An 82,547-nucleotide genomic window follows, 5' to 3' on the forward strand; every position below is an offset into this window, starting at 1 on the left:
AGATCGAAACCTGGCGCCGGGAATACAACGAGGAGCGACCGAAGAAGGCGTTGGGCGGGCTGACACCCGCCGCCTATGCTGAGCAGTTAAAGTAACCCTGGGCTCTAAATTGCCCCGCTACTGAAAGCGGGGGGACGTCGAGGCCTCCAATCCAACCAAAGAACCACCATGGCTATAAATATTGATTCGCTCTCCCCGGCTGAACTCCAAGCGCTTATCAAGAGCGCAGAAGCGCAGATGGAATCTGCGCGGAAAAATCACGTCAAGGAAGTGCGGGCCAAGATTGATAGCATCCTTGCTGGCGCCGGGCTGACCATTGGGGAGGTGTATCCGACCCGCGGGGGTAAGTCTGCGAAGGGACCGAAAACCGCCGTTGCACCAAAATATCGCAACCCCGACAACGCGTCTCAGACGTGGTCTGGACGCGGCAAGCGGCCCCTCTGGTTCAACGAGGCCTTGAAGAAAAAGGGCGTGACAGCGGAAAGCCTGCTGATTGCTAGCGCACCCGCGAAAGCGGCGCCAGCCAAGAAAACCGCACTGGCCAAGAAGGCTGCGAAGAGCACTCCGGCCAAGAAAGCCGCAAAGAAGTAATCTGGGATAGCAACACCTCAGCTGTTGCTGCCCAAGGGTGCCTAGCCTGAAGCGGCTGGGCGCCCTAGCTGTTCCTTTGTAGAGTCGCTTCCGACCCGAAGCGGACCTTCACGGGTCATCAGTCACACCCAATCGAAGGCGCGGGTATTCACCATGCTCGCGAGCAAAAGCGACTACTTTGTCGTATGCCTCAAAGAAGCCAGTCTCGTCCTTCACCATAGTCTCCTGCCGCCCTGGCTGTACAGACTCTGATGTTCGAAACTGCACAGACTTCGCCACCATGCCCACGTGTGGATATGACACCCATGTTTAGGCTCTTTCTAGTGCTGGCGCCCGCTGAAAACGGACGACCCTAATGCGTCGAAGACCGATCACCCAGCGAGTACTTGCTGCCCCATAAATCCCGCAGATCAAGCTGGAATTCCCCGGTCAATCTTCGGTGAACAGCACCGCGCCTTCCTGGTCAATTTTCAAGGCTCCGCAACAGGCCGGCGGTTCGCCGCCGCCAGGCCAACAGCCCCGTGCCAAGCGCGAGGGCGAGAGCGAAGATCCCGCAGAGCCACGGGAAGACGTTGCCGATCCGCGTATAGAGCGTTGGCCCGGGTCCCAGCGGCAGGTCGGCGACGATCATGGTCAGGCCCGCAGGCGCATCCTGCTTGAGGGCGAGCAGACGTCCTTGCGCATCGCTCGCAAACACCAGGCCGTCATTGGCAGCCCGCACGATCGAAAACCCGCCTTCGACGCCGCGCATCACGGACATGATCCCGTGTTGCCAGCCATCGATGCCCATGTCGCCCGCAGGCACGCCCATCAGGCGGGCGCCCTTGGCGGCATCGGAACGAATGGTGTCGGGGAAATCCATGTCCTTGCAGATCTCCTCGGCACGGCCATCGCCCAGCCAGCCCGAGGCATGACCCGGCGTGAGGTCGTGTTCGAGGCCTGGCACAGGATGACGCTTGTCGTAGCGCTGAGTCCTGCCATCGGGCGTGATCGCAAGCGCGAAGTCGGCGGCCGGCGCCTCGGAATGGAAACCGGCAATGATCTGCACACCCGTATCCCTGGCGGCGGCAACAAGCGGTGCAACGATCGTGCTCTGTCCTGCAGGGGTCGATACCATGCCGCCTTCCGGCGTAACCACGAACCTGGCGCCTTCCCGGGCAGCTGCGCGGACCTCGCGCGCGTAGGTTTCGGCCACTGCAAGATCGGCGGACACGGTCTTCGCCCGCCACGCATCCGCTACGGCCGTCTCATCGACGATACCCGCCACCCGCAGCACGTCGGGCTGCGGGTGCGCGAGCCGCACGATACCGAACACCAGATTGACCGCACAGATCGTCAGCCCGAGGCCGACTGCGGCCGTGTTCCGTTTGAACCGCAGCGCCATGGCGAGGGTATTCGCAAAGAGGCAGATCAGGAACGTAACCGCGTACATCCCGAAGAGCGATGCGCCCTGGATCAGGACGGGCGCCGACATCGTGCTGTAGGCGAGCGAACCGTAGGTGCCGTTCGGGGACTGCAGCTCGATCAGGAACTCGAAGACTGTCCAGCACGCCGGAAACGCAAACAACGTGAGAAGCGGCGACGACCGGCGCTGCACGAAGCGCGCAAACCCTACCGCGACGCAAAACAGCCCGGTATCGACCGCCAGAACCGACGCGAAGACGAGCGGCGGTATGAGATGGAGGTAGGGGGATTGCAAGATATAGCCGGTGCCGCCGAGGAGCGCGATGGCGCTCGCTCCGATCACCTGCCAAATGCGGGTATTGCCGTAGGCAAGCCACAACAGCGGCACGGGCGCGAACCAGACCAGGGCCCAGACGTGGTCGTATCCCTGTGAGAGATAAAACATGATGCCGCTCAGCACAGCGGCCAACAGAGTGATCATTCGCTTTTCCCGGACGGTTTGAGGGAATCGAGGAACTGGCGCTTTGCCGCGCGGTATAGCTCCTTGAACTGTTTGTCGCTCGCGAAACGCCTCGCGCGCTGCATCGACACGAATCCCTGTCCGTAGGCCGCGAGCGCCATCGCGATCCCGAGCGTAGGCTCATCGCGGAACCGGCCCTCGGCCTTCGCCTGATCGATGCGAGCCATCGCGAGCGCGAGCGCCGGCGAGCGGCCCGCAGCGAAATCATCGGGAAACTGGCGCGCCGCGGGGGCAGGCAGGAAGAACGCCGCGTCGAACCGGTGCGGCTGCGTGAGCGCGAAATCGAGATAGGCCTCCATCAGCGCTTCCAGCCACTTCACCGGATCTCGGGCGCGGATGCCGCGAACGATCGCCTCCCACGCGGAGATACCGTCCTGCATGAGGGCGTTGAGCAGCTCGTCCTTGTTCTTGAAATGGCGGTAGAGCGCCATCGGCGAGAGGCCCGCTCGCTGGGCGACCTTGCGGATGGTCAGCCCCTCGAAGCCTGCGGATTCGAGCACCGCCTTCGCGGACGAGAGTATGCGGCCCTTGGTCATGCGTACAATGTACACAAACGAGTACTAAGTACACAAGCCAACCCAGCGGCCATAGCCCCGGGCACCCGGGGCGCTCGGGTTGGCGCATGCACTTGGTACGACGATCGAGGACATTTTCGGCCTGAATGCCTTCGATCTGCCCGCGATTTCGGAACGAATGTCAGCGCCGGATATCTGGCCCCATCCATGCCGGCCCAGCCACCGGCAGCCTTGGGCGCAACGCAGATGGATTTTGGGTATTCGGAACGGCAGATACGTTGGCTCTATTCCCATGGACCAGGGGTTCCTTCTATGGTTGCGGCTCACTCACGACCATGGCGCCCACATGTCCGCATCCACGCAACAGCCGGACCACCTGAGGCGCAGCCTCTCCAATCGCCACCTGCAATTGATCGCCCTCGGCGGAGCCATCGGCACCGGCCTGTTCATGGGCTCGGGCAAGACGATCAGCCTGGCCGGGCCGTCGATCCTGCTGGTGTACCTGATCATCGGCGTGATGCTGTTCTTCGTGATGCGCGCGATGGGCGAGCTGCTGCTGTCGAACCTGGAGTACAAGTCGTTCATCGACTTCTCCACCGACCTGCTCGGGCCATGGGCCGGTTTCTTCTGCGGATGGACGTACTGGTTCTGCTGGATCGTCACCGCGATCGCCGAGGTGATCGCGATCGCGTCCTACACGCAGTTCTGGCTGCCGCATCTCGCGTCGTGGATACCGGCGTTGCTTTGCGTGCTGCTGCTGCTCGCCCTGAACCTGACGACGGTGAAAATGTTCGGCGAGCTGGAGTTCTGGTTCGCGCTGATCAAGATCGTCGCCATCGTCGCGCTGGTGGTGGTCGGCTTCGCGCTGGTGACATGGGGTTTCCGCTCGCCGGCGGGGAGCAAGGCTTCGCTGGCCAACCTGTGGAACGACGGCGGCCTCTTCCCGCACGGACTATCGGGTTTCTTCGCCGGTTTCCAGATCGCGGTGTTCGCCTTCGTCGGCATCGAGCTGGTCGGCACCACCGCCGCCGAGACCGCGGATCCGCGGCGCAACCTGCCGAAGGCGATCAACTCGATCCCGATACGCATCATCATCTTCTACGTGCTGGCGCTGGCGGCGATCATGGCGGTGACGCCATGGCGGCTGGTCGAGGCCGACAAAAGCCCGTTCGTGGAGCTGTTCGTGCTGGCCGGCATACCGGCGGCGGCGAGCCTGATCAACTTCGTGGTGCTGACCTCGGCCACCTCTTCCGCCAATAGCGGCATGTTCTCCACCAGCCGCATGCTGTACGGCCTGGCCGACGAAAGCCATGCACCGAAGGCGTTCGCACACCTGTCGAAGGCAGCGGTGCCCTCACTGGGCCTGCTGTTCTCCTGCTTCTGCCTGCTTCTGGGTGCGGCGCTGATCTACCTCGTGCCCAACCTGGTCACCGCGTTCACCCTCGTCACCACGCTATCCGCCGTGCTCTTCATGTTCGTGTGGTCACTGATCCTGTGCGCGTACATCGCCTACCGGCGCAAACGTCCGCAGCAGCACGCGAGCTCGGCCTACAAGATGCCCGGCGGCGTCTTCATGTGCTGGGTGTGCCTGGCGTTCTTCGCCTTCGTGCTGGTACTGCTCTGCCTGCAGTCGGACACCCGTGCGGCGCTGCTGGCCAGCCCGGTCTGGTTCGTGCTGCTGGGGATCGGCTATGCCTGGAAGGGCCGGCGTGCCGGCAAACCCGCACCTGCCGGGAATTGAACGCCGCAATTTCAGCCTGACTCATCTGAGCGAGCGCACCTTCGTGCGCTTCCGCGCATAGCGCACATGCGAACCGGCACCTGCTAACTTGCCGTTTCGCCAGCCAACCGGGGAGACCACCATGCGCCGCCACCTTGCCGCCGCCATCGCGACCACGCTCGCCCTCGCCACGGCACCGACCTTCGCCGCGCAGGACAAGCCCACGCCCAGCGCGAAGGAACTGCTGGATGCGTCCAAGCCTTCCGAATGGCGCACGCCCGATCCGGACAACCTGCTGTACATGCAGTTGCCCACGGGCCGCGTGGTGATCGAGCTGGCACCCGATTTCACGCCACTGCATGCGGCCAACATCCGCACCTTGGTGCGCGAGCACTACTTCGACGGCACCTCGGTCAACCGCGTGCAGGACAATTTCGTGGCGCAGTGGGATGACCCCGCCAGCGACGACGACCATCCCGATCCGGCCAAGCTGAAATCGCTGGGCAAGGCGAAGAAAACCCTGCCGCCGGAATACACTCGCGCCATCGACGCCAAACTGCCGTGGACAAAACTGCCCGACGGCGACGTATACGCTCCGGAAGTGGGCTTCAGCGAAGGCTTCGCCGCCGCGCGGGATCCGGCTACCAGCCGGATGTGGCTCACGCATTGCTATGGTGCGGTGGGCGTGGCACGCGACATCTCGCCCGACAGTGGCAACGGCAGCTCGCTGTACGCGATCATCGGTCAGTCGCCGCGCACACTGGACCGCAATCTCGCCATCGCCGGCCGCGTGCTGGAAGGCATGCCACTGCTCTCCGCGTTGCCGCGCGGCCCCGCCCCTATGGGCTTCTATACCGACGCCAAGCAGCGCCTGCCCATCCTCTCGGTGCGGCTGGCTTCGGATCTGCCGCCCGCGCAGCGCGCGAACATCCAGGTGCTGCGCACCGACAGCACCACTTTCACCGCGCTGATCGAAGCCAAGCGCAACCGCCGCGACAGCTTCTACACCTTGCCTGCGGGCAAGCTCGAACTGTGCAACATCGACGTTCCGGTGCGGGATGGCGGCAAGCCGGTGATGCCATAACCGTATCCGAACACCCATGCGGCCCATTCCGGTTATGGTGAACCCAGGCAACCGATCATCCCATCGCCCATGTCATTGAACGACACCATGCATTTTCTGCGGGCCTGGATGCGCGATCCGCGCAGCGTAGGCGCATTGGCGCCCTCCGGCCCCGCCTTGGCGCGACTGATGACGGCGCATGTCGACCACGCGCACGGCCCGGTGATCGAACTCGGTCCCGGCACCGGCGTTTTCACGCGGGCGCTGCTGGAACGTGGCTTGCCCGGCCATCGGCTGGTGCTGGTGGAAACCGATCCCGTGCTGGCTTCCACACTGGAGCAACGCTACCCGCACGCGCGCGTGCTGCGCATGGATGCCGCACAACTTGGCCGCTCTTCGTCCTTGTTCGGGGACGAGCGCGCGAGCGCCGTTATCAGCGGCCTGCCCCTGCTGTCCATTCCTTCCGACAAGGTCGCGGCCATCGTCGAAGGCGTGTTCGAGCGCCAATTGCAGTCCGGAGGGGCGCTTTACCAGTTCACCTATGGGCTGCGCTGTCCGGTGCCGCGGGCGTTGCGGCAGCGGCTTGGATTGCAGGCCGAGCGCGTCGGAGGGGCGTGGCTCAATTTGCCGCCAGCGTGGGTTTGGCGTATTCGGCGGGTGGGCTGAGGGTTTTTCGTGCTCTGAAGCCGGCAGGGTTTGTGACCCCGGGGCTTCACGGCGGCAAGACGCCTTATAGGCGCGTTTCGCAAGTAACAGAGCGATTTCGGACGCCCGCCGGCGCCCGAGTCGCCTCTCTTTGCTGGGCCACGCTGTCGCAGGAGCGGTGGCGAACAACGAAGCTGGCCCGAAGGGCGAAGGGCAGCGCCTGTCCCGGACTCGATCCGGGAATGTCCGGAGTCAAGCGAGATAACCCAGAGAAACGGACTGATTCAATCCGCCGGAACTACGAACAGCGCATGTCCGGGACATTGGAACCACTCCCTCCTACGCGATAGACAGCACGGCGGCACCGCGCCGTACCTGGTTACCGAGGGATGCATCTTGCAGCGGCCGCCCTGCTTCTGGCTCGTCATTCCGGCGCAGGCTGGAGGAGCTTCACAACAGCGAAGCTGGTCATCCAGTGACCGCGATGCTCGAACAAGCATGGTCGCTCCTGGATTCCGGCCTGCGCCGGAATGACGAGCAGACAGTTCTGCGCCCTCTGGAGCGCCTTTGCCGTTCGCACGCGCTCCTGCGCGCGCATGGGCACGCAAAAGCGAAGTAGCTGGGGCTGCGGCACCCGCACGAAAGCGCTCTGTCCTCGCCATACCCCAAATCCGGTCCCGGCCACGGCCTTGCAAAAGACATATCTACGATATATCTTGAACTCACCAATTCGATATATCGGAACACATCATGCGCATGCACCACTTCTTTCAACACATCCGCCATCACCACCACTCCCACGGCTTCACCCCCTTCGACATGGAAGGTGACGGCCGCGGCTTCCATGCCGGCCGCCATGGTCCCTTCGACGACAGCCGCGGCGGCGACGCCTTCGGCGGCTGGGACGGCCTGCGCGGCGGCCGCCGAGGCGGCGGCGGCCGCATGTTCGGCCATGGCGACCTCAAGCTGCTGCTGCTTGCGCTGATCGAGCAGCAGCCGCGCCACGGCTACGAGCTGATCCGCATGATCGAGGAGATGTTCCACGGCCAGTACACGCCCAGCCCCGGTGCGATCTATCCCACCCTCGCGATGCTCGAGGACATGGGCTATGCGTCGGTGGAGAACGAAGCGGGCAATCGCAAGCTGTACGCGATCACTGACGAAGGTCGTGCCTTCCTCGACGAGAACCGTGCCGCGGTGGACGCAGCCAATGCACGCACCGAACACAGCGCCAAGCTGGCGGCGAAGATGGCCGCCCCGATGCGCGTGCGCAAGGCGATGCACGCGCTCAAGCACGCGATGCTGATGCGCATCAGCTGGGACAAGGCGGAAGCCGAGCGCGTCGCCGCGATCCTCGAACGTGCCGCCCATGAAATCGCCACCGGCGGGACGAACGACTGATGCAGCTACCCTTCGTACGGCATGCCCACCAGCGCCTGCGCCATGACGTCGTGCTGCGCACGCTGGCCGTAGCGCGCGTCGAGCGCATTACGCCGCACATGCAGCGCGTGACGTTCGGCGGCGCCGAACTGCGTGGCTTCCACAGCGCCGCGCCCGACGACCATGTGAAGCTGTTCTTCCCAAACCGCCACGGTGAACTCGTGCCGCCCTCGCTGGGCACCCAGGGCCCGGAATTCCCCTCGGGTCGCGAGCCCTCGCCTATGCGCGACTACACGCCACGCCATCACGACGCCGCACGCGGCGAGCTGGTGATCGACTTCGTGCTGCACGGCGACGGCCCCGCTGCGCGCTGGGCCGAGCAGGCGGCGCCTGGGCAGTGCATCGCAGCCGGTGGTCCGCGCGGCTCGCACGTGATCGCCAACGATTTCGACCATTACGTACTGGTCGGCGACGAAACCGCCCTGCCCGCGATCAGTCGCTGGCTGGAAGAAATGCCCCCAGGCATGCACGCCACGGCCTTGATCGAAGTACCGGAAATCGCTGACAGGCAGACACTCTTCTCGCAGGCACGTGTCGAGATCCAGTGGTTCGGACGCGACGCCGCGGAGGGCGGATCGCTGGAGCAGGCGTTGCACGAATTGCCCGCCATCGAAGGCGATCGCTTCTGGTGGATCGCCACCGAATCGGACCGCGCCCGCACGATGCGCCAGTCGCTGGAGCAACGCGGCATACCGAAGGACTGGATCAAGGCCACGGGCTACTGGAAAGCCCATGCGGACAACGACGGGGATTGACCCCCATCTGAACGCAGAATGAGTTGAACCAGGCGTCCACTACAAAACCTTGCCGCCTCATCGGTTAAGCCTTGGCACACCCCATCGCCACGGCGTGCCGCCTTGCAGCCGCAGGGAGACGATCATGAGACGCAGGTACAAACTGCTGGCATGGGTCATCGGCTTGCCGGTGACCTTGCTCATCGTGCTGGTTTCGGCACTGGTGATAACGCTCTCCCTGTTCGACTGGAACAGGCTGAAGCCGACCATCGACGCAAAGGCCAGCACGGCGATTGGCCGCCCGTTCGCGATAAACGGCGACCTTGGCATGGAGTGGAAGCGCGACCCGCAGTCGCAGGGCTGGCATGCATGGTTGCCGTGGCCACACATCGTGGCGCACGACATCTCGGTCGCCAACCCGGCATGGACGAAGCAGCCGCAGTTCGCGCACCTGGACGCCGTGCGCTTCAGTCTGTCGCCGCTGGACCTGTTGTGGCACCACGTGCGCATTCCCAGCCTGCAACTGGTGAACCCAAGCGTGGACCTGGAACGCGATGCCCAGGGTCGCGCCAACTGGACGTTCAACCTGCCGCAAAGCCAGACACCTTCCGCGTGGACGGTGGATCTCGGTGCCATCGGCTTCGGTGCCGGCCAGGTCGTATTCGACGATGCCGCCGGCCATGTGCAGATCACCGCGTACATCCAGCCGCTGCAGCAGGCGGTTCCCTATGACCAGATCGTGGCGCAGGCAACGGCGGATGCGCGTACGCAGGCGGTGAACAGCGCCGGCCGCGGTGCCGGCAAGACCATGGACAAGGACAATGACCAGGACAAACCCGGCGATGCGGCCGCGCGGAAGTCCAGTTACCAGTTCGCCTGGAGCGCTCAAGGCAGCTACCAGGGCGCGCCGCTGGAGGGCAGCGGGAAAACCGGCGCAGTGCTGGCCCTGCAGCAATCCGGCCAGCCGTTTCCCCTGCAGGCGAAACTGCGCATCGGCGACACGCACATCGCCTTGGTCGGCACACTGATCGACCCCCTGCATCTCGGCGCGCTGGACCTGCGCCTGTGGCTCGCCGGCTCCAGCATGGCCAAGCTCTACCCCATCCTCGGCGTGACCCTGCCCGACACGCCGCCGTACGCCACCCGTGGCCGGCTCACCGCCACGCTGGCGCGTAGCGGCAACCGCTTCGGTTACCACGACTTCCGCGCGCACGTGGGCGCCAGCGACATCGCCGGCGACGTCGACTACGTCACCGGCGGCGTGCGCCCCAAGCTCAGCGGCAAGCTGCAAGCCGCGCAATTGCGCTTCGCCGACCTTGCGCCGCTGGTCGGCGGAGGCGGCTCCAGCACCACGACGCCGCCCCCTGCCGCTTCCGATCGCGTTTTGCCCACTCAGTCCTTCCGCACCGACCGCTGGAAGGCGATGGATGCCGACGTCACCTTTGCCGCCGCGCGCATCGAACACGGCCCGTCGCTGCCGATCCAGTCGCTGTCGACGCATCTCGTGATGGACGGCGGCACGCTGACCCTGGACCCGCTGCACTTCGGCGTGGCCGGCGGACAGGTGAACGGCATGGTGCGTCTCGACGGCAGTACCGCGCCGATGCGCGGCAGGTTGAAGCTGGGCGTGCGCGGCTTGCGCATCGAGCAGTTGTCGCAAGGTTTCGCCTCCATGCACACCAGCCTGGGCGAGATCAACGGCGATGCCGAGCTCGATGCGCGCGGCAACTCCGTCGCCACCCTGCTCGGCACCGCCAGCGGCGAGCTGAAGCTGCTGATGGACAACGGCGCGATCAGCCGCAACCTGCTGGAAATGGCCGGCCTCAACGTGGGCAACATCGTGCTCGGCAAGCTTTTCGGCGACAAGACGGTGAAGATCGACTGTGCCGCCAGTGACTTCGTGGCAGAGGATGGCCTGTTCAGCACACGTCTGTTCGTGGTCGACACGCAGGACGCGCTGATCGATGTGAAAGGCACGGTGAACTTCGCCAACGAGAAGCTCGACCTGGATGTCGTGCCGCACACCAAGGGCTTCCGATTGTTCACGCTGCGCTCGCCGCTGTACGTGCACGGTACGCTGAAGCAGCCCGACGTGGGCGTGCACGCCGGCCCGCTGCTGGCGCGCGGCGCCGGCGCATTGGCGTTGGGCGTAGTCGCCGCCCCGGCCGCCGCGTTGCTGGCGTTGGTCGCCCCCAGTCACGACACCGGCAACACCCATACCTGCACCGCGGTGCTGCAGCAGTTGCGAGCGCCAGCGGCCAAGGCACAGCGCTGATTTACAATGCGCGCTTCTTCTGGATAGCGCGTATTCCATGCAAGCCGTCAGCAAGGCCCGTCTGCAGATCCACTTTTGCGTCCTGCTGTGGGGCTTCACCGCGATCCTCGGCAAGCTGATCAGCCTGCCGGCGCTGCCATTGGTGTGGTGGCGCGTGCTGCTGGTGACGGCTGCCCTGCTGCTGATGCCGCGGGTGTGGCGTGGCCTGCGCGCGATGCCTGCGCGCTTGCGCTGGGCCTACGCCGGCATCGGCGTGCTGGTGTCGCTGCACTGGCTGACCTTCTACGCCGCGATCAAGCTCGCCAATGCTTCCGTGGGTGCCACCTGCATGGCCCTGGGGCCGGTGTTCCTCGCCTTCGTGGAACCCTGGATCGCCAGGCGCAAGTTCGACCCGCGCGAAATGCTGATCGGCGTTGCGGTGGTGCCCGGCGTGGTGATGGTGGTGGGCGGGGTGCCCGCGGGCATGCGCATGGGCATCGCGGTGGGCGTGGTATGCGCATTGCTGGTGGCGCTGTTCAGCGCGTTCAACAAGCGCATGGTGGAACACGGCGACCCCCTCACCATCACCTGCATCGAGCTGGGCGCCGGCACCGTCTTCCTCGGCCTGCTGGCTCCCCTGCTCCCACACGCCGGCCCTGCCTTCGTGCTGCCGGATATGCACGACGCGCTGCTGCTGCTCGCGCTGTCCTTCGGCTGCACCCTGCTGCCGTTCGCGCTGGCGCTGGTGGCGTTGCGCCACCTGAGCGCCTTCGGCGTGCAGATGGTGACCAACCTGGAACCGGTCTACGCCATCGTGCTGGCGGTGCTGCTGCTCGACGAGCAGCGCCAGCTGGACGGCTGGTTCTACGCCGGCGTGGCAGTGATCCTTGCCGCCGTGTTCGCCCACCCGCTGCTGCACCGCAAACGCGGTGAACCGGAGCAGCCGGAGCTGCTGGCCGTCGCGGAGAGCCACAACATCGTCGAGTAACAACTGCCCCGGCTGCGGGATCACCCTCGTCGGAGGCCTTTCATTCCGCACCGCCCGCAAGACGCGTCCGCAGGTGGTCGATGAAAGCCCGCACCTTCGCTGGCGCATGAAGCCCGGCGTAGACCGCGTGGAAGCTTCCTTCAGGCAAGCGCTGGGTACGCAGCAGGTGTTCGAGGCGGCCTGTCGCGAGCTCGGCCTGCACCATGAAGTCGGGCAGCACTGCCACGCCGGCGCCGGCCAGCGCCATCGCGTGCACCGCCGCGGCGCTGTCGGCCACGGCGCGGCGGGTCAGGCGTACACGGGTGTGGCTACCGTTGCGCGCGGTGAAGGTCCAGTTCGCGGGCGAGCTGAGCACCGAGAGCAGGATCGCATCGTGGTCCGCGAGGTCTTGCGGCCGGCGCGGCCGCCCGCGCGCATCGAGATAGGCCGGCGCCGCCACCAGCAGCTGGCGGAAGCCGGCCAGACGCACCGCATGCAAGCCGGAATCGCGCAGCGGGCCGCCGCGGATTGCTAGGTCGAAGCGGCCGCCGATCAGGTCGCTGATGCCATCGTCCAGCACCAGCTCGGTACTCACCTCCGGACAGGCCCGCAGGAAGCTGGCCAGCGCGGGCGCCACCACCATGGCGCCATAGTTCACCGGCGCCGTGAGGCGCAGCGTGCCGCGCGGGACTTCGCGGTTTTCGCCCATGCGAGCGATCGCAGCCTCGGCTTCGCCCAGAATGCGCACGCAATCGGCATGGAAGTCCATGCCAGCCTCGGTCAGCGTCATCCGCCGCGTGCTGCGCACCAGCAGCGTTACGCCTAGTTCGCGCTCCAGCCGCACCAGGTGCTGGCTCACCATCGCCTTGGTCAGGCCCAGCTGTTCCGCCGCCGCGGTGAACGAGCCGGCGCGCACCAGCGCCACGAATACCGCCCAACGATTGAGATTGACCTCGCCCATGGCTGTTCTCCATTGTCAACTTTAACTTTACAGTGAATTACTTCTGCGACGGTTTATCCAGCAAATGGGAGGGTGCATGCTGCGCTTCGTCTCCCCTCCACTGGAAACCTTCCATGCACATCGCACTGTTCGGCGCCACCGGCCACATCGGCCACGCCATCCTCGCCGAAGCGCTGGCGCGCGGCCACGACGTGACTGCCATCGTGCGCGACCCGGGCCGCCTCGACACGCGCCACGACAAGCTCCACGTTGTCACCGGCGACGTGGCGGACCCGCAGACCTGGCTGGCTGCCGTGCGCGGCAGCGACGCGGTGGTGGCCAGCCTGTCCGCCCGCCGCGACGGCAACCCGGACAGCTTGCCCGGCAACGCGCGCATCCTGCTCGACCAGCTGTCCGCGGCCGGCGTGCCGCGCCTCGTCTGGGTAGGCGGCGCCGGCAGCCTGGAAACCGCGCCGGGCGTGCGCGTGCTCGACGACCCGAACTTCCCGGCAGCATGGAAGCTCGAGGCCGAAGCCCAGGGCCGTGCGCTGGAAACCTTCCGCGCCAGCGCGTCGCCCCTGGCCTGGACCTACATCAGCCCTGCTGCGCTGATCGAGGACGGCGAGCGTACCGGTCACTACCGCATCGGTGGCGACCAGTTGCTGGCCGACGCCAGCGGCGTCAGCCGCATCAGCGTGGCCGACTATGCGGCCGCCCTGCTCGACCGTGTCGAGAAAGGCGACGCGACGCGACGCCGCATCACCGTGGCCTACTGAGCAGAAGAAGCACCGTCCATTCCGGACATGTCGCCCATGCCCGGATGGCCGATGGCGGGGCGGGCGTCGCCGGCATCCATGTCGTCGTCCGGCGGCGCCTTGGCCACGATGGCCTTGTACTGCTCCGGCGTCATGCCCGGCAGCTTGCGCAGGAAGGCCACCATGCTCCAAACGGTGGCGTCGTCGTGGCTGCTGCCCCAGGCAGGCATAGCGCTCATCTTGATGCCGTGCTTGATGACCCAGAACGCGGCCCTGGGATCGACCCGCTGCCGTGTGAGGTCCGGCGGCTGCGGATACAGACCGGGGCGGATTTCGGAATCGCGCATGCCCGGCGCGAGATGGCAGCCGGTGCACATGGCCGCGTACTGGCCAGCGCCCTTGAGAATCCGTTGTGGGTCGTCAAGATCGGGCATGGCGAGATTTGCGGTACGGGCATGGACGGAACGGTCGCGCAGGGTTTCGAGCAAGGCATAGGTCGGCTTCCAGTGCGGCGTATCGGCACCGATGTCGTACAGCCCCGACCAGGCATAGGCACCCGCACCGGCGACAAGCACCGCGAGCGTGGCAGCGACAACAAGCGTGCGTTCGACGCCTTTCTTCATGACGTGATCCTCAGAACCAGATGCGCAGGCCAGCGACGAGCTGGCGGTCGAAGACCGGGCGGCCCTCATCGCGTGCGAATGCCGCCGTGCCGCCGAAGCGCCGCGTCCACACCACGCCCAGGTAAGGGGCGAACTGCCGCCGTATCTCGTAGCGCAGGCGCAAGCCGAAGCTGGCGTCGGACAGACCGCTGCCGAGGCGCCGCTGCGGGTCGTCCTTGCCTTGGAAATTCGCTTCCAGCTCCGGTTGCAGGACCAGGCGCTGGGTGATGAGGAGCTCGTAATCGGCCCGCAGGCGCGCCGCCGTGCGGCCACCCGAACTCGCATAGGCGGTGGCTGCCAGCTCGAACCAGTACGGCGCCAGCCCCTGCACGCCGAGCGCCAGCCACTGGCGCGCGGGACCGTCGCCGAAGTCGTTGCGCACGCCGAGCTGGGTGTTCCAGTACGTCGCGACGGCATGGCTCCACAACGCCTCGACATCGCTGTCGTCGAACCGACCGTCTTCGTGCTGGCCCTCGCTGCGTAGCCACAGCTTGTCGATGTCGGTGCCATACCAGCCCTCCATCTCCCACGACTGGCCGCTGCCATGCAGGCCGTCGAAGGCTTCGAGCTGGTCGAAACGCAGCATGCCCAACGGCCCGGCGTCGAGCATGTCCATGCCGGGCATGACGGCATAGCCGTTGCCGTCCGAGTAGTCGGCGCTGCGCGCAGCCCGTGGCGCCACGCCACCTTGCATGCGCATGTCGGGCATGGCGCCCATGTCATGCGGTTGACCGTGATCCTTCGCCGCCACCGTGCTCCCGGCATGGCTGGAGTGATCCATGCCTGGCATCGAGGGCATGTCCATATCTCCCATGTCCGCAGCGGTGCTGCCTGCCGATGCAGGCTCGAGCTGCTTCGCCTGCGGCGCTGGCTTCGCTGATTTGGGAGAGCCCTGCGGCATGCCCGGCATGTCCATGCCCCCCATGTCCATATCCATGCTCGTGCTGCTTGCCGGCGCGGGAGCGGTCTGTTGCGCCCACGCCACCGGCGACAACGAGAGCGCAATGCAAGCCAAGGTGTTGCGGATGAATGCGCTCATGACACCACCACCTCGCGCATCATCCCTGCCTCCATGTGGTAGAGCATGTGGCAGTGGTAGGCCCAGCGACCCAGCGCGTCGGCGGTGACGCCATGGGCGATGCGCTGGGCAGGCTGCACATTGAGGGTGTGCTTGCGCACCTGGAAGCCGCCGTCAGGGCTTTCCAGCTCGCTCCACATGCCGTGCAGGTGCACGGGGTGGTCCATCATGGTGTCGTTGACCAGCACCAGCCGCAGCCGCTCGCCCGCACGGAAATGCACGGGCTTCGCATCGGAGAACTTCACGCCGTCGAACGACCACATGTAGCGCTGCATGTTGCCGGTGAGATGCAGCTCGATCTCACGGCCGGGCTCGCGCGCGTCCAGCGAACCGCCGACGGTATGCAGGTCGTCGTAGGTGAGCACGCGGCGACCGTTGCCGCGCAGGCCGGCGCCCGGGTCGTCGAGATTGGTGCGCGGCATGTCCACGCGCATGTCCACGCCGGGATTGCGGTATTCCGTGCGGGCGTGCTTCGCCATGGTGCCGCCATCCACGGCCCCCATCATGTCCATCATCGCCAACGGCGCGCGCGCATCCATCGCCGGAACCGGCGCCCCCATGCCTTCGCGCGGCGTCAGCGTGCCGCGGGAGTAGCCGCTGCGATCGATGGATTGCGCGAATACGGTCCAGGCGCGGTCGTCCGAAGGTTCCACAATCACGTCGTACGTCTCGGCCACGGCGATACGGAACTCATCCACGCTCACCGGCTCCACGTCCTGCCCGTCGGCGGCCACCACGGTCATCTTCAGGCCGGGGATGCGCACGTCGAAGATCGTCATCGCCGAGCCGTTGATGAAGCGCAGCCGCACTTTTTCGCCGCGCTTGAACAAGCCCTCCCAGTTGGCCGCCGGCGCATGGCCATTCATCAGGTAGGTATAGGTAGCGCCGCCTACGTCGGCGAGGTCGTTGGGACTCATGCGCATCTGCTGCCACATGCGCCGTTCGACGAGCGCCTTGTACAAACCCTGCACGCGCGCATCTCGCAGGAAATCCGATACCGTGGGCTCGGCGTGGTTGTAGTAATCGCCCTGCTTCTTGAGGTGCGCGTAGATCGCCAGCGGATCCTCGTCCGTCCAGTCGCTGAGCATCACCACGTAATCGCGGTCTGCGGGGAAGCGCTCGCCACCCGCGGGCTCGATCACGATGGGACCGTACAGACCGGTCTGCTCCTGAAAGCCGGAATGGCCGTGATACCAATACGTGCCGCTTTGCCGCACCGGGAAGCGATACGTGAATGTCTCGCCCGGCGCGATACCGGCGAAACTGATGCCTGGCACGCCGTCCATGCCGGAGGGCAGCAAGATGCCGTGCCAATGGATGGAACTGGGCACGCGCAGCCGGTTGGTCACGCGCAATGTCACCGTGTCGCCCTGGCGCCAGCGCAACAACGGCGCGGGCAACTGCCCATTCACCACGGTGGCGACACGCTTGCATCCCGTGAAATCCACCGGCAGCTCGTCGATGGACAAGTCGAACTGCGTCCCGCGCAGCTCGCACGGCCCGACACGCGCCGCCTGCGCGGCGGACGGCCCGGCGCGCATCCCCAGACCGGCGGCCACACCGCCCAGCATCAAACCCTGCACGAAACGTCGGCGCGACAATCGCGGGTCGCGCGAATCCAGCGTATTCATTCTTCACTCCCGATGCATGGCCACGCACGCGGCCACGAGCCTGCAGGCGCAGGCAATCAACCGAACAAGTCGGCGCGAACGGAGGGGGTCAGGCCAACGGTGGCCGCAAGGGTGGCGCGTGGGCCAGATCGGGAGCCTCGGCAGGCCATGCCTGCCAAGTCACTGCTGCGAAACGCGCAAGGCCGACCGGCACGACAAAAACCGGCAGCGTCGCCGTCACGTGCGCACAGGCGCAATCGGCATGCACGCCATCCGCGTGCACCGGCGCAGGCGCGCCATGGTGTTGCGTCATCACCTTCGTCCCATCCATGCCTGCACAGCAATCGGCCTTTGCAAACGCCGTGAAGGCCACGCCCAACCATGCGCACAAGGCCAGCGCGAACAACACGCGGCAGCGACGCAGACGGCAGAGGAAGGGTTGGCGCATGCAGCGAGCATAGCCATGCATGCCGAAAGCACTCAACTCTGGAGGAGGCTCTATGCGGCCTATACTGGCGCACCCTGCCCACGAACGCCCCTATGAACTATCGCCACGCCTACCACGCGGGCAATTTCGCCGACGTCCTGAAGCACGTCTTGCTGCTGGCGCTGATCGAGGCGCTCAAGCACAAGCCTGCACCGTTCTGCGTGATCGATACCCACGCCGGCAGCGGCTGCTATGCGCTGGACAGCGTCGAAGCCGACAAGACCGGCGAATACAAGGACGGCATCAACCGCCTGCTGTTTCCTGATCTCGCCGGCGCCAGCCACGAGCCGCTGCCGCCACTGCTGCGCCGATGGCTGGATTCCATCCTCGCGTTGCCCGGGAACGAACACGGCGTGAAACTCTACCCCGGCTCGCCTCTGCAGGCCGCACAAGCCATGCGCGACATCGACGGCGCGCAACTGTGCGAACTGCACCCCGAGGAAGCCGCACGCTTGCGCGAGCTGTTCCACCGCGATCCGCGTGTGCACGTGCATGAACGCAACGGCTACGAGGCGCTGAAAGCGCTCCTACCACCGAAGGAAAAACGCGGCCTGGTCTTGATCGATCCGCCCTACGAGGCGCAGGAAGCCGAGTACCGGCTGATCGAGCAGACCTTGAAGGAGGCGCTGCAACGCTGGCCCGGCGGAATCTACGCCATCTGGTACCCGATCAAGCGACGCAGCCAGGTGCAACCGTTCCTGCGATGGCTCACGCACTGCGGCGCCAAGCGCGTGCTGCGCGCGGAGCTGCTGGTGCACGGCGGCGACTCGCCGCTGCGCCTCAACGGCTCGGGCATGGCCATCATCAATGCCCCTTGGCAGTTGGACGAAACCCTGCGTGAACCGCTGCGCGCGATGGCCCGCCTGCTTGCCCAGGGACACCCCGCCGAATGGAAGCTGGACTGGCTGGTGGATGAGGCTGCGCCTGCGCCACCGGCCAGAACCGCGAAACTACCTCCTTCGCCACGCCGTCGCTAAGCTCACTGCATCGTTGTTGCGATCTTCGATCCTGGAGTCCGCCATGCGTCCCGTCACCCGCACCCTCCTCCTGTCTTCCGTGCTGCTCGGCCTGGCCGCCTGCGCCCCCCCGCCGATCTACAAAATCGCTCCCGGCACGCTTGCCGCCACGCCGGCCCAGGTGGCCCAGACACCGGAGCAGTTCGCACAAGGCCAGGTGATCTGGGGAGGCCGCGTGGTGGGTGTGCGCAACCTACCGGACCACAGTGAAATCGAGGTGCTTGCCTACCCGATCGACTCCTCGCAGCGTCCCCGCTTCGGCGCGGGCGCCAGCGGCCGCTTCATCGCCATCGTGCCCGGCTACGCCGAGCCGATGAACTATCCGGGCGGCGCGCCCATCACGGTGGACGGCCAACTCGGCGGCACCCGCGTCGGCAAGGTCGGGCAAGCGGACTACGTGTTCCCGCTGGTGAAGATCGCGCAATCGCATGTGTGGACACCCGACGAAATGCGCAGCGGGCACCCGAATGTCAGCTTCGGTGTGGGCGTGGGCGTCGGCATCCGCTGAACCTTCGCGTCACCACGGCTACGCGAAGGCAACGAAGCGGCTGCCGGGCTCATGGCGGCTCTGTTCCTGCCGCCAGCGCAGTCAGCGATCAAGCTGATGAACTGTCAGATCAAGCGCGGCGAGGCTTGGCACGCCTGCCCCGCCGTCTGCTGTGCATCAGCACAGCACGACGGAGCAATAGAAAGCAGGACTGGCCGACGCACCGCAACAGCTGACGACTGCAGTCAGTCCTGCGCTTCCTATACGCGCGGACCGCGGGCGATGAGCCGGCTTTGCATCAAGGCCGCGGTGTGCAACATCAGAAACAGCGGGACCAGAAACGCCGGGATCACCAGCAGTGGCAGCGTTGCCATCGGCGCAGTCGTGATCTCGCCCGCGGCTCCACTGGACAAAGTGGCACTCAGGGTTCCAAGGACGATGGCCACGGCAAGATCGAGCATGCCGAACAGGTTCCATCGGACGAATGCCCGGCTGCCGGCAAAGTCACTGCGACGCACGAGAGCCAGGATCATCCATGGGGCGGCGAAGCCGACTGCCATGTCGCCAAGACCCGCCGGCAACGCAAACATGGCCGGCAGCACATTGTGTGCGTACAGCGACAGAAAACCCAGGCCGGCCCATCGCCAGGCCTGCATGGCCGTGATCAGACGCAGGTCGAGCGAAAGAATGAATGCGCGGAACGACGGCGAGAACCGTAGCCACGCAAAAAACATCAACAGAGGCGCACCAACCCCGATGGCTATGGCGACCGGTGGCTGCCCGGGACGCCCGACGAAGGCGCCGGATATACCGAGCGACACGACAAGCACGAACCATGCGGCCAAGACCAGGACGATTCCCTGACGAATGTTGCTAGTTCCGTGAGGCCCCTGCGTGGCGGGGCGCGGAAGAACTGTGGCTGACATGAGCGTCTCCTCAAGTAACTTGCATTTTGCAAGTTTGTGGCAAAAGTACCCGACTAGCTTTCATAATGCAAGCAACAAATCTTGCTGTCATGGAGAGCCGCCACAATGAGCACCGCCAAGTCTTTCGCACGTTCCGCTTGCGCGGTCGCCAATTCGCTCGACATCGTCGGCGACAAATGGTCGTTGCTGGTGGTGCGCGACCTGCTGCACGGCAAGAGCACCTACGGCGAAATCGCGGACTCCCCGGAACACATCCCGACCAACATCCTCGCGGAGCGCCTCAGACGCCTGGAGGCCGCCGGCATCATCATCGGCACGCCCTACCAGGAGCGCCCGGTGCGCTATGCCTACACGCTCACCCCGAAAGGCAGGGCCCTGGGCGACGTGCTGCTCGCGTTCGTACGCTGGGGCAAGCAATACATACCGGGAACGGTGACGATGGGCTCGGGACCGGCAGGCAGCGGAGCGGCAACAAAGGCCTCGAACGCACACCGCGCGCGCAAGACACAAGCGAAGTAAGGTCCCGGGGAAGACTTCGGCGACGAATGCACACCACTACAATGGCCGCCCCAGATCATGGCCCGCATGACCGACCATGCCGACGTCGCACGCCGCGCCTTTCATCGCTCATCCCATCGCCCACATGCGCTCGCCCTACGCACGGCGCATCGATGCCCCGCATCAATCGGTAGTGGTGGCCGGCACCGAGACAGGGGTCGAGGCGGAAGCACGCATCGAGTTCGTCGAAACCGTGCCGGCTGAGGCGTTTGCCGATCTCGCCGGGTTCGAACGGATCTGGCTGCTGTTCGTGTTCCATCGCAGCGAGGGTTGGAAACCGCAGGTGCGGCCGCCGCGCGGCGGTGGCAAACGCAGCGTGCTGGCCACACGCTCGCCACATCGGCCCAATGCGATCGGCTTGTCGGCCGTTGAACTGATAGGCGTCGAGGAGCGGGCGTTGCGCGTGCGCGGCGTAGACCTGCTGGACGGCACGCCGATTCTCGACATCAAGCCCTATGTGCCTTACGCCGACGCGTTCCCCGCTTCGCGAGCAGGCTGGATCGACGCCGTCGACATGGCACAAGGCCGCCATTCCGCCCCCGGACCGAAGCGGCCACGACGGCCTCCGGGCAAGCCCCCAGGCTGAACCGAAGGATATGTGCGACTGCGCCAAATTGGCGCAAGAGCTTGCATCCAGGCTGTAACCATATCATGCTGCATTGCACACAATACGCAAGAGTATTGAAATGAGTACTGCCAGCTTGCGCTCGATGGCTTCGCATCCTTCCCTGTCTTCGCGCAGCCACGCGCGCCATGCCCCCACGCTCAGCGTGCATACCGCGCAAGGCGAGCGCGTGCGCAGCCGCGACGGTCGCGAACTGTGGCTGCGCGGGATCGAGTCAGGTGACGTGGCGGCGCTGCAGCGTTGCTTTACGCGCCTGTCTCCGGAGGACATCCGCCGCCGCTTCCTGCATGCCATGTCCGAGTTGCCCCTGCCGATGGCGCAACGCCTGTGCAATACCGATCCGGCACTAGAAACCGCGCTGGTGCTGGTGGACGAATCCGTACGCCCTGCCGAGATCCGCGGCGTGGGCCGAATCTATGTGGACGAGGCTGCCGACAGCGCCGAGTTCTCGGTGATCGTGGAGCGGGACTGGAGCCGCATCGGCCTCGGCGCGCTGCTGATGCAGCGGCTGGTGGATGATTGCCGCCACCGTGGCCTCGCCGAAATCTGGGGTTATGTGCTGCTAGAGAATCGTCCCATGCTTGAGCTGTGCCGCGAGCTGGGCTTCACCCGCAGGCTGATGCCGGACGAACCGGGCACGGCGCAGATTAGATTGACGCTGTAATTCGCCTGGCTCCCTGTCCCCGATGGGCAAAACCATGTCGTTTGCGAGCCGCTGGCTTGCACATGGCTTGATCCGAGCGCTGACGCGAGGTCCGCTGGAGTTACCGGTAGGAACGAGTCTGGCAACTCGCTGAGGTGAGGACCCTGCTTGCGTTGCCGCAGAGCAGGAGCTGTTCCGTCGGCAACATTCCCGCGAACACCCTCCCCCTCACCTCGATCCTCTCCCTGGCGCGGAGAAGAAGAAAGGCTAAGCTTGCGCATCGCGCTACACTTGAACGCTTTCCCGGCGCGGCTCCACATCCACGCCCCCAGCGCCTGCGTGCCCATGTCCGCTCCGATCCCGCATCCCCCGCTCCCCTCCTCACCGAAGCAACGCCGCTACTGGACGCCACCGCACGGTTCGTCGCGCGCCCTGTTGCTGGCGGAAGCCGCACGTTCGCACGAGGGCCTGTTGGTGGCGGTGACGCGCGACACCCAGCGCGCCTCGGCACTCGAGGACGAGTTGCGCATCTTCGCCGGCGACCTGCCGGTGCTGCATTTCCCGGACTGGGAAACCCTGCCCTACGACGCCTTCAGCCCACACCCGGAGATCGTCTCGCAGCGCATCGCCACGCTGTACCGCCTGCCCGGCGTGAAGCGCGGCGTACTGGTGGTGCCGGTGGCCACGCTGATGCAACGCATCGCGCCACGCTCGCACATCACCGGCTCCGGCCTGGCGGTGGCGAAGGGACAGAAGTTCGATCTCGCCGCCGAACAGCGCCGGCTGGAAGCTGTCGGTTATCGCAACGTGCCGCAGGTAGCTGAACCCGGCGATTTCGCCGTGCGCGGTGCCTTGATCGATATCTTTCCGATGGGAGCGGCCGAGCCTTATCGCGTCGAGCTGTTCGACGACGAGGTGGAGTCGATCCGCAGCTTCGACCCGGAAACCCAACGCTCCGCACAGCCGGTAGAGAAGGTGGAGCTGTTGCCGGCACGCGAGTTCCCGCTCACCGAGCAGGCCGCCAAGGATTTCCGCAGCGCCTTGCGCGAGCGCTTTCCCATCGACGTGCGCCGTTGCCCGCTGTACCAGGACATGAAGGAAGGCGTGACGCCAGGCGGCATCGAGTACTACCTGCCGCTGTTCTTCCCGATGAAGAGTCCGCGCATGGATGTGCGGGGTGTTGCGGAAGGTCCGCTTACGGGTACCGCCACGCTTTTCGACTACCTCGCCGACGACGCCCTCATCGTATTGGGCGAAGGTTCGGGCGAAGCCAGCGAAGGGTTCTGGACGCAAACCGGCGAGCGCTACGACCAGCGCGCCCACGACATTGAGCGCCCCGTGTTGCCACCGGGTGAGCTTTACCTCTCGCCCGAGCAATTGCGCGAGCAGCTCAACAAGCGCCTGCGTGTGGAGATGGTGGACAGCGGCCATGCACACGCGGTGGATGCCGGCACGCAACCCGCGCCGGAGCTGCCGTTGAGCCGGAAGGGCGAGGAGCCTGGCACTTCGCTGCGGCATTTCCTCGAAAGCTATCGCGGTCGAGTACTGGTAGCTGCGGATTCGGCGGGCCGGCGCGAGGCGTTGCTGGAAACCTTGGCGGGCGCAGGACTCAAGCCGGCGCAGACTGAAAACTGGCAGCGCTTCATCTCGCCGCAGCCAGGTAGTCCGGAAGAAAAGTTCGCCATCACCATCGCCCCGCTGGAACAGGGTTTCGCGCTCAAACAACCCATCCTCACCGTGCTCACCGAGCGCGAACTGTTCGGTGAGCGCGTGCGCAGCGAGCGGCGCCGGCGGCGCGGTGCGGCGCGCGATCCCGACACCATCATCCGCGACCTCACCGAGCTTTCCATCGGCTCGCCCATCGTGCACGTGGACCACGGCGTGGGCCGCTACCAGGGCCTGCTGTCGATGGAACTGGGCGGCATGGAGGGCGAGTTCCTGGTCATCGAGTACGCCAAGGGCGACAAGCTCTACGTGCCGGTGGCGCAGCTCGGCCTGGTCAGCCGCTACAGCGGCACCGCGCCGGAGCTGGCGCCTATGCACTCGTTGGGCGGCGACGCGTGGGAACGCGCGCGCAAGAAAGCCGCCGAGAAGGTGCGCGACGTGGCCGCGGAACTGCTGGCCATCTACGCGCAGCGCGAAGCGCGCGGCGGCGTGTCGCTGCCCATCGACCGCCTGCTGGTCGAGGAGTTCGGCGCCAGCTTCCCGTTCGAGGAAACGCCCGATCAGGAACAGGCGATCGCCGCCGTGCTCGGCGACCTCGCCGCGCCACGCGCGATGGATCGCGTGATCTGCGGCGACGTCGGCTTCGGCAAGACCGAAGTGGCGCTGCGCGCCGCCTTCGCCGCCGCCACCGCGGGCAAGCAGGTAGCGGTGCTGGTGCCCACCACCCTGCTCGCCCAGCAGCACTACCGCAACTTCGCCGACCGTTTCGCCGACTGGCCGGTGAAGGTGGACGTGCTCTCGCGCTTCAAATCCACCAAGGAAGTGAACGACGCACTCAAGCGCCTCGCCGACGGCCAGATCGACGTGATCGTGGGCACGCACAAGCTGCTGCAGCCCGACATCAAGTTCAAGAACCTCGGGCTCGTCGTGGTGGACGAAGAGCAGCGCTTCGGCGTGCGCCAGAAGGAACAGCTGAAGAAGCTGCGCGCGGAAGTCGACCTGCTCACCATGACCGCCACGCCGATCCCGCGCACGCTGAACATGGCGATGAGCGGGCTGCGCGACCTCTCGCTGATCACCACGCCGCCCGCACACCGCATGGCCGTGCGCACCTTCATCTCGGCGTGGGACCCCGCCACCATCCGCGAGGCGTTCCAGCGCGAGCTGCAGCGCGGCGGCCAGGTGTATTTCCTGCACAACGAAGTGGAGAGCATCGAGCGCACCGCGCGCGAGCTGGAGGAGCTGATCCCCGACGCGCGCATCGGCGTGGCCCACGGCCAGATGGCCGAGCGCGAACTGGAACGCGTGATGGCGGACTTCCACCGCCAGCGCTTCAACGTGCTGGTGTGCACCACCATCATCGAGACCGGCATCGACATCCCCACCGCCAACACCATCATCATCGACCGCGCCGACCGTTTCGGCCTCGCGCAGCTGCACCAGCTGCGCGGCCGGGTGGGCCGTTCGCACCACCGCGCCTACGCCTACCTGATCGTGCCCGACCGCAAGTCGATCACCGCCGACGCGGAGAAACGGCTGGAGGCGCTGGCTTCGCTGGAAGAACTCGGCGCCGGCTTCACCCTCGCCACGCACGACCTGGAGATCCGCGGCGCGGGCGAGCTGCTGGGCGACGAGCAGTCCGGCCAGATCCAGGAAATCGGCTTCGGCCTCTACACCGAGCTGCTCGACCGCGCCGTGCGCGCGCTGAAGAGCGGCAAGGTGCCCGACTTCGACCTGTCCAGCGAACACGAGACCGAGGTCGAGCTGCACCTGCCTGCGCTGATCCCCGACGACTACCTGCCCGACGTGCACACGCGTCTGACGCTGTACAAGCGCATCGCCAGCGCGCGCAACGAGGACGCGCTGCGCGACCTGCAGGTGGAGATGATCGACCGCTTCGGCCTGCTGCCCGAACCGAGCAAGACCCTGTTCGCGCTGTCCAGCCTCAAGCTGATGGCGACGCCATTGGGCATACGCAAGCTCGATTTCGGCCCGAACGGCGGCCGCATCGTGTTCCGCGACAAGCCCGAGGTCGATCCGATGGCGATCATCAAGCTGATCCAGAGCCTGCCACGCGTGTACAAGCTGGACGGCCAGGACAAGCTACGCGTCACCCTCGACCTCCCCGGCGCCAGCGAACGCATCCGCAGCGCGCAGGAAGTCCTGATATTGCTGGGAGCACGGCACCCGGGTTGAGCGCGCGTCGGGCACATCACGCGATCCGCGTGACAGCTGTCAGTGGCGCGACCCTCGCGTCCATCAAACAATGGCCCATCTCGCCGGGAGCACAAGCCATGCAGGGGAAACCGCGGTTCGGCATCGACGCACCTACCCTGGTGCTCGGCTTCGCCATTGGCGGCCCTTTGCTGCTCGTGCTGGGTTGCGTCGGCAATCGCGTGCTGCCGTCTGCGCTGGCGGGGACGATGATCGGCACCGGCGCCGTGATGGCCACCGAAGCAGTACTGATGACTTTGAGCAGCCTGTACGGCAAACGCATCCTGCTGCGGCGGATGGTCGATGCGCTCGGCCTGCGCGGCGACGAAAAAGCGCTGGACGTGGGTTGCGGACGCGGCATGCTGCTGCTTGAGACCGCCAGCCGCCTGCCACGCGGTCGGGTCACCGGGCTGGATCTGTGGAGCACGCGCGACCAGAGTGGCAATGCCGTCGAAGCCACCGCGCGCAATGCCGAACTGGCCGGTCTGCGCGAGCGCGTGCAGATCGACACCGGCGACATGCGCCACCTGCCCTATGCCGACGCCAGCTTCGACGTGATCGTCTCAAGCCTTGCCATCCACAACCTGCCCACCGAAACCGACCGCGAACAGGCAGTGCACGAAATCGCCCGCGTGCTCAAACCCGGCGGCCAACTCGCCCTGCTCGACTTTCGCCACACCGCCCACTATGTGCAGGCGCTGCGTGAGGCGGGCTTGGACACGCGGCGCTCGTGGCCGCAGTTCCTGATGTTCCCGTGGGTGTGGGTCGTGCGCGGACACAAGGCCTGACCCTGACGTCCGCGCCACGGCCACCTACTTCGCCGGCTTGCGGAAGCGGTAGATGAACTGGTCGGTATGGCCACGTATCGACGGATCAAACACCTTCGCAGTGTGCGAATCGGCCGGATTGCGCAGGGCATCGCTCTCGCCATCGAATACGAAGCCGGCCGACTCGACTTCCTTCTTCACCACGGCCGGATCGATGCGATGCAGGGTATCGGTATCGGCCAGGCCGGAGCCGGCCGGCGCAACGTGGTCGATCACCACGAACACGCCACTGGGCTTGAGCGCGTCGTAGACCAGCTTGTCGAACTTCGCCATGTCCACCGGACCCATGAACGCGTCGTGGTAGTCATGGTAGTTCTGCACGGTGAACACCAGATCCACCTTGGCTGGCGCACTGAGTTCGGCCGCAGGTTGTTTGAGCAGGCTCACGTTGCCGTAATGCGCAGTGGCGACCAGCTTCTGCCAGTTCGCGTAGCTCTTGGCCGAGTGCTTCCACATCTCGTCCGGCCACACGGTATAGACCCGCCCCGCCGGCCCCACGATGGCACTGAACACGCGTGTCCAATAACCGCTACCGGGGGCGAGTTCCAGCACTTTTTGACCGGGCTTCACCTCGGCAAACGCCATGACCGCGGCCATCTGGCGGCGCGCGTCGTCGTCGCGGTCACTTCCCCGCGCTGGATCGTTCATCGCGGTGGTGACGTAAGCAGGCGCGGTCTGGCCAGGCGGCGCGCCTGGCATGGCCAATGCTGCAGCCGGAAGGGCGAACGCAAGCAGAGAGGCAAGGATGGTCGGGCGCATGGCTAAACTCCGCTTTTGGCGAAAGGAAGGCTCATTGTGCGCTGATCGCCACGCGCGGCGCGCCATGACTAATGGCGCAAGGCGGCTCCAGGCAATTGTGTACACAGTGTGAATAAAGGTAAAGTGCGGACGACGGCCAAACAGGGGGCGCCGAGGAAAAACATGTACATGCCACTGACCCGCTTCGCAGTGGAACGCGAAGTACGAAGGGTTACAGGGATGCTTGTCGGGAAGAAGACGCCAGCGTTACAGGCGCCGCAACGTTCACCCGTATCAATACCTGCTTTGGTGTCGTGGTGCTCTGAAACGCACTCGCGCCGTGCCGACGAAGAGGCACGACGCGCGTTGCTCTGCGAAACCGGCTGACGCTAAGGCTCGTCACTGCGTCCGCGCGGTGGTGGATAGCTGTCGCGCTGTCAGCAGGTTGCGGATCACTCGCAGCTTCGCCTTGAGCTCGGCCTCGTTGGCCGGGCCCAGCCGCAGCATCAGCTTCTGCCCTGCCGACAGCGATTCCAGGGCGGGATCGACGTAGGTGTAGCGCCCGTTCGCAAGCTGCAGTGCAGGCGGCTGCGCCAGCGAAGGCGCGGCCAGCATGTCGTCTATGGCCGCGATCAGGCGGTCGTTGAAATAAGCCTTGGGATAGCCCAGTTCCCGGTACGCCTGCTGGAACAGCGGGTAGCTGTGCGCATACCACGTAACGAGTGCCTGTGAATCGGCGCGCCGTACGACCGCCATGTAAGGCGCATAGCGCCCGGTGTTGCGCGCGTCGGCGGCAAGGATTCCTTGCGTTTTTCCGGCCATGAACGCGCCCTGCGGGGTGCGCAGCGGCAGGATGGATGCGCTGCCCAGTTCGTGGCGCGGCAATGCGTCCACCGTGGCCACGATATGGTTCACGATCTGCTGCGGCAGCAACAGGTCCTTCAGCCGGTCGCCTCCGAGTGCCCGCAACGCCGAAGCCACGTTTGCGTCGCTGTCGTCCAGCGCAGGCAACGGCGCGGTGGAGGCGGAAGCAGGCACCGAGGCTTGCGCAATCGGATGATGGGTGCTGGCGGCCACGGCCGGCGATGCCGTATCCGCAGGCGCAGCCGCGGTGGATGCCGGAGCGGGAGCCGTATCCGGGCGCGTCGCTCGCCACGTGACGTAGGCAGCCACAGCAACGACGCACGCCGCCACTGTCACTGCCGGCACCCAGCGGCGCCCACCCGATCTGCGCTTGTACGCCACCATTCACCTCCACGCTTCGCCTCAACAGGGGTTCGACTCGCGCACTGGCAAATCGTTCAGTGGCCCGGTTCAGACTTTCAGGCGATAGCCTGTCCTGAAAATCCACCACACCACGACCAGGCACAACGCGAGAAAACCCAGCGTAGCAGCGAGGCTGATCCCTACGCCCACGTCGGCCAGGTTGTAAAAGCTCCAGCGGAAACCCGAGATCAGGTACACCACGGGGTTGAACAGCGTCACCTTCTGCCAGAACGGCGGCAACATGTGGATGGAATAGAAGCTGCCGCCCAAGAAAGTCAGCGGAGTGATCACCATCAGCGGCACCACCTGCAGCTTCTCGAAGTTGTCCGCCCAGATGCCGATGATGAAGCCGAGCAGGCTGAAGGTGACCGTGGTGAGCAGCAGGAAGGCCACCATCACCAGCGGATGCGCGATGGAGTAGTCCACGAAGATGCGCGCCGTGGCAAGGATGATCAGGCCCACCATGATCGCCTTGGTAGCCGCCGCCCCCACGTAACCCAGCACGATCTCCAGGAAGGACAACGGCGCGGAATGCACCTCGTAGATGGTGCCCACGAACTTGGGGAAGTAGATGCCGAAGGAAGCATTGGACACGCTCTGCATCAGCAGCGACAGCATCACCAGGCCGGGGATGATGAAGGCCGCGTAGCTGACGCCTTCCACGCTGGTGATGCGCGAGCCGATCGCCGAGCCGAACACCACGAAATACAGCGAAGTGGATACCACCGGCGAAGCGACGCTCTGCATCAAGGTGCGCCCAGTTCGGGCCATTTCGAAACGGTAGATCGCGCGGATGCCGTACCAGTTCATGCGCCCTCCTTCACCAGTTGCAGGAAGATCTGCTCCAGCGTGTCCTGCCGCGTGCTGAGGTCGCGGAAGCGGATGCCGGCCGCGGCCAAGTCGGCCAGCAACCCGGTGATGCCGGTGCGTTCGCCCTGTGTGTCGTAGTTGTAGACCAGCTCGTTGCCGCCGGCAGCCAGTTCCAGATGGTGGGACGCCAGCGCAGCCGGCACCGCATCCAGCGCGTCATGCAGTTGCAGGCGCAGCTGCTTGCGACCCAGCTTGTGCATCAACGCGGCCTTCTCCTCCACCAGCACCAGCTCGCCCTTGTTGATCACGCCCACGCGATGGGCCATCTCCTCGGCCTCCTCGATGTAGTGCGTGGTCAGCACGATGGTGACGCCGCTCTCGCGCAGCCGCCGCACCATCGCCCACATGTCGCGACGCAGCTCCACGTCCACGCCAGCGGTAGGTTCGTCGAGGAACAGCAGCTGCGGCTCGTGCGACAAGGCCTTGGCGATCATCACGCGCCGCTTCATGCCGCCGGAGAGCATCAGCATCTTGTTGTCGCGCTTGTCCCACAACGACAGATCTTTCAGCAGCCGCTCGATGTAGGCGTCGTCCGGCGCCTTGCCGAACAGACCACGGCTGAAGCGCACCGTGTTCCACACTGTCTCGAACGCATCGGTCTTCAGCTCCTGCGGCACCAGGCCGATCAGCGAGCGGGTGGCGCGCCAGTCGCGCACCACGTCATGGCCGTCCACGGTGATGCTGCCGGCACCCAGGTTGACGATGCCGCAGATGATGCTGATCAACGTGGTCTTGCCGGCGCCATTGGGGCCCAGCAGGGCGAAGATTTCGCCGCGGCGGATCTCGAGATCGATGTGTTTCAGCGCCTGGAAACCGCCCGGATAGACCTTGTCCACCCCGCGCACGACAAGGATGTCGTCGTCCGCCGTTCGTGCCACTGCATTCATGCACGTCTCCTGTGTTCGCTGACCGCCAATGGCAGCCAAGGGCCTGAAATACTAAACCAATAAGTTCTGAAATCAACCGATTGATGTCGCGCAACTGCGAGCGCTTTCATAAATATGAAGTTTAACTTTGCAGTTTTCCTGCCTATGCCCTACCATGCGCGAGATGAAGATCGTCCGCCACGACCCGCGCACTGCCCAGGCCCAGGCCACCGCGCGCGAACTGCGCGCACTGGTCGGCAAGCTGAAACGCCAGCTGCGCGAAAAGGTGGGCATCGAAGGGCTCACGCTTTCGCAGGTCACCGTATTGATCCACCTGGAACGCCAGGGCAGCGCCACGGTCAGCGAACTGGCGCGCACCGAAAATGTCCGGCCGCAATCGATGGGCGCCACAGTGGCCGGCTTGCAGGCGCTGGCCCTGCTCGAGGGTACGGCAGACCCGGGCGACGGACGGCGCACCCTGCTCTCGCTGACCAAGCTGGCGCACGAAAAGATCCGCGCCATCCGGACAGCCCGCGAGGACTGGCTGTTCCATGCCATCCGCGAGCGCTTCAACGCCAACGAACAGGACGCCCTCGCACGCGGCGTCGAGCTGCTCAAGCGGTTGGCCGAAGGCTGAGCCCCATTCCTCTTTCCACACGACAAGGTTTCCCCCCATGGCATTGACCACGCTCGATCCCAAGACCGCACTGATCGTCATCGACATCCAGAAAGGCATCGTGCAATTGCCTTGCGCCTATCCCATGGCCGAGGTGATCGACCGCGTGGTTGAGATCACGCAAGCCTTCCGCAAGTACAACGCCCCCGTGGTGCTGGTGAACGTGGCCGGTGTCGCACCAGGCCGCAACGAACAGCCGAAGCGGATGGGCGACCTGCCGGCGGATTGGGCCGAGCTGGTGCCCGAGCTGGCGGTGCAGGCAAGCGACCACCGGGTCACCAAGCGCACCTGGGGCGCGTTCACGCACACCGACCTGCACGAACACCTGCAGGAGCACGGTGTGACGCAGGTGGTGATCGTGGGCGTGGCCACCAGCATCGGCGTGGAATCCACGGCACGCCAGGCTTCCGAACTCGGCTACAACGTCACGCTCGCCACCGACGCGATGAACGACCTCAATGCCGAGTCGCACACGAACAGCGTGACGCGCATCTTCCCGCGGCTGGGCGAAACCGGCAGCACGGCCGAGATCATCGCCCTGCTCGCCAGCACGCACGGCTGAACCGAGGATCGTTCCATGCCCTGGCTCCCTTTCCTGTCGTGGTTCTTCGGCGGCGCATTGCTCGCCAACGCCGTACCGCACGTGGTCAACGGTCTGACGGGGTGCGCGTTCCAGAGTCCCTTCGCTAAGCCACCCGGCGAAGGGCTCTCGTCCTCGACCACGAACGTGTGCTGGGGCTATCTGAATCTCGCGCTGGGCTATCTGCTGCTGGCGCACGTCGGCCACTTCGACGTGCAGAGCATCCCTTGCGTGGGCACGGCGTTTGCGGGCGCGTTGCTGTTGAGCGTGTTGATGGCACGCCACTTCGGCCGCTTCCATGGCGGCAATGCACCGGAGCGCCGGTGAGCGCGAACGGTTTCGGCATGTTCGGCTCGCTGCGCATCTGGAACTACCGCATGTGGGCCGGCGGCGCGCTGGTGTCCAACGTCGGTACATGGATGCAGCGCGTGGCACAGGACTGGCTAGTGCTCACCATCCTTACCCACCGCAATGCCGGCGCGGTGGGCGTGGTCATGGCCCTGCAGTTCGGTCCGCAGCTGCTGCTGTTGCCGTGGAGCGGCTACGCCGCCGACCGGCTCGACCGCCGCAAGCTGCTGATCGGCACGCAGGCCGCACTCGGCCTGCTGGCTTTGGGCCTGGGCCTGGTGACAGTCACCGGTGTGGTCACGTTGTGGCAGGTCTATGTGTTCGCCTTCCTGCTCGGCTGCGTCTCCGCATTCGATGCGCCGGTGCGGCAAGTCTTCGTCAACGAGCTGGTGGGCGACGAATACCTTGCCAATGCCGTATCGCTCAACTCCACTTCGTTCAATGCCGCGCGCATGATCGGGCCGGCCGTTGCCGGCCTGCTGATCGCCGCCGTGGGTTGCGGCTGGGTGTTCCTCATCAACGCCGCTTCGTTCGCGGGCGTGCTGGCCTCGCTGATGCTGCTGCGCGTAGACCAGTTGCACGACGGTGAACGCAGGTCGCGCAAGGTCGGCGGTATCGCGGAAGGCTTCCGTTACGTGTGGCAGCGGCCCGACCTGATGGCCGTGCTGGTCATGTTGTTCCTGATCGGCACGTTCGGCCTCAACTTCCCGATCTTCATCTCGACCATGTCGCTCACCGCCTTCCACGGCGGCGCCGGACAATACGGCCTGCTCACCTCGGCATTCGCAGTCGGATCGGTAGTGGGTGCGCTGTATTCCGCCTATCGCAGCCAACCGGGCATGTCCGTGCTCTGCGCGGGCGCGGCTGTGTTCGGCGTGGGCTGCATGCTGGCGGCGCTGGCGCCGAACGAAGGACTGTTCGCGGCGGCCTTGGTGCTGACCGGCCTCTCCGCATTGATGTTCGCCACCGGCACCAACAGCCTGATGCAGCTCACCACGGCACCGGCCATGCGCGGCCGCGTGATGGCCCTGCGCATCGCCGTCGCCATGGGCGGCACACCGATCGGCGCGCCCATCGTCGGCTGGATCGCTGACCACTTCGGCCCACGTTGGGCACTCGGCGTTGGCGCGGCATCAGGCGTTGCCGCGATGCTGGTGGCGCTGCGCTACATGGCTGGCCCGCGGGGACGGCTGGCGGAAGCCTGATCCCCAGTTATGCATAAGGCAACCTAAAAGTTGCATTTCTTCGAACGTGGCCGCAATATGCAACGACAAAGTTGCATTTATCCACTTCGGAGAATCTGTATGAACGCGATCACCGACCGCATCGAGCGACAGATCCTGCTGCAGGCCACGCGCGACAAGGTCTGGCATGCGCTGGTCGATGCCGAAAGCTTTGGTGACTGGTTCGGCATGAGGCTGAAAGGCCAGCGCTTCGTCGCCGGCGAGACCACCAGCGGTCACCTCACCTATCCCGGCTACGAACACCTGCTGTGCGAATTGCAGGTAGAACGCGTCGAACCAAAGCACCTGTTTTCGTATCGATGGCATCCCTATGCCATCGACCCCAACGGCAACTATGCGCACGAACCGACCACGTTGGTGGAATTCGTGCTCGAGGACCACGCCGATGGCACCCTGCTGCGTCTGGTCGAATCCGGTTTCGACCATATCCCGCTGTCACGCCGCAGCGAGGCCTATCGCATGAACAGCGGCGGCTGGGACGCGCAGATGCAGAACATCCAGCGCTATCTGGACGGGCGCTAAGCACCATGGCAAAGAAAAATCCCTGGCAGGACAGCGCACCGGTGTTCGCTGCGTTGGGCGATGCCACCCGGCTGAAACTGCTTGCCGCGCTGTGCGCCGGCGGTGCGCTGTCCATCGCGCAGCTCACCACCGGCACCGCGATCACCCGCCAGGCCGTCACCAAGCACTTGCTGGTGCTGGCCGAGGCCGGGCTGGTGCACGACAACTGGCAGGGACGCGAGCGACTGTGGGAACTGGAACCGTCACGACTGGACGAAGCGCGCCGCTCGCTGGATGCGATCGCTGCGCAATGGGATCAGGCGCTTGCGCGCCTGAAACATTTTGTCGAACGCTAGAGCCCGTTCTTGATCTTCCTATGGCCCACGCCGAAGCTGTTTGCGCGCAGATCTAAGGAAGAATGCAGGCAGGCAACACAGGGGAGAGTCCACGGATGGACTCGGCTTTGCGGAGCTTAAGAAGCGAACGCCCACCCACGGCCGAGCAATGACACAGGAATGCGGGCAAACAGATCTGGCCCGGTGAGTTGCCTCGCCATGGCCACCATGCGGCGGCACATGGCTTGACCTGCCAACCAGACAGGCGCTGCGCACGCGCGGCCACCTGGCGGCCACGGCAAGGCAACACGGATCATGGGAGATCGCGAACAGGCTCCTGGGCTTCGAATCACGCCGCCTCGGGGCAATGCTCCATCACCTGCCGCACCTCGCATTCGAGGTCCCAATCGTCGCCGTGCACCGCGAGGAAACGGCGGGTGATTTCCAGTGCCTCGTCCATCGAGGCGACCTGCAGCATGGCGTAGCCGGCCACCACTTCCTTCGCCTCGGTGAAGGGGCCATCCATCACGGTCTGCCGGCCGCGCGACAGGCGCACGCGCTTGCCTTCGGCCGTGGGTTGCAGGCCGGCAGTGTCCAGCAGCGAGCCGGCCGCGCTCAGTTCGGTCATCAGCTTGCCCATGTCTTCCATCAGCTGCGCACTGGGTCGCTGACCGGCACGCTCGTTGATTCGCACCATCGAAAGGAATCGCATCTTGTCTTCTCCATGTGGGTTTCGACACCGCACCAGAACGGTGTTCGCAGATGCGACGAATAACGTGGCGACGGTTCGACAAGCGCACGGGAGATCGCGCCAACCGCTTGCCTCAAATGAGAATAAATATCATTATTTAATGGTACTTCCCCGGGCAAATCGGAATGCGCTTCAACGACTTCATGCACCGCTACGGCACGCCGCTCACCGCAGGCCTGTTCACCGTTTCCGCCGTCTCGGGCGTGGCCTTGTTCTTCCACTGGGCACCGCGCAGCTTCCATGCCATGCACGAATGGCTGAGCGTGGTGCTGCTGGCACCGTTCGCTTTGCATCTGACGAAGAACTGGAAGCCGCTGCTGGCCTATGCCAAGCGCAAGACCCTGCTGGTTCCGCTGGCGTTGTCGCTGGTCGCAGCGGTGCCATTCGCATTGACCGCGGGCAAGGGCCGCCCTGCCAATCCCGCCACCCAGACCGTGACCCTGATGACACAAGCCAGCGTGGCCGACCTTGCCCCGGTGCTGCAGGCGACGCCGGACGAACTGCTGCGCCATCTGCAGCAGCAGGGCTACAAGGCGGGCTCGACCAAAGATTCGGTGGCCGCCATCGCCGCGGCTTCGCACGCCAACGCCAGTGACGTGCTGTACGCATTGCTGCCGGCGCGACGCGGCGGCAAACCCGCCGGCAACTAGGCCACTCCTCGATCAAGCCCTGGGTCGCCCTGGCCAGCATGCGCCAGGGCTTTTCTACTTGACATCATGTAAAAAATATTGAACATTGAGTCTACAAAAGCGAACCCAAGAGGGATTTATGTCATCGTTCGAAAAGCGCGCCTGGCTGGCCCTGTGGAGCCAGTGCCCGCCTTACCTCGTCTATTTCGTGGTCCAGGGCGTCTGGCCGAACTGGCTGACGACGTTTCTTGAGCGCATCGCCTGCCTTGCCGTCGTCGCCAGCGTGCATGCCATCGCCTATGTAACCGGTCTGCTGGTGATGAAGTGGCAGGAGCGCGCCGAGCCGTTGCTGCTGGACGAACGCGACCGCGCCATCGACGGGCGCGCCACCCGCACCGCCTATTTCGTGATGCTGGCCGGCATGATCGTGGTCGGCGTGGTGATGCCCTTCAGCGATACCGGCTGGAAGATCACCAACACCGCGCTGTTCGCCATCGTGCTGGCCGAAACGGTGCGCTATGCGCTGATCGTGACGGGCTACCGCCGGAGGCCGCGCCTTGCCCACTGAATCGCTTACCAACGAGGTGCGCCTGTTGCGCTTCCTTGCGCGGGACATGACGCAAGCCGAGTTGGGCAAACGCGTAGGCCTCACGCGCCAGACCATTGCCGCCATCGAGCAGGGCCGCTACTCGCCTTCGCTGGAAGTGGCGTTCCGCATCGCCGACGTATTCGGCAAGCGGCTGGACGAGGTGTTCCACTGGAACCCGGGCGGCGCGGCCGAAACCGGCGACGCGACGTGAGCGATCACTTCGTACGGCTGTATTCCAGCCTGACCGTGAGCATCTCCTTGCCGTCGTGGCGCTCGTAGTAGGCATAGCTGAAATGATCGGCATCGCTGGCTTCGAGCACTTCGCGCACGGGCACCGGCGCGCCGCCGTGCGCGCCTGACATCGCTCCGCGGAACGTGCAGTTGCGGCCGTCGGCGCTGCAATCGCCGTGCGCGATCACCACGCCGCCGAAGTTCACGTCCATCCACAGGCTGTCGTAACGGCTGGCCGCATCGTCGTAGCCGAGATAGCCCAAACCGTGGAAGGGCTTGGTCGAGGCGATGGCCAGATCCTGCCGCAGATGGCGACCTTCAAGCACGGACGTGAAAACGGCCGAACCGGTATCGATGGCCGGCGCCTTTGCCGCGTCGCTCCAGAAGGATTGGCGCACGTTCCAGTTTCCCACCAGCCAATTCAGGCCGTGGGCAGCTGGCGCAGGCTGCTGCGCAACCGCTGCAAATGGCGCCGCGCCGGTGATCGCAACCACTGCGATGAAGGCGGACAAAGAGCGGAAGAGACTGCGCTGACGCATTGGGGAATCCTGCGATGAAGGTGGCGCCAGCGTGCGCGCACCGACCGGCAGCGTCCATGACCTCGCAGGTCAAGTCACGGCGATTTCCTCTCGCGCCAACCGGGCGCACACCGCCGCGGTATGCGCGTCCGCCGGGAACGCACTTTCGATGCGCAGTTCCTGCAACGTCACGTCATGCGGCATCGAGAAGGTGGTGATGGTTTCGAAAAAACGCAGCTCGCCCGCGCGACTGCGGAATTCCAGCGTGAGTACCGGCGCGGGCAACTCGCCGTCGTGCAGCGCGCCCAGCGCAGGCACGTCCGGGTAGCGCGCGATCTCGCCCAGCAGCCGGCGCGGCACGGGGTCGGTGGGCGCAGCCGCGATCTGCGCATGCAGGTGGTGCAGGAACTTCTCCGCCACCGCGGGCCAGTTGACGATCACCGGGCGGAAGTCCTCGGGGTCGAACACCTGGTGCAGCAGATTGGCGTGGCGGCTTTCGCGCCCGTCCATCAGCAGCCGGTTCACGCGCATCGCGGCGCCATTGGCCATCAACACGTTCCATTGCCGGTCGAGCACGAAGGCGGGATACGGTTCCTGCTGCGCAAGGATCAGCTCCACCGCATGCCGCATGCGTTCAAGGGCAGGCGCCGCCCATTCCCGCTCCGGATATTCCGGTGCGTAGCCGGCGGCAAGCAACATCGCGTTACGCGCACGCAGCGGCATGTCCAGCGTGGCCGCGATGCGGCCCAGCGCTTCGCGGCTGGGCTTGGCCTTGCCGGTCTCGATGCAACTGAGGTGGCGCGTGGACATCTCCGCCGCCAGCGCCAGGTCGAGCTGGCTCTGCTTGCGCAATGCGCGCCACTCGCGCAGGAGCTGGCCCAGTGGTGCCGGCGAAGCAGCGGAAGTCGCAAACACGAGGCTCTATTTCCGCGCGACGATGATCTGGTCGAGGTAGTCCGGCGCACCGGCGATGCGCTCAAGATGCGGATATTGCAGGCCGCCGTGATAGTCCACGGGCACGGTCTGCAGGCTACCCTGGAATTTCAGCAGCAGCTCGATCGGCGCGTGGCCGGTCCTGGCGGCGGCAATCGCCTCCTTCAGCACTTCGCGCGAATAGGCCTTACCGTTCACCGCCACCACGGCGGCGCCGGTGCTCACGCCGGCCTTGAACGCAGGGCCGCCCCAGCGCACGTCGTTGATCGCGCCATCGTCGGTGAGCGTCATGCCGATCGACCACGCGAAGTTGTAGATGTGACGCGGCGATTCCGGGCGGCTGTCGTACTGTTTTTCGAATTCGCTGGGCTTGTCGGTATAGACCAGCTTCCAGCCGGCGGCGGCAAGGCCGTCCACCAGTGGCGGATTCACCACGGCGACGCGCGCGCGCAGGAAACTCGCCCAGTCGTACTTCGCCACGCCGCCCAAGGTCGCGGCCACGTCGTCGAAGGTATAGGTCTTCGTGACGAAACTGCCGTTGTCCACGCCGAAGAAGGCCTGCGCGAAATCGTCCAGCGATTTCTTCCCGCCCGTGAGCTCGCGCAGCTTGGCGTCCACCGCCAGCCACATCATCTGACCGCCGCTGTAGTAATCCTCGCTCATCTGCCAGCTGCGGTACGGCAACGCGGAACGATGCGCGGCGGTGGCGTCGTTGGTGGTGTCCTCCAGCGTGCGCCACTGGAAACCGGGACGATTGCGCTCGTAGTTGGCGGCGTCCATCGCCAGCGCATCGCGGAACTGTTCGGGCGTCCACAGCCCGGAACGTGCGGTGAGCACGAAACCCCAGTACTGCGTCTGCCCCTCGTACACCCACAGCAGCGAGTCACCCATCGGCACGTTGAAGTTCGGCGTCCATAGGTCGGCCGGGCGGCGGAACTTGCCGTTCCACGAATGCGTGTACTCGTGCGCCAGCAGATCCCGACCCGGCGCGTCGTCGGACCATGCAGTGAAGTAGTCCGCACCCAGGCCGTTCTCGCTGGACCGATGGTGTTCGAGGCCGTTGCCGGACATCACGTCGGACAGCGAGAACAGGAAGTCGTAGTGGTCGTAATGGTGCGAGCCGAACAGCTTGACCGCCTGCGTTACCAAGGCGCGGTGCTGCGCGACCTGCCCGGGGGTCATCTCCAGGTACTTCGGTGCATCGGCCACGATGTCCAGGTGCACCGACGCCTTGTCGCCCGGGTTCAGGTCCACGCGCTTGAAATAGCGCCCCGCATAGATCGGCGAATCGACCAGCGTGTTGTAAGTGATCGGCTTGAACGTGGTGTCGTCGCCCGACTGCGCAGCCGTCTCCAGCGCGCTGCCGAACTGCCAGCCCTGCGGCAGACTCACGCTGGGTTCGACATGGATGTCACGGGTGTAGTAACCGGCCGGATACAGGGACATCTTGTCCCACTCCAGCATCAGCATGCTGCCGGTCATCTCGTAGCTGCCGTCGTCGCGCGGCGAGAGGTACTGGAAGTCCGCATCCAGGCTGCTGGCGCCGGCGGGCACATCGAGATGGAAGGCAAAGACGTCGTACTTGTCGCGCGTCCACGCTACCGGCTTGCCATTGGCGCTGAGCTTCAGCCCCGCCAGCATCGCGACGGGACCGCTGGGCGAATGGTTGCCGGGGATCCACTCCGGGTACAGCAAGGTGAGCTTGCCGGCCTGCACCGGTATCGTCTCATGCACGCGGAAGATGCCCTGCCGCGTGTCACTGGCATCGACATGGATGGCGATGGTGCCGGGGTACGGCGTGTCCTGCGGCACCGGCACCTGCGTGCTGGACGACACCTGCGCGGAAGCCGCGCTGGCAGCAAGCGCCAGCGATACGGCGAGGGCGAGGCGTGCGGCGGCATGCGGTTTTGCGGGCATGGCGAAGGACATGGCAGATACCTGCGGCAAAGGGGATTTCCAAACTTATCACCACCGCCGAGTCCCGCGAGGGTGCCAAGCGGCACGGGTGACGCCTGTGCCACGATGCCATGCATCACTCCGGAGCCTGTCGGACGGCTCTCAACCAGGAATCCCAGCATGAGCATCGCCATCCAACCGCAGGACGTCGTCCATTTCTGGCGTGAGGCCGGCCCGGACAAATGGTTTGCCAGGGACGACGCCTTCGACCGCGCCTTCATCGAGCGTTTCCAGGCCACACACATGGCTGCCGCACGGCGCGAGCTGGATGGCTGGATGGACCATGGCGATGGCGCGCTGGCGCTGCTGATCCTGCTCGACCAGTTTCCGCGCAATGCCTTCCGCGGCACAGCGCACATGTTCGCCACCGATCCGCTGGCGCTGGCCTTCGCGCGGCAGGCGGTGGCGCGCGGCCACGACCGCACGGGGGATGCCGCGCTGCGCGTGTTCTTCTACCTGCCGTTCGAGCACAGCGAAGTGCTGGCCGACCAGGAGTGCGCAATGACGTTGTGCAAAGGACTGGGCGATTACGCCAGGTATGCAGCCATTCATCGCGACGTGATCGCCCGGTTCGGCCGCTTCCCGCATCGCAATGCGGCGCTCGGCCGCGAAACCACGAGCGAGGAACAAGCGTTTCTCGATGCAGGCGGCTTCGCCGGTTGAGCAGGAGCGCACCCTGCGCGTGAATGCCCTGGCTTCGATCAGCGCATAAGGCATTCGCGCAGGGGGGCGCTCTACAGTGGGCGTCAGGCCAGCTTGCGCGCTGCCGCCACCACGTCCGCATCGCCCGGGAGCACCAGGAAGGCCGCGCCGGCCAACGGCGTGAAGGTGTCGGCGCCCACCACGCGCTCCAGCGGCGTGGCGCCGCAGCCAGATTCGACGATGGCGGTGATGACGCCCTCGCCCACGCCCGCGCTCTTGCGGCCCTCGTCCAGCACGATGATGCGCTTGGCGCCCTTCGCCTGCGCCGCGATGAAGGTGTCGTTGAGCGGTGCCAACCAGCGCAGGTCGACCACGCGCACCTTCCACTTCAGTTCCTGCTCGATGGTGCGCGCAGCACGCAGCGCCATCGGCACGCCGTTGCCGAAGGTGAACACCACCAGGTCGTTCGCCCCCTCGCCGTAGACGCGACCCTCGCCCAGCGTCATCGCTTCGCCCGGCGCGGGATAGGCGAACTGCCACTGGCCGTCGCCGGCTTCGTACAGGTCCTTGGTCATGTACAGCGCGATGGGTTCGAGGAAGGCGCAGACGCGGCCGTCCACCTTGGCCAGCGCGGTGAGCGTACGCAGCATGGTCGCCGCGTCGTCGCCACGCGAAGCACAACCGACCACGAGGCCCGGGATGTCGCGCAGCGCGGCGATCGAGTTGTCGTTGTGGAAGTGGCCGCCAAAGCCGCGCTGGTAGCCCAGCGAAGCCACGCGCATCACCAGCGGGTTGCGGTACTGGTCGTTGGAGAAGAACTGCAGGCTGGCCGCCTCGCCGCGGATCTGGTCGCCCGCGTTGTGGAAATAGGCGAGGTACTGGATCTCCGGGATCGGCAGCATGCCCATGTTGGCGTAACCCTGGGCGAGACCGAGGATGACCGTCTCGTCCAGCAGCGTGTTGAACACGCGCGTGTTCTTGAACGCCTTGTGCAGGCCCTTGGTCACCGTGTACACGCCGCCTTTCTGCGCCACGTCCTCGCCGAACAGCAGCGACTCGGGATACTTCGCCATGACGTCGTGCAGCGCCTGGCCGATCTGGATGGCCAGATGACGCGGCGGCTGGTTTTCCGGCAGCTTCGCCTCGCCGCCGAAGGCCTTGAGGCGCGCTTCGCTGTAATCGGCGCGCACGGCTTCGGCCTTCACCGCAGCCGGCGTGTATGGTGCGAGCGGCTTCATCACGTCGTCCAGGCGCTCCAGCTTCGGGCAGCGGTCGGCTTCCTCCGCCGCGGCGAAACAGCGCTTGCGGATGGTCTCGTTGAGTTCGAGCAGCGAGTCCTTGGTGTACAGGCCCGACTCCAGCGCGATGGCCGCCGAACGCAGCAACGGATCGGTGGCTTCCAGCGCCACCAGTTCCTCGATGCTGCGCCACTCGATCTCGAAGTCGGTGCCCGCGTGGCCCATGATGCGGGTGGTCCTGACGTGCAGGAAGGTGGGCCGGCGCGTGCTGCGGCAATGCTCCACCGCGCGCTGCACCTGCGCGTAGCCTTCGGCGAGATCCAGGCCGTCGGCGAAGAAATAATCGAGGTCGGCACGACGCTGGAAGTTGTTCGCCACCCAGCCGGTCGGCGTCTTCACCGAGATACCGATACCGTTGTCCTCGCAGACGAACAGCACCGGCGCGGGCAGCTTCTGGTAGGCCGTCCACGCTGCGGCGTTGAATGCGGTCTGCGCGGTGGCGTGGTTGCTGGAGGCGTCGCCGAACGAGCAGATGGCGATGGAATCGTCCGGAATCGGCAGCGTGTGGCCAATGCGCTTCGCGTGGTCGATGGCGACCGCGGTACCCAGCGCCTTCGGCAGGTGCGAGGCGATGGTGGAGGTTTGCGGCAACACCCACAACGGCTTGCTGCCCCACACCTTGTGGCGACCGCCGGAGGCCGGATCGTCCTTGCTGGCCGCAAACGACAGCGCCGAATCCATCACCGGATCCATGCCGGGCAGCTTGCGGAAGCGCTCGGCCATAAAGCCGCCGCTGCGGTAGTGCAGGAAGGCCGGATCGGTGTGGCGCGTCAGCCGCGCCACCATCGCGTTGCCTTCGTGCCCGCTCGAACCGATGGTGTAGAACACCTTGTTCTGCACGCGCAGCACGCGCGCCATCAGGTCGAGATGGCGCGAGATCAGCTGCGACTCCAGCAGCTCGCGGAAACCGCGCGCGTCTAGCGCACTGCCCGGCAACACCGGTGCGTCGTCGTGCGGCGCGGCACGTACCTCGCCTCGCCATTCGTTGACGAACTCGGTGAAATTCTGGTCGACGATCTCGGCACGGTTGAAGCCCTTGTGGCGGGCGGCGATGGGAGTGGGCGTGGTGGTCATGGCGTCTCGTCAACGGATGGCCGCATGCGCGGCAGACAGGTAAACATGGCAATACCCCTTTCCCCTCCGGGGAGAGGGCTGGGGTGAGGGGTCAATCTTGCGACACGGTCAGCGCCGTGCATGCTTCGTGGCAACGTCATCGCGAGCACCCGCCCCTCACCTCAATCCTCTCCCCGATGGGGAGAGGAGGCAAAAGCCCGCAACAGTTTCGCTCGCAGCACGTCTTTCTCGCGACCAAAACTTTCGAACAGGCGAATCTGATCCGCGACTGAAGGTACCGGCACGGCAAGGCCATTGAGTCCCACCAGGATCAGCCGGCCGGGCGACACCGGCTGCCAGCCTTCGCCCTGGTTCAGTTCGAGGCCACCCATGACTTCCACCGGCATGCCGGGAAAGTCGAAGCGGGCGAACTGCGAGCGGAAACGACCGTCGTCGGCCGGTGCATGCGTGGCGTCGCGGCGATCGGTCCACAGCGTCGCCAGCATGTCGGCATCGGCGCGCGCGACCAGCACGTCGATGTCGGCCACGCTTACGTCGGCGCCCACCAGGCGCGCTGCCGCACTGCCGATCAGGCACCACGGCTCGGCGCAATGCACGTGCAGGTCGGGCACCAGTTCGGTGAGCGCGACGAACAATGCGGGCGGGATGTGGCTCATGCGCGGCGACGCAACCAGGCTTCGCGGCTCTGGCCCCATATCTCGACCGGCAACTCGTGGAATGGCTCGGGCAAACGTCCCGGCCTGAGCAGGCTCGAACCCAACCGCCCGGCGACATGCTGCGAAGCGGTGTTGCCCGGCACGATGGTGTGGATCACTTCGCTCCAGCCCAGGTGCGCGAAGGCCCAGTCGATCGCGACGGTCGCGCCTTCGGTCGCATAGCCTTTGCCCCAGGCCTCGCGCAGCAGGCCCCAGCCCACTTCGGTGCCCGGCCAACCCTCGGGACACCATGGCCCCAGCCGGCCGATCCAGTGGCCGCTCGCCTTCTCGATCACCGAGAACATGCCATACCCCTGCATCGCCCACGCACCGGCCATCGAAAGAAAACCGCGCCAGGCCACGGCGCGCGGCTGCGGACCGCCGATGTGGCGGGAATTCTCTTCGTCGCCCATCAGCACGGCCCAGCCTTCGAAATCCTCAGGCTGGGTGGGGCGCAGGATCAGTCGTTCGGTTTCGATGCGGATGTCTTGCCAGTTCATGCGATTCCCGCCAACTGGGTTCGGGCTGCTTTGGCGTCATTCCAGCAAAGGCCGGAATCCAGCGCCTCATGACTGGACTGAAGCCACCGGATCCCGGCCTTCGCCGGGATGACGAACGTGTGGGATGCCGCGAGGCCGATCCTCAGAACGCGTTGATGCCCGTCAGCTCGCGCCCCACCACCAACTCGTGCACCGTCTCGGTACCCTCGTAGGTGATGACCGACTCCAGGTTCAGCGCGTGGCGGATCGCACCGTGCTCGGTGGTGATGCCCGCGCCGCCGAGGATGTCGCGACACTGGCGCGCGATGTCGATGGCCATGCGGCAGTTGTTCCACTTGGCCAGCGAGACCTGGGTGGGCTGCATGGTGCCCGCGTCCTTCAGGCGACCCAGCTGCAGCGAGAGCAGCTGCGCGGTGGTGATGCGGCGGGCCATGTCGGCAAGCTTGAGCTGGATCGCCTGGTTGGCGGCCAGCGGGCGACCGAACAGCATGCGTTCGGCGGTGTAGTCGATGACTTCCTTCAGGCAGGCCTGCGCGGCGCCGATCGGGCCCCAGGTGATGCCGTAGCGCGCCTGCGTGAGGCAACCCAGCGGACCTTTCAGGCCCTTCACGTTGGGCAGGCGATTGGCGTCCGGCACGCGCACATTGTCGAGGAACAGCGCGCTGGTGACCGAGGCGCGCAGGCTCATCTTCTTGTGGATCTGCTGGGCGGTGAAGCCCTTCGTGTCGGTCGGCACGATGAAGCCCTGGATGCCGTCCTCGGTCTGCGCCCATACCACGGCGATCTGCGCGAGGTTGCCGTTGGTGATCCACATCTTGGCGCCGTTGATGACCCAGTCGCCGCCGTCCTTCTTCGCGTGGGTCTTCATGTTGGCCGGATCGGAACCGCCGTGCGGCTCGGTGAGGCCGAAGCAGCCGATGATCTCGCCCGCCGCCATCTTCGGCAGGTATTCCATCCTCTGCTCTTCGCTGCCGTAGGCGTAGATCGGGTACATCACCAGCGAGCTCTGCACCGAGGCGAAGCTGCGCAGGCCCGAATCGCCGCGCTCCAGCTCCTGGCAGATCAGGCCGTAGCTCACGCCGCTCATGCCGGCGCAACCGTATTTTTCGGGGATGGTCGCGCCAAGCAGGCCCAGGCTGGCGATCTCCGGAATCAGCTCGCTGGGGAAGCGCGCCTGGTCGAAGGCGTCGCCGATGATGGGCAGCACCTTTTCGTCGACGAAACGGCCGACGGTGTCCTGCACCATGCGCTCCTCGTCGGAGAGCAGCGAGCGGACGTCGTACAGGTCGAGCGGATTCAGGCGGACAGCGGCCATGGGCGTTCCAGTGACGGGTGGGGGAAACCGCCGATTCTACCGGGGGCAGCCATGCCGGTCACGGTGGGGCGCCGCAGGAGGCGGCATGCGATCATCTGCAATCCTCTCCCCCCTCCCTCCGGAAACGCCATGCTCAAGGGTGTGCTGCTGGGCTTCGCCTGTTTCGCCGCCTATGCCATCAGCGATGCCTTCGTGAAGGCCGTGCATGGCGCCGTGCCACCCTACGAATCGGTGTTCTTCGGCGGCCTGCTGGGCCTGGCCGCGCTGCCTTTCGTGATGGACAAGGGCGACCGCTGGCACGATGTGTTCGCCGCGCGCCGCCCCGTGCTGTGGTGGGTGCGCGCCTTGGCTGGTGCGGTGAGCAATATCGCCTCGGTCACCGCGTTCACCTTGCTGCCGATGGCCGAGGTGTTCTCGATGATCTTCCTGATGCCGATCTTCGTGACCATCCTCTCGGTGCTGCTCCTGAAGGAGCACGTGGGCTGGCGGCGCTGGACGGCGGTGTTCGTGGGCTTCGCCGGCGTGCTGGTGGTGCTGCGCCCGGGCTTTCGCGTGCTGGGGCTGGGACATCTGGCCGCCATCGTCTGCGGCATCGCCGCCGCCTTGTCGGTGGTGGCGCTGCGGATGGCCGGCAGCGAGGAAAAGCGGGTGAGCCTGTACGGCGCCGGCACCATCGGCCCGCTGGTGGCTGGTGGCGTGCTGATGGTGCCGCACTTCGTCTGGCCCGGCCTGCAGCAGTCCCTGCTGCTCGCCGGCTACGGCCTGCTCGCCGCGCTGGCCGGCGTGCTGTTGATGCATGCCACCCTGCTCGCGCCCGCCAACCGCGTCGCCCCCACCCAATACAGCCAGATGCTGTGGGCCATCGCGTTCGGCTACTGGTTTTTCGGCGACCACCTCGACTGGCCCATGCTGGCCGGCATCGTGATGATCCTCGGAGCGGGCCTGTTCACCCTGGTGCGCGAAGAGAAGATGACGGGTTGGTGGAAGCGCGCACGGCTGTTGTGAAGAGTGCGGCCAAGGATGGCCGTCCGTTTGATCTTCGCGTTCATGGACGAACGCACAGAATGATGCAGTGATCCCGCAGCACTTTACGTTTCGTAACGGCATTGCAGCCATGACTTGCGACATACGGCGTCAACTTTTTGCGTAACCATCCGTTGTGTGTGGAACGACCGCCTTCGCGATGGCGGCCGCGTCGTCCGGAACACTCCGAGCATCGGAAGCGGAAGGCAGGCCTCCGTCACGCACGCGATGGAACAAGCGCTGGAGACCAAATGATGAGCAATGTAGCGGCCAAGGCCAGAGAACCGGTTCGCAGCAAACGCTGGCCGCTGATCGTCGGCATCGTGGCAATCGCGGTGATCGCCCTGATCGTGGTGCACCTGCTTGGCGGCAAGAAAACCCGCGGCGGGCAACCGGCGCAAGTGGTAGGCACGGCCACCGCCGCCCTCGGCGACATGCCGGAGAACCTCAGCGAACTGGGGACGGTGACGCCCACGGCCACGGTCACCGTGTTGCCGCAATTGAGTGGCTACCTCACCCAGGTCGCCTACACCGAAGGCCAGGACGTGACCAAGGGCCAGTTCCTCGCCCAGATCGATCCGCGCCAGTACGAGATCAACAAGCAGCAGGCCGAGGCGCAGCTCGCCAAGGACCAGGCCAGCCTTGGCCAGGCGCGCACCGACCTGACGCGCTACGCGCAGCTGCACGCGCAGAAGTCGATCGCCGAGCAAACCTTCACCGATCAGCAGTTCACCGTGCAGCAGGACGAGGCGGCGGTGAAGGCCGACCAGGCCGCCGTGGCGCAGGACGAGCTGGATCTTGCCTATTGCCACATCACCGCGCCGATCGCCGGCCGCGTCGGTCTGCGGCTGGTCGACCCCGGCAACTACGTCACCGCGTCCAGCACCACGGGCATCGTCACCATCACCACGATGAAGCCGACCACGGTGCAGTTCTCGGTGCCGCAGAACGCACTGTCACGCGTGCTGCAGCGCTTCGGCGCCGGCGCCAAGCTGCCGGTGGCGATCTATGACAGCGAGAACAGCAAGCAGATCGCCACCGGTACGGTCTATGCGATCGGCAACCAGATGGCCACCGGCACCGGCACGGTGCCGCTGCGCGCGACGGTACCTAACGACGACGAGGCGCTGTTCCCCAACGAGTTCGTCAACGTGCGGCTGCTGGTGGACACGCAGAAGAACGCGGTGCTGGTGCCCACCCCTGCCGTGCAGAACGGCGCGCCGGGCGATTTCGTCTATCTGGTCAATGCCGACGACACCGTTTCCGTGCACAAGGTCACCCTCGGCCCCAGCGACGGCAAGAACACCGTGATCCTGTCCGGTCTCGATGCCGGCCAGACCGTGGTCACCGACGGCACGGACCGGCTGAGCGACGGTGCACCGATCAAGCTCGCCGGCGCCGAGCCGGCCGCATCGGCCAGCACCGCGGCAGCACCGGCCGCCAAGGCCGGCGGCAAGCATTCCGGCTGGAAGAAGAAGCACGCGTCCGCCGACAGTTCGGCTTCGTAAAGCAGCGGGCGCGCAAGCGATGAATATCTCACGACCGTTCGTGCTCCGTCCGGTGGCGACGGCGCTGCTGATGATCGCCATGGTGCTGGTGGGCCTGGTCGCCGTGCGCTTCCTGCCGGTGTCCTCGCTGCCGGACGTCGATTACCCGACGATCCAGGTGCAGACCTTCTACCCCGGCGCCAGCCCCACGGTGATGGCGACCACGGTGACCGCTCCGCTGGAAGTGCAGCTGGGCGAGATCCCCGGCCTGCAGCAGATGACCTCGACCAGCTCCGCTGGCGCTTCGGTGATCACGCTGCAGTTCGACCTGTCGCTCAATCTCGACGTGGCCCAGCAGAACGTGCAGGAGGCGATCAGCGCCGCCAACAGCCTGCTGCCCAGCGGCCTGCCAGCACCGCCTACCTACGCCAAGGTGAACCCCGCGGACCAGCCCATCCTGACCCTGGCGGTGACCTCCAATTCGATGTCGCTGACCCAGTTGCAGGACGCCACCAACAACCGTCTCGCCACCAAGATCTCCGAAGTGCCCGGCGTGGGACTGGTCACTGCCGCCGGCGGCAACGTGCCGGCGATCCGCGTCGAGGCCGACCCGCACAAGCTGGCCGCCTACGGCCTCAACATCGACGACCTGCGTTCGCTGATCGCCAACGTCAACGTCAGCCAGCCCAAGGGCAATTTCGACGGCCCCAAACTGGACTACACGATCAATGGCAACGACCAGATCAAGAATCCCCAGGGCTACCTCGACACCGTGCTGGCGTACCAGAACGGCGCGCCGGTGTTCGTGCGCGACGTGGCCCATGTAGCGCAGGCCGCGCAGAACAACGAACTGGGCGCCTGGTACAACAAGACGCAGGCCATCGTGCTCAATGTGCAGCGCCAGCCTGGCGCCAACGTCATCGCTACGGTTGATCACATCAAGCAGCAACTTCCCGCGCTGGAGGCCGCCCTCCCCGCCGGCATGAAGATCAGCATCGTCAACGACAGCACCGGCGTGATCCGCTCCTCGGTGTCAGACGCCACGTTCGAGCTGGTGCTGGCGATCGTGCTGGTGGTGCTGGTGATCTTCGTGTTCCTGCGCAACCTGCCCGCCACCATCATCCCCAGCATCTCGGTGCCGGTGTCGCTGATCGGCACGCTGGCGGTGATGTACAAGCTCGGCTACTCCATCGACAACCTTTCGCTGATGGCGCTGATCATCGCCACCGGCTTCGTGGTGGACGATTCGATCGTGATGATCGAGAACATCGTGCGCTACCTGGAGGAAGGCAGGACGCCGCTGGAAGCCGCGCTGGAGGGTGCCGGCCAGATCGGCTTCACCATCCTGTCGCTGACCGTCTCGCTGATCGCGGTGCTGATCCCGCTGCTGTTCATGGGCGGCGTGATCGGGCGCCTGTTCAGCGAATTCGCGGTCACGCTGGCCGTGACCATCGTCTTGTCCGCCGTGGTGTCGCTGACCCTGGTGCCGATGATGTGCGCGCGCATCCTGCGCGCACAGAAGGAACGCCACCCAAGCCGCTTCGAACGGATCAGCGAAGGGCTGTTCGACAAGCTGCTCGATGCCTACCGCCGCGGCCTCCTCGTGGTGATGAAACACCAGACCGCGACGCTGCTGGTGTTCCTCGCCACGGTGGCGCTGACCATCGTGCTCTACGTGGTGATCCCCAAGGGCCTGTTCCCGGTGCAGGACGTGGGCGTGCTGCAAGGCATCAGCACCGCCGACAATTCCGTCTCCTACGACACCATGATCGATCGCCAGCAGGCGCTGGCGGAGGCGGTCCTGAAAGACCCCGACGTCGCCAGCCTCACCTCCTACGTCGGCATCGACGGCACCAACATCACGCTCAACAACGGCCGCTTCCTGATCAACCTGAAGCCGCGCGACGAACGCTCCGGCACCGCCCGGCAGATCGCCCGCCGCATCCAGAAAGAGACCGCCGACGTACCCGGCATCAAGCTGTTTCTGCAGCCGGAGCAGAACCTGACGCTGGACACCACGGTATCGCCGAACCAGTACCAGTTCGTGCTGCGCGGCCCCAGCCAGGCCGAATTGCAGCAGTACGTGCCGGCGCTGCTCGCGCGCATGAAGGGCATCCAGTCCATCGCCGACGTCACCAGCGATCTCGACAACGATGGCCTCAGCGTGAACGTGGAAGTGAACCGCCAGCTGGCCGCGCGCTTCGGCATCACCGCCGCCACCATCGACAACGCGCTGTACGACGCGCTCGGCCAGCGCATCGTCTCGACGATCTTCGACCAGTCCAGCCAATACCGCGTGATCCTGGTCGCCAAGCCCGAAAGCCTGCCCACGCTGCAGTCACTGGGCAATCTGTACTTGCCCAGCCAGACCAGCAGCATCGGACAGGTACCGCTGAGCGCCATCGCGAAGATCGAGGTGGCCAAGTCGCCGCTGGTGGTCAGCCACTTAGCGCAATTCCCGTCCACCACCATCTCGTTCAACCTCGCACAGGGCGCGTCGCTGAGTACCGCGGTGGAGGAGATCGCGCAAGCCGAACAGGCGGCGCACTTGCCGTCCTCGATCGAGTCCTCGTTCCAGGGCGCCGCGGCTGCCTTCCAGGATTCGCTCTCCAGCGAGGTCTACCTGCTGATCGCCGCGCTGGTAGCCGTGTACATCGTGCTCGGCGTGCTGTACGAGAGCTTCATCCACCCGGTGACGATCCTTTCCACCCTGCCCTCGGCCGGCATCGGCGCGCTGCTGGCGCTGATGGTCGCCGGTGCCGACCTGGACGTGATCGGCATCATCGGCATCGTGCTGCTGATCGGCATCGTGAAGAAGAACGCGATCATGATCGTGGACTTCGCGCTCGAAGCCGAGCGCGTGCACGGCAAGCCGCCGGCCGAGGCGATCTTCGAAGCCTCATTGCTGCGCTTCCGGCCGATCCTGATGACCACGCTGGCGGCGATGCTCGGCGCGCTGCCGATGTTGCTGGGCAGCGGCATCGGTTCGGAACTGCGCCGGCCGCTGGGCCTGTCCATCATCGGCGGCCTCGCGCTCAGCCAGTTGCTGACCCTGTTCACCACGCCGGTGATCTACCTGTTCTTCGACCGGCTGGCGCGGCGCCTGCGTCCTGCACCCGCATTGGAAGCGGAAGGCGGTGAAGCGTGACCGCGCATTGCGCTTTTCTCCCTCTCCCCTTTGGGGACAGGGTCGGGGTGCGGGGTCAGGCTGGACTCGTACTCCATGGCCTTACCCCATGCACGCAATCAATGTACCTGCGCGCCGAACAGGCATCCACGCAAGATTGCCCCCTCAGCCCGGCCCTGTCCCCAAAGGGGAGAGGGAGAAAGCAGGGTGATCGCGCATGAGCATCCCCGGCCTGTTCATCCGGCGACCGGTGGCGACCACCCTGCTGGCGGTGGCGATCCTGCTGTCCGGCCTGCTGGCGTACTTCCACCTGCCGGTGGCACCGCTGCCGAACGTGACCTATCCGGTGGTGGTGGTGCAGGCCAGCATGGCGGGCGCCAGCCCGGACATCATGGCGTCCACCGTGACCGCGCCGCTGGAGCGCCGACTGGGCACCATCGCCGACGTCAACGAGATGACCTCGACCAGCTCGGTGGGCACGGCCAGCGTGGTCATCCAGTTCGGGCTGGATCGCGACATCAACGGCGCCGCCCGCGACGTGCAGGCGGCGATCCAGGCCGCCCGCGCCGACCTGCCCTCGACGCTGCGCGGCAACCCCACCTACCGCGAATACAACCCGGCCGACTCGCCGATCATGATCCTGGCGCTGACCTCGGACACGCTGACCCGCGCCCAGCTCTACGATTCGGCCGATTCGGTGATCCAGCAGCAACTGTCGCAGATCGACGGGGTAGGCCAGATCACCCTGGGCGGCAGCGCCCTGCCCTCGGTGCGCGTGGAGCTGCAGCCGGACAAGCTCAGCAGCTACGGCATCGGCCTGGAAGACGTGCGCGCGGCGATCAGCGCGGCCAACGCGAACAGCGCCAAGGGCCACATCGACCAGAGCGGACTGCGCTACGAGGTCACCTCCAACGACCAGATCAGCAAGGCCGCGCCCTACCGCGACCTGGTGGTGGCCTACCGCAATGGCGCGCCGGTGCTGCTGCGCGACGTCGCCGACGTGCAGGACTCGGCGGAAAATATCCGCAACATGGGCCTGTACGACGGCAAGCCGGCCGTGCTCGTCATTGTCTTCCCGCGCCCTGGCGGCAACATCGTCAAGACGGTGGGTGAAATCCGCAACGTGCTGCCCTCCATCGAGGCGGCGCTGCCGGCAGGCATCCATGCGAGCGTCGCACTGGACCGCTCGGTCTCGGTGCGGGGCGCGGTGAGCGATACCGAACGCACCCTGTTCATCGCGGTGCTGCTGGTGATCGGCGTGGTGTTCGTGTTCCTGCAGTCGCCGCGGGCGATCCTGATCCCGGCGGTGGCGCTGCCGCTGTCCATCATCGGCACGTTCGGGCCGATGTACCTGATGGGCTACAGCATCGACAACCTGTCGCTGATGGCGCTGACCATCGGCACCGGCTTCGTGGTGGACGACGCGGTGGTAGTGCTGGAGAACATCGTGCGCCACGTGGAAGCGGGCATGGACGTGCACGAGGCGGCCATGCGCGGCAGCGCGGAGGTCAGCTTCACGGTGATCTCGATGAGCGTGTCGCTGATCGCGGTGTTCCTGCCCATCCTGCTGATGCCCGGCATCATCGGCCTGCTGTTCCACGAGTTCGCGGTGACGCTGTCGATCGCCATCCTGCTCTCGCTGGTGATCTCGCTCACCGTCACGCCGACGCTGGCCGCCTACGTGCTGAAGCGCGAGGCGCTGCATTCCAAAGCGCGCTGGGCGCTGTGGTACGAACGGCAGTTCGAACGCTTCAAGCAGGCCTATTCGCGTTCGCTCGACGCCGTGCTCGACCATGCGCTGCTGGTCGGCCTGACCCTGATCGGCCTGATCGCGCTGAACATCGTGCTGTTCAAGCTGGTGCCGTCCACCTTCTTCCCGGAACAGGACAACGGCATCCTGATGGGCCAGGTCATCGCCGACCAGAGCATTTCCTTTCAGGCGATGGAGCAGAAGCTGGCGCAACTGCAGGCCATCGTGCAGAAGGATCCCGCGGTGGCCTCGGTCGCCGGCTTCACTGGCGGCCGCACGCTCAACACCGCCAACGTGTTCGTGGAGCTGAAGCCGCTGGCGGAACGCAAGCTCTCTGCCGCGCAAGTGGTCGAACGCCTGCGCCCCAAGCTCAACAGGATCACCGGTGCACGCTTGTTCCTGCAGGCCGCGCAGGACCTGCACATTGGCGGCCGGCAATCCGCCGCGGAATACCAGTACACGCTGACCGGCGACGACGCCGACCAGCTGTATCAGTGGGTACCCAAGCTGGTGACCGCACTGGGCAAGTACCGCAGCGAGCTGACCAGCGTGAACTCGGATCTGCAGCAGCACGGACTGCAGATCGACATCAACTTCGACCGCGCCACCATGATGCGCTACGGCTTCACACCCACCCAGCTCGACAGCGTGCTGTACGACGCCTTCGGCCAGCGCACGGTCTCCACCGTGTACAACGAGCTCAACCAGTACTACGTGGTGATGGAAGTGGCGCCGCCGTACTGGCAGTACCCGCAGATGCTCGACCGCATGCGCTTCAGCGGCGCGGCCGGCGTCGCCAGCGGCACCGAGCAGACGCAGTACTCGGGCAGTCTGGTGAAGGCGCCAACCACCGCATCGGCCACGTCGTCCACCACCAACGCGAACAACGCCAACGCCGAAGCCAACCTGCTCACCAATGCCATCGCCAACGCGCGCGGCGGCGCTTCAAGCGGCAGTGCGGACAGCACGTCCAGCGAGACCATGGTGCCGTTTCCGGCGCTGGCCAGTTACATCAGCGACCACACGCCCACCCAGGTCAGCCATCAGAGCGGGCTGGTCGCCGCGACGATCTCGTTCAACCTGCCGCCCGGCGGCTCGCTGAGCAAGGCGCTGCTGGCGATCGACCAGGCCGAGCAGGAAATCCACATGCCGGCCTCCATCCGCGGCGCCACCGCCGGCGCGGCGCAGGTGTATTCGCAGTCGATGTCCACCATGCCGCTGCTGATCCTAGCCGCACTGCTGGCCGTGTACATCGTGCTGGGCATGCTCTACGAGAACACGGTGCACCCCGTCACCATCCTTTCCACCCTGCCCTCTGCGGGCATCGGCGCCACGCTGGCGCTGCTGATCTTCGGCACGCCGTTCTCGGTGATCGCGATGATCGGCATCATCCTGCTGATCGGCATCGTCAAGAAGAACGCGATCATGATGATCGACGTGGCCATCCACCTGCAGCGCGATGAAGGCTACGACGCGCGCAAGGCGATCCACGACGCCGCCGTGGTGCGTCTGCGCCCGATCATGATGACCACCGCCGCCGCCGTACTGGGCGCCATTCCGCTGGCTATCGGCATTGGCCAGGGCGCCTCGCTGCGCCAGCCATTGGGCATCACCGTGGCGGGCGGCCTGATCCTCAGCCAGGTCTTCACCCTGTACACCACTCCCGTGATCTACCTCTACTTCGACCGCCTGAACGTCAGGCTTGTCCGGTGGAATGCCACGTTGCCGTGGAACCGCTCGGAGGCGAACGCATGAACATGAAACTTTCCCGAACCGCCCTGGCCGCCACGCTGGCCTCGTTGCTGGCCGGCTGCATGGTCGGCCCCGACTACCACCGCCCGCAGGTGCAGATGCCCGCGCAATTCAAGCCGCTGCCCGGCTGGTCTGCCGCCGCGCCGGGCGATGCCGACATGCCGAAGGGCAACTGGTGGGTGCCTTTCCACGATCCGTTGCTCGACGAGCTGGAACCGCAAGTGGCGGTCTCCAATCAGACCGTGGCGCAGAGCTATGCGAACTATCAGGCCGCGCTGGCCGAAGTGAAGGAAGCGCGCAGCGCGCTGTTCCCCACCATCGGCATCAGCGGCTCCGCCGACAAGGACCGCAGCGCCAGCGGCGGCACCGCCAGCAAGACCTTCGGAACGTCGCGCCCGATCAGCACCAGCGGCTCGCTGGAAGGCACCGCGAGCTGGGCGCCGGACCTGTGGGGCAAGGTGCGCCGCAGCCTCGAACAGAGCAAGGCCACCGCACAGGCCAGCGAAGCCACGCTGGCCAACGCCACGCTGTCCGAGCAGGCCGCTCTGGCTAGCGCTGTAATCGAGTTGCGGACCACCGACGCCAGCATCGACCTGGAACAGCAAGCCGTCGCGGCCTATCGGGAATCGTTGCGCGTAGTGCAGAACCAGGTCGCCGCCGGTACGGCGCCACCGTCCGACGAAATCAGCGCACGCACGCAGCTGGAGAATGCCCAGTCCAGCCTGCTGTCGCTTGGCATCGCCCGCGCGCAGTACGCGCACGCCATCGCCGTGCTGGTCGGCAAGAATCCGGAAGACCTCGATCTTCCGCGCAACACCACCTTGCCCAGCCTGCCCACCATGCCAGCCGGCGTGCCATCGACGCTGCTGCAGCGGCGCCCCGACATCGCCGTCGCCGAACGCCAGATGGCCGCGCAGAACGCCGCGATCGGCGTTGCCGAGGCAGCGTATTACCCGACCTTGTCGCTGTCGGGTGCGGACGGCTTCTCGCAGTCGCCGCTAGCCGGCCTGCTGCACGTCGCCAATCACGTCTGGTCGCTGGGCGCCGACGTCGGCGCCACCCTGTTCGACGGCGGCGAACGCAGCGGCGAAGTCGCCGTCGCCAGGGCCAATTACGAAGCCGCTGTCGCCAACTATCGCGGCACCGTGCTGGGCGCGTTGCAGAACGTGGAGAACGACCTCTCCGGCCTCAGCATCCTCGCGCAACAGTCCGACGTGCAAGACACCGCGGCCCGCGACGCCACCCGCGGCGCCGAGATAGCCCGCAACGAATACCAGGCCGGCACGGTGGACTACACCACCGTCGCCACCGCCCAGGCCACCGAGTTCAGCAGCAGGCAAAGCGCACTGGACGTGCACGAACAGCGCCTGCTCGACACCGTATCGCTGATCGGCGATCTGGGTGGCGGCTGGTCGGCAGACCAGCTGAGTTCGGCGCCACGGGCCGAAACCAAGCGCTAACCGCCCAGCCAGCCTCTCGACTGCAACAACAACATGGCGCCGATCAATACCAGGCAGACGTAAAGAGATCGCACGAAGACTTGGCCGCTCAGGCGCCGGTTGAGCGTGCGGCCCAGCAAGGTAGCGACCAGCACCAGTGGCAAGGCCAGCAGGTAATCGCGAGTCACCGTGGACGTCCACATGCCCGTGAGGCTATAGCCGGCCATGGTCATCAGGCTGGCCGGCAGGAAATAGCCTTGCAGCGTCGCGCGGAAGTGCCGGGGCGACCAGCCGCGCAACGCGCCGTATACCACCAGCGGCGGTCCGTTCATGCCGTACGCGCCGCCCAGCACGCCTGCACCGAAACCGAAAACCCAGGCATGCCTATCGTCATGCAGCGTCGCCTGCCGATGGCGCATCAGGGCGAATACCGCGAACGCCATCACCACGGCGCCCAGCACCATCTTCACCACGTGCTCGTCCAACGCGTGCAACGACCACAGGCCAAACGGCACGCCCGCCGCGGTAGCCAGGAACAAGCGGCCCGCGCTGCGGAAATGGATGTGCCGCCAGTCCTGTGCGATGGCCACGATCGCCACCGTGATCGAAACCAGCGCGGCTATCGGCGCCGCAGTGCCTACCGGCATCGCGAAGGCCAGCAGCGGCACCGCGATCAGGGCCTCGCCGAAACCGAAAGCCGAACGGATGAAGCTTGCGACGAACAGTATCGTCAGGACGGCAATCAGCACCGGCAACCCAATGGCAAGAAACGAGGGAAGCCGCGAGATTACCGCACCTCGTCCCTGCGCCCGCGACGCGGCTCACGCACCAGCATGCACAAGCCGCCGTAGATCACGAACAGCGGCCACCATTTCCCCCAGGACAAGTCGAGGATGAAGATCGTTGCCACCATCCCGATGGAGAGGGCACTCAACAGCGAATGCGCCACCGTTCCGTCAAACGTGCCCGTGGTGCGGTAACGCTGCCAGGCCTCGGAAAGCGGCCACGCCGCACCCAGCAGGATGAACCATGCCCACCAGTTCGCCCAGTTGAGGAAGGGGATTTGCACGCCCAGGTTGGCGCCCAAAAAGATCAGGCCCACTCCGACCACCATCAGGGCCGGAATGATGCGACCACTGTGCCATGCAACAGGGTTCGTTCCGGTGTTCGCTTCGTTGTCCGTCATCGTCGTTGCCTCCCCAAGATGGCGTTACGGTAAAGCGCACCCCATGGCGCAGCCAGTGACAGGCGTCATCCGAAACGACTGAACAAATTTCCCTCGTAGCATGCCGGGCATCCCCATTCCGCCTCCTGTCCCGATGCTGCATGATGGCCGGGCCATAGCCCCGAACGAGCCAAGCATGACGACTGCCCGCGCCGCATCCGAACTGGAACTTTCCCCCATCGTCGCCGGCATGTGGCGCATCACCGGATGGAACCTCTCTGTGCAGGAACGCGTGCGCTGGATCGAACAAGCGCTGGAACTGGGCATCACCAGCTTCGATCACGCGGACATCTACGGCGACTACAGCGCCGAAGCCCTCTTCGGCGAGGCACTGCATGCGGCACCGGGTCTGCGTGGACGCATGCAGCTGGTAAGCAAGTGCGGCATCCGCCTGTGTTCGACGCAACGTACTTACCGGGTGAACCACTACGACACCGCGGCAACCTACGTGCGCACGCAGGTCGAGCAGTCACTGCGCAACCTGCATACCGAACAACTGGAGCTGGTGTTGATCCACCGGCCCGATTACCTGATGGATGCCGCTGCGTTGGCCGAGACGTTCGCGACGCTCACCCGCGAAGGCAAGGTGGCGCATTGGGGCGTGTCCAACCATTCGACCAGCCAGTTCGCCCTGCTGCACCAGCACCACGCCCTTGCGACCAACCAGCTCGAACTCTCGCCCCTGCAGATGGACGCGCTGGATGACGGCACGCTGGACCAGGCGCAACAGCTCGGCCTGCGACCGATGATCTGGTCGCCGCTGGCCGGCGGCCGCCTGTTCAGCGATGAGGACGAGCAGGCCGTGCGCGTGCGCGCCGAAATGGAGACTGTCGCCGCGCGTCTCGGCATCAGCCTCACCACCCTGGCCTTCGCCTGGGTCCTGCGACACCCTTCGCGACCCTATCCGATCACGGGCACGCGCCGCGTCGAAGGATTGCGCGAAGCGGTGGCCGCGCTGGATGTTTCGCTGGATGCCGAGGATTGGTATGCGATCTGGACGGCGAGCAAGGGACACGGAGTCCCCTGATTTACACGTGACCTGCTGCGGCCTTTCAGTGGTTGAACACGCTGAAAAACATGACGACCAAGATCAACAGCGGTAGCAGCATCAGCCCCGCGATGAGAAGGTTGCCGAATGTCTTGGCAATGGAGAGGCGTTGAACTTCGCTCAGCGCCGCCACGGTTGTCACAAGCGACCAAACGCTGAACACCACGATGGCGAGGTTCGAAAGCACGTAAATCTCACGCAACGCATAACTATCACCCAATGAACGGCTGCTCACCCCAAAAACCTGATCGCCAAACACGAGCAGCTGCATCAGGAATACAAGGCATGCCGCCAGCATCGGAGTACGCCCCCATGCAAGCGCCGCCCTGACCATGCCGAAGTCGCCTTTCGCCCCCACCCAGCGCCCGGACACAGTGAGCAGCCAGCCACTCAGATACAGCGACAGCACTCCATACAATGCGCCGGCGACCAACGCCGCGAGCAGCACCGGCCAGAAGCCGTATTGCTGTCCGACGCGCCACTCGCTCGCCTGAAGCAAGGCGGAGCCAGCACCTATCACCGCCGCGATCTCCAGCACCCATTCGCGGTGCCTGCCATCAATGATCTTTGCCATCGTCTTGCGTGGGCGAAAAAACATGGCAGGGACGAACCCCCATTCGAATCGATCCTTCATCGCTGTCCTTCCAAGGTCAGGTTTGCCAGGTGTGGTGACACCTTCAGCGGTTGCTCACTCCGTGCGGCACATGCCCCGTGGCTACGTGCTTGCGTGCGGACTCCACATTGGCCGGCGAGTCGTCGAAGAAGATGTCGGCGCCAAAGGCATCGAGGAACGGGCCCTTGTCCCTGCCACCGAGGAACAACGCCTCATCGATACGCACACCCCAGCGGCGCAGGGTGAGGATGACGCGCTTGTGCGCGGGTGCGGAGCGCGCGGTGACCAATGCGGTGCGGATCGGCGAGTTTTCCGCGGGAAATGCAGCCTGCAAGCGGTGCAGCGCAGTGAGGAAGCCGCGAAACGGCCCCACCGACAAGGGCTCTTCCGCATGTTCGCGCTCGCTGCGGTGGAAGGCTTCCAGCCCTTCCTCGCGCGAAACGCGCTCGCCCTCGTCGCCGAAAATCACCGCGTCGCCGTCGAAGGCGATGCGCAGCTGCTCGCTGGCACGCGGCGGCGCGACGCTGGGCAGGATGGTAGCCGCCGCTACGCCGGCCTTGAGCGCGCGGCCCACGTCCTCGGCATTGGCCGAGAGGAACAGGTCGGCCTTGAACGGTGCGATGTAATCGGAGGTGGGCGCGCCGCTGGTGAAGGCAGCGCGGCTGATTTCCAGGCCGTGATGCTGGATCGCGTTGAAGATGCGCAGGCCGGTGTCGCCAGAGTTGCGCGAGAGCAGGATCACTTCCACCGGCGGCACGTCACCCGCCAGCTTGTTGAGGTCGAGCAGCTTCTGCACCAGCGGGAAGGCCACGCCGGGCTGCAGGATCTCGTCCTCATGCTCGATCTGGAAGTTGCGGTAAGCGTCCAGCCCCTCGCGCTCGAACAGCTCGTGGCTATTGCCAAGGTCGAACAAGGCGCGCGAGGAGATCGCCACCACAAGGCGATTGTCGGTAACAGTGGAAGAGTCGTGGATCGGCATGTGGTCAATCTAGCGCATGCCAAGCGCACAGCGTGAGACTCGCTTTGCCGTAGGAGCGCACCCTGTGCGCGATTGCGAGCTGCTCCGATCGGAGCACAAGGCAATCGCGCACAGGAGGCGCTCCTACGAAAAGCCGCCTCTCGTCCGACCTTGCCCGCATGGGACGCAAAGAGAAAAGCGGATCAATCCGCGGCGAACTGCTCGTCGAGGATGCGCTGCTCCAGGTTGTGCTCGGGATCGAACAGCAGGCGCACGCCCTGCCCTCCGGCCTGGCGCACCGATACCTGACGTACGTCGCGCACTTCGTGGAAGTCGGCCGTGGCGCTGACCGGGCGTTTGCCGGGATCGAGAACGCGCAGGCTGACCCCGGTGCGATGCGGCAGGATGGCACCACGCCAGCGGCGCGGGCGGAACGGACTGATCGGAGTCAGCGCCAGCACGTTGGCATCCAGCGGCAGGATCGGCCCATGCGCGGAGAGGTTGTAAGCGGTGGAGCCGGCCGGCGTGGCGACCATCACGCCGTCGCAGATCAGGTTGGGCAGCTTCACCGTGTCATTGAGCTTCACTTCCAGGTGTGCGGCCTGGTTGCTCTGGCGCAACAGCGAGACCTCGTTGAAGGCCAGTGCCAAGTGCTCCTGGCCGGCGGCGTCGACCGCCTGCATTTCCAGCGGGAACAATTCCGCGGCATGCGCGCGCGCCACGCGCTCGGGCAGTTCGTCGAGGCGATGCTTGTTCATCAGGAAGCCGACGCGGCCGAGCTTCATGCCGTACACCGGCACGCCCAGCACGAGATGGGCGTGCAGGGTGCGCAGCATGAAACCGTCGCCACCCAGCGCCACGATCAACTCGGCTGCCTCGACGGGCACGTCGCCATAACGCTCCACGAGTTTGCGCCGCGCCTGCTGGGCAACGCTGGTGTCACTGGCGACGAAGGCGAAACGCATGGGTGCAAGGGCTCCATGGGAATGCGCCGGAGCTTAACGCATGGGCGCGATGGCACGATGAAAAAAGCGAAGCCCCGCACGAGGCGGGGCTTCGTATGCCGCATGAAGGTTTTCGCAAGAGCGTCCCCTCACCCCAACCCTCTCCCCAAAAGGGAGAGGGAGGAAGCGCATCACACCGGAACTTGCGCCAACTGCGCCAGGCGACGTACCGCTACCGAGGCGATCGGATAGTCGGCGTTCTGGGTAAGGATCTCGGCCAGCATGCCGCGGGTGTGCTGCAAGGTGGCATCGTCGCGCTGCAGCCATGCCTGCACCGGCGAGACATCCTTGCCGCCGCCACCCAGCTTCAAGACCTGTTGCGCCAACGCGCGATGCTGGTGGTTGAGCTCGTCCAGCAGCGAACCGCGCGCCTGCGCGTGCCAGTGACCTTCCACCGGCAGCGCCTCGATCTGGCCACGCAGCCACTCGAGATCGAGCGCCTCGCCCAGTTCGTAGAACACGCCGGCCACCTTCTCGACCGGCTGGCCGGTCTGCTGCGCCACCTCGACCATGTCCAGCGCGGCACGCAGTTCGGACAGGCGCGCCAGGCGCACGGCCAATTCGGCGGGCAGGCCAAGGCCTTCCCACTTTTCCTGGCTGCAGGAGAAGTCGCCCTTGCCGGTCGGCGTCAGCGCCGCGGGCAAGGCCTTGCGCAAGGCGCTCACGCCAGCCTGGTAGCGTTCGACGTTGGCGGCGATCTCCAGCGTGCCGCCAGGACGGTTGAGCAGCCAGCGCGTCATGTGGCGCAGCAGCGACCAGACCTGCATCACCGCGTCGACCTGGGTGCCCTCGGCCACCTTGCTGTCCAGCGCCTCGATCTCGGCCCACAGCTCGCGCGCATCCAGGATCTCGCGCGCGGCGGTGTAGGCCTTGGCGATCGCAGCCGGGCCTTTGCCGGTGTCTTCCTGCATGCGCATCATGAAGGTGGCGCCCATGCGGTTGATCGTGGAGTTGGTCACCGCGGTGGCGATGATCTCGCGCTTCAGGCGATGGCGCTGCATGTGCGCGGCATACTTCTCGTGCAGCGGCGCGGGGAAATAGCGCACCAGCTCCTTGGAGAGGTAAGGGTCCTCCGGTACGTCGGAGTCGAGCAGTTGCTGGTACAGGCGGATCTTGTCGTAGGAAAGCAGCACCGACAGTTCCGGACGCGTCATGCCCTGGCCGCGCGTCTTGCGCTCGGTCAGCTCGGCCTCGCCGGGCAGGTTCTCCACCTGGCGATCCAGCGAGCCCTCGGCTTCCAACGTGCGGATGAAGTGCGCCATCGAACCGAGACGCTTGGCCGACTGGTGCTCCATCAGGGTGATCGCCTGGTTCTGGCGGTAGTTGTCCCACAGCACCAGCTGACCCACTTCGTCGGTCATCGCGGCAAGCTGGGTATTGCGCGCGGCCTCGGTAAGCTCGCCGCGCTGCACGGCGTCGTTGAGCAGGATCTTGATGTTCACCTCGTGGTCGGAGGTGTCCACGCCAGCGGAGTTGTCGATGAAGTCGGTGTTGAGCAGCACGCCCTTCTGCGCCGCCTCGATGCGGCCCTTCTGGGTCATGCCGAGGTTGCCGCCCTCGCCCACGATCTTGCAGCGCAGCTCGCTGCCGTCCACGCGCAGGCCGTTGTTGGCGCGGTCGCGGGCATCGGCGTGCGTTTCGCTGCTGGCCTTGACGTAGGTACCGATGCCGCCGTTCCACAGCAGGTCCACCGGCGCCTTGAGGATGGCGTTGAGCAGATCGTTCGGCGCCATCTGCGTGACGTCGGCCTTGAGGCCCAGCGCCGCGCGCACTTCCGGCGACACCGGGATGGCCTTGGCCGTGCGCGGCCACACACCGCCGCCGGCGGAGATCAACGACTTGTCGTAATCGTCCCAGCTCGAGCGCGGCAGCTTGAACATGCGCTCGCGCTCGACGAAGGAACGCTCCACATCCGGGTTCGGGTCGAGGAACACGTGGCGGTGGTCGAACGCGGCCAACAGCTTGATGTGGCGCGACAGCAGCATGCCGTTGCCGAACACGTCGCCGGACATGTCGCCGATGCCCACGCAGGTGAAGTCTTCGCTCTGGCTGTCGCGGCCCAGCGCGCGGAAGTGGCGCTTCACCGATTCCCACGCGCCCTTGGCGGTGATGCCCATGCCCTTGTGGTCGTAGCCGTTGGAACCGCCGGAGGCGAACGCGTCGCCCAGCCAGTAGCCGTGCTCGATCGAGATCGCGTTGGCGATGTCGGAGAACGTGGCCGTGCCCTTGTCGGCAGCGACCACCAGGTACGGATCGTCCGCATCGTGGCGCACCACGTCGTGCGGATTCGCCACCTTGCCTTCGACCAGGTTGTCGGTGATGTCGAGCAGGCCGTTGATGAAGAGCTTGTAGCAGGCGATGCCCTCGGCCAGCTGCGCGTCGCGGTCGCCGCCCACCGGCGGCTTCTTGACGAAGAAACCGCCCTTCGAGCCCACCGGCACGATCACGGTGTTCTTCACCATCTGCGCCTTCACCAGGCCCAGCACCTCGGTGCGGAAGTCCTCGCGGCGGTCCGACCAGCGCAGGCCACCGCGCGCCACCGGGCCGAAGCGCAGGTGGATGCCTTCCACGCGCGGCGCGCACACCCAGATCTCGCGGTACGGCACCGGCTTGGGCAGCTCGGGCACGGCGTGCGAGTCCAGCTTGAAGCTGATGTAGTCGCGGTAGGCACCGTTCCACTGCTGGAAGAAGCTGGTGCGCAGCGTGGCGTGGATCACCGCGACGAAGCTGCGCAGGATGCGATCCTCGTCGAGGCTGGCCACGTTCTCCAGCAGCAGGTTGATCGCGGCCTCGATGGTCCTGACCTGCTCGGCGCGCGGCTGCGCCATCGCGGCGGCGAGGCCGTCGACCAGCGCAGGGTTCGCGGTCTGCACACTGGCCGGGATCAGCACGGACATCTCGCCGTGCAGCAACTTGGCGGCGACCTTGCGCTCGTCGTCCGACAGCGATTCGCGGCGCGGATCGAACTTGGCGAGGAACAGCTCCACCAGGAGGCCGGCAATGGCCGGATAGTTGTTGAGCGTGTCTTCCATGTACGGCTGCGAGAACGGGCTGCCGGCCTGCAGCAGGTACTTGCAGTAGCCACGCAGCATCGCGATCTGGCGCCAGCTGAGCTGGGCGCCCAGCACGAGGCGGTTGAAGCCGTCGTTCTCGGCATTGCCGCGCCAGATCTGCTCGAACGCGTGCTCGAACAGCGAGCCCACCTGCTCCACGCTGAAGGTGAGCTTGCCCACCGGCTGCACCTCGAAGTCCTGGATCGACAGCGGCACGCCGTCGCCCTGGATCTCGTAGACGTGCTCGGTGAGCACGCGCAGGCCAAGGTTTTCCAGCTGCGGCAGCACTTCGGAAAGCGCGATGTCGCCGCCGGACCGATAGACCTTGAAGCGCAGTGCCTCCGGCGCCTTCGGCGGATGGTAGAAGGACATGCGCAGCGCGTTGTCACCCTGCAGCAGCGACAGCTGGTACACGTCCTCGGCGGCCACCGCCGGGCTCACGTCGTCGATGTAACCGGGCGGCATCGCACGTGCGTAGCGGTTCGCCAGCACCACGCCCTCGTGCTCGCCGCGCTGCTTCACCAGCGCGTCGCGCACACCGTCATGCCAGTTGCGCGCGATGGCCGCCACGCCCTGTTCCAGCGCGGCCAGGTCGTATGCGGGCTGGTCGCCGATCCTGGGGCGCAGCACGATGTAGAGGCGCGCCAGCGCGTCCTCGCCCATCAGCACCGAGGAGTCGACCTGCTCGGCGTGCAGGGCTTTGCCCAGCAGCGCTTCGATGCGTTCGCGCACCGAAGTGTTGAAGCGCTCGCGCGGCACGAACACCTGGCAGGCGAAGAAACGGCCGTAGCGGTCGCGGCGCATGAACAGACGCGTATGCGCACGCTGCCGCAGTTCGAGGATACCGGTGGCGATGGCGAACAGTTCGTCCTCGCTGCTCTGCAGGAGCTCTTCGCGCGGCAATGTCTCCAGCGTGTGGCGCAACGACTTGCCGGAATAGGAATCGCGCTTCAGACCCGAGCGCGCCAGCACCGCTTCCACCTTGTGCCGCACCAGCGGCACATCCTGCGGGCGCGCCATGCCGGCACTGGAGGTGAACAGACCAAGGAAACGCTGCTCCACCACCGCGCGGCCGTCGGCGCCGAAACGCAACACGCCGATGTAGTCCATGTAGCCGGGACGGTGCATGCGCGAACGCGCGTTGGTCTTGGTGAGGATGATCGCATCCATTGAGCCGGATTGCGGCAACTCGCTGGCCGCCAGCGTCTTGAGCGAGCGCGGCGCCAGCGACTGCTCGCTCTTGCGCAGGATGCCCAGCCCCGAACCTTCGATGGCACGCAGCACGCGGTCGCCGTCGGCGTCGGTCACTTCGTACTCTCGGTAGCCGAAGAACGTGAAGTTGTCGGCGGCAATCCAGCGCAGGAACTCACCGGCCTCGCGTGCCGAGGCCGCATCGAGCGCGGGCTTGCGCTGCGGCAGTTCATCGGCGATGGCCAGCGCCTTGTCGCGCATCGCCGCCCAGTCGCCCACGGCCGCGCGCACGTCGTCCAGTGCGGATTCGACCTGTGCGACCAGCTGTGCCTGTTCGGCGGCATCGGCCACGCGGTCGATCTCGAAATGCATCACCGACTCGGCGACGCCGTGCTCGCCGCCCAACCCTTGCAGTCTGCCGCTGTCATCGCGCCGCACCTGCAGCACCGGGTGGACCACGGCGTGGATCTGAGAGCGCGTCGACACCACCATGCTCACGGTGTCGATCAGGAACGGCATGTCGTTGGTCACGATCTGCAACTGGCCGTGACCGGCCTCGGGGTTCACCACGCGCACGGCTGCGCGGCCAGGCGCACGCTGTTGCATGAAGTCCAGCAGGCCGCTCACCACGGCGGCCCACTGTGCCGGCGTATGCAGTCCGCAATCGCCCTCGCTGATCCGCGCGAAGAAGGCTCCAATAAAAAATTGCGCCTCATCAAGGCGCTGGGCGGGGAATCCGGTTTGCTTCAGCGCCTCGAGCACGGCGGACTGAAACGGCACTGCATGGTCGGCACGAATGGCATTCATGGCATCTACTGTGTAGTGGGGACGAAAGTGACGCGATAAAGCCCCAAAAGGATACGCTTCAATCCATCGTTATGCCTTGTGCATAGCGTCATTGATGGTGCTTCGTTCATGTCGGATGTCTATACGCAGACGCATCGTCGAAACCGCGATGCAGGCGTACGCGACGGGCTCGGGCACCCCTGGCAGGTGCACCGTTGCAGCGCATGACAAAGACGCGGCTTCGCATCCCCGCTCTCGTTCGAAGCGGCGGTCTGAAAACGTTTCACAAACCCTTCAATAAATTGTGAACCGTGCGGTATAGTAGCGACCCGCGAACCCGCGCCCGCCCCCTTCGGAGCGCGTGAAGCGCTCGTCATTCGATAACGATCAGCACGCTTCGGAGTCCCCATGAAATCCCCGTCCCTGCGCGCCCCCGCGTTGTGCCTCGGCCTGCTGGCCCTGACCGCCTGCGGCAAGAAGGAACAAGGCCCGCCGCAAATGCCGCCGCCGCAGGTAGGCGTGATTACCGCGCAACCGCAGAACGAGCCGTTGACCAAGGATCTGGTTGGCCGACTGTCGTCCTTCCGCAGTGCTGACGTGCGTGCGCGCGTGTCCGGCGTGCTGCTGAAGCGCGTCTACGTCGAAGGTTCCGACGTGAAGAAGGGCGACCTGATGTTCCAGATCGACCCTGCGCCCTACCAGGCGGCGCTGAATTCCAGCATCGCCAATCTCGCCTCGGCCAAGGCCACCTACACCAATGCGCACGTGGTGGCTGACCGCGACCGCCAGCTCATCCCGCAGGGCTACGTCGCACGCGCCCAGCTGGACGCTGACGAAGCCAGCGAGCGCAGCGCCGCCGCCGCCGTGCAGCAGGCGCAGGCCGCCGTGGAAACCGCCCGCATCAACCTCGGCTACACCAAGGTGGTGTCGCCCATCGATGGCCGCTCCGGCCAGCAGCAGGTCACCGAGGGCGCCATCGTAGGCAACGGCACCGCCGACACCGGCGCCAGCGCGACCTTGCTCACCACGGTGGACCAGGTCGATCCGCTGTACGTGAACTTCACCATGAGCGTGGCCGAGATGGAGCAGCTGCGCCAGGCGCAGACCGGCGGTGGCGTCACCCTCGCCCAGCAGAACCAGGCCACCGTGCAGGTGACCCTGCCGGACGGCAGCACCTATGCCGAGCCGGGCGTGCTGGACTTCACCGCGGCCACGGTGGATCCGTCCACCGGCGCGATGAACCTGCGCGCGCAGATCCCCAATCCCAAGCACAACCTGCTGCCCGGCATGTACGTGACGCTGAAGGCGAAGCTGGGCGTGCAGCATCAGGTGTTCCTGGTGCCGCAGACCGCCGTGCTGCGCGATACCGCCGGTGCCTACGTGTTCGTGGTGGGCAGCGACGGCAACGTCAAGCGTCACGACGTCGCCACCAGCGGCATGAGCGGCAGCAACTGGGTGGTCACCAGCGGCCTCGCGGCCGGCGACCAGGTGGTGGTGTCCGGCGTGCAGAACGTGCACGACGGTGCGCCGGCCAAGGCTTCGCCATGGCAGCCGCAACCGGCAACGGGCGGTTCCGCCCCGGCAGCCGGCAAGTGATGGAGTAGGACCATGCCGAGTTTCTTCATCGACCGCCCGATCTTCGCCTGGGTGGTGGCCATCCTGATCTCCCTGGGCGGGGTACTGGCCATCCTCAACCTGGGCGTGGAATCGTACCCGAACATCGCGCCGCCGCAGGTCGTGGTGAATGCCACCTACCCCGGCGCCAGTGCGGACACCACCGAGAAAACCGTCACCCAGGTGATCGAGCAGCAGCTCACCGGCATCGACCACCTGCTGTACTTCAACTCCTCCTCCAGCGCCACCGGCAGCTCGCAGATCACACTCACCTTCGAGACGGGCACCAATCCGGACATCGCCCAGGTGCAGGTGCAAAACAAGGTGTCGCTGGCCACGGCGCGCCTGCCCAGCGAAGTGACCCAGGAAGGCGTTGTGGTGGCCAAGGCCAATGCCGGCTTTCTGATGGTGGTGGCGCTGAAGTCGGACAACCCGAACATCAACCGCGACCACCTCAGCGACATCGTGGCCTCGCAGGTGCTGGACCAGGTCTCGCGCGTGCCCGGCGTGGGCAGCACGACCCAGTTCGGCTCCGAATACGCGATGCGGATCTGGCTGAATCCGGACAAGCTGCAGGGCTACAACCTGTCCGCCGCGCAGGTATACAGCGCGATCTCCGCGCAGAACGTGCAGTTCGCCGCCGGCTCGATCGGCGCCGACCCGGCCCTGCCTGGCCAGGGCCTCACCGCCACCGTGTCCGCCGAGGGCCGCTTCACCACGCCCGAGCAGTTCGCGGACATCATCCTGCGCGCGAACGCCGACGGCACCGTGGTCAAGCTGGGCGACGTGGCGAAGACCAGCTTCGGTCCCAGCAGCTACGGCTTCGACACCACCTGGGACGGCAAGCCCATCGCCGCGTTCGCGATCATGCTGCTGCCCGGCGCCAACGCACTGGACGTGGCTACCGCGGTGCGCGCAAAGATGGACGAGCTGGCCCCGAGCTTCCCGCAGGGCGTGAGCTGGTTCAGTCCCTACGACAGCACCGCCTTCGTGCACATCTCCATCGACGAGGTGGTGCACACGCTGGTCGAGGCGATCATCCTGGTGTTCCTGGTGATGCTGCTGTTCCTGCAGAACGTGCGCGCCACCATCATCCCCACCCTGGTGATCCCGGTGGCCCTGCTGGGCACCTTCCTCGGCATGCTGGTGCTGGGCTTCACCATCAACCAGCTGACCCTGTTCGGCATGGTGCTGGCCATCGGCATCGTGGTGGACGACGCGATCGTGGTGATCGAGAACGTCGAACGCATCATGACCGAGGAGAACCTGCCGCCGAAGGAAGCCACGCGCAAGGCGATGGGCCAGATCACCGGCGCGGTGGTGGCGATTACCGTGGTGCTGGCGGCGGTGTTCGTGCCTTCGGCGCTGCAGCCAGGCGCCTCCGGCGTCATCTACAAGCAGTTCGCGCTGACCATCGCGGTGTCGATGGGCTTCTCCGCCTTCCTCGCGCTGTCGTTCACGCCGGCGCTGTGCGCCAGCTTCCTGCAGCCCGAGCACCACAAGAAGAAGAACATCGTCTTCCGCAAGTTCAACGATTTCTTCGACTGGACCACGCACACCTACACCGGCCACGTCGGCGGCGCGATCAAGCACGCCCCGCGTTGGATGGTGGTGTTCGCGCTGGTCGCGGTACTCGCCGGCTTCCTGTACACCCGCCTGCCCGGCAGCTTCCTGCCCGAAGAGGACCAGGGTTACGCGATGTCCATCATCCAGTTGCCGCCGGGCGCCACCAAGCAGCGCACCAGCGAAGTGATGGCACAGATGCGCGCGATCCTGAACAAGGATCCGGCGGTGGAAGGCGTGCTGCAGGTGACCGGCTTCAGCTTCATGGGTTCGGGCGAAAACGCCGGCATGGCCTTCATCAAGCTGAAGGACTGGTCGCAGCGCCAGGGCACCGCGATGGACTTCATCCAGCGCGCCAACCGTGCGCTGTTCGGAATCCGCGACGCGCGCATCTTCGTGGTCAACCTGCCCACGATCCAGGGTCTGGGCCAGTTCGGCGGCTTCGACATGTTCCTGCAGGATCGTGCCGGGCTCGGCCGCGACGCGCTCACTCAGGCGCGCAACATCCTGCTCGGCAAGGCCGCGCAGGATCCGCTGCTCACCGGCGTGCATCCGAACTCGCTGGAGGATTCGCCCCAGCTCAACCTGAGCGTGGACCGCGTGCAGGCGCAGTCGATGGGCCTGTCGGTCAGCGACGTCTACAACGCGGTCAGCATGATGCTGGCGCCGGTGTACGTGAACGACTTCACCTACGGCGGCCGCGTGAAGCGCGTGATGCTGCAGGCCGACTCGGGTTACCGCATGAGTCCGGATGCGCTGCAGCACTTCTACATCCCCAGCAGCACGCAGACCAACGCCAACGGCACGCCGGCGATGATCCCGCTCTCCAACGTGGTGCAGGCGAAGTGGGGCATGGGTTCTCCCGCGCTGACCCGCTACAACGGCTATTCCGCGGTGGAAATCGTCGGCTCGCCTGCTCCGGGCCACGCCTCGGGCGAGGCGATGAACGAGATGCAGAAGATCGTCAGCCAAGACCTGCCGAAGGGCTTCGGCAACGACTGGACCGGCCAGTCCTACCAGGAAATTCTCTCCGGCAACGCCGCCACGCTGTTGATGGTGCTGTCCATCTTCATCGTGTTCCTGGCACTGGCCGCGCTGTACGAGAGCTGGTCGATCCCGGTCGCCGTGCTGCTGGTGGTGCCGCTGGGTCTGCTGGGCGTGGTGGTGTTCACCATGTTGCGCAGTCTGCCCGACGACATCTACTTCAAGATCGGCCTGGTCACGGTGATCGGCCTGGCGGCGAAGAACGCGATCCTGATCGTGGAATTCGCAGTGGCCGAGCAGAAGGCCGGCCGCACGCTGCGCGAAGCCACCGTCGACGCGGCCCGCCTGCGACTGCGCCCGATCCTGATGACCTCGCTGGCCTTCATCCTCGGCGTGTTCCCGTTGTTCGTCTCCAGCGGCGCCGGCGCCAACGCGCGCCACGCCATCGGCACCGGCGTGATCGGCGGCATGCTGTTCGCCACCTTCCTTGGCGTGCTGCTGATCCCGGTGTTCTACGTCGTGGTGCGGCGCCTGCTGGGCGACAAGATGGATGGCGACGGCAAGCCGAAATCCGCCACCGGCACGGGCATGCAGTCGTTCGACTCCGACCCCGGCCACGGACACTGACGACACCCCGCCACGGACGGCGCCCAACAAAAAGCCCCGGCGCGAGCCGGGGCTTTTTGTCATCCCGAATCCGCATCCTTACCGCAGGCCGGTCTCGTTGCGCGCGATCACGATGCGCTGGATCTCGCTGGTGCCTTCGTAGATCTCGGTGATCTTGGCGTCGCGGAAGTAGCGCTCCAGCGGCATCTCCCGCGAATAACCCATGCCGCCGTGGATCTGCACCGCCTGATGGGCGATCCACATCGCCGCCTCCGAGGCGGTGAGCTTGGCGATCGAAGCCTCGGTGCCGAAGCGGCCGCCGTTCTTGTCCGCCTCTGCTTTCGCCCATGCCGCACGCAGCGTCAGCAACGTGGCGGCGTCGAGCTTGCACTTCATGTCGGCGATCTTCGCCTGGGTCATCTGGAACGTGCCGATCGGGTGACCGAAGGCCTTGCGGTCGCGCGACCACTGCAGCGCCGCCTCGTAGGCCGCACGGGCGATGCCCACTGCCTGCGAGGCGATGCCGATGCGACCGGCGTCCAGCAGGCTCATGCCCATGGCGAAGCCCTTGCCCTCCTGGCCCAGCAAGTTCGCCTTCGGGCACACGTAGTCGGTGAACTCGATCTCGCAGGTGGCCGAGGCGCGGATGCCCAGCTTGGGCTCGCTCTTGCCCGCGTGGAAACCCGGCAGTTGCGTGTCGATGACGAAGGCCGATACACCCTTGGCACCAATGCCCGGCGTGGTGATGGCGAACAGGATGATGTAGCGGGCCACCATGCCGGAGGTGATCCAGCTCTTCTTGCCGTTGATCACCCAGTCGCCGTCGGCGTTCTTCGTCGCGCGGGTATGCATGGCCGAAGCGTCGGAGCCGGACTGCGGCTCGGTCAGCGCGTAGGCGCCGATGGCGTCGCCCTGTGCGATGGCGCGCACGTACTTCTGCTTCTGCTCCTCGGTGCCATGCTTGAGGATGCCGTTGCAGAACAGCGAATTGTTGACCGACATGATGGTCGCGGTGGCGGCGTCGGCCGCGGCGATCTCGATCATCGCCAGCGAGTAGGCAATGGGATCCATGCCTGCGCCGCCGTACTCGTGCGGCACTTCGATGCCCATCAGGCCGAGCTGGCCCATCTCGCGGATGTTGTCGAGCGGGAATTCCCCTTTTTCGTCCAGCTCCGCCGCCACCGGCGCGATGCGCTTCTGCGCAAAGTCGCGGGCAACGGCCTGGATCGACAACTGGTCTTCGGTGAAGCTGAAATCCATGGGTGGGCTCCGATGGGGAAAGAAAGCCCGCCATTTTAGCGAGGCTGGCCGAAGAACCTTGTGCGGACGCAACAATGGCAACAGCGCCCCGCCTCACTTGACGCACGCCAGACTGCGGCCCAGACTTCGCATCTCTTTATCGCGATATAGGGATAACGCATGGATCTGGCCACTGTGTCCAGCATCTTGCGCCTGCTGGCCGACCCCACCCGTGTGCGCCTGCTGGCCCTGCTGGAAGGCGAGGAACTCACCGTGGCCGAACTGGCTGCGGTGCTGCACCTGGCGCAGCCGCGCGTCTCCACCCACCTCGCCAAACTGAAAGAGGCCGGGCTGGTGCGCGACCGCCGCGCCGGCGTCTCCGCCTATTACCGCGCCAATGGCGAGGGCGACGAGCATCAGCATGCGCTGATCGCCTCGCTGCGCGAAAACATCGATGACGCCCTGCTGCGTGAGGATGCCGCCCGCCTGCCGGCAGTGCTCGCCAACCGTGCCCGTGCCGAAGGCTGGGCCGACACCGTGGCCGGCGACATGGAGCGCCATTACTCGCCCGGCCGCACCTGGGAAACGCTGGCGCGCGCGCTGCTGCAGTTGCTGGGCACCGGCGACGTGCTGGACATCGCCTCCGGCGATGGCATTACTGCCGAGCTGCTGGCACCGCACGCTCACTCCATCGTCTGTGTGGATTTCAGTGAGCGCGTGGCCGACGCGGCGCGGAAGCGCCTGCATGCGTACAGCAACGTCGAAGTACATCAGGGCGACATGCATGCGCTCGATCTGGGCGAACGCCGCTTCGACCTCGTGTTGATGCTGCACGCGCTCACCTACACCGAGCATCCGGCACAGGCCGTGGCCGAAGCCGCGCGCCTGCTGCGCCCCGGTGGACGCCTGCTCGCGGTGACGCTGGGCAAGCACGACCACCGTGCCGCGGTGGAACCGTTCGATCACCGCAATCTCGGTTTCACCGAGGCGGAGTTGCGCGACCACGCCAGCACCGCCGGCCTGCAGGTCCTCAGCTGCAACCGCATCAGCCGCGAACGCAAGGCGCCGCATTTCGAAGTCATCAGCCTGCTCGCACAGAAGCAGAAAAAGTGAGAAGCACCCCATGAGCGCCCTGCCCTGGTTGCACCCCGAACGCGTCGCACTGCTCGAAGCCGCGCTCGCCGAACGGATCCTGATCCTCGACGGCGGCATGGGCACCATGCTGCAAGGCCACCGGCTGGACGAAGCCGGATTCCGCGGCGAGCGCTTCGAACACGGCCACGACAGTGCGCACGAACATCACCACGACCATCCGGGCTGCGATCTCAAGGGCAACAACGACCTGCTCACGCTGACCCAGCCGGACATCATCCGCGGCGTGCACGAGGCCTACCTCGAAGCCGGTGCAGACCTGGTGGAAACCAATACCTTCAATTCCACCCGCATCAGCCAGGCCGACTACCACCTGGAACACCTCGCGCACGAGCTGAACCTGGCGGGCGCGAAGCTCGCGCGGGCCGCCTGCGACAAATTCACCGCGCTGACACCGGGCAAGCCGCGTTTCGTGATCGGCGTGCTCGGCCCCACCAGCCGCACCGCCTCGCTGTCGCCCGACGTCAACGATCCCGGCTTCCGCAATGTCACCTTCGAGGAACTGGCAGCCAACTACCGCGAGTCCGCCGCCGGCCTGATCGACGGCGGCGCCGACATCGTGATGGTGGAAACCATCTTCGACACCTTGAACGCCAAGGCCGCGCTGTACGCGCTCTCCGAACTGTTCCGCGAGCGCGCCGCGCGCGTGCCGCTGATGATCTCCGGCACCATCACCGACCGCTCCGGACGCACGCTCTCCGGACAGACCGCCGAGGCGTTCTGGTATTCCGTGAACCATGCGCGGCCGTTGTCCGTCGGCCTGAACTGCGCGCTCGGCGCCGCCGACCTGCGCCCGCATATCCAGACGCTGGCCGACATTGCCGAATGTTGCGTCAGCACGCATCCCAATGCCGGCCTGCCGAACGCCTTCGCCGAATACGACGAAACGCCCGAACAGATGGCCAGCGTGATCCGCAGCTTCGCCCGCGACGGGCTGCTCAACCTCGTCGGCGGCTGCTGCGGCACCACGCCGGCGCACATCAAGGCCATCGCGGAAGCCGTGCGCGAATATGCGCCGCGCGCGCTGCCCAGCGAAAAGCAGGAAGCCGCCTGATGCCCCGCCATACCCGACTCTCCGGCCTCGAACCGCTGGTCATCACCCCGGACCTGCTCTTCGTCAATGTGGGCGAGCGCACCAACGTCACCGGTTCCGCGCAGTTCCGCAAGCTGATCAAGGAGGACCGCTACGAAGAAGCCGTCGATGTGGCGCGCCAGCAGGTGGCGAACGGCGCGCAGATCGTCGACGTCAACATGGACGAGGGCCTGATCGATTCCGAGGCGGCAATGGTGCGCTTCCTCAACCTGATCGCCGCCGAACCGGATATCGCCCGCGTCCCGGTGATGGTGGACTCCTCGAAGTGGAGCGTGATCGAAGCCGGCCTGCGTTGCCTGCAGGGCAAGGGTATCGTCAACTCGATCTCGATGAAGGAAGGCGAATCGGCCTTCCTCGAACACGCGCGCAAGGTGCAGCAATACGGCGCCGCCGCGGTGGTGATGGCATTCGACGAACAAGGCCAGGCCGATACCTGCGCGCGCAAGGTGGAAATCTGTTCGCGCGCCCACGAGCTGCTGACGCGAGAACTCGACTTCCCGCCCGAAGACATCATCTTCGACCCCAACATCTTCGCGATCGCCACCGGCATCGAAGAGCACGACAACTACGCGGTGGACTTCATCGAGGCCACCCGCGAGCTGAAGCGGCGCTTCCCCGACTGCCACATCTCCGGCGGCGTCTCCAACGTGTCGTTTTCGTTCCGCGGCAACGACACCGTGCGCGAAGCGATCCATTCGGTGTTCCTGTACCACGCCATCAAGGCCGGCATGGACATGGGCATCGTCAACGCCGGCGCGCTGGCGATCTACGACGACCTCGACCCGGTGTTGCGCGAGCGCGTCGAGGACGTGGTGCTGAATCGCCGCGCCGACGCCACCGAGCGGCTGCTGGAGATCGCCGACAACTACAAGAAAAGGAAGGGCGAAGCCGCCGTCGAGACGCTGGCCTGGCGCGAGAAGGACGTACGCGCCCGCCTCAGCCACGCGCTGGTGCATGGTATCGACCAGTACGTGGTCGAGGACACCGAAGAGGCGCGCCAGCAAGTCACACGTCCGCTCGACGTGATCGAAGGCCCGCTGATGGACGGCATGAACGTGGTCGGCGACCTGTTCGGCGCCGGCAAGATGTTCCTGCCGCAGGTGGTGAAGTCCGCCCGCGTGATGAAGAAGGCGGTTGCCTACCTGCTGCCCTACATCGAGGAGGAAAAGGCGCGCACCGGCGACGTCGGCAAGAGCAACGGCAAGATCGTGATGGCCACGGTCAAGGGCGACGTGCACGACATCGGCAAGAACATCGTCGGCGTGGTGCTCCGCTGCAACAACTTCGACGTGATCGACCTGGGCGTGATGGTGCCCACCCAGAAAATCCTCGACACCGCCATCGCCGAGAACGCCGACATGATCGGCCTGTCCGGCCTCATCACGCCTTCGCTGGAAGAGATGAGCCACGTGGCGCGCGAGATGCAGCGGCAGGACTTCCATATCCCGCTGCTGATCGGCGGCGCCACCACCTCGCGCGCGCACACCGCGCTGAAGATCGAACCGCACTACAAGTCGCCCTGCGTATGGGTGAAGGACGCCTCGCGCGCGGTGGGCGTGGCGCAGTCGCTGGTCAGCAAGGACCTCGTCGGCGACTTCATGGCGAAAATCCGCGCCGAATACGCCGAAGTGCGCGAACGCCACCGCAACCGCGGTCCCGGCAAGCAACTGGTGCCGCTGGACAAGGCGCGCGCGCAGCGCTTCGCCTGCGATTGGGCGAACTACACGCCGCCGCAGCCGAAGCAACCCGGCCTCACCGTGTTCGACGACTACGACCTCGCCGAGCTGCGCAAGTACATCGACTGGAGCCCGTTCTTCAACGCATGGGAACTGGCCGGCCACTATCCCGCCATCCTCACCGACGAGGTCGTCGGCCAGCAGGCCAGCGAACTGTTCCGTGACGCACAGGCGATGCTGGACAAGCTGATCGCCGAGAAGTGGCTCACTGCCCGTGGCGTGATCGGCTTCTGGCCGGCCGCCGCCGTGGGCGACGACATCGAACTGGTCGATATGGAGCCCCCCGTCGCTCTCCACCACCTTCGCCAGCAAGCCGACAAGCCCGTCGAGCGCCCCGACTTCTGCCTTTCCGATTTCATCGCGCCGAAGGAATACGGCAAGTCCGACTGGATCGGCGGCTTCGCCGTCACCGCCGGCCTAGGCATCGAGCCGCACCTCGCGCGTTTCCATGCCGAACACGACGACTACTCCGCGATCACCCTCAAGGCGCTCGCCGACCGCCTCGCCGAGGCCTTCGCCGAGCGCATGCACGAGCGCGTGCGCCGCGAGTTCTGGGGCTACGCCGCCGACGAGCATCTCGACAACGACGCCCTGATCGCCGAGCAGTACAAAGGCATCCGCCCTGCCCCCGGCTACCCCGCCTGCCCCGACCACACCGAGAAGACCATCCTGTTCCAACTGCTCGACGCCACCAGCAACGCCGGCATCGAGCTCACCGAAGGCTTCTCGATGTACCCGGCTGCCGCCGTCTCCGGCTGGTACTTCTCGCACCCGGACAGCCAGTACTTCGTGGTCGGCCGCCTCACCCGCGAACAGGTGGAGGATTACGCGAAGCGCAAGGGCTGGACGCGCGAGGAGGCCGAGCGCTGGCTTGCGCCCAACCTCGACTACGACCCGGAATGACCCGGCTTCAGGGGGTGGCGTCGCCGGTCAGATTGTTCTTGTGGTGGCGCAGGTGCACCGCGAGGTTGTAGACCGAGACGAAGGCGGGGAAGAAATTCGAGATGATGCCCACCGAGTCGTTCTTGCCGATGGTGAAGTAAGCCAGCAGCAAGGCGCTCCCCAGCACCGACAGCCACCAGAACGACAACGGCATCACCACCCGCTTCAGCTTGCGCGTGTAGTAGAGCTGCACGAACCAGCGGCTGGTAAACATTACCGAGCCCAGCAGGCCGACCGCCTTCCACGGCGTCAGCTGGAACTGCTGCAGCGCCTGCAGGGCGTGGGAAAGGTCGTGTGGCATGGCGCTGATCCGGTCGGCGGGGAGGTCCGGCATTTTACGCGACAGCTTCGCAATGGTTGACCTTGCCTCCCTCATTCCGTATATTTGCGCGCTCCCGGCGGGCGGTTAGCTCAGCGGTAGAGCACTGCCTTCACACGGCAGGTGTCACAAGTTCGATCCTTGTACCGCCCACCATCGAATCGAAAAAATAGGGCCCGGCTTGCCGGGCCCTATTTTTTATGACCAAAACACACTGCAGCGCAGACGACCGTCGATTTCCCCCGCTTTGCGGCGACCGGTGCACGGCATCCCACGCTGGCCTCAGGCCCCGGGGATGTACTGATACCGCAGCGACGCTGGTGTTCGCAGGTGATGCCGGTTCGTGAGTGAGGCTTGGCCCATCGCCCGCGACGCGCTGGCTGCCGATGCCGATGCCGATTTCACCGTGCAGGTGGCGAAACGCGCCTCGTCCGACTTGTCCTGACAGGCCCAACTTGCCCGCCAAGCAGTGGACATCGCACTCCCGGCGGCGTCGATGGCGCTACTGGGAAAGTCCATGCAAGCGCACGCCATCGCGCTTGCGTTTGCATATGCCGAATGGCCTGCGCGCGGCGCGCATGCGCGCGCCTGATGTACCATCTGAGGTCCGTTCTCAGGGGGAAAACCGATGGCATACCGCGATCTGGAATCGTTGCTTGCGCCGCTCGATGACGAGGCACCCAGCGGACCCGACCTGGAGTACGACCCGGAATTCCAGAGCCTGGAGCGCACGGCCACACCCAAGGCCGAACGCGCCGTCGGCGACAGCGTGAAAACCGCCGAGGAACCCGACTGGGAGAAGGTGTCGAGCATGGGCGAAGCCCTGTTTGGCCGCAGCAAAGACCTGCGCGTCGCCATGCACCTCACCGCAGCTTGGACTCGCATGCATGGCCTCGCCGGCTGGGCCGACGGGTTGGCACTGATTCGTGGCCTGCTGGAAAACCAATGGGACACCGTGCATCCGCAGCTGGATGCCGAGGACGACAACGACCCGACCGCACGCGTCAATGCGGTGGTTCCGCTCGCTGACATGCAAGGCGTGCTCGGCTATTTCCGCGGCACTCCGTTCGTGCAGTCTCCGCGACTGGGGCGATTCTCGCTGCGCGACCTGCGCATCGCCAACGGCACGCTGAAAACCTCGGCGGAAGACGAATCCAGCCTGCCGAGCATGACGGACATCGAGGCCTGTTGCCTCGACTGCGCCGAGGAACAACTGAGCGGCGCCGCCCAGGCGACGGTGGCGGCGATGGAACACGCGCGCGCCATCGACAACGCATTCAACGAACGGATCGGTACCGCCGGCCCGGATCTCAAGCCGCTGCTCAGCGAAATCTTCGAACTCAAGAAATTCCTCGACGCCGAAATGGCCAAGCGCGCGCCGTCCGGCGAGTCCGAGGCAGCGGGCGACGGGGATGGCGACGGCACCTCGACCGGCGCTTCGACCTCTGCAGGTGGCGGCGGCGGTGGCGGCCGCATCGAGACGCCGCAGGACGTCATCAAGAAGCTGGACGAGATCTGCGAGTACTACGCGCGCCGCGAACCCTCCAGCCCGATCCCGCTCATCCTGCGCCGCGCGCAGCGGCTGGTCGGCATGGACTTTGTCGAACTGATGAAGGATCTGGCGCCCGGCGGCCTGTCGGAATTCCAGGTCATCTCCGGCGCCAGCGAGGAATAACGCTGCCGGGCGGGACGGAGGCACTGCGGCTTACCGCGCATTCTCCCCGCTAAGCCGACTGCGGCCTTGCCTGTCCGATGTGGTGCGGCTGCTTCATGCCGCACTTGTCTCCGCCGATGCCAACCGTGGCAGCGAACGCCACTCGGCAATGCGTATCAAACTGCATGGTCGTGCGGGGCGAAGGCAAGGGCAAAGGGAGCGAACTCGCGCTGGTCCATCGCCACATGACGTGCTGGAAGGCCGCGCTCCGCAACGCCTGGGTCCGGCGTCGACCAAGCGAATGACGATCAATCCACGCCGAGGCAAACTGGCGCGCCGCTGCGCACGAACAGCATGTGGACGTTCGGATCCCAGCTCAGCGTCATGCCTCCCGGCAAGCCCGCCGTGATGCTTGCGTCGGCCGACTGCGTGATCGGCCCTACCGCGGTTTGGTCGCCGTCGCCGAAATGCACGGTCGCGCTGACCGTATAGCTGTCCGGATTCGCACAGGACGCCACATTGACCGCTTGCGACACGGCTGCGTCGCGACGCGTGATGGTCGGCAAGCTGCCGTGCCCCAGCGTGAGTAGGCCCTGACCGCGGCAAGTCGCCGCGAGCGTGTATTCGATATTCACCTGCAAGGGCGACGCCGCCTGCAGCGTCGCCACCGCTTCGGGTTGCCTGGTGCAACCCACGAGGAACGCCTTGCGCTGGGGCACCACATGCAGCACGTAGCCACCCGGTTTCAAGTTGGCGGTGCTGGCCAGCGTGAGCGCGATGCGCAGCGGCGTGATGCTGGTAATGGCAGGCTGCACATCGGTGGGCTTGCCCTGCACGTCGGTCAGGCTCAGCTGCGGGTTGGCGCACTGCGCATCCAGCAGGTTCGCACCGAGTACGACGAAGGTCAATGGCTGGCTGGAAGGATGGATCACGAACAAGGGCTGCTGGTCTGGCGTCTCCACCGCATCGATCACCGGTGGCACCGGCTTGTCGGCAGGCGCCGCCTTGGCGAGTTGATCGACTGCCAGCGCGAGCGATGTCGCCAGCGCTTGCGCATCGCTACCGCGACAGGCGGCCGAAGCCTTCAGGTAGGCTTGCGTGCGCTGCGCTGCGGCGTTCGCACGCAAGGCCGCGCCCTTGATCTTGTCGCCAAGGATTTCGATGGGCTGTGCCGTCGAGCTGCCCAGTTGCTGGCGCAACGCATCGCCGATCTGCGCAAGCTGCTGCCCGACCGCGGTCAACGCTGTATCCGGATGCGCCTGCGTTCGCTGCGCGAGGGCCTGTCTTGCCGCGTCGAGTTGCGCGAGCACGTAGTCGCCGGTGGGCCGGGCCGCGTCCTGCGCCGCGACCCGCCCGCTCCAACCACCTACAACGAACAGCAAAGCCAGGGCTGCGACTTTCGCCCGCAGCCGCCGTCTCTCCTCCATCCGCCGCGGCTCACTCATTGTCCGAGCAATCCGCCGAGGACGGCTGGCCGGGCTGGCAATTCTGTTGGTCGGCCGGCAGCAGGATGCCGGACGGCACGATGCCGAACGAACGGTAGTTGGCTGAGATCACGCTGGAGTCGATGTAGGTGTCGCCGTGGTTGCCGTTCTGCGCCCGGCTGGTCAATGCCGAGGTCGGCACATTGACGCTAGGCGCACCGGCCACGCCAAGCAGGCCACCCTGGGCATCCACGGCATAGAAATAAGCCGGCGGCGAGCCCACCAGCGACACCAACTGGGTGCTTACACCGGTGACGTAGATCGGTGCGACAGGAGTGCCCATGCTCCCTGTCGACAACCAGGTGCCACTGCCGTCGTATGCCCAGGTGGTGCCCTGCTGCAGCAGGTCGCCGCCCTTTACGCTGAGATACAACGCCGAGGTGCCGGCGTTCACGGTGTACGCGCTGCCACTGACCGAAGCCAGCGTCAGCGTCTGCGCGTCGGTGAAGCTGAATCCTGCCGTCGACGCGAAGCCGCCCAGCGTACCGACATGGTTGCCCATGAACTGCGAGGCCGAACCCAGCGTGGTCAAGCCGCCCGCGCTGCCGGTAAGCGTGCCGGCATTGATCACTCCGTTGGCTCCGCCATTGATGGCACCGGCGGAATGCAGCGTGGTGAGCGAACCGGACAGCGCACCGTCGATCGTCAGGTCGCCGCTGGTCGTCGTCAGCGCGGCGCTGGCACCGCCATTCACTGCACCGGATAGCGTCAAAGCACGTGCATCCGTAAGGCTGAATCCACTCGCGGTGAAGTTGCTAAGCGTATCGATTTGATTCGCGCCACCCAGCGTTGCGCCGCCGGACGAACTGCCGGTCAGCGTACCCGCGGCGACGAAGCCGCCCGCTCCTTCGCTGATCGCTCCGCCAGACGTCAGCGTGGTCGTGCCGCCCCCGCTGTTCACGCCCGCATCGATGACCAGGGCACTGCCGCCGCCTAGGCTCACTGCGCTGCCGCTCACCGTACTGTTGATGGTGAGTGCCCCTGCCGCGGTGGCAAGGCTGGCCGCACCACCGCCAGCGTTCACTGTGCCAGCTACGGTCAGTGCCTGTGCGTTCTTCAGACTGAAGCCGGCCGCGCTGAAAGTACCCAACGTGCCGACGGCATTCGCGCCATTCAGCGCGGTACTGCTGCTCGAGCTGCCGGTGAGCGTGCCGGCGGTGACGACGCCGCCGCTGCCTTCGCTGATACCGCCGGTCGAGGCCAGCGTGGTCGTGCCTGCACCGCTGTTCACGCCGCCATTGATCGCGATGCCCGCGCCGCTCAGGGCTACCGCGCCGCCAGCGACGCTGCCTGCAACGGTCAACGTGCCCGTGGTGGTGGCAAGGCTGGTCGTGCCGCTGCCGCCGCTCACCGTGCCGCTTACAGTCAATGCTTGCGCATTGTTCAGGCTGAAACCGGTCGCCGTGAAGTTGCCCAGGTTCGCGATCTTGTTGGCGCTCCCCAGCGAAGTCGCACCGCTGGAGCTGCCGGTCAACGTGCCGGCCGTGATCACGTCGCTGCTTCCCTCGACGATGCTGCCCCCGGAATTGAGGGTGGTGGTGCCGGTGCCGCTATCAACGTTGCCGTTGATGCCGAGGCCTCCCTGCCCTCCCAGCGTGACCGAGCCCCCGGAAACACTGCTGTTCACCGTGAGCGTGCCAGCCGTGGTGACAATGCTGGTGGCCCCGCCGCTGCCGTTGATCGTGCCGGCCACGGTCAACGCCTGGGCGTTGGTCAGGCCGAAACCGTTCGCGGTGAAGCTGCCGAGCGTGCCGATCCGGTTCGCACCGTTCAACGCTGTGCTGGAGGCAGAGCTGCCCGTCAATGTGCCCGCGATGATGGCGCCGCCTGCACCCTCGGTAATCGAGCCACCGCTGGTCAGCGTGGTGGTGCCACTGCCGCTGCTCACCGAGGCGTTGATCGCCAGAGTACCCGCCGAGTCCAACGTGACACTGCCACCCGTCAAGGACTGGTTCACGGTCAGCGTATTGCCACTGCCTGTGGTCGTCAGGCTGATGACACCTGTTCCGCCCGTCGTGGTCAGCGCACCACTTGTCGCCAGGGCATGTGCATCGACCAGGCTGAAGTTCGCGGCGCCGAAGTTGCCCAGCGCGGCGATCTGGTTGTTCGCGCCGCCCAGTGCGGTGTTGCCGCTTGAGCTGCCGGTCAGCGTCGACGCATACACCCTGCCGTTCGTGCCTTCGCTGATCGAACCGCTGCTCGCCTTGAGCGTGGTCGTACCGCTCGTGCTGCCCGCGATTCCATTGATGGTTAGGTTACCCGATCCGACTGTCAGTGTCGTGCCGCCGGCACCGCCGCTCACCGTGTCTCCCACCCCCACCGTCAACGCTTGCGCATTCGTCAGGCTGAAACCATTCGCGGTGAAGCTGCCCAGCGTAGTGATCAGGTTCGCAGCACCCAGTGTCGTACCGTTCCTGGAACTGCCGATCAGCGTGCTGGCCTTGATTATGCCGCCGGACTGGCTGATGGCTCCTGCGGAACTCGTCAGTTGCACCGTCCCGCTGGCGCCTGTGGCGGTCACGTTTCCGCCGAGGATCAGGCCGGCATCGCCCGAGAGCACGACGCTGGAGCCGCTCCAGCCACCGGCGCCCGTCGTCAATGCCGCGGTGGTGTGGACCGAAAGATCGCCGTCGACGGTCAGCGTCGAGGGCGCCACGAGCGAGTCGCCGCTGACCGTCAGGTTGTTGAGCGCAAAGGCGCCGCCCACCGTATCGAGCGACACCGTGCCCGCCGTGCCCGCCATCAAAGTCAGGCTGCTGCCGCCTGCCGTGGTGCCACTGACGTCGCCGCCGAAACTGATGTTC

At 65.8% G+C, this 82,547-nt stretch carries 68 protein-coding genes, 1 tRNA gene and 1 pseudogene; 40 read left to right on the plus strand and 30 right to left on the minus strand.

Annotated elements, in window-relative coordinates:
• A partial coding sequence (locus tag IHE49_RS16365; protein WP_192159499.1) for an integrase core domain-containing protein occupies positions 1–95 on the plus strand: 95 nt, incomplete at its 5' end.
• A 73-nt stretch (positions 96–168) separates the two neighbouring features.
• On the plus strand, positions 169–591 hold the full coding sequence (locus IHE49_RS16370) for an H-NS histone family protein (RefSeq protein ID WP_192159898.1): 423 nt from the start codon (positions 169–171) through the stop codon (positions 589–591).
• Between the two features lie 463 nt (positions 592–1,054).
• Here IHE49_RS16370 and IHE49_RS16375 read toward each other — a convergent pair whose 3' ends face one another.
• The gene (locus IHE49_RS16375) at positions 1,055–2,476 is read right to left on the minus strand and encodes a nitrilase-related carbon-nitrogen hydrolase (RefSeq protein ID WP_192159900.1); all 1,422 of its coding nucleotides are present in this window, start codon (positions 2,474–2,476) and stop codon (positions 1,055–1,057) included.
• Positions 2,473–3,051, minus strand: a complete 579-nt coding sequence (locus tag IHE49_RS16380) for a TetR/AcrR family transcriptional regulator (protein WP_192159903.1) — start codon at positions 3,049–3,051, stop codon at positions 2,473–2,475. The genes IHE49_RS16375 and IHE49_RS16380 overlap by 4 nt, the downstream gene beginning before the upstream one ends.
• A gap of 325 nt (positions 3,052–3,376) precedes the next feature.
• Between IHE49_RS16380 and cycA the strand changes: the two genes are divergently transcribed.
• The 7 genes from cycA to IHE49_RS16415 all read left to right on the plus strand — a co-directional run bounded on the left by cycA (position 3,377) and on the right by IHE49_RS16415 (position 11,874).
• A complete protein-coding gene (gene cycA / locus IHE49_RS16385) occupies positions 3,377–4,771 on the plus strand; it encodes a D-serine/D-alanine/glycine transporter (RefSeq protein WP_192159905.1) in 1,395 nt (464 codons plus the stop codon).
• A 121-nt stretch (positions 4,772–4,892) separates the two neighbouring features.
• Positions 4,893–5,834: a peptidylprolyl isomerase gene (locus IHE49_RS16390; protein WP_192159907.1), complete on the plus strand. Its 942-nt coding sequence runs from the start codon at positions 4,893–4,895 to the stop codon at positions 5,832–5,834.
• 87 nt (positions 5,835–5,921) lie between these two features.
• Positions 5,922–6,479, plus strand: a complete 558-nt coding sequence (locus IHE49_RS16395; RefSeq protein ID WP_225578518.1) for an rRNA adenine N-6-methyltransferase family protein — start codon at positions 5,922–5,924, stop codon at positions 6,477–6,479.
• 729 nt (positions 6,480–7,208) lie between these two features.
• Entirely contained in the window at positions 7,209–7,859 is a 651-nt protein-coding gene (locus IHE49_RS16400) for a PadR family transcriptional regulator (RefSeq protein ID WP_192159911.1), read from the plus strand.
• Positions 7,859–8,653: a siderophore-interacting protein gene (locus IHE49_RS16405; RefSeq protein ID WP_192159913.1), complete on the plus strand. Its 795-nt coding sequence runs from the start codon at positions 7,859–7,861 to the stop codon at positions 8,651–8,653. Before IHE49_RS16400 ends, IHE49_RS16405 begins: the two co-directional genes overlap by 1 nt.
• Before the next feature lie 124 nt (positions 8,654–8,777).
• A complete protein-coding gene (locus tag IHE49_RS16410; protein WP_192159915.1) occupies positions 8,778–10,907 on the plus strand; it encodes an AsmA family protein in 2,130 nt (709 codons plus the stop codon).
• 37 nt (positions 10,908–10,944) lie between these two features.
• Complete coding sequence (locus IHE49_RS16415) at positions 10,945–11,874, plus strand: DMT family transporter (protein WP_192159917.1); 930 nt, start codon at positions 10,945–10,947, stop codon at positions 11,872–11,874.
• Between the two features lie 40 nt (positions 11,875–11,914).
• On the opposite strand, the gene IHE49_RS16420 is transcribed toward IHE49_RS16415, so the two are convergent.
• Positions 11,915–12,814, minus strand: a complete 900-nt coding sequence (locus tag IHE49_RS16420; protein ID WP_192159919.1) for a LysR family transcriptional regulator — start codon at positions 12,812–12,814, stop codon at positions 11,915–11,917.
• Positions 12,815–12,927: 113 nt separating this feature from the next.
• Here IHE49_RS16420 and IHE49_RS16425 point away from each other — a divergent pair, with 113 nt between their 5' ends.
• Positions 12,928–13,569, plus strand: a complete 642-nt coding sequence (locus tag IHE49_RS16425) for an NAD(P)-dependent oxidoreductase (RefSeq protein WP_192159921.1) — start codon at positions 12,928–12,930, stop codon at positions 13,567–13,569.
• Here IHE49_RS16425 and IHE49_RS16430 read toward each other — a convergent pair.
• The 4 genes from IHE49_RS16430 to IHE49_RS16445 all read right to left on the minus strand — a co-directional run bounded on the left by IHE49_RS16430 (position 13,563) and on the right by IHE49_RS16445 (position 17,346).
• Positions 13,563–14,171 (minus strand): cytochrome c, encoded by a 609-nt coding sequence (locus IHE49_RS16430; protein ID WP_192159923.1) that lies wholly within the window; start codon positions 14,169–14,171, stop codon positions 13,563–13,565. The two genes, IHE49_RS16425 and IHE49_RS16430, sit on opposite strands and share 7 nt — an antisense overlap.
• Positions 14,172–14,181: 10 nt before the next feature.
• Positions 14,182–15,249 carry a copper resistance protein B gene (locus IHE49_RS16435; protein WP_192159924.1) on the minus strand — a complete coding sequence of 356 codons (1,068 nt, stop codon included), beginning with the start codon at positions 15,247–15,249 and terminating at the stop codon, positions 14,182–14,184.
• On the minus strand, positions 15,246–16,919 hold the full coding sequence (locus IHE49_RS16440) for a copper resistance system multicopper oxidase (RefSeq protein ID WP_192159926.1): 1,674 nt from the start codon (positions 16,917–16,919) through the stop codon (positions 15,246–15,248). Before IHE49_RS16440 ends, IHE49_RS16435 begins: the two co-directional genes overlap by 4 nt.
• 88 nt (positions 16,920–17,007) lie before the next feature.
• Complete coding sequence (locus IHE49_RS16445) at positions 17,008–17,346, minus strand: hypothetical protein (RefSeq protein ID WP_192159928.1); 339 nt, start codon at positions 17,344–17,346, stop codon at positions 17,008–17,010.
• A 92-nt stretch (positions 17,347–17,438) separates the two neighbouring features.
• Between IHE49_RS16445 and rlmJ the strand changes: the two genes are divergently transcribed.
• The gene (rlmJ, locus tag IHE49_RS16450; RefSeq protein ID WP_192159931.1) at positions 17,439–18,362 is read left to right on the plus strand and encodes a 23S rRNA (adenine(2030)-N(6))-methyltransferase RlmJ; all 924 of its coding nucleotides are present in this window, start codon (positions 17,439–17,441) and stop codon (positions 18,360–18,362) included.
• Positions 18,363–18,405: 43 nt separating this feature from the next.
• A complete protein-coding gene (locus IHE49_RS16455; protein ID WP_192159933.1) occupies positions 18,406–18,909 on the plus strand; it encodes a Slp family lipoprotein in 504 nt (167 codons plus the stop codon).
• 239 nt (positions 18,910–19,148) lie between these two features.
• On the opposite strand, the gene IHE49_RS16460 is transcribed toward IHE49_RS16455, so the two are convergent.
• A complete protein-coding gene (locus tag IHE49_RS16460) occupies positions 19,149–19,733 on the minus strand; it encodes a hypothetical protein (RefSeq protein WP_225578519.1) in 585 nt (194 codons plus the stop codon).
• A gap of 186 nt (positions 19,734–19,919) precedes the next feature.
• On the opposite strand from IHE49_RS16460, the gene IHE49_RS16465 reads away from it, so the two are divergent.
• The 5 genes from IHE49_RS16465 to IHE49_RS16485 all read left to right on the plus strand — a co-directional run bounded on the left by IHE49_RS16465 (position 19,920) and on the right by IHE49_RS16485 (position 26,307).
• Positions 19,920–20,333, plus strand: coding sequence for a helix-turn-helix domain-containing protein (locus IHE49_RS16465; RefSeq protein ID WP_192159935.1), 414 nt, complete (start codon positions 19,920–19,922; stop codon positions 20,331–20,333).
• Between the two features lie 76 nt (positions 20,334–20,409).
• Complete coding sequence (gene tsaA, locus IHE49_RS16470; RefSeq protein ID WP_192159937.1) at positions 20,410–20,958, plus strand: tRNA (N6-threonylcarbamoyladenosine(37)-N6)-methyltransferase TrmO; 549 nt, start codon at positions 20,410–20,412, stop codon at positions 20,956–20,958.
• A gap of 100 nt (positions 20,959–21,058) precedes the next feature.
• Positions 21,059–21,661 (plus strand): GNAT family N-acetyltransferase, encoded by a 603-nt coding sequence (locus IHE49_RS16475; protein ID WP_192159939.1) that lies wholly within the window; start codon positions 21,059–21,061, stop codon positions 21,659–21,661.
• A gap of 324 nt (positions 21,662–21,985) precedes the next feature.
• Positions 21,986–25,501 carry a transcription-repair coupling factor gene (mfd, locus tag IHE49_RS16480; protein ID WP_192159941.1) on the plus strand — a complete coding sequence of 1,172 codons (3,516 nt, stop codon included), beginning with the start codon at positions 21,986–21,988 and terminating at the stop codon, positions 25,499–25,501.
• A gap of 98 nt (positions 25,502–25,599) precedes the next feature.
• Positions 25,600–26,307, plus strand: a complete 708-nt coding sequence (locus IHE49_RS16485) for a class I SAM-dependent methyltransferase (protein ID WP_192159943.1) — start codon at positions 25,600–25,602, stop codon at positions 26,305–26,307.
• 24 nt (positions 26,308–26,331) lie between these two features.
• On the opposite strand, the gene IHE49_RS16490 is transcribed toward IHE49_RS16485, so the two are convergent.
• From IHE49_RS16490 to IHE49_RS16505, 4 genes are all read right to left on the minus strand, one after another.
• Positions 26,332–27,105 (minus strand): class I SAM-dependent methyltransferase, encoded by a 774-nt coding sequence (locus tag IHE49_RS16490; RefSeq protein ID WP_192159945.1) that lies wholly within the window; start codon positions 27,103–27,105, stop codon positions 26,332–26,334.
• A gap of 378 nt (positions 27,106–27,483) precedes the next feature.
• Positions 27,484–28,161: a DUF3014 domain-containing protein gene (locus IHE49_RS16495; protein WP_343227593.1), complete on the minus strand. Its 678-nt coding sequence runs from the start codon at positions 28,159–28,161 to the stop codon at positions 27,484–27,486.
• Between the two features lie 237 nt (positions 28,162–28,398).
• The gene (locus IHE49_RS16500) at positions 28,399–29,160 is read right to left on the minus strand and encodes an ABC transporter permease (protein WP_192159950.1); all 762 of its coding nucleotides are present in this window, start codon (positions 29,158–29,160) and stop codon (positions 28,399–28,401) included.
• Positions 29,157–30,107, minus strand: coding sequence for an ABC transporter ATP-binding protein (locus IHE49_RS16505; RefSeq protein ID WP_192159952.1), 951 nt, complete (start codon positions 30,105–30,107; stop codon positions 29,157–29,159). The genes IHE49_RS16500 and IHE49_RS16505 overlap by 4 nt, the downstream gene beginning before the upstream one ends.
• Positions 30,108–30,270: 163 nt before the next feature.
• On the opposite strand from IHE49_RS16505, the gene IHE49_RS16510 reads away from it, so the two are divergent.
• The 6 genes from IHE49_RS16510 to IHE49_RS16535 all read left to right on the plus strand — a co-directional run bounded on the left by IHE49_RS16510 (position 30,271) and on the right by IHE49_RS16535 (position 33,791).
• Entirely contained in the window at positions 30,271–30,723 is a 453-nt protein-coding gene (locus IHE49_RS16510; RefSeq protein ID WP_192159954.1) for a MarR family transcriptional regulator, read from the plus strand.
• A gap of 37 nt (positions 30,724–30,760) precedes the next feature.
• Complete coding sequence (locus IHE49_RS16515) at positions 30,761–31,324, plus strand: isochorismatase family protein (protein WP_192159956.1); 564 nt, start codon at positions 30,761–30,763, stop codon at positions 31,322–31,324.
• A gap of 15 nt (positions 31,325–31,339) precedes the next feature.
• Entirely contained in the window at positions 31,340–31,669 is a 330-nt protein-coding gene (locus tag IHE49_RS16520; protein WP_192159958.1) for a hypothetical protein, read from the plus strand.
• On the plus strand, positions 31,666–32,895 hold the full coding sequence (locus IHE49_RS16525) for an MFS transporter (RefSeq protein WP_343227594.1): 1,230 nt from the start codon (positions 31,666–31,668) through the stop codon (positions 32,893–32,895). The genes IHE49_RS16520 and IHE49_RS16525 overlap by 4 nt, the downstream gene beginning before the upstream one ends.
• Positions 32,896–32,994: 99 nt before the next feature.
• Positions 32,995–33,456 carry an SRPBCC family protein gene (locus IHE49_RS16530; RefSeq protein WP_192159960.1) on the plus strand — a complete coding sequence of 154 codons (462 nt, stop codon included), beginning with the start codon at positions 32,995–32,997 and terminating at the stop codon, positions 33,454–33,456.
• Positions 33,457–33,461: 5 nt separating this feature from the next.
• Entirely contained in the window at positions 33,462–33,791 is a 330-nt protein-coding gene (locus tag IHE49_RS16535) for a metalloregulator ArsR/SmtB family transcription factor (protein ID WP_192159962.1), read from the plus strand.
• A gap of 328 nt (positions 33,792–34,119) precedes the next feature.
• On the opposite strand, the gene IHE49_RS16540 is transcribed toward IHE49_RS16535, so the two are convergent.
• Positions 34,120–34,482, minus strand: coding sequence for a YciI family protein (locus IHE49_RS16540; protein WP_192159964.1), 363 nt, complete (start codon positions 34,480–34,482; stop codon positions 34,120–34,122).
• Between the two features lie 164 nt (positions 34,483–34,646).
• Here IHE49_RS16540 and IHE49_RS16545 point away from each other — a divergent pair, with 164 nt between their 5' ends.
• From IHE49_RS16545 to IHE49_RS16555, 3 genes are all read left to right on the plus strand, one after another.
• Positions 34,647–35,171 (plus strand): DUF4405 domain-containing protein, encoded by a 525-nt coding sequence (locus IHE49_RS16545; RefSeq protein WP_192159966.1) that lies wholly within the window; start codon positions 34,647–34,649, stop codon positions 35,169–35,171.
• Between the two features lie 118 nt (positions 35,172–35,289).
• Positions 35,290–35,718 (plus strand): hypothetical protein, encoded by a 429-nt coding sequence (locus IHE49_RS16550; RefSeq protein WP_192159968.1) that lies wholly within the window; start codon positions 35,290–35,292, stop codon positions 35,716–35,718.
• A complete protein-coding gene (locus IHE49_RS16555) occupies positions 35,708–35,950 on the plus strand; it encodes a helix-turn-helix transcriptional regulator (RefSeq protein ID WP_225578520.1) in 243 nt (80 codons plus the stop codon). The genes IHE49_RS16550 and IHE49_RS16555 overlap by 11 nt, the downstream gene beginning before the upstream one ends.
• Positions 35,951–35,954: 4 nt before the next feature.
• On the opposite strand, the gene IHE49_RS16560 is transcribed toward IHE49_RS16555, so the two are convergent.
• From IHE49_RS16560 to IHE49_RS16570, 3 genes are all read right to left on the minus strand, one after another.
• Positions 35,955–36,509, minus strand: a complete 555-nt coding sequence (locus tag IHE49_RS16560) for a DUF1579 family protein (protein ID WP_192159970.1) — start codon at positions 36,507–36,509, stop codon at positions 35,955–35,957.
• Positions 36,510–36,578: 69 nt separating this feature from the next.
• The gene (locus IHE49_RS16565) at positions 36,579–37,403 is read right to left on the minus strand and encodes a helix-turn-helix transcriptional regulator (protein WP_343227595.1); all 825 of its coding nucleotides are present in this window, start codon (positions 37,401–37,403) and stop codon (positions 36,579–36,581) included.
• Positions 37,404–37,409: 6 nt separating this feature from the next.
• Entirely contained in the window at positions 37,410–39,350 is a 1,941-nt protein-coding gene (locus tag IHE49_RS16570) for a M61 family metallopeptidase (protein ID WP_192159972.1), read from the minus strand.
• Between the two features lie 147 nt (positions 39,351–39,497).
• Between IHE49_RS16570 and IHE49_RS16575 the strand changes: the two genes are divergently transcribed.
• On the plus strand, positions 39,498–40,040 hold the full coding sequence (locus IHE49_RS16575; RefSeq protein ID WP_192159973.1) for a DUF924 family protein: 543 nt from the start codon (positions 39,498–39,500) through the stop codon (positions 40,038–40,040).
• Positions 40,041–40,123: 83 nt separating this feature from the next.
• Here IHE49_RS16575 and IHE49_RS16580 read toward each other — a convergent pair whose 3' ends face one another.
• The 4 genes from IHE49_RS16580 to IHE49_RS16595 all read right to left on the minus strand — a co-directional run bounded on the left by IHE49_RS16580 (position 40,124) and on the right by IHE49_RS16595 (position 44,901).
• Complete coding sequence (locus tag IHE49_RS16580) at positions 40,124–42,391, minus strand: thiamine pyrophosphate-dependent enzyme (protein WP_192159974.1); 2,268 nt, start codon at positions 42,389–42,391, stop codon at positions 40,124–40,126.
• Between the two features lie 161 nt (positions 42,392–42,552).
• Positions 42,553–43,047, minus strand: a complete 495-nt coding sequence (locus IHE49_RS16585; RefSeq protein ID WP_192159975.1) for a hypothetical protein — start codon at positions 43,045–43,047, stop codon at positions 42,553–42,555.
• Positions 43,044–43,586 carry a GNAT family N-acetyltransferase gene (locus IHE49_RS16590; RefSeq protein WP_192159977.1) on the minus strand — a complete coding sequence of 181 codons (543 nt, stop codon included), beginning with the start codon at positions 43,584–43,586 and terminating at the stop codon, positions 43,044–43,046. The genes IHE49_RS16585 and IHE49_RS16590 overlap by 4 nt, the downstream gene beginning before the upstream one ends.
• Before the next feature lie 142 nt (positions 43,587–43,728).
• Complete coding sequence (locus IHE49_RS16595; protein WP_192159979.1) at positions 43,729–44,901, minus strand: acyl-CoA dehydrogenase family protein; 1,173 nt, start codon at positions 44,899–44,901, stop codon at positions 43,729–43,731.
• A gap of 129 nt (positions 44,902–45,030) precedes the next feature.
• On the opposite strand from IHE49_RS16595, the gene IHE49_RS16600 reads away from it, so the two are divergent.
• From IHE49_RS16600 to IHE49_RS16620, 5 genes are all read left to right on the plus strand, one after another.
• The gene (locus IHE49_RS16600; RefSeq protein ID WP_192159981.1) at positions 45,031–45,906 is read left to right on the plus strand and encodes a DMT family transporter; all 876 of its coding nucleotides are present in this window, start codon (positions 45,031–45,033) and stop codon (positions 45,904–45,906) included.
• A gap of 272 nt (positions 45,907–46,178) precedes the next feature.
• Positions 46,179–47,432, plus strand: coding sequence for an efflux RND transporter periplasmic adaptor subunit (locus IHE49_RS16605; protein WP_192159983.1), 1,254 nt, complete (start codon positions 46,179–46,181; stop codon positions 47,430–47,432).
• 19 nt (positions 47,433–47,451) lie between these two features.
• Complete coding sequence (locus tag IHE49_RS16610; protein ID WP_192159985.1) at positions 47,452–50,559, plus strand: efflux RND transporter permease subunit; 3,108 nt, start codon at positions 47,452–47,454, stop codon at positions 50,557–50,559.
• Between the two features lie 196 nt (positions 50,560–50,755).
• Positions 50,756–54,043 carry an efflux RND transporter permease subunit gene (locus IHE49_RS16615; RefSeq protein WP_192159987.1) on the plus strand — a complete coding sequence of 1,096 codons (3,288 nt, stop codon included), beginning with the start codon at positions 50,756–50,758 and terminating at the stop codon, positions 54,041–54,043.
• 2 nt (positions 54,044–54,045) lie between these two features.
• Positions 54,046–55,500, plus strand: coding sequence for an efflux transporter outer membrane subunit (locus tag IHE49_RS16620; protein WP_192159989.1), 1,455 nt, complete (start codon positions 54,046–54,048; stop codon positions 55,498–55,500).
• Here the strand turns inward: IHE49_RS16620 and IHE49_RS16625 are convergent.
• Positions 55,497–56,228: a sulfite exporter TauE/SafE family protein gene (locus IHE49_RS16625; protein ID WP_343227596.1), complete on the minus strand. Its 732-nt coding sequence runs from the start codon at positions 56,226–56,228 to the stop codon at positions 55,497–55,499. The genes IHE49_RS16620 and IHE49_RS16625 overlap by 4 nt on opposite strands.
• 38 nt (positions 56,229–56,266) lie before the next feature.
• Entirely contained in the window at positions 56,267–56,665 is a 399-nt protein-coding gene (locus IHE49_RS16630) for a hypothetical protein (protein WP_225578521.1), read from the minus strand.
• 175 nt (positions 56,666–56,840) lie between these two features.
• Between IHE49_RS16630 and IHE49_RS16635 the strand changes: the two genes are divergently transcribed.
• Positions 56,841–57,731, plus strand: coding sequence for an aldo/keto reductase (locus tag IHE49_RS16635; RefSeq protein WP_192159993.1), 891 nt, complete (start codon positions 56,841–56,843; stop codon positions 57,729–57,731).
• 25 nt (positions 57,732–57,756) lie between these two features.
• Here IHE49_RS16635 and IHE49_RS16640 read toward each other — a convergent pair whose 3' ends face one another.
• The 4 genes from IHE49_RS16640 to IHE49_RS16655 all read right to left on the minus strand — a co-directional run bounded on the left by IHE49_RS16640 (position 57,757) and on the right by IHE49_RS16655 (position 65,378).
• A complete protein-coding gene (locus IHE49_RS16640) occupies positions 57,757–58,386 on the minus strand; it encodes a YIP1 family protein (protein WP_192159995.1) in 630 nt (209 codons plus the stop codon).
• Between the two features lie 43 nt (positions 58,387–58,429).
• The gene (locus IHE49_RS16645) at positions 58,430–59,344 is read right to left on the minus strand and encodes a 5'-nucleotidase (protein ID WP_192159997.1); all 915 of its coding nucleotides are present in this window, start codon (positions 59,342–59,344) and stop codon (positions 58,430–58,432) included.
• Positions 59,345–59,526: 182 nt separating this feature from the next.
• Positions 59,527–60,288: an NAD kinase gene (locus IHE49_RS16650; protein ID WP_192159999.1), complete on the minus strand. Its 762-nt coding sequence runs from the start codon at positions 60,286–60,288 to the stop codon at positions 59,527–59,529.
• Between the two features lie 170 nt (positions 60,289–60,458).
• Positions 60,459–65,378, minus strand: coding sequence for an NAD-glutamate dehydrogenase domain-containing protein (locus IHE49_RS16655; RefSeq protein ID WP_192160001.1), 4,920 nt, complete (start codon positions 65,376–65,378; stop codon positions 60,459–60,461).
• Between the two features lie 387 nt (positions 65,379–65,765).
• Between IHE49_RS16655 and IHE49_RS16660 the strand changes: the two genes are divergently transcribed.
• On the plus strand, positions 65,766–66,953 hold the full coding sequence (locus tag IHE49_RS16660) for an efflux RND transporter periplasmic adaptor subunit (RefSeq protein WP_192160004.1): 1,188 nt from the start codon (positions 65,766–65,768) through the stop codon (positions 66,951–66,953).
• A gap of 12 nt (positions 66,954–66,965) precedes the next feature.
• Positions 66,966–70,145, plus strand: coding sequence for a multidrug efflux RND transporter permease subunit (locus IHE49_RS16665; protein ID WP_192160006.1), 3,180 nt, complete (start codon positions 66,966–66,968; stop codon positions 70,143–70,145).
• 78 nt (positions 70,146–70,223) lie between these two features.
• Here the strand turns inward: IHE49_RS16665 and IHE49_RS16670 are convergent, their stop codons facing one another.
• Entirely contained in the window at positions 70,224–71,384 is a 1,161-nt protein-coding gene (locus IHE49_RS16670; RefSeq protein ID WP_192160008.1) for an acyl-CoA dehydrogenase family protein, read from the minus strand.
• Between the two features lie 159 nt (positions 71,385–71,543).
• On the opposite strand from IHE49_RS16670, the gene IHE49_RS16675 reads away from it, so the two are divergent.
• The 3 genes from IHE49_RS16675 to metH are packed head-to-tail and all read left to right on the plus strand — an operon-like array spanning position 71,544 to position 76,247.
• The gene (locus IHE49_RS16675) at positions 71,544–72,476 is read left to right on the plus strand and encodes a metalloregulator ArsR/SmtB family transcription factor (RefSeq protein ID WP_192160010.1); all 933 of its coding nucleotides are present in this window, start codon (positions 71,544–71,546) and stop codon (positions 72,474–72,476) included.
• A 10-nt stretch (positions 72,477–72,486) separates the two neighbouring features.
• Positions 72,487–73,569 carry a homocysteine S-methyltransferase family protein gene (locus IHE49_RS16680; protein WP_192160011.1) on the plus strand — a complete coding sequence of 361 codons (1,083 nt, stop codon included), beginning with the start codon at positions 72,487–72,489 and terminating at the stop codon, positions 73,567–73,569.
• The gene (gene metH, locus IHE49_RS16685; RefSeq protein ID WP_192160017.1) at positions 73,569–76,247 is read left to right on the plus strand and encodes a methionine synthase; all 2,679 of its coding nucleotides are present in this window, start codon (positions 73,569–73,571) and stop codon (positions 76,245–76,247) included. Before IHE49_RS16680 ends, metH begins: the two co-directional genes overlap by 1 nt.
• 7 nt (positions 76,248–76,254) lie before the next feature.
• Here metH and IHE49_RS16690 read toward each other — a convergent pair whose 3' ends face one another.
• On the minus strand, positions 76,255–76,587 hold the full coding sequence (locus IHE49_RS16690) for a lipid-A-disaccharide synthase N-terminal domain-containing protein (protein WP_192160019.1): 333 nt from the start codon (positions 76,585–76,587) through the stop codon (positions 76,255–76,257).
• Between the two features lie 99 nt (positions 76,588–76,686).
• Here IHE49_RS16690 and IHE49_RS16695 point away from each other — a divergent pair.
• A tRNA-Val gene (locus tag IHE49_RS16695) sits at positions 76,687–76,761 on the plus strand.
• A gap of 472 nt (positions 76,762–77,233) precedes the next feature.
• Positions 77,234–78,280: a type VI secretion system protein TssA gene (gene tssA, locus IHE49_RS16700; protein ID WP_192160024.1), complete on the plus strand. Its 1,047-nt coding sequence runs from the start codon at positions 77,234–77,236 to the stop codon at positions 78,278–78,280.
• A gap of 287 nt (positions 78,281–78,567) precedes the next feature.
• On the opposite strand, the gene IHE49_RS16705 is transcribed toward tssA, so the two are convergent.
• Positions 78,568–79,641, minus strand: a complete 1,074-nt coding sequence (locus IHE49_RS16705; protein ID WP_192160026.1) for a hypothetical protein — start codon at positions 79,639–79,641, stop codon at positions 78,568–78,570.
• A 55-nt stretch (positions 79,642–79,696) separates the two neighbouring features.
• Positions 79,697–82,547, minus strand: a pseudogene (locus tag IHE49_RS16710) (S-layer family protein); the annotation flags it as partial.

This window comes from Rhodanobacter sp. 7MK24 (genome assembly GCF_014842995.1).
Lineage (GTDB): Bacteria > Pseudomonadota > Gammaproteobacteria > Xanthomonadales > Rhodanobacteraceae > Rhodanobacter_A.

What these genes read in the sequence shown, in the direction of transcription:
- IHE49_RS16370 (WP_192159898.1), top strand. Translation starts at nt 169, where the DNA reads ATGGCTATAAATATTGATTCGCTCTCCCCGGCTGAACTCCAAGCGCTT.
- IHE49_RS16375 (WP_192159900.1), bottom strand. Translation starts at nt 2,476, where the DNA reads ATGATCACTCTGTTGGCCGCTGTGCTGAGCGGCATCATGTTTTATCTC.
- IHE49_RS16380 (WP_192159903.1), bottom strand. Translation starts at nt 3,051, where the DNA reads ATGACCAAGGGCCGCATACTCTCGTCCGCGAAGGCGGTGCTCGAATCC.
- cycA (WP_192159905.1), top strand. Translation starts at nt 3,377, where the DNA reads ATGTCCGCATCCACGCAACAGCCGGACCACCTGAGGCGCAGCCTCTCC.
- IHE49_RS16390 (WP_192159907.1), top strand. Translation starts at nt 4,893, where the DNA reads ATGCGCCGCCACCTTGCCGCCGCCATCGCGACCACGCTCGCCCTCGCC.
- IHE49_RS16395 (WP_225578518.1), top strand. Translation starts at nt 5,922, where the DNA reads ATGCATTTTCTGCGGGCCTGGATGCGCGATCCGCGCAGCGTAGGCGCA.
- IHE49_RS16400 (WP_192159911.1), top strand. Translation starts at nt 7,209, where the DNA reads ATGCGCATGCACCACTTCTTTCAACACATCCGCCATCACCACCACTCC.
- IHE49_RS16405 (WP_192159913.1), top strand. Translation starts at nt 7,859, where the DNA reads ATGCAGCTACCCTTCGTACGGCATGCCCACCAGCGCCTGCGCCATGAC.
- IHE49_RS16410 (WP_192159915.1), top strand. Translation starts at nt 8,778, where the DNA reads ATGAGACGCAGGTACAAACTGCTGGCATGGGTCATCGGCTTGCCGGTG.
- IHE49_RS16415 (WP_192159917.1), top strand. Translation starts at nt 10,945, where the DNA reads ATGCAAGCCGTCAGCAAGGCCCGTCTGCAGATCCACTTTTGCGTCCTG.
- IHE49_RS16420 (WP_192159919.1), bottom strand. Translation starts at nt 12,814, where the DNA reads ATGGGCGAGGTCAATCTCAATCGTTGGGCGGTATTCGTGGCGCTGGTG.
- IHE49_RS16425 (WP_192159921.1), top strand. Translation starts at nt 12,928, where the DNA reads ATGCACATCGCACTGTTCGGCGCCACCGGCCACATCGGCCACGCCATC.
- IHE49_RS16430 (WP_192159923.1), bottom strand. Translation starts at nt 14,171, where the DNA reads ATGAAGAAAGGCGTCGAACGCACGCTTGTTGTCGCTGCCACGCTCGCG.
- IHE49_RS16435 (WP_192159924.1), bottom strand. Translation starts at nt 15,249, where the DNA reads ATGAGCGCATTCATCCGCAACACCTTGGCTTGCATTGCGCTCTCGTTG.
- IHE49_RS16440 (WP_192159926.1), bottom strand. Translation starts at nt 16,919, where the DNA reads ATGAATACGCTGGATTCGCGCGACCCGCGATTGTCGCGCCGACGTTTC.
- IHE49_RS16445 (WP_192159928.1), bottom strand. Translation starts at nt 17,346, where the DNA reads ATGCGCCAACCCTTCCTCTGCCGTCTGCGTCGCTGCCGCGTGTTGTTC.
- rlmJ (WP_192159931.1), top strand. Translation starts at nt 17,439, where the DNA reads ATGAACTATCGCCACGCCTACCACGCGGGCAATTTCGCCGACGTCCTG.
- IHE49_RS16455 (WP_192159933.1), top strand. Translation starts at nt 18,406, where the DNA reads ATGCGTCCCGTCACCCGCACCCTCCTCCTGTCTTCCGTGCTGCTCGGC.
- IHE49_RS16465 (WP_192159935.1), top strand. Translation starts at nt 19,920, where the DNA reads ATGAGCACCGCCAAGTCTTTCGCACGTTCCGCTTGCGCGGTCGCCAAT.
- tsaA (WP_192159937.1), top strand. Translation starts at nt 20,410, where the DNA reads ATGCCGACGTCGCACGCCGCGCCTTTCATCGCTCATCCCATCGCCCAC.
- IHE49_RS16475 (WP_192159939.1), top strand. Translation starts at nt 21,059, where the DNA reads ATGAGTACTGCCAGCTTGCGCTCGATGGCTTCGCATCCTTCCCTGTCT.
- mfd (WP_192159941.1), top strand. Translation starts at nt 21,986, where the DNA reads ATGTCCGCTCCGATCCCGCATCCCCCGCTCCCCTCCTCACCGAAGCAA.
- IHE49_RS16485 (WP_192159943.1), top strand. Translation starts at nt 25,600, where the DNA reads ATGCAGGGGAAACCGCGGTTCGGCATCGACGCACCTACCCTGGTGCTC.
- IHE49_RS16490 (WP_192159945.1), bottom strand. Translation starts at nt 27,105, where the DNA reads ATGCGCCCGACCATCCTTGCCTCTCTGCTTGCGTTCGCCCTTCCGGCT.
- IHE49_RS16500 (WP_192159950.1), bottom strand. Translation starts at nt 29,160, where the DNA reads ATGAACTGGTACGGCATCCGCGCGATCTACCGTTTCGAAATGGCCCGA.
- IHE49_RS16505 (WP_192159952.1), bottom strand. Translation starts at nt 30,107, where the DNA reads ATGAATGCAGTGGCACGAACGGCGGACGACGACATCCTTGTCGTGCGC.
- IHE49_RS16510 (WP_192159954.1), top strand. Translation starts at nt 30,271, where the DNA reads ATGAAGATCGTCCGCCACGACCCGCGCACTGCCCAGGCCCAGGCCACC.
- IHE49_RS16515 (WP_192159956.1), top strand. Translation starts at nt 30,761, where the DNA reads ATGGCATTGACCACGCTCGATCCCAAGACCGCACTGATCGTCATCGAC.
- IHE49_RS16520 (WP_192159958.1), top strand. Translation starts at nt 31,340, where the DNA reads ATGCCCTGGCTCCCTTTCCTGTCGTGGTTCTTCGGCGGCGCATTGCTC.
- IHE49_RS16530 (WP_192159960.1), top strand. Translation starts at nt 32,995, where the DNA reads ATGAACGCGATCACCGACCGCATCGAGCGACAGATCCTGCTGCAGGCC.
- IHE49_RS16535 (WP_192159962.1), top strand. Translation starts at nt 33,462, where the DNA reads ATGGCAAAGAAAAATCCCTGGCAGGACAGCGCACCGGTGTTCGCTGCG.
- IHE49_RS16540 (WP_192159964.1), bottom strand. Translation starts at nt 34,482, where the DNA reads ATGCGATTCCTTTCGATGGTGCGAATCAACGAGCGTGCCGGTCAGCGA.
- IHE49_RS16545 (WP_192159966.1), top strand. Translation starts at nt 34,647, where the DNA reads ATGCGCTTCAACGACTTCATGCACCGCTACGGCACGCCGCTCACCGCA.
- IHE49_RS16550 (WP_192159968.1), top strand. Translation starts at nt 35,290, where the DNA reads ATGTCATCGTTCGAAAAGCGCGCCTGGCTGGCCCTGTGGAGCCAGTGC.
- IHE49_RS16560 (WP_192159970.1), bottom strand. Translation starts at nt 36,509, where the DNA reads ATGCGTCAGCGCAGTCTCTTCCGCTCTTTGTCCGCCTTCATCGCAGTG.
- IHE49_RS16570 (WP_192159972.1), bottom strand. Translation starts at nt 39,350, where the DNA reads ATGTCCTTCGCCATGCCCGCAAAACCGCATGCCGCCGCACGCCTCGCC.
- IHE49_RS16575 (WP_192159973.1), top strand. Translation starts at nt 39,498, where the DNA reads ATGAGCATCGCCATCCAACCGCAGGACGTCGTCCATTTCTGGCGTGAG.
- IHE49_RS16580 (WP_192159974.1), bottom strand. Translation starts at nt 42,391, where the DNA reads ATGACCACCACGCCCACTCCCATCGCCGCCCGCCACAAGGGCTTCAAC.
- IHE49_RS16585 (WP_192159975.1), bottom strand. Translation starts at nt 43,047, where the DNA reads ATGAGCCACATCCCGCCCGCATTGTTCGTCGCGCTCACCGAACTGGTG.
- IHE49_RS16590 (WP_192159977.1), bottom strand. Translation starts at nt 43,586, where the DNA reads ATGAACTGGCAAGACATCCGCATCGAAACCGAACGACTGATCCTGCGC.
- IHE49_RS16595 (WP_192159979.1), bottom strand. Translation starts at nt 44,901, where the DNA reads ATGGCCGCTGTCCGCCTGAATCCGCTCGACCTGTACGACGTCCGCTCG.
- IHE49_RS16600 (WP_192159981.1), top strand. Translation starts at nt 45,031, where the DNA reads ATGCTCAAGGGTGTGCTGCTGGGCTTCGCCTGTTTCGCCGCCTATGCC.
- IHE49_RS16605 (WP_192159983.1), top strand. Translation starts at nt 46,179, where the DNA reads ATGAGCAATGTAGCGGCCAAGGCCAGAGAACCGGTTCGCAGCAAACGC.
- IHE49_RS16610 (WP_192159985.1), top strand. Translation starts at nt 47,452, where the DNA reads ATGAATATCTCACGACCGTTCGTGCTCCGTCCGGTGGCGACGGCGCTG.
- IHE49_RS16615 (WP_192159987.1), top strand. Translation starts at nt 50,756, where the DNA reads ATGAGCATCCCCGGCCTGTTCATCCGGCGACCGGTGGCGACCACCCTG.
- IHE49_RS16620 (WP_192159989.1), top strand. Translation starts at nt 54,046, where the DNA reads ATGAAACTTTCCCGAACCGCCCTGGCCGCCACGCTGGCCTCGTTGCTG.
- IHE49_RS16630 (WP_225578521.1), bottom strand. Translation starts at nt 56,665, where the DNA reads ATGACGGACAACGAAGCGAACACCGGAACGAACCCTGTTGCATGGCAC.
- IHE49_RS16635 (WP_192159993.1), top strand. Translation starts at nt 56,841, where the DNA reads ATGACGACTGCCCGCGCCGCATCCGAACTGGAACTTTCCCCCATCGTC.
- IHE49_RS16640 (WP_192159995.1), bottom strand. Translation starts at nt 58,386, where the DNA reads ATGAAGGATCGATTCGAATGGGGGTTCGTCCCTGCCATGTTTTTTCGC.
- IHE49_RS16645 (WP_192159997.1), bottom strand. Translation starts at nt 59,344, where the DNA reads ATGCCGATCCACGACTCTTCCACTGTTACCGACAATCGCCTTGTGGTG.
- IHE49_RS16650 (WP_192159999.1), bottom strand. Translation starts at nt 60,288, where the DNA reads ATGCGTTTCGCCTTCGTCGCCAGTGACACCAGCGTTGCCCAGCAGGCG.
- IHE49_RS16655 (WP_192160001.1), bottom strand. Translation starts at nt 65,378, where the DNA reads ATGAATGCCATTCGTGCCGACCATGCAGTGCCGTTTCAGTCCGCCGTG.
- IHE49_RS16660 (WP_192160004.1), top strand. Translation starts at nt 65,766, where the DNA reads ATGAAATCCCCGTCCCTGCGCGCCCCCGCGTTGTGCCTCGGCCTGCTG.
- IHE49_RS16665 (WP_192160006.1), top strand. Translation starts at nt 66,966, where the DNA reads ATGCCGAGTTTCTTCATCGACCGCCCGATCTTCGCCTGGGTGGTGGCC.
- IHE49_RS16670 (WP_192160008.1), bottom strand. Translation starts at nt 71,384, where the DNA reads ATGGATTTCAGCTTCACCGAAGACCAGTTGTCGATCCAGGCCGTTGCC.
- IHE49_RS16675 (WP_192160010.1), top strand. Translation starts at nt 71,544, where the DNA reads ATGGATCTGGCCACTGTGTCCAGCATCTTGCGCCTGCTGGCCGACCCC.
- IHE49_RS16680 (WP_192160011.1), top strand. Translation starts at nt 72,487, where the DNA reads ATGAGCGCCCTGCCCTGGTTGCACCCCGAACGCGTCGCACTGCTCGAA.
- metH (WP_192160017.1), top strand. Translation starts at nt 73,569, where the DNA reads ATGCCCCGCCATACCCGACTCTCCGGCCTCGAACCGCTGGTCATCACC.
- IHE49_RS16690 (WP_192160019.1), bottom strand. Translation starts at nt 76,587, where the DNA reads ATGCCACACGACCTTTCCCACGCCCTGCAGGCGCTGCAGCAGTTCCAG.
- tssA (WP_192160024.1), top strand. Translation starts at nt 77,234, where the DNA reads ATGGCATACCGCGATCTGGAATCGTTGCTTGCGCCGCTCGATGACGAG.